Origin of the sequence: Bacillus sp. FSL M8-0063 (genome assembly GCF_038005545.1) — a bacterium.
Taxonomy (GTDB): Bacteria; Bacillota; Bacilli; order Bacillales; family Bacillaceae_G; genus Bacillus_A; species Bacillus_A wiedmannii.
The window spans coordinates 3,130,326-3,245,668 of the sequence record NZ_JBBOTJ010000001.1; the positions used below are offsets into that span (position 1 = coordinate 3,130,326).

Below are 115,343 nucleotides of genomic sequence, written 5' to 3' on the forward strand. Positions count from 1 at the left end.
ATCTTCCTGCGGTTGCACTTTGTCAACTTACGGTTGCGATTGTGTTATTTAGCGGTTTTGTATACGATTTAGCTATTTTCCCCCATGATTATGGGGCGTTAATTATATAACCCATCTCAATAACAAATTATAACAATTAAAGGTAATTATTGTTATACAAAATCAAAAAACTCCCTTGTTCATTTAAAGGAGTTTTCGATATAAAATATTTCAAGAGGACTAATATTGATTCACAATTTCTTCTATACATTTTTGTACGTTGTGCAACGATTAATAAGCATCCCACACAGTATATGTTGTCATCTCTTTATATAAGGCATACTCACATATATGTAAAATATTACTCCTATTAATTTCCCTAATAAAAACACTTCTCAATAATCATAACGGCTTCTGCTTAAACTTTTCATAATTTCGTACTTTTAATAAAAGGATATTCCCGCAATCTGTACAAATATAAGCATCTACTGGTGAAGATGTAAACATCGTCTCCTTTTTCCGTATTTGTGCATATCCGACAAACTCACCTTCTCCTATATTTTGAGAACCACAATTAGAGCATGTCTGCACGCCTTTCTGTTTCATGAGAGCACCACCTTTAATCTGTTTCCACTCCCTTCGACAGTTCACTTCCATTTTCCTTCCAAAAAACCTCTTATTCTCTTACATTTCAACAGGAATCTCATAACATACATCGTATATGTACTATGAAATATATTTATTAACGGAGGAATTTTATGAGTACTATTATGACGCTCAATACAGCACAAGAAATTGAAAGCGCAGAAATACATATGCTTTCTTCTAGATTAAAGGCACTACAAGCAATAAACGGAAATCCAATGCAAGTACAAATGAAAAAGTTCGGGAGTGCCACTGCCTTTTCATCAAAAATAATTGCTGGTCCTGCTTTTAATACGGTAAAAGGTATTACATTTACAAATACAGATGAGATAGATGAAATCTTCTCTTATTATCAATCGCTACAAATCCCTTGTCGTTTTGAAATTACACCCGCTCAAGGTACAGCCAAATTATTTCAATACTTATCTCAAAGAGGATTTTACCAATCCAGCTTCCATACCGCTTTATATAGTATACCGAGAGAAGACCCTTCCCTTCTTCCTTCTAACATTTCAGTACGCGAACTAAAAGAAAATGAATTTCATATTTTTGCAGACATATACGTACGCGGATTTAACATGCCATCCTTTACAAAAGATGGCGTCCATCAAAATAACGAAATTCTCTACAATAAACCTGGCTGGCATTTTTTCATAGCCGAAGTTCAAAACACTCCTGCGGGTATTGGTGTCCTGTATATAAATAATGGGATTGCATCATTAGCTGCTTCTGCTACTTTGCCAGAATTTCAGCGTAAAGGCTGTCATACTGCATTAATTCAAAAACGAATAGAGACGGCTATTGAATCCAACTGTAACTTAATAGTTGGACAAACAAGGTTCGGTAGCAGCAGTCAAAATAATATGGAACGTGCCCATATGAAAATTGCTTATACGAAATCAATATGGACTGCAAAAGACATGTAATTTACATTCTTTCTCTTCTCATTACAATTTTATACATTTTATGACACTTTCTTTTCTATCCTATTAATCATTTGAATATTCAAACTATATTTGTTACGCTATTACTAGATACATCATTCAACTTGCAATATGAAAAGAGAATTCTAATCAAACTACAAGGAGGAGAAATGTATGACTAAGAATGATCATGGTTTAAAGGAAAAAGTAGAAGGTGCCATTGATAAAGTAAAAGGTGAAGTAAAAGAAGTTGTCGGGAAAGTAACTGACAATAAGAAATTACAAGCTGAAGGAAAATGGGATAAAGTGAAAGGCACTGCTAAAGATACAGTTGGTAATGTGAAAGAAAAAGTACATGAATATAAGGAGCAAAAAGAGAATAAATAAAAAAGAACAAAGATGTATGGTGGTGCAAGTAGGGAGTTACTAGATCCGAGAAAAAAGAATTTGTATTTTATATTTACCTGTAAAATCATTTTAAAACGACAAATAGATGCCTTCAGGCATCTATTTGTCTATAAACAGCTATTTTTCTTCTACTATATAACTTCCTAATCACTGAGGCTTCTCCTTACCAACATTCCTCAACATAATACCTTTGCTAGAGTAAAAGATCACTTTGTGAAATTTGGTTTTAGGTCGCCTGTATACGGTTCGTGCTCAACAAAGATTTTTATATCTTTTCCATTCGCATCTTTCCCGATTCTTGTATACGTAAATTTCTCTTTATTTAACTCTGTAAGTTCAAGGACCGCACCATATTTATTATTTCCTAACGAAGCGTGAGCTCTTATTTTATTACCATGTACAACATCGAAGAAACCATAATCCCCACGACTTACCCCTGTGTTCACATTAAAAAACTCATATTTATTTGTATTTTTATCATATTTTGCTAGACTGATTAAGTTTGAGTTGTATTTTGTTACATTATTACCCTGTTCGTCTAATACCACCGTTCCGTTCCATAGTGTACTAGATAAAATTTCATCTCCATCAACGTCTGTAACTATTTTCCCTGTCGAGCTTTCTAAATTTTTATCAGGTTGCGTGAAAGAAAGTTCTTTTTCATGGTAAGGAACATGTTCAACAAATACTTCTACATCGTTCCCTTTTGCATCTTTCCCCATTCTTTTATATGTAAATTTCTCCTTGTCTAATTGCGTTAATTCAACAACTGCCTGATAATTTTGCGTTTCAGAAATTAACACTCTTTTCTTTCCATCATTCGTTATAAAAAAGGTACCGCTATCATTACGACTTTCTCCTGTACTTGCATTAAAAAATTCATACCTTGCAGTTTTAGCATCATATTTTGCAAGCCCGATGAAATTTTGATTTTCTTTCGTTACATCATTATGATCTTTGTCATAGACTTTTGTCCCTTTCCAATTTGTTTCACCAAGTATGCTAGCTAGTAGTTGCCCTTTCGTTTGTTGAGTTTGTTTAGTTTCTTGTATTGCATTGTATAAAAATTGTGCGTACTGTTCACGCGTCACATCCATACTTGGAGCAAATTTCCCTCCTCCTACTCCTTTTGCAATATTATTTGTTTGAACAGCACTAATTGCATTTCTTGCCCATGAGTTCGTTGAAACATCATTAAAAGTATGATCACTCTTTGCCTTTAAATGAAAAGCATTTGTAAGAACTTGTGCCATTTCTGCACGTGTTAAGGATGCCTTCGGTCTAAAGTTCCCATGCTCGTCACCCGTAAAAACGCCCATTTCTGTTAAAGATAAAATTTCCTTTATATAGCTTGTCGAATCTTCGCTTACGTCCCCATATGGGTTCTCATAATTTTTGTTTTCTGCCATATTAAAATAACGATACATTAATGCTGCAACTTGTTCGCGTGTTACGTTATCTCCAAAACCAAATCTTCCATCATCATAGCCAAAAATAATTTTCTCACCTGTTAATTGATGAATCGCCTCATATGCCCAGTGCCCCTTTGGAACATCTTTGAATACATCAGTATGACTCGTTTGTGGTGGAACCTCTTCTGCTTTTACCTCTCCATTTTTTTCACTCAATAGGCTTCCACCTAAAACTGCTGATATGATACATGTTTTTAAAATCGTTTTATTCATAGCTTCCCAATCCCTTCATTTAACAAAGAATTACACCACTTATCTTCCAAAAGAAGATTCTATGTGAGCAATTCATGTTTTACATTTTGATTACAGCTAATTGGTTACACCTCCAAAGTTCTTTTTCGTAGTATCCATAGCTGTTATATATAGGAATTATAAATAGCAACTATAAATTGCCCATAAATAAATTATTAAAAAAAGATAAAATTAAGATAATATATTTTTAATCTCAATCTAAAAAAACGTTATTCTTTCTCATCTAGCCTGTTAAGAAAGAATAACGTTTTTAGTTCTAGGGTTCTTTTTGACAAAAAAAAGAGAAACTTTATTTTATATGCCAAAAAACAACTTCACGGCCTTTTCCAAACAGAACATCGGAAAAAGCCGTGGCATAATACTTATTTTATAATTGACGGAATACGGCCAAAACGGCTCTTTTTACTTCCCTTCACTCTTCTCTAACACATACAAATCTTCTTCAATATTAGATAGTTTCTCTGTTACAAGCTTTCTAGCATCTCCAATTGCTTGATTGTATGCAAATGGTCCTACTAATTTAATCATTTCTTCTATTAATCGCTCTGCTTGGAAACGTCCAATTTCATCTAAATCTTCTTCAACGAAAAATTGCTGGATTTGTGCCACAAGCTCTTCTTTTTTATCATTTGGTATTTTTATATTCATCATCATTTATGACTCCTCTATATTTAAGATAGTACGTTTCTTAACTCTACCATAGAAAAACGCTTTCCAGGACAACTTTTTGTAACGCCTTCTAGCTCCCTATGACCGAGTATATTTTCTTTCTTTATAGCAAACTGCTTCATAAACATTTTACATAAAAAATATAATGCATTTATTTGTGCGGTAGTTGGATCATATTTGTCAAAATTACCCGTCATACATATTCCAATTGTATCCCTATTATTATCTTTCGCATGTGCTCCAATATGTAAACCTCGCCCTTCGACTACAGTTCCATCTTCTTCAATAAAATAATTGTAACCGATCCCGCTCCACCCTCTTACTTTTTGATGAAATTCATGTGTTTTATACACATCCCATCCATCTTCGGATGTATGGTGGATAATCAGTTTATTAACTTTCTCTAAAGGAACTAATTCATCTTGAAATGTTAAATTAACACATTTAATTTCCATTCGAACATCCTCCCCTTAAAAATCAATGATCATAATTGTTTTATCGTCTGGCCTTATTCTCTTTTCCTCTTCTAGCTCTTCAATAATTGCTACATATTCATTTATACTATTCTTTCTTATATATGCAACAGTTTGTTCAAGTGGCCAATCTGGGTGGAATAATCCGTCTGAACAAAGAAAAATCCCGCTCACTTCATCTATATGTAGTTCACCATGTTGTAAATAATGTATCGCTTCTTTCATTCCATTCGCAACGGAATACCCGCCCTGCATATTTGCAAGATAACGATTATATTTTAACTGTTCTCGCACATCTTGAAAAACATGTTCTTCTGGTACAGTTAACCCTTTATTACGGTCTTCTTCCCTCTTCTTTTTTGCTCGTTTACTAATTCCTTCAACCGTGTCTTGCGTTAATACTTGCATCGTCCCATTTTGAAGTATTGCGACAATCATACAGTCCCCTAACTGTGCGTATTCAATTTTCTCACCATCTATTTGAACTGCCGCAATACATGTACACCACAAATGCTCTTTCTTTCTCGTATCTACTTCATACTCTAACATTTTCCTTTGCAATGCTTCATTTGCTTTTGCAACAGCAACTTGCAAACTATGATTTTCACGTAATGAAGCAAAATAACTTGCAAATAAATGCGAAGCGATGTATGCTCCATTATGTCCCTTTTCATCACGAAACGGGACGAGCGGTGTTGCACCATCACATACACCATACATCTTTTTTTCTTCATTACAAAAATAAGAATCCTCACATTCTTGCTTCAACGGGCTTTTCTGTTGATACGTTTTTACCTTCATATCTGTATCCCCTTCCAAATGATAAAATACTCGAATTCTTTTGATTAATCTAATTTTCCGAAATAAACTGTTTTTACCCAAAACTTTCAATATCATATATAATCTTGAAATAATATGAATTTTTTAGTGAAGGACGGGAAAGAGATGGTCAGATTTCTTGGTGTTATTATCGGTTCTATTATTATTGCGATTGCATTTAATCTTTTCCTTATCCCCCACAAAATTTTAAGTAGTGGAATTGGCGGAATTGCTATTATTTTAGGGATTGTAACTCCTGTAAACACAGGTATTATTAACTTTGTATTAAACTTACCTATCCTTATTCTAGGATACATAGGTCTTGGAAAAAAAGTAATTTTTAACACGATTATCTCTGTTATTGTATTATCTGTTGCATTATACTATGTTCCAGTGAAAGTCGTAGCAACAGATCCACTTTTATCATCTATCTTTGGTGGTGTCATTGCTGGGGCTGGTATCGGTCTTGTTTTTAACTGTAATGGCTCAACTGGTGGATTTGATATTATCGGTATGCTATTGTCTCGTAAAAGAGATATTAAACTTGGTGGATTCCTTATTATTTTAAATGCAGTCGTTGTAATAATTGCAGGATTCTTCTTCACTTGGGATGTTGCTCTTACAAGCTTACTTTCAATTTATGTAACTGGTAAAGTGATCGATGCTATTCATACGAAACATCGAAAGGTTACACTTATGATTGTAACAAATGAAGCAGAAAAAATGAAAAAACAACTTCTTTCAACTGTTGTACGTGGAATTACATTACTTGATGGCGAAGGTGCTTATTCCAGCGAAAAAAAACGTGTACTTATGACAGTCGTTTCTCGTGAAGAATTAGCAAGTATGAAATTAACAATTTCCGAAATTGACCCTCATGCATTCGTTAACATTACCGAAACTGTTGAAGTATTAGGTTTGTTTAGAAAAAGTTAAAAAACTAGGTGGATTTCCACCTAGTTTTTATTTTCCATAAATTCAATTCGATTTCCGAACGGATCTGACACATAAAATCTAATTACATCTGGCCGTGCATGATCATCTATTACTTCAATACCTTGCTTTATTAACTCTTGTTTAAATTCATCAATTTTTAAAACATAAAAAGCTGGATGCGCCTTTTTAGCTGGGTTGAAGTTTTGCTCAACTCCGATATGAATCTCTTGATTTCCACACTTAAACCAGCACCCACCACGCTTCTTTAATTCCTCTGGCTTCGGTATTTCCTCCATACCAATTTTATTACCGTAAAACTCTCGTGCTGCTTCTTCACACCCTACAGGCGCAGCTACTTGCACATGATCGATACCTTGAATATAATTTCTCATTTTCTCTCCCTCTCTTCTACCCTAATGTTATAAAGAAAACCTACTCCTGTAACTTACAAAAGATTTATAAAACAATATAAGCTCCCCTTATTACGACCTTACACTCACTTTTCCAAAATAAAGAAAACAAAATTTATTATATAACTTCCATTTTTTATAGAAATACACATTACATCTATATTATAGTTATGGATAGACAAATCTTTTTAGATGCTATTTGTACGGAGGAACTATTATGAGTCGTAAAAAATATTCATCAACTCAAAGAAAACGTCATCCGAACATTTCTAGACGTTTGCGAAACCATATACAAGATCGTTCATTAACAGAAATGTACGCATCTCTGTTCAAACACAATCCTGATAGTATTATTTCATTAAATTTAGAGGGAGTTATTCTACATATAAATCCTTCTGCCGAAAAAATATTAGGTTACAATTCTTTAGAATTAGAACAGAAAAATATTACCTCTATTTTAGAAGCTCATATTTCTGAGCAAGTATTACAAAATATAAAGAATACTGGAGCAGATAATCAACAAGAGTATATTTTATCTATTTATCATAAAAATGGATTCTTATTAGACGTCGTGACAAAACTAGTTCCTATTTTTGTCCAAAATCGTCTAACTGGCGTATATGCCATTATGAAACCTCTTGAGAAATCAGAAAGAATTGAGAATATGCTAAAAGAAAGTGAGAAGAGGTTACGTACATTAGTGAACTCCATGCCTGCGTTTGTTATATTTAAGGATCATGAGGGGCGCTGGCTTGAGGCAAATGACTACGCACTTTCTTGCTTTAATTTCCATCATGTACCTTACCACGGAAAAAAAGATAGTGAACTCATTCAATATAATGAAGCGTACCGAGAAGCTTTTTTACATTGTGAAGAAGTCGACGAACTAGCATGGCAACAAAGACAAATTCTTCATGGTGAGGAATTTATTATACATAGAGATGATTTCGACCTAATCTTAAGTATATCGAAAGTTCCACTTTATCATCCTGACGGCTCGCGAAAAGGTCTTATCGTCATGGGAAGAGACGTTACCGAGCTAAAAGAAACGGAAAAGTTATTACGAAAATCAGAAAAGCTCGCAGTAGTCGGACAACTGACAGCTGGAATCGCCCATGAAATTCGAAATCCACTCACTTCTCTAAAAGGTTTTCTAACATTGCTACTCCCTGAAATAAATGAAGAGCAGAAATGGTATATCGATGTTATGTTAAGTGAAATTTCACAAATGGAATCTATCACAAGTCAATTTATGGCGATGTCTAAACCACAAGTATTATCTATCCAAACTTGTAACATACAAACTTTAATTGAAGAGGTAGTTACATTTATTTTACCAACTGCTATTATGCATAGTGTTCACATCATTATGGATCATTTTGATTACAAACATGATATTCAATGTGATGGTAACCAGTTAAAACAAGTTTTTATAAATATATTAAAAAATGCGATAGAAGCAATGCCAAATGGCGGAAATATTTACATCCAAACAAAGCCATTTGAGGATACCTTCATCTTAATACGTATTATCGATGAAGGTTGTGGTATCCCAGAAGATCGTATCTCTCGTTTAGGCGAACCATTTTATAGTTTAAAAGAAAAGGGAACTGGACTAGGATTAATGATGTGTTACAAAATAATTGAAGAACATCATGGTAAATTACACATTTCAAGCGAATTAAATAAAGGTACAATTGTTGATATTCAACTACCGCTTTCTTCATCTCACCTTGCAATCCAGTCGTAAATAATAAAAGAAGCATCTGCTAGTTGTTAGCAGATGCTTCTTTTTTAAAATGCTTTGTCATACCATTCTTTTGCTTTTTCTACTTCGCCCATTGTTAATTGATGTCCTCTATTTTCCCAATGCATTGTTACAGTAGCGTTTGCATTTTCTAATATTACCTTCAATTCCTCAGACTCTGCTGATGAACAAATTGGGTCATTTGTCCCAGCAGCAATAAATACGGATTTCCCTGCTAAATTAGGCAATTGTGTTCCTCTTCTAGGCACCATTGGGTGATGGAGCACAGCGCCTTTTAATGCATTAACGTAATGGAATAATAAGCTTGCAGCAATGTTTGCTCCATTTGAATAACCGATAGCTACAATGTTATTTCTATCAAATTCATATGTTTTTGCAGCTTCATCTAAAAACTCGTTTAATTCCTTCGTACGGAAAATCAAGTCCTCTTCATCAAAAATACCTTCTGCCAATCTACGGAAGAAACGTGGCATGCCATTTTCTAATACATTTCCTCTAACACTTAATACAGATGCTTCCGGATCAATTATTTCTGCAAGTGGTAATAAATCTAATTCATTACCACCTGTACCATGAAGTAATAACAACACTGGTTTTGACGTATCTTTTCCTTTTTGAAACACATGTTTCATCATAATCCTCTTCCCCTTTCAATCACTTTTCGTCTAAATTTCTCACTTCAAATGGTAAAAGTGTTTGTTCAATTTGTTTTCTATGTGGTTCATATTGCTCCGGTAACTTTAATTCCTCACCCATCGTCTCTAACGATTCGTCATGAGCGAAACCAGGAGGGTCTGTTGCAATTTCAAATAAAATTTCGCCGTGTTCTCTAAAATAAATTGCGTTAAAATAATTTCGATCTTGTACAGGAGTTACGTGATATCCAAAACGAGACACATGCTCTTTCCAGTCTAGTTGATCATCATCATCACCCGCTCTCCAAGCAATATGATGGACTGTACCAATACCCATTTGGCCACGCCCGATTGTCGATAGCCTCAAGTCGATAATATTCCCAATATCAGCAGAAGAACGGAATCGAACGAATTCACCTTCTTCTCCCATTTTCTCAAGACCCATAACATGCTCTAACAATTCAGCTGTTTTTTGAGGTTGTGCAGATAAAAGAACAGCACCGCCAAATCCTTTAATTGCTACTTCTGGCGTAACTTCTCCAAAAGTCCAATTATTTAATACGCCTTCTTCTCTTTCTACTAATTCTATATGCAAACCATGTAGATCATCAAATTCTAAATACTGCTCTCCAAATCGAGTCATTTTTGTATACGAAATATCGAATTTTTCTAATCTATTTTCCCAAAACTCCATTGCACCTTTTGGTACGACATAAGACGTAATGCCAACTTGACCGTCCCCAATAATACCTTGACGAGCACCTGCCCATGGGAAAAACGTAATGATTGTTCCAGGCTTTCCTCCTTCATTACCAAAATAAAGATGGTACGTGCCTGGATCATCAAAATTCACTGTTTGTTTCACTAAACGTAACCCTAATATACCAGCATAAAAGTCTACATTTTCTTGTGGGTGTCCTACGATTGCTGTAATGTGATGAATTCCCATTGTTTTCTTTTCCATTTTCTCCGCCCCTTTTTATTTCATTTTAAAAACTTTTATACATTAAAATTCATTATTCATTTTGTCCATACTGCAAAGTAAAATCCATCGTTATGATTTTATCTTGAATTCGAGATAAAATACACGAAATTACATATCATTCTCTATCTTTTTAAAATTATCTCGAATTCGAGATAATTACCCAAAAAATTTTTTCCATCTAACATCATTAAGAAATCATTACTTAAAATGTAAATTATCTTGAATTCGAGATTTATTATAAGTTACTTATTTTTTATTGTCAATAATTCCTTATTTTCATTTGAAATGAAAATAGAGTAAACGTCAGTTATCGTTTACTCTATTCGCTAATTATTTCGTTTCTTCTTCCAGCACTGCTTCCATCTCATTAAATTCACGATGAATTGCTTTCACTGGTTCTTTCGTTAATAAACTTACAACAATTACAGCTAATAAACTACAGAAGAATCCAGGTACCATTTCATACATAGTCGCTTTTAAACTTGGAATTTGCACCCAAGTAATAACAACTGCTGCACCTACAATCATACCGGCAAGAACGCCCCATTTGTTCGTTCTCTTCCAATATAAACTTAATAAAATAGCGGGTCCGAATGCTGAACCAAAGCCTGCCCAAGCATAACCGACAAGTGTTAAAATTGTATCACTTGGATGATACGCTAAAACAACTGCAATCATAGCTACTACTAACACTGACAGTCTACCGATAAATACAAGTTCTTTGTCACTTGCGTTACGACGGAAGAATGTTTTATAGAAATCTTCCGTTACAGCACTTGAAATAACGAGTAATTGCGAGGAAATACTACTCATAATCGAAGCCAAAATAGCTGATAATAAAAACCCAGTAATGTACGGATGGAATAAAATGTTTGAGAATGTTACAAAGACCATTTCTGGGTCTTGTAACGTCGCATTATTTTTAGCATAATAAGCAATACCAATTAGACCAGTAAGCATTGCACCTATAATTGAAATCGTCATCCAACCGATACCGATTCTACGAGAAGTTTTTAAATCTTTAACAGAGGTAATTGCCATAAAGCGAACAATAATATGCGGTTGACCAAAATACCCAAGACCCCATGCTAAAAATGAAATAATACCAAGAATTGTAGTACCTTTAAACATATCTAAATGCGATGCATCAACTTGGTTAATCGTATTGAATGTTTCTGTTACACCACCGACATCTGTAAAAGCTACAATTGGCACTAATACAAGAGCAATAAACATAATACAACCTTGCACAAAGTCGGTCCAACTTACTGCTAAAAATCCACCGAATAGTGTATAAGCAACAACGACACCGACAGTTACAAATAAACCAATTTTATAATCAAGGTTGAAAGAATTTTCAAACAAACGTCCACCTGAAACTAAACCAGCCGACGCATAAAATGTGAAAAATATTAAAATGACGATAGCGGAGACAAAACGAAGTATTTTCGTACGATCTTTAAACCGATTTTCTAAAAAATCCGGAATCGTAATTGAATCATTTGCCACTTCTGTATACGTTCGCAAACGCGGGGCAAGAATTAAATAGTTTGCATAAGCACCTATTAATAAACCTATCGCAATCCATACACTTGATAATCCTGTTGCATACATCGCACCAGGTAATCCCATTAGCATCCAGCCACTCATGTCAGAAGCACCAGCTGATAAAGCTGTAACTGCTGGACCGAGTCCCCTTCCGCCTAACATATAATCTGATAAATCGGACGTCTTCTTATAAGACCAATAACCGATATACAACATACCTGCCATATAAATAGCAAGCGAAACCATAATCTCAATCTTCACCAAATCTCTCCCTTAGTTACATAAGCCATTCAAAATTTCGAAAAATGACTTTTTCTATTTTCTTGTTTTCGCTTATGGTTCCCTACCTTAACAAACATTTTTTGTTCTTTCAAGTGAACAAACCCTTTTCACTACATGTGAAAACCTTTATAAACGCCTTTATCCTAGTGGATTACCCGGCTTTCAAAATAAATTAAAGTAATAATATTCAAAAAATAAAATACCGTTTTTTTCACACCTTATTCTCATTCACTTATCAGACAAATTTTAAAAGAAAAAAGCCATACGAATGTATGACTTTTAACTTATTGGCATTACAATTTTCTCTTTCTCTACATATACTTTACGAAATTTCATATAGCAACCAATGCGCCAAGGTACTATATAACAAACTGCAAGAGTGTAAAAAAGAATGCCGATTGACTTTGGATCTAAACCTTGCAAATGTCTTCTAAAATAAGCACGTAAAAGAACGATAACTAAAAATGTAGCAATAAAAGCGATACTTTTTTTTGCATAAATATGACCATCTTCTCTGATTTCATATTCACTTAAAATAATAAGTGGGATTGATAATAACAGTCCAATTCCAGCAGCTATACCAATTTGCCAAACAGCAAGTTGTATCGGTGTAGCATATAAAGAAAAACCTGGTAATAAAAAGAATAATGGCAATAGTAGTCGTCTTCCTTTATTTTTAATTGGGCGATTCATAGAACGCATGCGCCTAAATATAACGAGCCCTATGACGAGTAAAAAAATTGTAATACTGTATGAACCTTGCTGCAAGTGAATCTCTCCCTAAAAATAGTCATTTTTAAAAATACTCCCCTATTATACTCCTAATTTTTCCAAACGATATGATTATTCCTCTGAAAAATCTTACATATTAAATATACTTTTAGGTTTGATTTACTATAGGAAACAATTCCGAAAGAGGAACTACTCTTCCCATCTCATCTTTAAACACAATATGCTCTCTCGTTAAATGACGCGGACTCTTTACTCCCGCTGCTGCCGCAAGTGAAAACAAACTATATCTCATACTTATTATATAGTTCATGACCCGCCACTTCTTCTCATACGGATCTAACGCTTTTTGATAATGAGGATTCGTCGTCGCCACACCAGACGGACATTGCCCAGAATTACATTGAAGCGCCATTATGCAGCCACTTGCCATCATAAAACCGCGGGCTGAATTTACAGCATCTGCGCCAATAGCTAAAGCAATTGCCACTTTATCTGGTGTAATTAATTTCCCCGAGGCAAAAACTTTGAATTTGTCCCGAACATCATAATGATTCGCTGTATCAATACATGTCAGTAACGCTGGAATAAGCGGCATCCCCATACTATCTGCCATCGATTTATACGTTGCACCTGATCCACCTTCTGAACCATCAACTGTAATGAAATCTGGATAGATGTTTAACTCTTTCATCGATTTGAATAAATCTTCCAACGGCTCTTGCTGTCCAATTACAATCTTCATCCCAACTGGTTTACCGCCGTTTTCTTGCAAACGTTGAATAAAATAAAGTGTATCTACTGCATTCTTTAAAAATGGAAATCGATTCGGTGAATTAATCGTTTCTCCTTCTCGCACATTCCGAACAGAAGCAATTTTCTCATTTACTTTTTGTCCCTCTAGATGACCACCACGTATTTTCGCACCTTGCCCAAATTTCAATTCGAATGCTTTAATATTGCTTTCTTTTGCTTTCTCCATAAATTTCTCCATTGAAAAATTACCATCCTCGTCACGATATCCAAATAATCCTGGACCAATTTGCGCAACGATATTTGCACCTGTATGTAAATGTTCTGGAATAACGCCACCTTCGCCAGTATTAATCCACGATCCGCCAGCCATCTTCGCACCAAACCCGCTCGCTAAAATATAATTTTCGCCAATCGCACCGTAAGAAGTTGCTGATGCGCCAAACATGCCATACAGTTTCCACGGATATTTGCGGTTGTCACCGACGATAATTGCATCGTCTTCTTCGTATAACCAAAGATTCGTTGTATCCGCTGTCAATTTTTCTCTTCGTGAAAATAACCCTTCTTTATGAATCACATACTTTTTCCCTTCACGTTCTTTCGTTACATTCACACTTAATTCATCTGTTAATTTCGGAAATAATGTATTAGCGATATAATATCCAGATGCATCAAAATCTCGTTTTGATCCAAAACCGAGTATTTCTGAACGGTATTTTGCTAGAAACATTACACTTTGAAAATCATAACGTGAAAAGGGCTTTCCATCCGTATCATGATCAAACCAATATTGCCTAAATTCCGGCCCTATCTTTTCAAGTAAATAACGCATCCTTCCTAAGTATGGATGTAACTTTAATATAGAATGATGCGTCCGTTTTTTAATAAAAAATGTAATAATAAAAAAAATAATTAATAGTAACATCAATAAGAGCAATACACTAATAATAACGAGTAGCGTTTCACTCATCCCGCTTCCTCCTATGAAAATCCATAATAAAAGGAGAACACCTAATGTGTTCTCCTTTTATCTTTATTCAAATTAAAGTAGCAAGATGCTCTTTCGCATCATATTCAACTAAACTTTCAGCATTTTTAATTCGATGAACAAAATCTGGATTAGCTATTAAAGGTCTTCCGAATGCCACTACATCAATTGTTCCTTCTTGCAACGCTTCTTCAGCCTCTTTCGGATTTAAATTCCCTACTCCTACGATCGTACCATCCCAATATTTTCTTACTAATTGATGAAAGTTTTTTCCGTCAGCAATAACTGCCGTATAATTCATCGTTGAAGGGTGAATCATCGTTAATCCAACTTCTTTGAACATAGTTACAAACGTTTCAATTGCAAGCTCAGGGTTTTCCCACATATAAGTAGGATTATCACCTTTGAAAGCAGAGAAGCGAAGAAGTGTTTTATTAGCTCCAACAGCTTCTATTACAGCCTCCGTTACTTCTTTCATAAACGTTAACCTTTCCTTTAAGTCTCCGCCGTATTTATCAGTACGCTTATTCGCAAACTCATAAGTAAATTGATCGATTAAATATCCGTGTGCACCGTGTATTTCTACTCCATCAAATCCAGCTTCGATCGCGTTTTTCGCGGCTTGTGCGTATTGACCGATCACTTCTTGTATTTCTTCTAACGTCATTGCTTCTGGCGTATCAAACGGTTTACGAAAACGTGGAACATTTCCCTCTGCAGCGATAGCAGACGGTGCTTGTGGCATTTGCCCACCAATTATTTCGTGATGACTCATACGTCCAACATGCCATATTTGAGCAATAATCGTTCCGCCTTCTTTATGTACTGCCTCTGTAACAGGCTTCCACGAATCGATTTGTTCTTGCGTATAAATTCCTGGCACTCCCGGATTCCCTTTTGCTCTTGGGCTAATGACGATTCCCTCTGTAATAATTAATCCAACTTCATCAGCTGCACGCTTTCTATAGTACTCGACTACATCAGTACCAACGACTCCCGTTTCATGATTCGCGAAACATCTCGTCATCGGTGCCATTGCTATGCGATTACGAAGAGACCAAGATCCAATTTGAATCGGGTCAAATAACTTCGTTTCTTCAATATTTTCAAAAGATCCCCAAGCGTTTATATTTGTTCCTTCATAAATACTTGCTGCTTTATTATTTGAACTTGTCATTTTTCTTCCCCCTAAAAAATTCTTACTATAATCGCATCATACTTACTTTTAGATAGTAACGTCAATTTATACGCTCTTATGTAGAAATATTCGCATAATAAAACTAACTGTTTTTTAACTTTAAGGGTTCTGGTATTCAAGACTCTTACTGTCTATTTTTATATTCAGTAAGTGGATGAGAAAAATACTTGTTAAGTGGATGTTTTCTTTTCTTCTAGTTTTATTACTATAGAATATATTGGTAATTGTTTTTCAAACTATTTACTAAAAAAAACGATTTCCACTGTACTATATTCAAACTTACAGTTACGAGGTTTCAATCATTCATTTGTTTTTTATTATACAAACAAAAATTTTAGGAACGAATAAAAGACTCCTACATAGTTGAAAGTATTTTTTCTATTTATCCGTTCCTAATCCCCATGAAAAAAGGAGCTGTCATATAGTCGATAATTCGACTATATGACACTCCTTTTTAGTTGACCGTATATGGCTAACAATTCATTTATCTCTTTAATATAAAGAATATAAACAATTATTATCTCTTCACATATAAAAAATTCCTTAGCAGTAGAAGTGAGAGTGGTTCAGTATTCTTCTAAAAATAATAACTTATAAACCTAAAACAATGAAAGCCCTACCTCTCTTTCATCCTTACGGCTCCTCGTCCGTGCCAGTGTGAATCAGGATTGCAAAAATCAAGTAACTATTCTATCGAAGTGTTTAATTAAACTTCGAATATTCGTAAAGAATTTAAAAAATAAAAATGGATTTGATTGTAGTAATAACAAAAGAGGTTAATGCTCTAAAAGTGGTTTGAAAGAATTGAATGTCTTTGAAATGATTAATTCTCTATAATTATGTTCCCAAAAAATTCAAAACCTTTTTTGGGATCTAATACATTATTTGTAATGAATCTTAACAAAAGCTTTTTATTTGACTTTCCGTGATACCTTCAATTAATCCCAGTTCACTAATCAAAAATTCGTGTGCGTTATCTAACATTTTCTTTTCGCTTGCATTAAGTGCTTTTTCTTTCTGCATACGTAATAAATCACGTACAACTTCAGCACCTTCTTGTATTTTACCCGTCTTTATTTTATCAGTGTTCAATTTATACCTTTGTTTCCACGTAAGTAATCTATCAGATTCTCCATGTTGAAAAATATCCAATATGTGTGCTATTGCCGTTATATCCGTGACTGGTCGTATATTTGAGCTCAATATTCTCCCTGCCGGAATCATTACTTCCATATTACTACCCGACATTTTTATAACATAATATTGTTGTTTTTCTCCTGTGATTTCCTTCTCTTCTATGGCTTTAATTATACCTGCTCCCTGCATTGGATAAACAATGTTATCGCCAATTTGAAACAAATAATCCACCTCCATATATGGTAACCTTCTCAATCTTAACACACAATCAATTTTTTAGCAAAATTTTTATTTTATCATAAAATTATTTTTAATGTCAATCCTTTCGAACTAAGAAAATAAATTCGTAAAATATCACTAACAACCCACAATCTTATTACCTTTTTCCACACATATATACATTCTAATTTCACCTTCTCTTTTTACATAAAAACACATTACTACATATAAGTAGTAATGTGTTTTTCATACTGAATCGTTAAACATTCCCTATTAATTTCACGCCTATATACTAACCTGCTTACGGACTGTCTCTCTCGCTAAAAGAAAACTCATAATCACTTGCGCAGCTACTCGACTCGTCATATCTCTGAAATCAAGGGTTGGATCAATTTCTACTATATCCATCCCTTGAACAAGCGGTTCTTTACCAAGAAATTCAATCGCATCAAGTAAAGTCGTACTATCCATACCGCCAGGACCAATTGCTGGACAACCTGGTGCAAATGCTTGATCTAGTACATCCATATCAAGAGAAATGTAAATAGAAGTCACGCCTTGCTTTCTTAATACTTCAATACTTTCTGTGATGATATCTTTGATTTGTCGCTCTCGTACATCTTTCATTGTATACACTGTCACGCCATGTTTTTTTGCATATTCATGGTACGCTCGTGCATTTGAAAAATTACGAATTCCGATTTGAACGAGTTGTTTTCCTTTAATGACATCATTTTCTAGCAAACTACGGAACGGTGTACCATTTGATGGGCCACCATCATCTAAATTACGTAAATCATGATGGGCATCAAATTGAATAACACCGACCTTCCCTTTACTATTTGCAAACCCTGTTATACTTGGAAAACTAATCGAATGGTCACCACCAAGAACGATTGGTATCATGTTCGGATTTACTTTCGTTACATGACCAACTGTTTTCGCAATGCGCTTATGACTTTCTTTTATATCAGTCACATGCATCGTAATATCGCCGCAATCATATAAGACACTTTCTTTCATATCATGTTCTTCTGTAATTGCGTACGTGCTATATGCATCTAACATTGCACGAATTGTTTTTGGCGCAAAACTTGCTCCTGAATGACTAATAGATGGTTTAGAAAGGGGTGCTCCAATTAAGGCAGCACCGAATATTTCCAAGCCTTCCTCCCAATCTTTAATCATCTCACTCCATTTCGTCACTTCACGATCGATAAACTTTGCATTTTTCTTTAAATAGTGGCCGTGCTCCACGATTGTTCACCTCTTGTATATGCGATATTACCATTCTTCCATACTGTATTTACATGACTCACGCCGTAATGATACGGTACGTAAGCATAATTGTAAGCATCCCATAAAACTAAATCTGCCTTGCGACCAACTCTAATCTTTCCAGCTACATCACCTCGATTAATTGCGTAAGAAGAATTAACTGTTACGGCATTCCAAACTTCTTCTGGTGTCATTTTCAGCTTGAGCATTGCAATGCTCATAATAAGCTGAATGTTCTCAGTTGGACAACTACCTGGGTTAAAGTCTGTAGCCAAAGCAACTGCAACACCTTCATCGATCATTTTACGTCCACGAGCAAAGCTTTCTTTATTTAAATAGAAAGTTGTTCCTGGTAATAAAGTAGCTACTGTATTAGAGTTTGCAAGCATTTCAATTCCTTTATCAGAAGCGCCCACTAAATGGTCCGCTGATGCTGCACCAATTTCAGCCGCTGCTTCTGCACCACCAAGAGGGTCAATTTCATCTGCATGAATTTTCACATCAAAGCCAAGCTCTTTCGCTTTTAATAAAAACTCTTTTGATTCTTCGACAGAGAACACACCTGTTTCGCAGAAAATATCAACGAATTCAGCTAATTGCTTCTCTTTCATTTCTGGTAGTAGGTCTAACATCCATTGTAAAAATTCTTTCGATCTACCTTTATACTCTTTCGGAACTGCATGAGCACCTAAAAATGTGGAAACTAAATCGATTGGATGCTCTTTTTGTAATTGTGCAGTTGCCTCTAATTGTTTCCATTCCGTCTCATCATCTAATCCATAACCACTCTTCGCTTCTACAGTTGTAACTCCGAAAGATAACATACGGTCTAAATGGAATTTCGCTTTTTGAACAAGTTCTTCTCTCGATGCCTGTTTCGTTGCATTTACAGTTGAAAGAATACCTCCGCCTTGTTCTAAAATTTCTAAGTACGGAACTCCTTGTAATTTTAGTGCGATTTCATTTTCACGAGATCCACCAAATACAAGGTGAGTATGCGGATCAACAAGACCAGGAGAAACCATTTTCCCTCCGCAATCAATAACTTCTTTCGCTTGTAATCCTTTCGCTTCTTCCGCTGTTCCAACGAAAGTAATTACGCCATTTTCAATTCCAACCGCACCGTTTTCGATAACAGGAAGCGTGTTCATCGCTTCCCGTCTTAACAAGCCATCTTCTTGATCCATTGTTAGTAATTGACCGATATTTATTAGTAAAGTGTCCAGCATGTTTTCTCCTCCTTATTTCATCATCGGAATGTTAACGCCTTTTTCTTTCGCAGTTTCCACAGCTAAGTCATATCCTGCATCAACGTGACGAACAACACCCATACCAGGATCAGAAGTTAATACGCGCTCAATACGTTTTGCTGCTGCTTCTGTTCCATCTGCAACGATAACCATTCCAGCATGAAGTGAATAACCCATACCAACGCCACCGCCGTGGTGAACAGACACCCAGCTCGCACCGTTTACACTGTTAATTAATGCATTTAAAATTGGCCAATCGGCTACTGCATCACTACCGTCTTTCATCGCTTCTGTTTCACGGTTTGGAGATGCTACTGATCCGCAATCTAAATGATCACGACCGATAACGATTGGTGCTGATAATTCACCATTTGCCACCATTTCATTAATAATGCGACCAAATTTCGCGCGCTCACCGTAACCTAACCAACAAATACGAGATGGAAGACCTTGGAACTCAACTTGCTGACGAGCCATACGAATCCAGTTACATAAATGCTCATTATCCGCAAACTCACGTAATATTACTTCGTCTGTTTTATAAATATCTTCTGGATCACCAGAAAGTGCTACCCAGCGGAATGGTCCTTTACCTTCGCAGAATAATGGACGGATAAATGCTGGAACGAATCCTGGGAAATCGAATGCATTTTTCAAACCTTCATCGAAAGCAACTTGGCGAATGTTATTTCCGTAATCAAATGTAATTGCGCCTTTTTCTTGCATAGCAAGCATTGCTTCTACATGTTTTGTCATACTTTCTTTTGATAATTGTACGTAACGTTCTGGATCTTCTTCACGAAGTTTCGCTGCTTCTTCTAATGTGTAACCTACTGGAATATAACCGTTTAATGGATCATGAGCAGATGTTTGATCCGTAACTAAATCTGGCGTAATATTGCGCTTCACTAGTTCTGGTAAAATCTCTGCCGCATTTCCTAATAAACCAATTGAAATTGGTTCTTTCTTCTCTTTATACTCGTTCGCAACCGTTAATGCTTCTTCTAATGATTCTGTATACATATCACAATATCTCTTTTCAATACGACGATCGATGCTGCGCTTATCAACATCAATAGCAATGACAACACCGCCGTTCATCGTTACAGCAAGAGGTTGTGCACCACCCATACCACCTAAGCCAGCAGTAAGTGTTAATGTACCTTTTAATGAACCATCGAAATGTTGACGTGCCGCTTCGCCAAACGTTTCATATGTTCCTTGTAAAATACCTTGTGTTCCAATGTAAATCCAGCTACCTGCTGTCATTTGTCCGTACATCATAAGACCTTTTTTCTCTAGTTCACGGAAATGATCCCAGTTCGCCCACTTCGGTACTAAGTTTGAGTTCGCTAAAAGAACGCGAGGTGCATCTTCATGCGATTTAAAGATTGCAACTGGTTTTCCTGATTGAACAAGTAATGTTTCATCGCTTTCTAACGTTTTTAATGAATCTACAATCGCATGGTAGCTTTCCCAGTTACGAGCTGCACGGCCAATTCCGCCATATACAACTAATTCTTCTGGTTTTTCAGCAACTTCAGGATCTAAATTGTTCATTAACATACGAAGTGCAGCTTCTTGAACCCACCCTTTCGTTTGTAGCTCTGTACCTCTTGGCGCGCGAATTGTTTGTTTAACTTTTTCCATTTCAATCTCTCCCTTTTCTCATTTTATAGTGTTGCGTTTACATCTAATCTTTCTTTTATCGAATAATTCGTTTTTAACCAGTGCGTAATATTTTCAATATCCGTTGAGAATATGCGATCATTTGTAATAGAAGGTACTTGTTGACGACCTTGATGGTAGAAGCTCTTCGTCACTGTACTCATGTTTTCAATACCGCGATATTCTGCTGCTTGCATCGCGCAAATCATCTCAATTGAAAGAACACGTCTTACATTTTGAATAATTTGATGTGCATGGCGTGAAGCGATTGTTCCCATACTTACGTGATCCTCTTGGTTAGCTGACGACGGGATTGAATCAACACTCGCTGGATGTGCTAACGTTTTATTTTCAGAAACAAGTGACGCTGCAGCGTATTGCATAATCATTGCACCAGACTGAAGTCCTGGTTCTGGACTTAAAAATGGAGGTAAATCATTTAATTGCGGATTTACTAAACGCTCAATACGACGCTCTGAAATATTTGCAAGTTCCGCCATTCCTACCTTTAAGAAGTCCATCGCAAACGCAATCGGTTGACCATGGAAATTCCCACCCGAAATTACTTTTTCCCCACCATCAAAGATTAGTGGATTGTCCGTTGCTGCATTCATTTCAATTTCTAATTTTTCTTTCACATAATTTAAAACTTGCCAAGAAGCACCGTGTACTTGCGGGATACAACGAAGTGAATATGCATCCTGTACACGTAGTTCTCCTTGTTTTGTTGTTAATTTACTATCATGAAGGATGTCACGAATTCTGCTCGCTACTTCCACTTGCTCTTTATAACCACGTGCTTTATGAACATTTTCATCAAATGCATCAATAATGCCTTGTAATCCTTCAATTGTCATCGAAGCAATGAATTCAGCTTGATACGCCATTGCTTCTGCTTCTATATAAGAAAGAACTCCTTGCGCTGTCATCGCCTGCGTACCATTGATTAATGCCAGCCCTTCTTTCGCTTCAAGTTCAATCGGTTCAAGACCTTCTTCTGTAAGAGCAACCATCGCATGAACTCGTTTCCCCTTATAGAACACTTCACCTTCGCCTAATAATACAAGCGCAAGATGAGATAAAGGTGCTAAATCGCCACTCGCACCAAGTGACCCTTGTTGCGGAACGACTGGATGAATTTTACGATTTACAAACTCAAGAAGCATATTTACAACAAGCGGTCTAACACCAGATACTCCTTTAAGCATCGTGTTCGCTCTTAAAATTAACATACCGCGTGATACTTCTTCAGGGAATGGATCACCTATACCGCATGCATGTGACTGAATTAAATTGTGTTGAAGTGCCTTTACATCATCTTTTTGAATAAGCACATCACTGAACTTTCCAAATCCAGTTGTAATACCGTAAACGACTTTTCCGTCCTCTACAATTTTCTCAACAACTTCGCGGCACTCCGCCACCTTTTGCATACTATTTGGACAAGCTGTTACACCTTCCCCTTCAAGTAACAACCTCTTCATTTCTTCAATTGTCAATGTGTGTCCTGTTAACGTAATCATTCTTTTTCCTCCTTAAAAAGGCAAAAGGGGACCTTATCTTTTTAAGACAGACTTCTGTCCTAAAAAAGTAAGGCCCCCTTCTAACTAATAGACTATGGGCAAATCATATGTGATTAATTCCTAAACCAATCGCCTCATGCTCAGATCCTTTTACAGGTGCACCAATCGTTCCATATAATGCAACAGCAACCCATTCGCCTTCTTTTTTTCCGTCGTATGGTCTACCGCGCACAATCGCAAAGCGAAGTCCTACTGTACGAAGAACGTCTGCTAACTGAATTTGACCTCTCGTCACTCCGTACAAAGCTTCCATAATTGCATGATAAAGTGCATGTGTTTCTCTGTAAACATCTGTTTCAATAACTTGGGTGCTCTTAGCCGCTGTTTCCATTGCTGCTACAACTTTTTGCGAATTCATCGAACCCACTTTCCCCGTACAATACTTCCAACCTTTTGGAATAGATAATACAGGGCTTTCATTCTCATCCGCAAGTGCCAACAACATGGCCATACGACCAATTCGATGTGTTCCTTGAAGAAGCATGTGACTCTCTCATTTCTTTTAATTATTTGAATATTTCTTAATTTAAGAATATATGAAAACGGTTAAATCGTCAATAGTTTAAACTCACATTCGAACAATTTTTTCATCCCCTCCATTTGTGTACACAAATTATTTACACGAATTTTTCAGGCTTGCTATAGTCTCACTAACAGATGCAAAGGGGCGAGATTTCATTGGCAAAACGAAAAGATATTCATTTTCGAATTGAAGAAAAATTACTTGAAAGGTTTGAAGCTGCACTCCATTACGAAGTTTTAAGGAAAACCGACGTATTAACACACGCGATTCAGCAATTTTGCACGAAGGTGGAATGCGAAAAAATGAATGATGTAAAACGCCAATATAACGTAAGCAACCATTTACAGACACGTATCGATACGCATAAACATTACGAAGAAAAACAAGTAAATTTAGATGAACTCGTCATGGAACATTTACAACTTCAAGGAGAAGAAAAAATATTAGAGGTTGGGTGTGCTAATGGAAATTTTCTTTCCCTTTTACAAACTAACGGTCATAAAGGCCAACTAACCGGTTTTGATCAATCGAAAACGATGCTTTCTGAAGCCGCAATAAAGAATAGCATAATTGAATGGAGACTAGGTGATGCTGGTAAACTTCCTTTTGAAGCTAATCGCTATGACTGGGTCATCGCAAGACATATGTTATATCACATGAAAGATGTCGAAAAAACAGTTCAAGGATTCCATAAAGTAATTCGTCCCGGAGGCTCACTTTTAGCTACAACAAATTCTGACGTTACATTACCTCGTATAGTTGAAATGTGTAACCGCATGTTAGACGCATTTGATTTACCGAAAACAACATCTTCAGTCACTCCATTTTGTTTAGAAAATGGTAAAGAAATATTACAATCTGTTTTTCCAACTGTTGAAGAAGCAGTTATTCATAATGCTCTCGTTTTTCATCATGCTACTCCGATTGTAAACTATATTTCTAGCATGTTTCCATCGCTAAATATACCTGATAATACATATCTTCACGCCGAAATGAAGGAATGGCTAAAAAAAGAAGTAGAAAATGAATTGTCACTTCATAACGGTATATGGCGCGACCCGAAAACGTTAGCCATTTATCGATGTCAAAAAGAAAAAAGCTAGCAAATGCTAGCTTTTACACATTCTCATGTAAAAGTTTCTCCATCATCATATTGCCCTTACCACCGTAAAAATTTATATTATGTTCGTTCGCTACTCCAAAATAAGAGGCAACTGCTATTCCGAATGGTACAAATGCATGCCCCTGTGCTGTAATAATATTTGAGTGTCGCACAACTTCTTCATACACAAAATTTTCTACTGGAAAACAATCTAACTTTTGATAATCTATAGTCGCTGTATAAGAAATCCCTTTAAATAAACCTGCTCTTGCTAACGCATACGGTCCAGCACAAATCGCAGCTACTAATTTTTCTTTTTCAGAAAATTGGCGAATGACTGAAAAGAGAATATCTGCGTCTTTCATATGTACTGCGTCTCCCCCTGGAATGATAATCCCCTCATATTCATCTACACCCACTTCACTTAATTCTATATGCGGTTGTACTTGCAAGCCTGTTTCACTTATAATCAACTCTTTTGTTAAGCCCGCAGTAATGATTTCATATTTCTTTTTCAGCAATGCTGTTGCTACTGTTATTTCAAACTCCGCAAATGTTGGGTATACGAATAATAATATTTTTTTCATAGTCCTTTCTCCTTTAACCAGCCCATAAAATATGCTTCTAACTCATCCACTGTTAATGTATTCGTGTCCACATAAGTTACAGGAAATTGTTTATACCATTCTTTTTCAGTTTCTACTAATTTAAATTGTTCTTCGAATGTACTTCGATTTCTTGCCCCGTCATTATTTTTTCTATCATATAAATTTTCTTTCGAAACATCTAAATAAAAAATTGCATCCGAACAGCATTCTCTTAATTTATACAATTCATCTTTTAATTCTGTTTCTATATCCCACTCTTTCCCTATCACTTTCGGATAAAAGAGTGTATAAAATTCAATATCTTCTGGTCCGCGATCAAAAATCACGACTGAATCTTTCACATTTTGAAACTCCTTTATTTTTGCTTCCATAAACATTTTTTGATTTATTATAAATCCTTCTTTTGAATTCATATCCAAATTTAATTGTTTTCGCTTTTCTACAATTGGATATGGATTTTCATATATAACTGAAAGCCCACATCTCTCTAACCTTTTAGCCAATGTTGTTTTTCCGCCTGCCATCGGTCCTTGGAGTGAAATTACATATGCCATTCCTCTCATTCCCTTGCATTTTATTATATCTATAATATACAGAATTTTAAAAACTACCAACGGAATATATATCATCTTGTTTCTTATTCTTATCTAACTTATAATAAAAATAGAGATTATGACGGACGCATCAATAATGTAAGCTTGGAAATCCAAGCTTACATTATTTTTTGCTTTCCCTTTTCTAATAAAAAGAGTATACTAGTTTAGAACGTATGTTCTTAATGATTACATACAGTAAGGAGATAGAACAATGGTATACGATACAAAAGCAATTTCTTGGAATGAGTCTTTAAAACAACTTCAACGCCGCTATACAAACAAACAAGTTGATCGAAAAGAATTTGAAGATATTGAACTGATGGAATTCTTCCGCGATAACGACTACATTTCTTTACCTACACATATAAGCGGCCTATCAACAGCACGTTTTACTTCTTACTCTATTTTCACAACTGAAGATAAAGATCGTAAAGTTGGCACATTAATCATTGAATATGTAGAAGATGATAATAATAATTTATGTGTTGAACAACTATACTTTGTTTAAATGATAACGCTTGGTCAAAATGACCAAGCGTTCTTGCTTTCTATGAATATCACTGTTTATAATATGAATAAAAGAAAACCGCAATCATTAAGGGGGGATAAGCTTGCTCGAAGGATGGTTCAGTTGGTTCATAGTGCTATGGACTGTTATTTTATTAGGACTTATGTCTATCGGTGGATACTTTATGTTCAGAAAATTCCTAAAACGATTACCTAAAGAAGATGGTATGTCCATTTTAGATTGGGAAGAGCACTATATTAATAAAACTAGACATTTATGGGATGAAGAACAAAAACAATTGTTAGAAGAGCTCGTAAGTCCTGTTCCAGAACTATTTCGCGATGTTGCTAAATCAAAAATTGCTGGCAAAATCGGAGAACTGGCATTACAAGAGAAAGCCTCTCAAATTACACAAGATTTAATTATTAAAGGATATATTATTGCTACACCGAAACGTGATCATAAATTTTTAGTAAAAAAACTACAAGAAAAAGAGATTGATTATTCTAACTATAAATCTTTACTCGCAAAGTAACTTCACATTATTTTCAATAAAAAGGACAGCGCCTTTGACGCTGTCCTTTTTATTTTATACATATAACGTTTTCAAGTTAGCTTCATATCTTTTTCATTATAAAAACCATCTTCTTTTTCCATTTCCTTCTGTAATTTCGTAAAGGAACGGTACATAGCAATTCTCCATGACACAATCATCGCGAACGCCAGTAAGAAGAACATGCCACTAAGTTGTCCTAAATCAAGAGACTGACTTAAGTATGTTTTAAATACAATTCGCACGACAAGTAATCCAATTAATATAAAAACAAATGCTTTTGAACGCTTCAAATAAATCTCTTGTCCTCTAATTTCAAATTTAGATGTTTTAATAAGAAAAATAGAGAAAAACAAACCGACGCCAATTGCTTCTAACATTTCTGCTGGAGTTAATCGAAATTCAGGAAAAACAAACATCAACGCTCCCGTGCTCATAAAAAATGGTGGAAGTATAATTTTTTTCAATGTTGCCGGTTTCTTAGCTGCTTTTAAACGAATAAACATCGCACCAACAGCCATACAAACAGCAACGATACTGGATAAAACAACTATGTTCATATTTTCTCATCCTTTTTTGTGGCTATATGCAAAATATACTTTCATTATATGCTTTTCCGTTAGTATTTCCAACATTTTCACAGAATAATACTAAAAACCGGTAAAACCACCAAATAAACTTGAGAAATATACGATAATTTTCGTCATCCAGTTAAAATATAGGAAGATACCCATGACAATCATAACGTATCCCCCGATTTTCATGAATTTCATACTATTTCTTTTAATCCAAGACATTTTCGTAATAAAGAATGATAGCACGAAAAATGGGATAGCAAACCCAAGTATGTATGCTATCATATAAATCATTGCTGATTCTGGATTTGTTGCTGCTAATCCAATGACAGACACTAAAATAGGTCCAGTACAAGGCGTCCACCCTGCAGCAAAGGCCAATCCAATTAGAACGGATCCAAAATAGCCACTCGGACGATTTTTAAACGTAAATTTACGGTCTTGCATTAAAAACTTCGGCTTAAACACACCGACAATAATAAGACCGAACACGATGATAAATATACCACCTAACTGTCTAATTAAATCTTTATAATTTGTAAAGATGCCTCCAATAAAACTTGTACCAAACCCAATTGCAATAAATATAATTGAAAATCCAAGTAAGAAAAACGCTGTATGTATCATACTTCTTTTACGAAGCATTGCATTTTCTTCTTTCAACTCAGAAACCGACATACCTGTTATGTACGATAAAAATGCCGGATAAAGCGGTAAGCAACATGGGGAAATAAATGATAAAAATCCAGCGCCAAACGCTAAAAAAATACTAATATCTTGCATGATTCCACTCCTCTCCTTACATATTGTAGCAAAAACACATAAAAATACTATGAACAATTCGTGAACTCACTTTAACAACGTGATAATAAGAAAAACTCCCCTTACAAACAGTTTCTAATAAAACGTTTTCATTTCCTTCTATTATATAGAACAATCTCAATTGGACTACGAAACTTCTCTAATTGTTATTAACATAACAAAGGTAACATAGTTTCTCAAATGATTAGCACACTATAATGGACTACCCTTCTATCTCCCTAAAAAATATTTTTTTCAAATGCTGTCTTTATACAATACGAAGCTGATTTTACAATACTTTTATTATTACTAATTTCAAGATTATGCATAAATATCATACTTTTATTATTATTCTATAAAATGTCATACTTTTCTTTTATTTGACCCTTCATTTTTAATTTTGTATACTTCCCTCTAGTTATATATGTCCGTTAGGAACAATTTCATATAGATGGGAGGAATTTTTCATGCTTCGTTATTCTCTTTTAGTTTTATTAGGAGCGTGTAGTTATGGGATTTTAGCTATTTTCGTTAAACTTGCCTATGCAGACGGATTTTCACTTGGAGAGGTAATTGGCAGCCAATATTTGTTCGGTTGGATTATTTTGCTTGCTATTACTCTTCTATTTTCTAGACATCGTGTTCCATTAAAACAAGCGTTAATTTTATTCGTTGCAGGTACATCTGCAAGTTTTACTGGAATTTTTTATTATGCTTCATTAAAAACTGTACCAGCATCTATTGCAATTATACTTTTATTCCAATTCGTTTGGGTCGGAATTATTATTGAAGCAGTCGTAACAAAAACATTACCTTCAAGAGAAAAGGTTATTTCCGTTATTTTCTTACTTGCAGGTACATTTTTATCAAGTGGTTTACTAGAGAAATCAGCAGGTGATTTCGATATGACTGGAATCATACTAGGTTTATTATCTGCTGTTACATTCGCAACATACATTTTCGTGAGCGGAAAAGTTGCTGTTGAAGTACCTTCATTACCGCGCGGTGTTCTCTTAATGACTGGCGCTTTAACTTTAGTAATGATCGTATTCCCGCCAACATTTATTTTTAGCGGTGCAATTTCTGAAGGACTTTGGAAATACGGTTTAGGATTAGGAACATTTAGTATCGTTATTCCTTCTATCGCCTTTACAATCGGTATTCCAAAGATCGGTTCTGGCTTAGCGACTATTCTTGGTGCAGCAGAACTACCAGTTACAACAATTATGTCTGTATTCGTTTTAAAAGAAGCGGTGCTATCTTCACAATGGATCGGTGTATCACTTATTTTAATCGGTATTGCAATCCCGCAAATTGCCTATGCAATGCGTGGACGTTATCGTAAACATCATACACACAAAAAATTGGCAGCATAAAACGAGAGAGGATTTTCATTTGAGAATCCTCTCTTTTCTTATTGTATACTTAATGTAAATACTTTATTTAAGAAAGAAGGCATTATACGTGGCAGCAAATCTAGAGCAATTAACTGAGATGCTAATTTCTATTCGTCGAAATTTACATGAGCATCCAGAATTATCATACGAAGAATTTGAAACGACGAAGACTATAAAAAATTGGTTAGAAGAGAAAAACATTACGATTATAAATTCTAGTTTAGAAACAGGCGTTATTGCTGAAATTTCAGGGAATAATAGCGGACCAATTATAGCAATCCGTGCTGATATTGATGCCCTCTTCCTATTCAAGAAGAAACAAATTTACCGTACGCTTCAAAAATTCCCGGTAAAATGCATGCTTGTGGGCATGATTTTCATACAGCTGCTATTATAGGTGCCGCTTATTTATTAAAAGAAAAAGAATCTTCTCTTAGCGGAACTGTACGCTTTATATTCCAACCAGCTGAAGAAAGTAGCAATGGTGCTTGCAAAGTAATTGAAGCCGGGCATTTACATGGCGTGCAAGCTATTTTCGGTATGCATAATAAACCTGATTTACCAGTAGGTACAATCGGTATTAAAGATGGTCCACTGATGGCCGGGGTCGATCGATTTGAAATTGAAATTCACGGAGTTGGTACACATGCAGCTGTACCAGATGCTGGGGTAGACCCTATTGTCGCGTCCTCTCAAATCGTGATGGCACTCCAAACAATTGTAAGCCGAAATATAAGCTCTTCACATAATGCCGTCGTCAGTGTCACAAACATCCATTCAGGAAATACGTGGAACGTAATTCCTGAAAAAGCAACGCTGGAAGGAACTGTACGTACATTCCAAACTGAAACACGTGAAAAGATTCCAGCTCTCATGAAACGTATTATTCAAGGGGTTTCTGATGCATTAGGTGTAAAAACAGAATTTCGTTTTTATGCAGGTCCTCCTGCTGTTCAGAACGATACATCTTTAACAAACTTATCCTCTCAAGTTGCTGAAAAAATGAATTTAAATATTATCTCTCCTACCCCGTCGATGGCCGGAGAAGATTTTTCTTTTTATCAACAAGAAATACCTGGTTCATTCGTTTTTATGGGAACGAGTGGTACACATGAATGGCATCATCCAGCTTTTACAGTAGATGAGCAAGCATTACCTATAAGTGCAGAATACTTCGCTTTGTTAGCTGAAAAAGCACTTAAACAATTTGCATAAAAAAGAGCCGTTAAGAAATACTTAACGGCTCCTTTTTTTAAGTTAAATCGCGTTTTAAAAATACTGTATAGGAAATGCTTAAAAATACAAATAAATATAGTAATAACATACATGAAGCAAATGGGAATGTTACTCCATCAATAAAACTTCCATTCTTTGAAATACTGTATAAATCTGTGTTTGCTGGCAATAAATATTTCGCCCAATCATATCTAGTTGCTGCTAATAATGCAATATTTCCTGATAAAGCAAGAAATAGTGAAATACCAATCGCGCCTCCACTAGATCTTGTTAATACAGAAATCATAAATGCAAACGCTGCGTACACAATGGTCGGCAACCACGATAAAATATAATACTTACTAGCTTCCACAAAAATATTTTGTTTTATAATATTTCCATCTTGGAAAATAAGCTCGCTCCATGCAGGCTGTTGGAATTTATAAATAACAAGTCCACATAAAGTGGAGAAAATCATATTAAATATAAACAATAACGCTGCAAATATCACAATTGCTAAAAATTTAGCTGTCAAAATTTTAAATCGACTCGCTGGTCGTATCGTTAAAAATTTATATGTTCCCCAGCTATATTCATTCGCAAAAATTGTACTTGCATACACGAGGATAAATGGGAGCAATATTGGAAATACGATAAAACCTGTATCTCTCATGAAAGAAAGCGGAGAACTGCTTGCCGGTGCTGTATCTGTATCTAAATGCTTCATCTTAAGCTGATATTCCTTTACAAGCTCGTCCCCAGATCGTTCCGCTAAAATAGCTTCTTTTTTCATGCCTAGCTTTTTCTCAATTTCTACAGTTCGTTCTGTATAATCGGCTTTCCATCCTTTTGTTTCCGGTTCTAAATACTTTACCGTAACCCATCCTAATCCAATTATTAATACTGCAATAACTGCAAAGGGAATAATCGTTCGCTTTCGCTTAAATATTTTATACAGTTCGTTATACACTAAATTAAACAATATCTTTTCCCCCTGTTAATTCTAAAAATTGCTCTTCTAACGTTTTTCTTTCTTCATATACACGATACACTTGAATATTTTTCTCAAGCAATGTACGAATAACATTTGGGATTTCTTCATCTTTTACAGTAATAAGTAGTTCATTACCTTTTATTAAAACATCTTGGTCTAACATTTCTGCTGCTTTATTCGCATCATCTACACGTATACGGATTGTCTCCATCTCTTCGCTTTGATTATGCTGAATATTTTGCGTCGCCACATATTCTCCGTGCTGAATAATGATAACTCTGTCACACATTAATTCAACTTCTGAAAGTAAGTGACTAGATACAAGTACCGCTTTTCCTTGTTCATGTGCAATTTTCTTTATGTACATTCTCATTTCATGTATTCCACTAGGGTCTAATCCATTCGTTGGTTCATCTAATATCAATACATCTGGATCGTGAATAAGCGCTTGAGCAATTCCTAAACGTTGTCTCATGCCGAGTGAATATGCTTTTACTTTACGGTCAATTACTTGTCCCATTCCTAACAATTTCACTACTTCATCGATACGTTTTTCTGTCACATTGCCATTCATCCGTCCAAAATATGTTAAATTTTCATAGCCGCTCAAAAATGGATAAAATTCCGGTGCCTCAATTACTGCTCCAATTTTCGAAGCCGTACTTTCAAATTGCTGTTTTACAGATTGGCCGTCAATCCAAACTTCTCCCTCTGTCATACGAATCATGCCGACCATCATTCTCATTAAAGTCGTTTTTCCAGCACCATTTGGTCCGAGCAAACCAACTACTTCACCCTTTTTAACTTCGAAACTAATATTTTCTACAAGTGTCTTTGAACCGATTCGCTTCGTTAACCGCTCAACCTTTACAATTGATTGTTCATTTGTCATACTATACAACCTTTCCTTCCCATTCTTTGTCAGGTCTTTACACTGTAACATGATTATTTTTATGTGTAAAATAGGAAAAGGCATGATTTCTCATGCCTTTCCCTTGAATTAAAATGAATTTTCATCTTGTAAACTTTGAACAAATCGAAAACATTGCATCATCGATAATAGGACGATAACGATCATAATTATACTAACAACTACTATTGCATATATTGTAATCGGTGCGCTATTTATCCCTTGTATTCCTGCTATTTTCATAAAGATAATCGTAAATAATTTCAAAAATAACATCCCATTCACTAATCCAAAAACAAACGCTGCGCCATAAATGAATAATTGCTCCTGACATAATAAACATAGTACGTTCCTATTCTCTACTACATAAGATTTAATTTCCTCTTTCCTCACTTGCAGAAGAGAAAACATTATTTTATATGTAGTAAAAATACATATAAAAATGAATATAAGAAACAGCGTGTAAAAACACATTTGAAATAAAAGTGTAGTCCCTAATTCCCCAACAATTACTTCATTAAATTGGAGCGATATCATAAAAAATAAAATCATAGTACTCATAGCAACCCACATGAATTGCTTCATCCTTTTGGCAGCAAATGTTCTTATATTTTTTCTCACTAACTGACATAAAGACATATGTTCTTCCCCTACCTCACTTCATACCATACTCATTCTATACTACTAGTGTATAAAAATATGACATTTTAAACATCGCACTACAATCTGAATTTGTTCTAAGTCTTTAGTCCTAGAAAATAAAATGGTAAAAAAGAATATTCAGAATATAATTGTAAAAAAGAGAGGATTGCATGCGTATAAAATTACTATCAATCTTGTTTTTATTATTTTTCACAAGTTGTAGCCCACTGAATGATAATGAAGTAGCCTCTGTTAAACCATATAAGTTAACAAAAGAGCAATCTGAAATTCTACAAATGACTCCTATAGGAGCAGGAAATAGAATGTTTTATAATGTTGCACTCAAAAATAATAATGATGAGTTGCATGCTACAATTGAATATTATCAAAATGGTAAAAAAGTGAAAGAAATTACCAACATAGCTTCATCACATTTTTTAGAAAAGAAAATAAGACTTTCTTTCATAGCACCATATTTCCATTTCGATAAAGATGTACAAGAAAAAGGTCAATGGTATATTAATATTGACGGTGGTTCAACGCTTGTCCCTCAAGACGCTCTCCTAGGCATAAATAGTTCTGCAACTACTACAATCCAATCTACTAAAAACTTAAAATACAATCAAAAAACAATTTTAGCAGCGGTCATCCAAACAAGTAAAGAAACTGTAAGCGTCCCTACAATTGATGAAGATTCAGGTATTGATATACTCTTGAAAGAAAACGAACATGTTTATCTCTTTAGTATAGAGCTAAAAAAAGAACACTAAAGCGGAAATGCAATACTATTGCATTTCCGCTTTAGTGTTTAATGAGGTGTACTTTTGAATAACTTAATTAATCTCATCCTCAACTTCTATTCTTTTCTTCTCTCTTGCAATTTTTAAAAACTCTAAAAGCTCTGGATTGCTATTCATTTTTTTATAAGCTACTGACATTTCTGCAACAAAATTAGAATCACATAACTCTTTATATACGACTTCTGTTTTATACAATTTATTTGCCGATACAGGTATGACCGTAATTCCGATTCCTGCTGCTACAAGTCCCATAACTGTTTGATATTCCGTTGCTTCTTGTACAATGTGTGGACTAAACCCTACGTCGCGGCAAAGTGATAAAATTGTATCGTATAACGCTGGCCAGACCGGTCTCGTAATAAATACGAACGGTTCGTCTCTTAAATCTTCAATATGTATTTCATCCTTTTCAGCAAGTGGATGTGCCTTCGGTAAACATAGCGTACAAGAAAGCTTTTGAATTGGTTCTAACTCTAGTAATTGCGTTGGAATTGGCGGACGCAAAAAGCCAATATCAATACGGTTATCGTGAAGTGCATGCACCTGATCCGGTGTTGACAGTTCATGTAATGCAACAGACACTCTCGGAAATTTCTTTCTATACTCCCTTACGATAGATGGTAAAATATCATATATCGCCGCACCTACAAAACCAATTGAAAGTGAGCCCACTTCTCCCCTTTGGGCACTTTGTGCAACTTCTACTGCTTTATCAATTTGTTCGAACGCTTTTTTTACTTCTTTTAAAAACATTTCTCCAGCTTCTGTTAATTCAACTTTTCTCTTCGTTCTTGAAAATAACATAACTCCCATTTCTTTTTCTAATTGCTGAATTTGTTGACTTAGCGGTGGTTGTGTCATTTGTAAACGAGCAGCTGCTCGTCCAAAGTGTAACTCCTCTGCCACTACAACAAAATATTGCAAATGCCGTAATTCCATTTTGGACACCCTTTTCACTTTCAATTAATACATCTAATATATTAATAACATATAATTTATATATTAGACAAATTTTTCGAATGAACGTATAGTAGAAATTGTTAATTCTTTTTTACAATTTTTATGTAAAAAAAGAAAGAGGTGGGTACTGTATGAAATGGTGGAAATTAAGCGGACAAATTTTATTATTATTTTGTTTCGCTTGGACAGGTGAATGGATTGCAAAACAGGCACACCTCCCAGTTCCAGGAAGTATAATCGGTATTTTTTTATTGTTAATTTCATTAAAATTTAACCTAGTGAAAAAAGAGTGGATACAGGACGGAGCAGACTTTTTATTAAAAGAACTTATTTTATTTTTCATTCCTTCTGCAGTCGCTGTCATACGCTACAAAGATACACTATCACAATATGGAATCGATCTCATTTTAATTATTATGATTAGTACACTTTGTGTCACTCTCGCTACAGGACTCCTAACAGAATTGCTACTAAAGCGGAAAGGATCAACACAATGATCGGCTTTCTTTGTTTACTATTAACACTATTCACATATTGGATATCGAAGAAAATGTATCAACGCTGGAACTGGAGCTTACTTTCTCCTCTTCTCGTCTGCCCTATTATTTTAATTGCTTTATTACTCGGACTAGACACACCTTATGAAACATATGAAACAGGTGGTCAATGGTTAACAGAATTATTAAAGCCTGCAACAGTCGCTTTTGCATGGCCAATCTATAAATACTTTGATTTACTCAAGAAACACGGAATAGCTATCTTACTTAATGTCATTGTCGGCTCGTTTTTATCAGTTATTACTTCAGCCCTACTAGCAAATTATTTTCAAATTGATTCATCGCTAGAACATAGTTTAGCACCTCATATTGTAACGACACCAATTGCAATGGCCATTTCAGAAATGATCGGTGGTATGTCAGAATTAACGGCTGTATTTGTTGTTTTAACTGCGTTAACAGGAGCATTACTTGGACCTTCTCTCATACGTATATGCCGTATTAAAACAGCGCTCGCAAAAGGCATTATGTTAGGCACGAGCGCAAATGGAACCGGTACATCAAAAGCATTCGAAATCGGCCCTGTAGAAGGAACTATTGCAAGTTTATCTATGCTTTTAACAGCAGGAGCTAGTTTAGTTATCGTTCCACTTTTCTTATCATGGATACATTAAAAAGCAAGTGTTTAAACACTTGCTTTTTTTATTATATATTTATTTAAAATCTCATAATCCTCCGGGAAAGATAGCATTAATTCCTTCACTTCATCTATCCTTTTCCAAGCAATTTCATGTATTAACTCATCAGGATCTTGAATCTTCATACTACCGCCTATTTTTTTAACGACATAATAATGAACGTATACAGGAACTCCGTATGTAATACCTTCTTTTTCGTATATTTTATTTACAACTTCCACATTGTAACCTGTTTCTTCCCAAACTTCTCGAATACAACATTCTTCTAATGTCTCTCCCTTTTCAAGCCCTCCACTTGGAACAGACCACCTTTTTTCTTCTCCCTCTTTTCCTTGCAACACCATTAAAACTTCATTTCTTTCATTTACACATACTGCTGCACAACCTATCCATCTTTCCATATACATCCCTCCCCTACTACTATTCGTCTTCTTCTTTATTTTCCCCTTGAAAAAAGAGGAAAAAAGGAAAACGATGACGAAAACTTACATCAACTTCATAGACAATCCCTTCTTAGAAATTAAAAACGGAAGGATGAAAATATGATTTCTAAATATGTTGTGGAATGTGTCTTTTGTGAAGAAAATCGAAAACCACGCCAAGCTATCGTAACAGTTCCCGCCACTACTCAGCTACTAGCCATTGAAAAAGTGCGTGCGGAATGTAAACGTCGTTTCGGAAAAGCTTTATTATTGCAAACAGAAATTAAAGAAGAAATAGTTTTTGAACAAAAAGAAAGCTAACCATAAATTGGTCAGCTTTCTTATCCGATCATATTTTCACATGAAGATTAGGGGCATCCTCTTTAAGGATCGGGATTTCCCCATTATGTACGTTCCATAATGGTCATCGAACAATATATTTCTATGCAATTAATTATTGAATAGAATAGGGCAAAACTTGTTCGCATTTTTAGAAAAGGGATAGGGATATAATTCAAGTAGTACCTCGAATACTCGAACTTTACACTCATTATATTAAAGCAAATCCTTTTATATGGGAAATATGAATTACTTACATAATTCATTCGTAAAACATATTAGTTTGCTATATTATTTTTATTCCATCAATAACATACATCCAGCTACAACTGGTGTCATAATCATTGAAAACTTCAAAAGCATACGTGGTGCATAATTTGTAAACTTCGCTCCGATATACGCTCCTAACATCGTCCCAATTAATACTTGCAATAACAATATATAATCTAGATACCCTTCTGAACTATATCCTATCCCACCTCCAATCGCAATCGGCAATATAACAAGCATTGTTGTTCCTACAGATTGCTGGATTGTTAAACCTAGTAGAACCATTAATCCAAGTTGAATAAATGGTGCAGAACCAATCCCGAATGAACCAGCCATCATTCCAGTGACTAATCCAAGACATATACATTTCATTATATTTTCTTTCGAAAAATCTTTAATTTCTGCTAAAAGTAATTCTTCCCTATTTTGAAACTTAATTAATTTAATAAACATAAAAATTGCAGATAAAAATAACATCCCAGCTGTAAACCAATGAAGAAAATGCGGGGGGATAAGTGAACCAAGCTTTGAACCAATATAAGAACCAAGTGCTCCACATCCACCAACAATCCCGCCTGTAGTAAATACAACATTTCCTTCACGATAATGACTTATAACCCCAGATAACGTCGTAAAAGCCATAGCTGTTAAAGATGTCGCAAGCGCAACATGGATAGGAATATGAAATATTAAAGTAAGTATTGCGATAATAAAACCTGCTCCACCCGCTCCAACAAACCCCAATAAAATCCCCATTACTAACATCGTTGTAATAATTGCCACATACTCTCCCTCCAGTACCCCCATTATCTACTAAACACTCTCTTTCACACAAATAAAAAGCACCCTAAACGGATGCTTTTCTAAATGGATACTATGTACTTAATCTTGATTAATCAAAATAACCGCAGGGCCAGCGACTACTACTCCAGCTACTTCTATCTTTTCAAATTCTTTTACTGTAATAGATATAACGCCTTCTCTTTCCATCAATTCTTTACTCAGGACATCAGTCGGTATAGCTTTCACCGTCTTACCTCCTTTTCATTTATACAATATGATAAAGTAAAAGTTTAATCAGTAGCGGTTTAGTCCACTCCACACTGATTATAATCGGGCTGCCGTTCATACGCGATAAAAACAACCCAACGCATCTATATATATGCATCACCTCCGCTTTCATTCCTTATTCCACTCAATATCCTCCCCTCCCTTCCGTAACATATTGAAAAATAAAAAAGCACTCGCAATCGCGAATGCTTTTTCATTATTTACTTTCTATTACTTTTAACATTCTATTAATAAATGCTGCCGATTCTCCACGCGTTGCAGAACCTTTCGGCATAAATTCATTATTTTCATTTCCTTTTACAATACCTAATCCATAAACACGTTGTACAGCTTGTTTATCATATGCTAAATCTTGATCCGAGAATGGTAACGGAACTAAGTTACCTTTAATTTTTTTATATTGCAGTGCACGGTCAATCATGATAACGGCTTCATCTCGTTTAATCGTATCATTTGGAGCAAATGTCCCATTTCCTCTACCACTTATTATCCCAGCACTTGCTGCACGATTAATACCATCTATTAGCGATGAATGTGCTGTATTTAAATCATTAAAATTCGATGATCCTTCAGGTAACTGTAATGATCTTGAAATTAAATTCGCAAATTCGCCACGTGTGACAAGACGCTCTGGCCAATAAGAACCTTTCCCATCCCCAATCATAATGCCTCGTTTATCTAATTCACGAATGTCTGCTTCGTACCAACCACCTGTTATATCATCTTTATGGTTCGCATCATAATAAACCTTTGTTCCTTGTAAGAATGGTTCCCACGCATTATTTTTAATCATAATAGCCGGACAATTCTTTCCACTCCAGAATTGATGTTTCTTCACATTTTCTAAAGGAATATGTAATTCTCCCATTAAATAAGCTGTTAATTTACGAGCATTTTCAACAGCTTTATTATAATCACCATCTTCGTTTACAGCAATTTCAATCGCAATGGATTCTCGATTTCCAGTTCCTTCTGCTCCATCTCCTGCATGCCAAGCATTTTCGTTTAATGGAAGATGTTGATAAATCTCTTTATCGTCTACCGTAAAGTGCCATGACGCTGAACGATCTTCCGTTCCCGTTGCTTGGTTATATAAATATATTGCATGGTTTTTAGCATTTGCCCCAACACTGTAATTATCTGTCTCATGAATCGTAATATACTTCGGCTTCATCGCATAACCAGGACGGATATTTTCATTTCCTTTCGGTACAATCATTTCTTTTAAAGTTACACCATAAATATCCGTTGTTTTCTCTTCTATTGGTGCAGCATACATAACTGCTGCACGTTTTGTACGTGCTGGTGTTGCCTCTTGAATAAGCGAAGCCTTTGTTCCTTCAAATTTTGCTGAAGGTGAATAAATCCATTTCATTTCATTATTTATTTTTACTTGGAACCATTCTCCCGCCTATCCCATTACTTGAATGGTTTGTGGTTCCAATACATTTTCTTCTTTGTATGAAGTAAATGGTTCAGAGTATGTAGAGATTTCTTCATTAATAACTAACTTTTCACTTGATAACGTATGAACTTCTTTAACCTCTACATTCCCCTCACTATTTTGTATCCATCCAGTTCCAGATGAAGCCCGAACATAGTAAGCGTTTCCTTTTCTCTTCTCAGCTTTTACGACTTGATTCGAAAGGTGAACCCCTGTCTCTTTTTGAAAATTACTAGAATCATATAAAGGTACTTCTTTCACTATATGTACAAGAAATTCACCTTGCACTTCATTTTGTACTCCTTTATCTTCTCCTCGACCATCTTCATCTTTCATATGGTTTTCAATACTTTTTAAAGCTTGTTCATCAGGTGAAACCGCTACAGTTTTTTCCAACTCATTAGCATAGGAATAATTCGGAATCGTTACCAAGCTAAATACAATCGATGCAGCTAAAACATTATAAAATCTTTTTTTCATCATAATACTTAACACGCCATAATTAAATTCGTGTTATTTTCCCCTCCTCAACCAAAATATAGGATATCTAGTAAACTATTAAACTACATAACCATTTACAATATAACAGACTCATTCCGATTCGTATAGATAGGAATGACTACTATTTTCCTACATTTACTATATTGGAATATAAAAAAGAAGCTATAATATATAGCTTCTCTCTCCGTTTCTTTAATCTCTTTGCACCTTATATTCCACAACTCTACCATCTCTATCAAATTGTAAAACAAGCTGTTCACTATCTATTGGAATAAAGCCACGTTCAGTTCCAAGATAGTACGAAGTGATAACACCGTCTTTTCCATTGCTTGTTCCAGTAGATGCTCCTAATAATTTTGTGATTTCTTCATTTGATTTCCCTATTAATTTATATTTTTGTAATAGATCATCTACCATATGTACCCGTTTCTCTTCAGCATGTAACCACCGATCTTGATTAAACTTTGAAGTGTATGTATTCATACTTAATTGTCCTGTGCACACTAACAATAGAATACAACCTACTATTATTACACCTAGCATTTGTTTCTTTTCTGTATTACGATTTACAGAAGTACGTAAGACGAATTTTTGAATCACGACTAATAAAACAAATGGCATGACTACTACAAACATACTTTTTACACTTACTGACATATGAACCGCATCAATTACAAAAATAAACGCAAGATACATTAGTATATACAAACAAACATAAACATACATAATCCCCCTCAATATAGCACTCAAAAAGCCCACCCCTTCTTAATTCATTATATAATTCATCCGGCTAATGATTTCTCGAAGTTTTTCTAACTCTTGATCTGTATATATTACTTTGCCTGTTAAGATCTCATTTCTGAAGAACGTTACAATTTGCTCTCTATCTTTTAATCTCGGCGTTTTTTCTTCAGAAAGATCTAGCACTTCTTTCCCACTCGCATTATAAAAATATACAATCGGTTTTACGTTTTCCTTTACAATATCAACTTGCATTTCTTTCAAACAATTGTATAGAATATGAGATAGTTTCTTCGCTCTATATACTGGATTCCCTTCATTTTTCACTTGTATCGTTAATGAATCTTCACCTGTAATGCATTCAAATGTCTCTTCTTTCTCTACCTCTTGTTGATACTTGCCCATTTCATCAATCATAAATGAATATATACTAGCATTTTCTTTCGTTAATCCATGAATTAATTTCCCTGTCCATTCTTTCGTCTCAAGTAGATACATACCCGTTTTACTTAAGACAAGATGATGAATGCGACAATCATTTCCTCCGTGCTGATTTTTAATAAAAACATTCGGCATAATATGAAATTCATTGTCTAGTATTATGCCTTGCTCTACGAATCCACGCTTCATATAATGTAATGCTTCGTGTGTATTCACTTCAGCTCCATTTTTCGTATACTCTCGCAAATTTGCAATTAACTTTTGAAACATATGTATTTCGTTACTATGTTTGTCTTGCATTTCACTGCGTTCTTTACTATGTTGCACAGCTAATTGATTTTTCATCATACGCATATTTTCAAGTTCTCTAGCTGCACTTATTTGTAAATCATTGTATTTCTTCTGTTCCATATTTTTCAATGTATTTTGTTGTTCTTTATGCTCTGTAACCGTAGCTGCAATTTCAGTTTCATACGTTTCAATTGCTTGCTTCTTTTCAAATTCTACTTGCTGGCTCTCTGATTCTAACTGTTTATTTTTATAGAACAGCACAAATACTGCAGCTAATAATAATAAAATTACACCTATTAGCACATAATCCATATCTTTTCTCCTTTATTTCGTTTCCTACTATTCTCCATACACATTTCTACTACATTATACTATGTTATTCGTATATTTTTTGTAAAAATTTCACGTGCAGTCAAAAGACCTTGTAATTTTACAAGGCCTTTTGTAAATTCCCTTTATTTTGTAGTAAATACATATTATAATACAACCCTTGCTCACTCAGTAATTCTTGATGTGTTCCTCTTTCTACTATTTCTCCATCATGCATAACAAAAATTTGATCTGCATCTTGAATTGTAGATAATCTGTGTGCAATTGCTATAGTCGTTCTCCCTTTTCGCATTTGCTGTAATGCTGTTTGGATCGCATCTTCTGTTTCTGTATCAATATTAGCTGTGGCTTCATCTAATACTAATACTTTCGGATTCGTTGCTATCGTTCTAGCAAAAGCAATTAATTGTCGTTGACCACTAGAAAATGCAGCTCCTCTTTCTACTACTTCCGTTTCATACTGTTCTGGTAATTTTTCAATAAACGTATTCGCTTGCACAAATTGTGCCGCTTCTTTTACTTCTTCATCCGTAATTTCTTCATTGTACATACGAATATTTTGTTTTACATTTCCCGCAAATAAAAATGCATCCTGCAATACGAGTCCTATTTTCTTTCTAATTTCTCTTTCTTCAAATCTCTCTAAATCTACACCATCTATTACAATATTTCCGGACTTAATATTATAAAATCGCATTAACAAATTCATAATAGTACTTTTTCCGCTACCAGTGTGCCCAACGAAAGCCACTGTTTGCCCCTGTTTCACGTGAAAAGATACATTTTTTAAAACATCACGTTTTCCATCATACGAAAAAGTAACATTTTTAAATTCAATTTCTCCATTAACGACTTGAGGATTTCCATCTCCTTTTTGAACTGGCGCTAAATCTTTCTCGTCCATTAAATGAAATACACGTGATGATGAAACAAGTGCCTGTTGGAAAAATGATAATTTCATCATCATCTCATTTACAGGCTGGAAGAAACGATGTATATAGTTAACAAACGCATATAAGACACCTACTTCAACAGGACTCTTCAAAGCATCAATTCCAAATAAACCAAGTACTAACGCAATAGCGACAATATGAACTAAATCAGTTGCTGGACGTAAAAGTAACGCGTCTAATTTTAACGTCCGCCGCCCTGCACTATAATGTTTATTATTCACTTCTTCAAACTCTTTTCTCATACGCTTTTCTTGTCTGAACACTTGGACAATATTCATTCCTTGAATGGACTCATTTAACTTTGCATTTAACACGCTTAATTGATTACGTACTTCTAAATAAAAGGCTGCACTCTTCCGGCGATATAGCACCATAATTGCAAACATTATTGGAATTAATACGAGAGAAAATAGAGCTAGTTTTACATTTAATAAAAACATTGCTACTAAAATACCTATTAAAAAGACTACATTTTTGACAAATGTGGATAATACACTGACATAAAAATCTTTAATTGCTTCCGTATCATTCGTTATGCGCGATACAAGCGTACCAATCGGCGTACGATCAAAGAAACTTAATGATAACTTTTGAACATGATCATATACTTCAACACGCATATCTTGAACAATTTTAAAAGCGATATTTTGAAAATACAATAAGTCTAAATAAGTAAATAATACTTTTAATAAGTGAGCAATAAGATACACTACAAATAGAGTAACAAGTGCTGATTGATCAAAGTTACGTGGTACTAAATGTTCATCAAGAAATTGTTTAATTAAAAAAGGACCCATCATTTCAGTTACAGTTGCACCAACTAAAAAGATAAATGCTAAAGATAGCAACCTTTTATATGGCTTCATATAAGAAAGTAATCTACTTAAATCACTCCGCTTCTTCCCTGTCATCATACGCCTCCTTTCTCGACTAATGCTTCTAACTGCTGGCTCTCGTACATTTCTTTATACCAACCGTTTTCTTCCATTAATTGTTCATGTGTACCTCGTTGCACAATTCTGCCTTCATCCACAACAAGTATAAGATTGGCATGTTGAATTGCACTTAAACGATGAGCAGTAATAATCGTTGTTTTTCCTGCTCTTTCCCTCTTTAATGCATTTAAAATCGTTTCTTCTGTTTTTGCATCTACCGCTGATAAACAATCATCTAAAATTAAAATTTCCGCATTCGTTAATAAAGCACGTGCAATAGAGATTCTCTGTTTTTGGCCTCCAGATAACGAAACGCCTCTTTCTCCTACTACCGTTTCATACCCTTCTGAAAATTGGAGGATGTCATTATGAATACAAGCAATCTCTGCAGCGCGAATTATTTCATTATATGTAGCATCCGCCTTTCCGAAGGCAATATTCTCCCCAATACTCGCTGAAAATAAAAAATGATCTTGCGGCACGTATGAAATGGCAGAACGGACACCGTAAAGTGTTACATCGCGAATATCCCGCTTCCCAACTTTTAATTCACCACTAAAATGATCATACTCACGGATTAAACATTTTAATAAAGTCGTTTTCCCTGCTCCTGTACGTCCAACAACTCCTAGTGTTTCACCCTTCTTCAAATCAAAGTGAACATCTATTAGCTGTAACAGTTCATTTTTCTTATATGAAAATGAATTGACCGCAAATGTAACATCACCGCTTGCTACTTTATGTACAGCATCTTCTCTATTTACTACATCTGATTTTTGCGAGAGAATTTTTTCTACACGGTCATACGAAGCACGCCCACGCTCCATAATGTTGAACAACCATCCAAAGGCTAACATTGGCCAAACGAGGGTACCTAAATACGTTGTAAATGTAACGAGATCACCTACAGTTAATTCACCCCTCACAACTAATACTGACCCGTAACACACTGCAATTAAAAAAGAAAATCCAACGATAAGAGAGATTGTCGGATCAAACAACGAATCAATACGTGCGACTAACATATTTTTATGTACAACATCTTCTGATTTTTTTCGAAATGCTTGTAAATCTTCTTTCTCTTGTCCAAGTGATCGAATTACCTTCATCCCACTCATACTCTCTTGCACTTTATCATTGATTTCTGAAAACGATTGCTGCGCTTTATGAAACCTTTTATGTAATAACGTTCCATAATAATTTGTCGAAATCGCTACAATCGGCATTGGAATTAAGCTTAACAATGTTAACTTCCAACTAATTGTAAAACCCATCGCTACGAGTACACATCCCCCAACCGCTAATGAGTCAACAAGTGTTAAAACGCCCGATCCAGCAGTTTGTTGAATCGCCTGAATATCATTAGTCGCATGCGCCATCAAATCACCCGTACGACGTGATTGATAGAAAGATGGGCTCATCTTTGTAAAATGTTCATATAGATTCTTTCGTAATTGACGGGCTAGTTTTAACGAAGATCCAAAAATCATAATACGCCATAAATAACGTAATATGTACATAGTAATCCCTACAACTACTAACAGAATAACCCACTTCAACAATTTTTCAGATGTTAATGTTCCATTATTAATTTCATCTACTACAATACCTAGTACTTTCGGAGCTACAAGTTCAAGAAGCGCGACACCAAATAACATAATAATTCCGATTATGTACGCTCGTTTTTCTTGTTTAAAAAACCACGCTAAATTAATAAATACCTTCATTTTTATCCTCCTCTCTTAAAATGAGCGATGTTTTCAGTTTACCAAAAATACTGAATTTTTAAAAGTTTTAAACACTTCAAAAAACCCAATAGGAAAGGGCACTCTTATCGAGTGCCCTTTAGCGCTTATTTTGTTTGTTGCTTGCTCATCGCGCTCATCATTTGATTGATTTTCTTTTGGGAAGGTTTTTGTCCCATTTGCATCATCATCATTTTTAACATTTGTTCATTAATTGGTGGATTTTTTTCTAAGTAGTTCATCATGTATTTGCGGGCAATGAAAAATCCTAACGCCACACCTGCTACTAGTGCTACTACGCCCACTAGAATACCTAACCAAATCGGCATATATTTTCCTCCTTCATGTTGTCTACCTTACAGTGTACTAAAACCTTTTCAATAAGACAAGATACAATTCGACATTTTTTACACATATGTTCGTACTTGTTTTAGAGGATTCAGCCATCCGTACTTTGTATTTTCATAATCCATAGCTAAAAATGTTAATTCACACTTTCTTAACACCTCAAAGAAGGTCGTTTCCATAGAAACGTTTCCAGAGGTATTCATGCGAATATAGTGTGGTTTCACCATTATTTCACCGTATTCCGCTCCTGTATAAAGTGTATGTGTATGATGTGTTCGATCATATTTACCAAGAACCCGTAAAGCTTGTTCTAATTTATGATGAATTTTCATTACTTGTAATGGTCTCGTTATATACATCATTTGTTTATATAACACTTTTTTCTCTGAAAGGGACCCAGATTCTGAAAATCGAGCAAATAAATCAAAAAACAAATATTCACGACCAAAGTAAGCTTTCGCAATATCCTCTTGAATTAAATACAATTCATACGTTTTCATCTTTTGCCTCCCAATCTGGACAACCTTTTCTCTTCATTATATAGAAGAAATTTTGCAATGATTGTCTGACTGCGGAGAGATAAAAAACTTTTTCTGTCGAAAAAACTCATTTACATAGAAAAACCTCTCCATGCCGGAGAGATTTTTCTAAAATCATTAAAGCATTTCTTTTACTTTACGAACAACGTTCTCTACAGTAAATCCATACTCTTCCATAATCTTCTCACCAGGAGCAGAAGCACCGAATGTATCGATACCTAACACATCTCCTTCAAGACCTACGTAACGGTGCCATCCGAATGTAGCACCCATTTCGATTGCGAAACGTTTTGTTACTGCTTTTGGTAATACAGATTCTTTGTACTCAGCAGTTTGAGCTTCAAAGCGATCCATAGATGGCATGCTGACAACAGCTGCGTCAACGCCGTCTACTGCTAGAACTTTTTGTGCTTCAATAGCTAGACTTACTTCAGATCCAGTTGCAAGTAAGATTACATCAGCCGTTTCTTTCTTGCTTGCAGAAACTACATATGCACCTTTTGCTACTTTTTCATACGTATCGTCTTTTGCACCTTCTAATGTTGGAAGGTCTTGACGAGTTAATACTAAAGCGGTTGGTTGGTTTGTAGATTCTAGAGCTAGTCTCCAAGCTGCAACAGATTCGTTACCATCAGCTGGACGAATAACAGATACATTTGGCATTGCACGAAGCGCTGCTAATTGCTCGACTGGTTCATGTGTTGGACCGTCTTCACCAACAGCGATACTGTCGTGTGTGAATACATACGTTACTGGCAATTGCATTAATGCTGCAAGACGAATTGCTGGACGTAAGTAATCAGAGAATACGAAGAACGTACCACCGTAAGTTTTTAAACCGCCATGTAGTGCAATACCGTTCATTGCTGCACCCATTGCAAACTCACGTACACCGTACCAAATGTTTTTACCGCTGTAATCATCTCTTATAAAGTCTTTTTCGTTATTCATGTATGTTTTGTTAGAACCAGCAAGGTCAGCAGATCCACCGAAGAATGATGGTACAGACTCTGCAATTGCATTAATTACAGCACCTGAAGAATTACGAGTTGCTGCTTTTGATCCTAATTCATAAGTTGGTAAGTTTTGCTCCCAACCTTCTGGAAGAAGACCATTCATTGCTGTTTGCAGTTCGTTTGCTAATTCTGGATATGCTTGTGCATATTCACCTAGCATAGTGTTCCACTCTGCTTGCGCAGTTTCACCAACATCTTGTACTGTTTTACGGAAGTTGTCATATACTTCTTCTGCTACATGGAAGTCTTGCTCAGCAGTCCAAGCATATGCTTCTTTCGTTAATTTTGTTTCGTCTACACCAAGTGGAGAACCATGTGAAGCTGATTTTCCTGATTTGTTTGGAGAACCGAAACCAATTGTCGTTCTTACTTCAATTAGCGTTGGGCGTTTTTCGTCAGCTTTCGCTTCTTCAATTGCTTTCGCGATAGCTTCAATATCGTTTCCATCCTCAACACGGATTACTTGCCATCCGTATGCTTTGTAACGATCTTCTACACTTTCAGAGAATGAACGATTTAAATCGCCATCTAATGAAATATCATTTGAATCGTAAAGCACAACTAGACGACCTAATTGTAAATGAGCAGCTAATGAAGATGCTTCAGCAGAAACGCCTTCCATTAAATCTCCATCACCACAAATAGCGTATGTATGATGATCTACTACATTATACGCATCACGGTTATATTTAGCCGCTAAATGTCTTTCAGCCATTGCCATACCTACAGCAGTTGCAATACCTTGTCCAAGTGGACCAGTAGTTGCGTCTACACCTGCTGTATGACCGTACTCAGGATGTCCTGGAGTTTTGCTTCCCCATTGACGGAAGTTCTTTAAATCATCCATTGTTAGATCATAACCAGATAGGTGAAGTAGGCTGTATAGTAACATTGAACCATGACCTGCAGATAATACGAAACGATCACGGTTAAACCACGTTGGGTTATTTGGATTGTGTTTCATAAATTGAGTCCATAATGTATAAGCCATTGGTGCTGCACCCATTGGCATTCCTGGGTGACCAGAGTTTGCTTTTTCAATCGCATCGATGGATAATGTGCGAATCGTGTTGATAGAAAGTTGTTCGATTGAATGTGACATGCTATTCTTCCCTTCGCTTATATTAGTAAACGTTTTATACATTTATATGATAGCTTCCCACGCAAGATTATACAACATGTATCGACAAATATGTTGATATTTTTTTGGTTTTTCATAAAAAAATCAATGATTTCGGGAATGTATGGGTATTCAATATGACATACTTTTTCATTGTTTTTATTTTAAAAAGAAAGGGAATTATCTGTATATTTATTCATCATTTTCAAATTCCATAATGCAAAATATATCCTTCCCCATTTTCCACTCTGCAAAGCAAACGAATAAAAGAATTTAAATCTTGGCATAATTTATCTCGATCAAATACGTATCTTTCATATTCTCCATCAGTATTATTATCATTTCCCCATCGAAACTGACCTGTCAGTTCGATTGTTTCTGGCGCTAGAGAAAACATGTTAACTAGCGAACAAAATAACTGTTCTGCTATCACTGCTCCTTGCTGTTCTATTTTCGTAATACCATAATAGTGAATTCCAAATCCTTCTGCTCTTTTCGCTGGATAATAGGTCGGAATCCAATGGGTAAAATCTAATAGATATACGATTAGCTCATCACTTAATACGACACACTCATCTATCGTTGCCTCTTCTTTATATAGAAAACAAAGTTCAATCCAATCTATACCTATAAAATCCAACCCTTTTTTTTCATTTGAAACAAATACAAACTCGTGCTGTAAAGCCAAATTATCCCCCCTATTGCTCACATTTATTATTCTTATTATATAAAAAAGCACCTTTTATAGGTGCTTAAAATAAATTATACAATTTTCTTCCGTATCGAACTTGAAATAAAGTCAATGATAATTACCATTAAAATGATACCCAATAAAATAATACCCACACGAGACCAATTGCGTGAACTCAGTGCAAAAATTAACGGTGTCCCAATCCCGCCTGCTCCAATAACACCTAAAATGGCAGCGGATCGTACATTAATTTCGAACCTGTATAACGTATATGATAGAAAATCCGGTAATACTTGTGGCAATACTGCATACCAAAGTATTTGAAACCGATTTGCGCCTGTAGCTATTAATGCTTCCGTCGGTCCCTTATCTATATTTTCAATTCCTTCTGAATATAATTTCCCTAACATTCCAATAGAGTGTAACCCTAAAGCTAGAACTCCGGCAAAAGAGCCTGGTCCAACAGCTTTTATAAATAAAATGGCCATAACTAATTCAGGAAATGTACGAACAAAACTAAGTACAAATTTCCCAGTTCCTGACGTTAATTTTCCACTGCTCATATTCGTTGCCGCCCAAAAAGCGAATGGAATAGATAAAAAGGCAGAAATAAATGTACCTAATATCGCAATTGCCAACGTATCAATTAAACCATGTAATAAATCTTCACCATCTGGCAAAGATACATACGACCAATCTGGACTCAATACACCTGTCATAATTGCTTTTGTAATTTCTCCTGCCGTATCCTTTATTCCCTCTAGTGGGACTCCTGAAAAAGCCCATACATAAACAAATGCAAGTGCTATAAAAACAAACCAGCGATACACACTCGGTTTCTTCGGTTTTGGTACAATTATCGTCGTTTTACTCATTATAATTTCTCCCGCAACAATGTACTTACATAATCAATTAACAATACAACAACAAGGGTATAAATAATAATAGATGCAGTTTGTTGATATTGTAAAAATCCAAGTGTACGGTCATAATATAACCCAATACCACCTGCTCCTACTAAACCTAAAACAGCTGCTGCACGTACGTTCACCTCAAATGTATAAAGAACATAGGAGACAAAATGTGCTTTCACTTGCGGAATTACCCCATACACGATCCATTGCACTTTATTTGCTCCTACTGCCGTCATCGCTTCTAATGGACCTGGATCAATTGATTCCATTGACTCATACAACAATTTTGCCACGAGCCCAATTGAGAAAAAAGTAAGAGCCAAAATACCTGGAAGTGGTCCTATTCCAAAAATAGCTACGAAAATTGCCGCTAATAATAAATCTGGTATCGTTCGGATAAAGTTTAAAACCAATCGAGCTGGACCGTACAAAAATGCACTAGTAAACACATTACTTGCCGCAAATAGTGCCAGTGGAATAGCTAAAATCGCTCCTAAAGTCGTTCCAATAATCGCCATACGTATTGTATCTAACATCGCTGTTGTAATAACTTGAAAATAACTCCAATCTGGCGGCACCATCTCTTTTAATAAGTCCATCATATTAGGAAAACCAACTACTAGTTTTGAAAATGATGCGTCGACCTGTATACTACTTCCACACAACAGTAAAATAACTAGAATAACCGTTAACATATGTTTCAACTTACTTGGCGGCTTCGGTATCGATTTTGAATATATCGTCACATCATTCATTTAACTGCCACCTTTAATAATTCACTTTTCTGCGCTACGTCTCCATAAATTTCAGCAAATTTTTCATCCGTTGCCTCGTCTACAGAACCATCAAAAACAATTTCGCCTGCATGTAATCCAATAATGCGTGTCGCATATTGCCTAGCTAAATCAATAGAATGTAAGTTTACAATTGTTGTAATCCCAAAATCTTCATTAATTTTTTTCAAATCATCTAATACTTGCTTCGTTGTTAGCGGATCTAACGACGCAACAGGTTCATCTGCCAATATGATTTTTGCTTCTTGCGCCAACGCTCTAGCAATCGATACGCGTTGCTGTTGTCCTCCTGATAATTCATCAGCTCGCGCATATGCTTTTTCTAAAATATTCACCCTTTTTAACGATTGAAAGGCAAGCTCCAAATCTTCTTTTGGAAATAGACCTAACGTTGTACGCAGTGTCGAATGATATCCAACACGCCCAGCCAATACATTCTTCAATACCGTGGATCGCTTTACAAGGTTAAAACTTTGAAAAATCATGCCAATATCCCGGCGCATGCGTCGTAATCCTTTTCCTTTCGCAGCAGTAATAGACTCACCTTCAATTATAATTTCGCCTTCTGTAATCTCATGAAGGCGATTTACCGATCTGAGAAGTGTAGATTTTCCAGCTCCGGACAGCCCTACCATTACAACAAACTCACCTTTTTGAATGTTCAAGTTTATATTATTCAATCCTTTTGTACCATTCGGATACATTTTGGAAACATTTCGAAATTCTATCACACATCTTACCTACCTTCTATGTATTCAAAACGGCAAACTAACTGGAAACATACACCTTCCAGTTAGCTGCCATTTCCATATGTATTATTGCGTTTTTACTTTCTTTCCATATTCACGAACGATATCAAATTTACTATCATCAGATTTAACATATCCTTCATGTGAATATACTTCTTTAATGATTTTGTGACCTTCCTCATTCTTTCCTATTTCAATGAAAGCATCCTGTAATTTCTTACTCCACTCTGCATCTAAATCAGAACGTACCGAAATCGTATCGTTTGGAATTTTTTCCGTAAATTTCACTATTTTCGTTTGATCGAATATATTCGGATAATCTTTTTTCACAATATTACGAGCATCTTGGAATACAACAGCTGCATCTACATCACCATTTAAAAGAGCAATAAGCGACTGATCGTGACCTTTTAGTGTAACAGGTTTCACATCCTTTAGCGGATCAATTCCCTCTTTTAACAATACAGCCGCAGGCCATACATACCCTGCTGATGACGTTACATCTTGATAGCCAATTTTTTTACCTTTTAAATCTTTTACACTGTTAATATTTGAATCTTTCTTAACTACAAACTCAGATTTATAAAAGTCTACTAAATCCTTTGTAGGGGCTCCTGTTCCATCATCTACTCCAAAACGTTGTGCTTGTAAAATTACGTTTGCAGCCTTTTTCTCATGCGCTAGCACATACGCTGTTGGAGGTAAAAAACCTACATCTACTTGCTTAGACGCCATCGCTTCTACAATTGTATTGTAATTCGTTGAAATACTAACTTTTACCGGAATATTTAATTTATCACTTAGTAGCTTTTCCAATGGTTTTGCCTTTGCCTCTAATGTATCTGCATTTTGAGAAGGAACAAATTGAACATTTAAAGTCTTCGGTACATAACCTTTTTTCGTATCTTCAGTTTTACTTGCACTTGATTCTTTCGTTCCACAACCACTTAATAATCCCGCCGCTAGTACAACTGTCGTACTCATTGCAAAAACTTTTTTCAACATATTAATGCCTCCATTTTTGTTGTTATAAAATTGTCTTCCGTAAACATGAAGAAATATATCACACATTTTTACGGATAATTCCTTATTTACATAATCTTTACACATTCTATACATTCTCATTAAAATTCTCTTCATATATTTGATATGCTTAATTAGTAGATAACAATAGAAAAGGTGAATGATATTGAATCCAAATCAAATTGTAACTTTAAACATTTTTTTAACAAGTGATATACATGGCACTGTTTATCCAATTCACTACCAAGATAACTCCCAAGCTGAAATTGGTTTAGCCAAAATTTCTACTCTTATAAAAAAAGAACGTTCCCAAAATAGAAACGTTCTTTTAATTGATAACGGTGACTTCATACAAGGAACACCCTTTACTTATCATTACGCTACATATGAAGAAGATAAGAAAAATCCAATGTCTTTATTAGCGAACTATTTACGCTATGATGCTGCAGTTATTGGGAATCATGAATTTAATTATGGAATGGACATATTAAATAATGCTATTTCTACTGCAAACTTCCCGTATCTATCAGCAAATATTTTAGATAAAAACAGAAAAGAACCTTATTTCGGGAAACCATATATAATAAAACATATTGAATCAAATATAAAAATTGCTATTTTAGGGGTGACAACGCATTACATTCCCAATTGGGAACAACCCCATCACATTCAAGATTTACAATTTGAAGATGCATTAGAGACAACAAAAAGATGGGTTTCTTACATTCGCGAACACGAGAAACCAGATTTATTGATCGTAGCCTACCATGGGGGATTTGAACGCGACTTACAAACTGGGGTACCGACTGAAGTTTTAACAGGTGAAAACCAAGGATATGCAATGTACCATGAAATTCAAGGCATAGACATTTTACTAACAGGCCACCAACACCGGGAAATCGCTCACACCGTAATGAATGGTGTAACAATTTTACAGACTGGATGCAATGGACACTCCGTTGGAAAAGTAACAGTAACATTCGAAAAAACAGAAAAAAAATGGGTAAAAAAAGAGAGTTACTCACAATTATTGCCCGTACAAGGAATTGAGGCTGACCAAGATATTCTTTCCTTGGTTGCCGATTATGAAGAAAAAACACAAAATTGGCTCGATCAACCTATTGGAGTAATCTATGGGGACATGCAAATTTCAGATGCTATGCAAACTCGTTTGCAAGACCATCCTTTTATTGAATTCATAAATAAAATACAGATGGATATAGCTAATGTTTCCATTTCTTGTACAAGCTTATTCCATAATACATCTCCAGGTTTCCCGAATCGCGTAACAATGCGTGACATCGTTTCTAATTATATTTATCCAAATACATTAAAAGTAATTAGAATAACTGGAGCGGATATAAAAGATGCCCTTGAACTCTCTGCTTCTTATTTCATATTAAAAGCAGATGGAACTATCATCGTAAACCCTACCTACATAGAACCAAAGCCGCAACACTATAATTACGATATGTGGGAAGGAATTTCGTACGTATTAAACATTTCCAAACCAATTGGCGAGAGAGTAGAATCCTTACAGTATAAAGGCGCTCCACTTCATATGAATGAAGAATATGACGTCGTTATGAATAATTATCGTGCAAGCGGCGGAGGGAACTTCTTTATGTTTCAAAATAAGCCCGTAATAAAAGACATACCAACAGATATGTCTGAACTTATCGCTAACTATATATTGAAGCACAAAAAGATAGAAGCAACAGTCAATAACAACTGGAAAGTTATTAAATAGCGGATATAATAAATAAAAAAGATGGGCTTCGCCCATCTTTTAGTTTAATTTTGCATTATCTTGCTTTTTTAAAGCTTTTAATTTCGCCGGTGTAACATCAGTACCTTCTTCGTTAACAACTTTAATTCCTTTAAGTTCGTTTAACATATTTTGACGAAATCCTTTTAAATATTGTTCACGTAGCGATTGGCGCTCACGTTGTTCTTCTTCAGTTAAACCTTCAGCTTTTGCTTTTTTCGCTAAGAAGTTAATGCGTTCAATGAGTTCGTGACTTTGCATCTCGAATCCCCCTTTTACTCAAAACTGATTATTATCATACAATAGTTAGTCCTCTTTATCAAGCAATTGCTTTGTATATTCTACATATCTTCGATGTACAGTTGCTTTTGAAACATCATGACCAAAACCACGAAGTGTTGCTGCAATTTCTTCAAAAGTTAATTCATTCCGGCGTAAACGTACAATTTCCTCAATTGGCACTTCTTTTTTCTCACGTCCTATACTTAAATGACGATTTTTCAAATTATTCTCTGGACGAAATCCTTTCTCTACCGCTCTTTGCATGCCACGTTTAATTTTTAAATTGTGGATTTTTCTTTGATACTCTTCAACAATCCCAATTATATCTAGCACCATCGAATCAGAGTCAGAAAGTTCTAATTCTCCATTATGCGTATGCGTATATACTTTTATTCCCTCTTTATGTAAACAGTGCATTAATGCAATCTTTGCATTCCCTCTACCAAGGCGCGTTTCATCTTGTATGAGAAGTACATCAACTTGTTCATCGCGAATTGTATCTAGCACTTCTAATATGCCATCACGTTCAATTGTATAACCACTAGCCTGCTCCTCAATCACCTTTACAACATTCATTTGATAGCGCTCAGCTAAATGCAATAATTCATCTTTTTGACGCAATAATGATGTTTCCTGTTCTTCTTTTGTTGTGCTCACACGTGCATAAATAATTGCATTCATTTTGAACCCTTCTTTCTCACTATATTTTCCTTATAGTGTATCATAAATTCGTCTTTCGTTCGAACTTATGTTTGTAGAATGTTTTTTCGCATGTTATACTTATTAATAAGAAAAATGAAAGAAAACGAGGTGTTAGAAAACATGGAAAAGTTAACGAAACGCCAGCAAGACATTCTCGACTTTATTAAGCTAAAAGTACAAGAAAAAGGATATCCACCTTCCGTACGTGAAATCGGTCAAGCAGTCGGCCTCGCTTCTAGTTCTACAGTGCACGGACATTTATCACGACTAGAAGAAAAAGGATATATTCGACGTGATCCAACAAAACCACGAGCAATTGAAATTTTAGGTGACAACCGAATGGATACAGAAACACAATCTGTTATTCAAGTTCCAATTGTCGGAAAAGTTACTGCTGGACTACCGATTACAGCAGTTGAAAGTGTAGAAGATCACTTCCCACTTCCAGCTAGCATTGTTGCTGGAGCAGACCAAGTATTTATGTTACGCATTTCCGGAGATAGTATGATTGAAGCTGGTATTTTCGATGGGGATTTAGTTGTTGTTCGCCAACAACAGTCTGCATACAACGGTGAAATTGTAGTCGCTTTAACAGAAGATAACGAAGCAACTGTTAAACGTTTCTATAAAGAAAAAGACCATTTCCGTCTACAACCAGAAAACTCTTCATTAGAACCTATCATTTTAAAACAAGTGTCAGTTATCGGAAAAGTAATTGGCGTATATCGTGATCTACATTAAGAATAAAAAAAGAAGATAATTACCTTATTTATATACGGTAATTATCTTCTTTTTTATATTTTGATAGATTTTCATACATTTTATTTCTTATGAACGAGTTTCAATCGTCACATCGCCAGCAGCTGTTTTACCGCTAATCTTTTTACTACCATTGCCAATTGTTATATTTTTATTTTCTTCATTAAAAATCATCACTTCGCCAGCAGTGCTTTGCCCAGTTATAACTGCATCTTGTGGTTTTTCTAATAAAGTAATATCTACATCCCCAGCAGTTGAACTTGCCTCTACATCATACTTCGGATCATGATCCACAACATATACATCCCCGCTAGCCGTTTTCGCTGTCACTTTCCCTATTACCTTTTTTAAATTCACCTCTCCAGCTTTTGTAGATCCCTCCACACTCCGAGCTGTGATATGCTTCAAATCTACCTCTCCAGCGAGCGTCCCAGCACTTACACGATCACTTTTCACATCACTCATTTCGATTTGTCCTGCAGATGAATTTACTTTTATATCTTGGTAAAGACGTTCAGGCACAAGTATAGTCAATGTAGACGTTTGAATTTTGAAATTGTAAAAGGAAAAATCAAATGAAGCACCTTTTTCTCTTTCCCCAATAATTTTTAATGTGTCACCATCTTCGGTAATAAGAACCTCTTGTTTACGTACATCTCCTGATTGCTTTACATAAAAAGAAGAGTCGGGAGATTTTTGGACAACAATATCCCCAGCATCTAACTTAACTTCTATATTTATTAGTGTTTCGTTTTTAATTACGTCTTCTTTATTTCCTTCTTCTGCAGTTTGCACTGCTTTTTCATATGTTTGTGAAATCCCTATTACTCCAATAATGATACAAGCGATAGCTACTAACAATATTTTCTTCATCATCTACTCCCCTTTTATCATTTTGAAGTTCCATATTACATAACGTACGCATAACTTTTTAAACCACTTCGTACTATAATAAGCGATAAGACATAACAACAAACCTACTCCAACAAACGTTATACTAACGAATACATCCAGCCATATAAAGGTACCCATAAATACTTTTGCAATAACGAAAAATGGTGTCACTACACTCGCAATCCCACCGACCCAAAAAGAAAATATAAAAGCGATAATTGCAACTAACGGGCCTAACACAATAATAAAATTAAACAAACTAAGTCCAATCACTGCCATAACAGCCCTTGTTATATTGGTAGTTGATGGGTCCTTTTTCATTTCGTCAAAGCGATACAAAGCCAGTAAGTCTTTCGCAATTACTTTCGGAGAACCAAGGCCCTTTATTATTTCCGATTCAGTTTTTCCTTCTTCTACCCCAAACTGAAAATGCTCTTCATAATCAAATAAAATATCTTTCCTCTCTTCTTCCGGTAACTTTCTAAGATGACTTGATAATTCTTTAAGAAACTGCTCTTTACTCATCCCATTCCACCCCTTCAATAATTTCTTGTACGCCTTTTGCAAAATCACGCCACTCTGTTACTAACAAATTCAGTTGCGTTTCCCCTTGCTCCGTTAGTTGATAATATTTACGAGGCGGTCCTTCCGTAGATTCTTTTAAATACGTTTGAAAATATCCTTCTTTCGTTAAACGACGTAATAAAGGATACACTGACCCTTCCGATATTAAAAATTTATTTGAGATTTGCTGAACAAGTTCATAGCCGTAACAATCTTTACGTTTCACAAGTACTAAAACACACAGTTCTAATACGCCTTTTTTAAACTGAACGTTCAAGGTCAATCCCCCTTTCTCATTTCAGTACTATTCAATACACGGTACCTGTTATATCCATAATATACCACTTAGTATTATTCATTGCAAGGTACTATATTTTTCAATACTTAATTTTCGAATTAAATACCCCTTAATACAGTAATACGAATTTTCTATATTTACATTTTTTCTTCTTGCCTCATAATTTTAATCGGGAGCGTGAGGAAGAAAATGGTTCAAATAAAAATTACACCTGAAGAATTAGAACAAGTTGCAAAACGGGCTAATGATACTAAGCATGCATTAGAATCCATACATAATAATTTATGCAATCAAATTGATTACATGTGTTTTCAATGGACAGGTGCATCGAATCAAAACTTCGTTCAAATGTTTAACAATGCCAGACCATCCGTATTCACAGCTATCAATGCACTTGTGCATGTCGAAGAAGAATTAAAGAGAATTGCTGAAAAATTCCGCGTTGCAGATAGCGAAGATGTAACGACTCCAAAAGAAACTACACCTAGTAAATCACCTGAAAAATCTTTCTTAGGAAAAGTTTGGGATGGTATAGTAGACGGTACAGGAGCTGCTGTTGGAGATACAATCGACGGTATAAAAGCATTAGGTGACTGGGAAACTTGGAAAGGCATGGGCTACACTGTCACCCATTTAGATGAAGCTCTACCTGCTATGTGGGATGCGTTATCCGACTCTTATAATAAAGATGTGATAAATGGGGATGCAGAAACACGTGCAAGATGGGGATCGTATGCTTTAACACAAATTGGATTAGGTCTTCTTGGAGATAAAGGGGTCAGTAAGGCTGCAAATCTAGCACAAGGTGCTAAATTCTCTCAAGGCATCTCAAAAGCTGGACAATTATTTAATAAAGGCGATAATCTGGCTTTCACAGGCGGTAATGGTGTTACATCTGCATTTGATAGTGCTACTTTTAGACAAGCCGAAGAAAAACTTTCAACCTACCAGTTTGCTCAAGGTGAAAATACTACTACTGTGAAACCTGGTGATAGTAGTTCACTTGCCCCTGGAGGGGGCCTAGCTGCACACGAGGCTAGAGGTGGACATTTAATAGAAAGACATGTAGGAAAAACAGATGAAGAACTATTGCAAAGGTTAGAAAGTAATTCTACAATAACAGGTGCGTCCACCTTTGCCGATAGAGCTACGGCTGAAAAAATAGCAAATGAAGTTTTAAGCAACCCGCAAAATACGGAAAAAATAAACAGATGGTTAAATAACCCTGACAGCAAGCCAACCTTACCCTTAAGATACCAAGGTACAGATATTACTGGTAGGCATGTTCCTAGAGGATCAGAAATTATCTCAGAAGTAAAAAATGCAAGAATTGTTTTAAAAAAAGAAAGAGATGGTAGTTTTATTATTACAGGATATCCAGAAAGATAGAGGAGAGTTTATATGAAAGATAAATACATACAATATGAAGAATTAAGTGATTTTTTAGCAGGAACTTTCCATCAAGATATTGAATCAATCGAATTCGCCATAAACGAATTTATCACTGAAGTTACTAATATATGTTTAGAGAATACTATTGAAGACATTACATCATTCCTACAAAGTGGTTTAACTGTTCATGAAAAAGAAGAATTCATTAAATATAATGCCGAAATTTATTTTCCTGCTTTAAACCTTACCCCTATAGAATGGCTAGAGCAAATAGTCGAACTCTTAAAAAGAGCATTAAAAAATAAATAGTAAGAACGGTTTTCGACCACCCTTTACAGGTGGTCTTTTACTTTTTTCTACGTGACACCTGAAATGCTAGAAGATGTTGCAAATCGTGCAAGTAATACCAGGATCGCATTAGAATCTATACATAATAATTTATGTAATGAAATTGATCATTTGTGTTTTCAATGGATTGGTGCCTCTAATCAACAGTTCGTTCAAATGTTCAATGATGCAAGACCAAAAGCTTTTACATCTATCAATTCAATTATACAAGTGGAAGAAGATTTGAAACGAATTGCTGAAAAATTCCGTAATGCAGATAATCAAGATGTTACATTGGAAGAAGGCGCAATGTGTGGTAGACCTTCTTCAGAGGACACAGGATTTGATGGTAAAAAATTAGCCAGAGATATAGCTGGTGAACTAAGTGGGGAATATGATATTCGGCGCGCTTGGAACGGTATTGATCCATCAACTGGAGAAAAACTTTCCACTTGGGAAAGAATTTTCGCTGGAGGAATGGCTGTAGCTGGTCTTACACCAGTTGGAAAAATTGCCAAAGTTGGAAAAGGAGTAAAAATGACTGCAAATGCAGTTGAAGCTGCTAACACTGCTAAAAAAGCTGAAAAGCTAAGAAATGCTACACAATACTCCACTCTTATTGAGGATAAAGTAATAGCGGTTGAAAAGCAAAACCTACCTGGAACTCTTGGTGCAACATTTAAAGATGGTAATTATAGAACAGTAAAAACAACAGAAGATATCAATTTTTACCGAGCATATGGTGGACAAGCTAAACCAAACGGAACATTTGTTACTACAGTTCCTGCGCCAAACAAAATTCAAGCAAAAATAGATTTAGCGTTATTACCTGAATGGAAAAACACTCGACAATATGAAGCGGTAATACAAGCCCCAGAAGGTACAATATTACAAATAGGACGAGCTGAAAAACAAACAACTAGGTCTGGAACAATATTTAAAGGTGATGAAGACCAAGTATTATTACCATTCGGATATCCATCAGAATGGATCAAAGAAGTTAGAGAAATTCCAGGTAAATAGGAGGAGAATATATATGTTTAAAAATACAAATGTACTATTATGTCAAATCGAGATAGTAATTGAAATTACAAAAAATAAACAAAAAGAAAAAGAAGATCCATTCTATGAAGATTTACTAAAACGATTAAATCGTTTAGCTAATTATCTACAAAGTAACGATTATACTAATGACGGATTAGAATCTCGTCGAATTAAAGGCGCAGTGAGAGCCTATACTGATACCGGTCTCGTAAAAAGTTTTGACGACCCTCTACTTATTGAATTAGATAAATTAGAGACTATGCTAAATGAAAATTAACAATTCCTTTCAAATTATATTAATTGTAAATAAATAACAATAGACCACCTATTACAGGTGGTCTATTTTCTATTTCACATACACATAGGCTTCATTTGCTGTTAAATAATATATTTTCCCTTTGCAGTTGTGTACTTTATATAGTGATGATCCATTTACATTTACTTTAACATCAATAGTGAATCCTAACCCTACATCCACAGTACCAGCAACATCTTTATCCTGCCAAGATGCGGATTCATAGAAACGTAAATTGTTCACTTTAGAAATAACCCTCTTACCAGTTATAGTAGAAGCATCCGTCCCATTGTAACGGATGTATGAGGATTCATAATAAATCCATTGGTTACCACCAAGATTTAACCAGTTTCCTAATTTGCCCCATACTTTATAAGCCTGTCCTTTTTGTAGTTTATGAATAACACTATTATCTGTTGATGGTCCAGAACGAAGATTTACATTGTATCCCTCAATATACGCAACACCATTCACCTCTACTGTGCCAGTTATTTCATTTGGTTTCTGTGGTTTTGCATCCACTGTAACAGAATTCCCGTTATAAGCCTTTAACACGTCTGCTCGGAATTTCGCCTCTGATACACCATGACTACGAAGATAATCAAGTGGGTCTTCATGGTCTGTACCACCTAATTTATAAGTAATATCCTTATGTGTCCACAACCCTTTTGAAGGATGAATATTTCGTTCACGTAAGATTTCTCCTATTAACTCTACATATCGTTCGTAAGAACGTTTGAATTTCATCGGATCACTTGTTTCACACAATTCAACGTGAACAAATCTAGCATTAGCTGCCGGACCTGCACCCCATGCACGATATTTAGTAGATGCAATTTGAATCTTTTCATCCCAATCAACTGCGTAGTGAACAAACGCCGAACGCCATGTACGAGACTCATATTTTTGAATATTAATAGCTGGAGCTTCTGGGGTAGCTGTAGAATGAGCTACAACACCTTCATAAGCACCAACACCGTTACGGTATGTTTGTTTTCGTAAATCAGGAATAATTAAAACTCTATCAGCAAATACGTTTGTTCCAATTGATAATACTAAAATCATAGCAACAACTATAGACGAAATATGTTTCCACTTCTTTTTCATTTTACATCGGCATCCTTTTTTATAATTTTTGTGTGGTCAAATAATCCACTTGCTGACAGTCCAATAATGATTCCTTGAAATATATTTGTTTTGATATCTTGAGACAAAAAGAAAACGCCTAGCGTTATGCCAAGCGTTAAATTTAGTAACGGAACATATTTTGTTTGCATCCCAACTGTTTTTGCAATTTGTGATAGTCCTACGACAACACCAATCATTACCGTAATTTCAATCATTACATACCACCTCCTTTCAAGAAGAAGGTAAGAGCCGCTCCAATAAGCCCCCCAACAATAAGGCGTAAAATCCAAGTTGTATTAGCACTAATCTTATCTAATTGTTTATTGATATTGATAATGTCTTTCTCGTTACCTGTTGTCCGCATTTCTAAACTTTTAATCTCTAAGCGAATGTCCTTAATATCTTGCTTTATTTCTTGAACATCACTTCTCACCTCTTGCAAACCATCCATACCGTCCACCTCTTTCCAACCTCATAAATTATTTAAAATAAAAAAGCCTACTTTTCGTACGCTTTGCTTTAAATCTATTTATTTAGTTCCTCCGTGTTTATCTGATGCCTCTATATGTTCCTTGATAGAAACCCCACTACCTACTTCTGTAGAAATCTCTGCTGCCGGATCCCCCGCTTTTATAATAGAAACTGTAATCGGACTACCTCTGAATAACTCAACATTAACGTTAAAATTGCTCGCAGTAATAATTCCGGCATTTACTAAGTTATCCACAACATCATCGATTTCCATAAATTTATTATCGTTCCCTGGCATCACATCTTCATTTGGAGCTGGGTTTTGAACTAATTGCATAACTAATTTCTCTAGTATTGGCATGATTTGATTGATAATTTGACTTTGTAATTGATTTTCCTCTGGACTTGTACTTTGGATTTGATTCGTCATTTTGTTATCTCCCCTTTTAGACAATAAAAAAGACCAACTTATGGCTGCTCTGGTTTCCTATTTATTCATTTTTATAGTCATACTCCTTTCAGTTGCGATTTGCTACTTCTCTATTCAGTAGGTACATTTTGTTTTTCCTGTGAAGCTTGTGTAATTCTGTCTAAGCAATCTTTGCAAATTTCCTGATTACCGATTCTTGTTGTATTTGTATTCACACCACAAATATCACAAAACCTTTCTTCAGTTCTAACGAACAGATTAGAAGTATCAGAGAATAATTCCACTTTTGTATTTGGTTTAATACCTGCTGTTTGCAACATATCCAATGGGATTTTGATTGTCCCATCTTCACCAACTGTTCCTAAAATACCTAAAAATTGACTCATTTCATTTTCTCCTTTCATCATTGTGAGCTACTTATAAAGTTCCATGCTTTTCCATCGTGGTAGTAAGCTCCAAACCCTCTATAACCATTCCTCATCCATAGAACCCCTTGTTGAGACAAAGAAATCTTTCCAAATGAGTTGAATAATATACCCGATGTTGAAATTGGTGACGTGAAGTTAACTCTCTTGGCTGTAAACCAAATTCCCTCTTGAGCTGTTATACCGATATTACCTGCATTCGTTAGACGAATATTACTCTCAGCGCCATTGTAATCTACATAGCGATAGTAAACGCCATTTCCATCTTTGTAGATACTTCCAAGGTTCCTACCAGTCCCATCACCTTCACCAAGAATTATATATGGGTTACGTGTTGTACTTTTTCTCTCATCTTCAAATCCCATCACAACTTTGGCAGATCCTTGGTTTACAAAACGAAGAACCTGATTTTCCATATGGAGGTATTCTTTTGTAGCACTTGTTTTGATAGTCATACCTTGGAGTAATCCAGCTTTTAACCAAGATGCTTTCACCCTACCCACCAAATCTATTAGATCAGCTGAAATATTAATCTTTTCTGCCGTTTGATTGATAGATGAAATGATTTCACCTTTTTTTACTGTACTTAGAATATTTTTCTCAGTAACTTGAATACGTCCTTCCATATTCCTTACAAAAGCATTCGTAGCAAATTTATCATTAGATTAAGTTTGTGTATAAACCTCTGTCTTTTTTGCTGCTAAATCAATACCTTTCTCATTAACACTAAAACGGTTATCGATTTGAGTCATCTTGTGATTGTATTGCTCAGTTGCTACTCTATTAGCTATATCTTCTAGCATTTTGTCAGCATCAGTTTGGTCTTTCGGATGTAACCAAAATTCTGTAGCTACTTTCCCACGCTGTAACATAGGCATGCAAAACCAAGCTCTACCATTTCTTTTTATGTATGGTCGAAATCTTACAAACCCAGTTCCTGCTGGAGCTTTAGCTGTACAAGTAGATCTAATCCAAGTATTGTTAATGATTTGAACCCTTTCTCTAGCAGTTGAAATTCTGGTTGCTTTATTTGATTGCCAAAACTCCATCTCGATATACACACCATTATCAATAGGCACTTTCCCATCAGTGTTAAAGTAAGCCGAAATAACAATGTCTTCTGAAGGAGAACAATCTATAAACTGTCCAAAAGCACCCCACCATCTATCCTGATCTTGTCCCGTAGTGTGCATAGAAAACGAGTTGTATCCTTTATACTTTAGGTTTGGGTCTATAGCGTGCCCATTCGACCACCCCCAGTACTTGTTCCCTTGAGTAAAACCTGCATCGCGAATCTCATTGATGGCTCCAAGACCAACACCAAGCACTGAATTATCATAGAAATCTTGTATGATATTGTCGGGCATTGTAAATGTAGCGGACACCTTAACCCACTGACCTGTTATTGTTTTAGGAGTACGCATAATTCGTTTTGCTACAACATCATTGTCATTTGTTCCTGTAGCAGTAGTAACACCAAAGTTGTTAATATCAATTGCCGTCGGAATAACTTCGTTAGTGTAAATTTCATAGCTGATTGTTTATGTTCTGCCCACAAGTAACATGACATTTTTATTAGTATATAGAATGCCTTTCCAACTACCACTTGCCCCAGCAGGGATTGTTATTTACTACCATTTATTACCATCGCCATGCTTTATGGTTGCTCCACCAGTTGCACCAAAGGATTTTTGTTTATAAAAGTTTTGACCACCAATTTTCATGCCGTCATACTTCTACTCAACACTTGTTAACTTTTCACTGATTTTACCCGCTTGCTCTTTAATTTCAGTTGTTGTTTTCCTTAAATCATTCGTCGTTTGCTGCACATCGGAAATTGTCTTTTTTGTACCTTCTACATTTGATTCAACCGTATTTAATTTATTACTAATATCAGTATCTTTTTTAGTTAACGATTCTATGGATTGTTTAAAACTGTTAGCCATTTGCTCAGATTTCGTTACACGTTCTGTAAGCTTTCCCTGTTCGTTTTGTACATTTGATACAGAAGTATTTATTCCTTTAATAGTAGTCTCGATTTCTACTGTTGTTTTAGTGAAATCAGTTGTGGATACTTGGTCTTCTGGTGCTGGTGTCCATGCAGTTGATATTGTGCCAATTTCTAATTTAAGCTTTTCAATTAACACTTCCCCCGTAAAATCACGTGCTAAAGCGTAAACTGAAATCTCCTTAATAGGCTTATCCATTACTACTGCACTTGCTGTGAACCTTTCCTGGTTATATTGTTTACCTAGGGTTAAATGGTTTTCTACGCGGCAACTTGGATAATGAAATGTATTGTCTGTAAAAGTAATCTTCACTTCGAAACCAGCCCATTTATTCGTTGTACCCCATGCAGTAACTCTACCTGTAAATAGGAAACTCATAGCAAGATTCTTACCCTGCATTAAGGATTCTATTTCGGGGTTTGAAGCTTATATGAATAATGTATTGGGGTAACTTTGATTTTTTTGTGGGTGTTTTGTGGGTGAATTACTCTTCTTTCAAATAAAAGTGTTTTACCCACAAAATAAAAAAACCCTCAACACGTTATGTGTCAAGGGTTTGAGCCTCTTAGTATAGAGACATATATTGATCGCGTTCCCATTGGTGAACTTGTGTGCGGAAGATATACCTTCCTATTATATAGGTTCATTTCGTTTCACACGTCTTATTAAATGTATGTTTATCTGATAACGTTTTTCTAGGATATTACTACTTGTTATTAATTCGTGGCTGTTTTGTGGCTGTTTCATGGTTGGTAATGTGGCTGTTTTTATTTAATCTAAAATTCACCTTTATATGACACTCTCTTCTTATTTTTATTCCTAATAGATCGTTTAATTAAATTAATCTAAAATCAAACTTTTAAAATGTTATATTAATTGGTATGAGTTACTTAGTTTAAGAGGGACGATATTAGGAAGGTATGAAATCTATTTTTAAAGCGTTTCGTTTACTTAGTAAAATCATGAATCTTATAATAGAGGCACTACCTAAAAAATTCTTGAATATTGCAACAAATAAATCTCCCCCACAAAGCGTATAGCTTTTTATAGATTCATTTTGAGCATCTATGAATTTTACAAGACTCTCTTTTAAATATAACAAAAATAGTCTATCTTAGTTATATTAAGATAAACTATTTTTGTTATATTTATGCTGTTTTACCAATTGGAATTATTTTAGACTGAACAGTTTCCCCAGTATTACCATTTGTTACTGTAATGTAGTAATACCCCCAATAATTATTGTTTTTTATCTCATCTGCCTTATATATATATTTGTGTACCGTAAAACTATTTGGTGCAGCGGTTAATCCATCTAACCATGTACGCGCACCCATATAAACCCCTAAATATGCAAATAACTGGGCCAGATTTTTCACCTGTGCTACTCCTGGTACAATACCCATAAGCCCGACAAACAATGCGGATGCATTATCGTGATTATTAGGATCGGTCGCAAGAACCTGCGTTTCAACTCTAACAAACGTATGTCCAGGTTGTGCTGCAGAAACATTTTCTGTAAATATGCTGAATGAGCTTAATGTTACTAATAATGTACAAATCATAGTTATAACAATAATTTTTTTCATTCTAAAATTAATAATCATTTTCCTACTCCTTATAATTTACTTAATTCCAAATTCAATCTAGCTATACTTGCGAATATTTATGAATTTCAATTCTCATATGACTAAAACTTCATGTCTATTAGTCACTAATACTTCATCAAATAGCGGGTGGAACAAAACTAGAATCAAGATTGATAGCTCTATATAAAAACACTGCCATTTGCTCCCTTGTAACATTAGCCCCTGGACTAAAATTTTTGTTTCCTGTCCCGCTTGCAATACCATTACTATATAAGGCTTTTACATATTCATTTGCCCAATGGCCTTTCATATCATTGAATTCATAGTTAGCTTTTATTTTTAAATTAAATGCTTTTGTTAATACAGCTGCGATTTCCGCTCTAGTTGCTGTATTTTTCGGATTGAATTTCTTTTCAGTATTCACAGAAAAAATCCCACTTTTCGTTAATGCTAAAATCTCTTTCTTAAATGGGTTATCACCTATGTCTTTATATGGATTTTCATTTGTGTCTCTTGGTTTTAAATATCTGTATAAAAATGCCGCTAGTTGTTCACGCGTTATATTATCTTGCGCACCAAAATAACCATTTCCATACCCCGACATTATTTTATTTCCGGCCATATACATAATTTGTTCATAAGCCCAATGAGTTTTTGGAACATCTAAAAACACATAAGGATTTACTGTTGTATAATGATTTAAACTCTCATAAAGTTCATCATAATTTAAGATTACTTCTGCAGGTGTAGATGACCAAGTATCACGAATAACTATATTACGGTATTTTTCATTTATATCAGCAAAAAAGATTTCTTCATAGCCTATACCAGTAATAGCATGTGACTCATAAATCGGATGCCCCTCTATCCCTAACCCAAACGGACGCCCTGCATCTAATTCTTTTTTCATTTTGTCGAAGGACATCTTCTCTTGATAATCCCAATAAATTTCAGCGTTGTACCCACGTTCATTCCAATATTTTTGAAGGGCTGGAGCAATTTTACGCGGCCAAGTTCCATATAAAATACCATTAGTAGTTTCACCTGTTCCCCTATCCGTTTCCATTAAAGTAGCTAAATTGTCTACTAAATCAATTGCATATTCATTACTACGAAATAGATTAGGAAACCCATTTTTGGACCAGTAGGTTACTATATTAGCAAATGCAGTCGGTGTACAACCTATGAACCATGTATAGTCCGGCACACTATCTAATAACTTTGAATTATATACATCGCTTGATATATTAGTACCTGAGGTAAATGAGGATTTCAACGGTGCTAATCTCATTTGCTTTCTGTCTACAGATTTAATATTTTCCCTATTCATCGTTTGATCGGTTGTAATATCTATTATTTTATCTTTCTCTATTTTTAAATATTGTAGAGGCCCCGTATAGAGTGCTTGACCTTCGGGTACATCTTTATAAGGATTTCCTCCTTCTCTTGTAGATTCTATAATGGAAGACTTACCTTTAACTCCATTTACAATTATATATCCATAATCCTGATTATCCTTTTGCACTTGAAATAAATAACCTTTAATTTCACCATCAACATCATGTAATGTCTTGCTCTCACTAAAGACCGTATTTTTCCATTTAGGATAGATTTTTTCACTTACACTTTTAAGATACATCATAGCCTTATGGTGAGCTTCTTGCTTAGTAACGATTTGTGAAGATACTTCAGCAGCTCTCGAATTGATTGGATTATTTAAAAAAATCCCTAGTAAAAAAAATGTTGCAATAATAAACAAAAATCTTTTTTTCATAATATCCCCCTTTAACAATTCAGATAGTTGTAATTATACATTATTTTCCGAAAAATAAAAGATTTTTTATAATAAATGGAAAATTTCAAAGAAAAATACAATTCACTCTCTACTTATGTTATTATATTATTGAAAATTAACAATGCATAAAACTTAGGAGATTTTGTTTATGAAAAAAAAATTCAATACTTTATTTTTTTATTTAGATATAATATTTTTAATTATCTCTATTTCTTTACTTATTGGTAGTTCTATTTATTTCACTTCATGGGTATTCCCAATATTATTTTTCCTTTCTGCACTAAGAATGATTTATAATATAAAGGGATATATTATAAATCAGAATAAAGAAAATAATTAAAAAATATAAACTTAATTTCTGTAAGTCGCTTTTATCAAATAAAGCAACTCTTTTAAAAAATATTATAAAACTTCTAAACATCAAAAAATCCGCCTTATCTGATGATAGCCAAAACTATCTTCAGATAAGGCGGATTCTTTTTTTATTCAAACACACAGTATTTAACTCAATAATTTCATTTCACATACACATACACTTCATTTGCTGTTACATAGTATGTTTTTCCCTTGCTGTTGTGTACTTTATATTGTGACGATCCATTAACAATTACTTTAGCATCAATCGTAAATCCTAACCCTGCATCTACAGAACCCGCAACATCTTTATCCTGCCAAGATGGAGCATCATAGAATCGTAGATTATTAACTTTAGAAACAACACGCTTACCTACGATTGATGAATCTACAATGCTTTTCTTACTAAACTTTACGTAAGATGAATCGTTCTTAACCCATTGTTCACCACCAAGATTTAACCAGCCATCCTTTTCAGCCCATACAATATAAGATTCTGGTTTATTTAGCTGACGAATCTTAGAATAGCTTGTACTAGGACCTTTACGTAAGTTCACATTATAACCTTCAATATAAGCAATACCATCTGTTACAGCCGTTGGAACTTCAACAGGTTTAGATGGCTTGTCAGGAACATCAACATTAGAATTATTGTATGCTCGTTGTACATCTGCTCTAAATTGTGCTTCTGAAACTCCATGACTACGTAAATAATCAAGTGGATCTTCATGATCTGTACCACCAAGATATTTTGTAACATCGTAGTGAGTCCATAATCCTTTTTCTACAGATAATCCACGATCACGAAGAATTTTAGCTAATAACTTAACGTATTTATCATAGCTGCGTTTGAATTTCTCATAATCTCTTGTTTCGCATAATTCTACGTGAACAAATCGTTTATTTGCTCCTGGTCCTGCGCCATAAGCAATGTATTTCGTATCAGCAATTTGGATTGTTTCATTCCAATCAACTGCATAATGTACGAATGCTGAACGCCATGTACGAGACTCATATTTTTGAATATTAATAGCTGGTGCTTCTGGTGTTGCTGTAGAATGTGCTACAACGCCCTCATAAGCACCTACACCATTACGGTATGGTTGTTTCGGTAAATCAGGAATAATAAATGTTCTATCCGCAAAAGCACTTGTTGCAACGGATAAAGCTAAAATAACAGCAAAGACTACAGATGAAATATGTTTTAATGTCTTTTTCATTTCACATCAGCATCCTTTTTCATAATTTTTGTGTGATCAAATAATCCGCTTGCTGACAGTCCAATGATGATTCCTTGAAATACATTTGTTTTAATATCTCCGCCCAAAAATAAAACGCCTAGCACAATGCCAAGCGTTACATTCAATAGCGGAACATATTTTGTTTGTAATCCAATTGTTTTGCCAATTTGTGAGAGACCAACTACAATGCCAATCATTACTGTAATTTCAAACATTACATACCACCTCCTTTCAAAAAGAAAGTAAGAGCTGCTCCTACAATTCCACCAACAATAAGTCGTAAAATCCAGGTAGTATTTGCGCTAATTTTATCTAGTTGCTTGTTGATATTATCAATATCTTTCTCGTTGCCTGTTGTACGCATTTCCAAACTTTTAACCTCTAACCTTATTTCCTTAATTTCTTGCTTTATTTCTTGAACATCACTTCTTACTTCTTGCAACCCTTCCACTTTGACCACCTCATTTCAAAATAAAAAGAGAGACATCTATTTGTCCCTCTTTTCTTATAAAAGCCGTATTTTGTACAAAATAAAAAACAGCTTATAACTGCTGCTCTAGTTTCTCATTTATTAATTTTTGAACTAACTCTTTTAGTGTTACTATTTCGTTGTTCATTAATGTAATTTCTTCATTATGCTTTCTCTCCATTTCTTGTATTTTCGCATTTTGATTTTCTTCAAGTTCCTGTAAAGCTTTGATTGTAAGTGATGCATATGAATATAAGTGAATTCCTTTACCACTTTCATCGATAAACGCTTCATCAGATTCATCTACAATTGCCCCGTAGTATGTTTTAATATCTTCTGTTGTCAATGGTGGCTCATTAGGATCTCTCTCTTCTCTCATTTTATAAAGCTCGTTTACTGCATTCTTATAGTTAAATTGTCTCACTCGTACATTCCTGATTTTTTCTAGGGCGGAAAAAGAAACATCACGAATGTTAGATTTATATTCCCGTAATGAGGGGCTCATGAAATTCCCTTGAACAGATCCCCAGCCATTCTGGGTAACAGGTGACTTGACTTGTATGATACCTGTATATCCTGCTGCACGGCTATTACGTAAAGTGATATTAGGTAACCTTAAATCAGAATCTGTACTATTATCTTCAACGACTAACGAAGTTTGATATAATCCAGTTTTTCCTCGTCTGAAATACCAACTTCCATTCCCAGCATAAAACACATGGTAATCATTAGCGTTTAGAACACTTAGTCCGTTTCTTTGCAACTCCCAATACACAGACTTTTGGACGGCACCATCAACTATGCTATCGCTAATACCAATGCTCGCATAAGCCCCTGACCACCCTGCGCCTGCTTGAGACATAAATAAAGCGCCTGCTGGAGCACTAGTCTTTTCATCTGTTCCTAAAATAAAAGTTGGTTGTACTGAACCATCTGTTCTTCTGTAATGTCCTAGAAATGATCTAGCAACCCCTTTTTCATAGAGACGTATAAATTGGTCATCTAAGCTTACGTAGTTATCTGTATTTGATGTTCTAATTTGGCAACCACTTAGCATTCCCGCTTTAATCCACTCAGCATTAACTTTACCAACTAAATCTATTCGTGCTGCATTTAACTTAATGTTTTCTTTACTCATGTTAATGGCTGCGATTACATCATTTTCTTTTACAGATATGCTAACGCCCTTTTCTGTTATCTGAAGGCGTGATTCCATATCTCTTACATAGGAATCTGTAGCAAATTGCCCATCTGCTTGCGTCCTCGTATATACTTCTGTCTTTTTTGCTGCTGCATTGATACCCTGTTCATTAATAGTAAAGCGGTTATCAATCAGAGTCATTTTCTGATTAAATTGCTCAGTTGCAAGTTTATTAGCTAATTCCCCCAATAAATCTTGTTTATTTTTATCAACTGTTTGTTTCAATTCAGGAATCTTAAACCCAGCAACATAATCCTCTACTTGCTTAAGTTCAACTTTTGCATTGATTGCTGTTGCCTGTTGTTCAAGTTTTGTATTTGCTTCAGTAAGCTTCTTTCCTTGATCTGATACTACATTGTTTAAATTACTAACTGTGGAAGATAATCCGTTTGCAGTTTGTTCTACTGTAGTCATGCGATTTTCAAATCCAGCTTGGCTGTCCTGTACCTTAGATACAGTAGTTTTTACACCATCCACACTTTGCTCCAGCTCATATGTTGATTTGCTAAAGTCTGTTGGAACAGAACCTTTTTCCAGTTTAGCTTTCTTGAAACGGAATTTCTTACTCTTTGAATTTTCATTTCTTTCAAATCTTAATCGCAATCCCCATCCAGTTGCTCGCAAATCAACCTTAAATGTAAATGATCTTCTAGACCAATTAGCGACAGGGAACCTACTGTATAAGTTTTCTGTCCATACTCCATTGATAAACTGGAATACAAGTAGATCAATAGGAACGTCGTTTTGCAAATCAATACTGAATGTCATATCTTTCCCTTTTTCATAATCTCCCATTTTCGTATTATCTAAATGGAATTGATAAAAAGAGTCGGTTTGATCTGTACACTCTACAATTAAATAATCCTCACTAAACGCACTACCCGCTTTATTAACCACAGCACCGCCAGCCATGCCTATTGTTTTAGGTCTTTGATTCTTTCCAGTGTCGATAATCCAGTTTTCACCGCCTACAGTACGAGCATCCACCTGTTCTAACTTTGTTGAAATTTTCCCAGCTTCTTCTTTAATTTCAGTAGTTGTTTTCTTAAGTGAATTTGTATCAGACTGTATATCAGAAATCGTCTTTTTTGTACCTTCTACATTAGACTCAACCGTATTTAATTTACTGCTAATTTCAGTATCTTTTTTCGTTAACGACTCAATAGAAGTTTTAAATCCACTAGAATCCTGTTCGAACTTAGTTACCTTCTTATCAATTTCACCTTGTTTATTTTGTACATCTGAAATCGTACGACTAACACCTTGTAAACTTTCCTTCACTTCATTTACTTGTCCTGTTGCTTGATTTTGCGCTTCCTGGACCTTTTTATTTAGCTCGTTTTTTGTGGACTCAATATCTTTACTTACTTGGTCTAGGGTTTCTTTTTTTACTGATTCTACATCTGGTACAACCGATTCCCACGCTGTACCTGTCCATATCTTCAAAATACCGGGTTTTCCATTGCTGATATCACGCCAAAGTGTTTTAAAAGGTTTAAGACCTGTTGTTGGTGGATTCTTTGATTCTATAATTTCAACGGTATTATTTTTAATATTCTCTTGCACCTTTTCAGCTAGTGTTTTTGCTGCTTCTGATTCTTTCTTTGCATTACTAGCGGTTTCATTCGTTTCTTTCACTAGCTGATCTAACTGATTTATCATTTCTTGCTTATTACCTAGCGAACCAAGGATACGGTTGTAAACCTTTCTTAATTCCTCATTTGGATCAATAATCTCATGATAATCTCCAAATACATATTTATCTTGCAAAGGATTTTTATATGATTCATCGCCAGCAATCGCCCTAGCTTCTAAATACAATTTAGGTGTAAACCCTGTATCTTTTATTCGGATTGTATCTCCATCCTTAATTAATTCATGATTTAGTCCGAATACACGACCGATTGATTGTGCTTCAACTTCATAAAAAACAGAAGAATTTACACGCTTTTTTAACTCTGTATTCATAAGAGTCATTAAACGTTTTGCATCCATATCTTCGTTTTCTGTTTCTGGACTATAGAAACCAAATTTATGTTGTCCTTTTTCATTCCACCTTTGAAATGCATCACTGTCCACAAGATACGGAACACCATTGTTTATTTCTGTAATAGTAACGAATCCTTCACCTTCTTTTTTTACGAAACCTAGTAAGGCTGTACAAATGTTTTGAGAGTTTTCAATTCGTTTAATTCCTAGCAAGTCTTTACCCAGAGTTATTTCTTTCCCTGTTTCTTGACCACGCTTCTTAACCATATCTATATAACGTCCAACAATTTGAGAGCCTACAACTTCAGCACGATATTGAATTTCTAACTCAAACAAAGAAGCAATTTTCTTAAGAAAAGACAACGGATCAATAAATTCATCGATCGTCATGGAACGGAAACTAGCATATTCTAAATTCCCTTTTTGCCACTTTGTACCCGCAAGAGCGATATCCATCATTTCAATTACGGTTTTACCTTCTAGTTTTTGCGGTGGAATAATTCCGGCTTTAGCAAGTTGAATCCATTCACCAGATGCATAAGCGATTACTGATCTATCATCAGAATTCTTTTCAATTTCAGTAATTACATAAGGAACGATACGACCATCGCGCACTTCTTTTAATACTAAATTTTGTTGCATAAGCGTGGATGAATGCCTTGTATTATCAAATACTCGAAATTCTAATGTATCAATGTTATTTTTAATTTCCCAATGTCTTTTATCATCCCAATAATCTGTAGGCTGAATAGATGCTACAATTTGTTCTGTTTTAAAATCAACAACATGCAATTCACCACTTGGCGTTCTCATCTATATCTCTCCCTGTAACTGATTGTAGCTGTAACATCTGGTGGCATAATATCAATACGATTCTCTCCACGAATGATCTTAGGGAACTCACTAAATATATCTTTAATATTAATAGCATCTTTCCCATTAATTGTAACAAGACTTCTTTCAGTATCAATAATCACTTTGTCTCCTGTATCAAAGATATAAGGTTTCGTGTTAGAAGGAACTTTATTTACCTTCCAAACCTTTAAATCATCAATTTGCATTTCGTTAACAGGTTGGTGATTATCCCACTTACAAAGTGCAATCATAACTTGTGCTATTTTTCGGTTTGTCATTGGATTACTGTTGTCAACATCGTTCCATCGTTCAACTAGGGATGCTCCGTCTATCTCTTTACCATCTATAAATTTAGCTACATATACAGACCATTGTGTCCCTCTTCTAGCAATACGCAGGCGCCCCCGAAATTGATTGAAAGTAGATGAGTAAAAGCCGCTTGTATCTACTAATTTCTTAATACTATTAGGCGTTCCGCTATTCCCAATTTTCATATGCGCTTTTGTAATTTCGGCAGTGACATATAGATCATTCATGTTAATACGAGCTACCAGGTTGCTTGCATCATCTAACAGGAGGACCTCACACCGCCCCATTTCCTCAATATTTTTGGATTTTAAAGTCATCCATGCTTCCATTTCAAAATCTTGTAATGGACCGCCTGGAATACTTTTCTTAGCTATCGCGCCATAAAACCCTTTTCCTTCTCCATATTCTTCACAATATAGTGCGTAACCGCCTCTTGACTTAAAACTACCTGTCCCTTTTATATCGTCAAATTGTCCAGTAACAGGAGTCCATCCTATAGGTGAAGCCATTTCATCCCATAATACACGCTCACGCTCTTGTACCGTTGTTTCCTCCACAGTTAGGGGATAACCAATGCGGAAATACTTTCGTTCTAAAGGATATTTACCAAACCATACATCTAAAAAAGTGCTTGGTTTTTTTACAGTCATTTCAATTAATGCCGGAGCTTCAACGCTTCCTTTATTCGTGAAATTAGAAGTAATCTCAGTAGACCAACTTTGAGTGAATGTGTGGGTTTGTACTTTACCTAGTTTATAAGGTGTTGGGCAGATAAATTTAATTGTACCGATTCCAAGTGTTACAAATTCATCTGGATCAAAGCTATCATCCACAACTGCTAAATATATTCTATCTGGCTCTACATCGAAAATAAGCTCGGCTGGTTGATCGGTAATTAACCAACTTGCAATTTCTTCTTTTAATAACTCTAAGTTCCCACCATCAGGAACAATGATTCCTACAGGTATAGATAAAACACGCATTTCCGTTTGGGTGTTTAATAGCCTTGCACCTGGATATCCTGGAACACTTAGAAAATTACGTTTCAATGGTGCCCAAGTCGGTCTTTTCCACCCTTTTGCGATTTGGACAAAATCTTTTCGTTCGTTATTAAATGTAAAAGAACTCATGCTGACACCTCATTTCTTTATATAATAAAAGAAACCCAAACCTAAAAGGCTGAGTTTCTTTGTTCTTCTCTTTCTTGATACTCTTTCGTATATCGATAAGTACCACGCGCCACATCTCGTCCCTCTAAAACAACAGGAACTTCAACAACTAAATCGCCACCAAACTTTGGAAGTGTTCCACCTTCAGATGTTCCTGGAGAGTAATTAAATACTTGATTTGATACGCTGCTTGTCATGGCTTGTCTACTATTTGACATACTTCCATACACACCACTCATGACAGTCTTTAATCCTGATAATTGACTTACAGAACTAGCCATCATACGGCTCATATCACTCATTAATTGATTTATTTCACCGGGCATAGAAAATTGTTCGCGTGACATGGTTGCTGCAATTCCTGCCCCAATATCACCTAGTGTCTTTTTATTAAGCGGAAGCACCGCTTCGTCCCCAGCTTCGCCCGCTGCTTGATAACGTCCATTATTCATTCCGAATATAGTTGGCTTAGTGAAAATACCACCCTTGGCGCGCCAATCTATATTGAGTCCAGAAGGAAATGTAATATCTTTACCTAAAACATTTTTAGTGCTAGTTTGTAAGCTAAAGTGTGGAAGAGGTGGCATTTCAGGTTTTGGGATTTTCAACTTTAAACCTTCAAAGAATCCTTTGATTTTATCGATGAATCCCTTTACTCCATCAACCGCATCTCTTATTGGATCCATAATAAATCTTTTTGCCGCTTCAAATTTTTCTTGTGCTGCATTTTTCACTGAATCAAATTTTTCTCTAGCTGAATTATATAAATCAGTAAATTTTTGTTTAGCCTGATTATAAGTATCTGTTACTGGTTGAATCACATATTGTTTCACTAAATTCCAAGCTGTAAGCGTATATGATTTTATAGATTCCCAATTTGATAATATCCAATTGGCTAAATCAGCAAGTTTTTGTTTCGTTGTATTCCACAATTCTTGAACTGGCTGAATAACGTACTGTTTTACTAAGTTCCAAGCCATAAGAGTATATGATTTGGCAAGTTCCCACTGTGAACTTAACCAAGAGATTAAATCACTAAATTTCTCTTTTACCAAGCTCCAAGCTTCTTGTACAGGCTGGGTAATATATTGTTTAAATAATCCCCACGCAACTTGCGCCACAGCTTTTGCAATTTCCCATTGTGTACCGAGCCAAGTAACTAATTCACCTATCTTTGTACTTACCCAGTCATAAGCTTGTTGAATTGGTTGAATGATATATTGTGAAATGGCTGCCCACGCAATTTGTACCCCTGCTTGTATTAATAGCCATCCAGCCTGTAGTACTGTTGAAATTAATGAAATGATTGGATCTAAAACAGTAACGATGGTATTCCAAGTTTCTTGCCAAGCTTGCACGAGTGTCCCCCACAATTCTGAAGCTGTTGTAACTAAAGAAGTCCACCAAGAAGACGCCGTTTCCACAATGCCTGACCACAAACTACTAAAAAATTCACCTATAGGATCAAAGAAACTATGCATCATTTCAGTGAATGAAGCCCAAGCACCTGAAAAGAATTCAACAATAGAATTCCATGTACTACTACATATTTCACCTATCCCTGTCCATAAATCGCTAAAAAATTGCCCTATTGGATCAAAGAATGCATGCATTGTTTCTAAGAAAGAACTCCAAGCTTCACTAGAGGATTGAACTATCCCATCCCAAAGCTCTATTAAATATTCTTTAATAGAATTCCATGTTTCTATTGTCCAATTTTTAATATCATCCCAATTTTTATAAATTGCTACACCTAAAGCGACTATGGCTGCTATGATAATTGGAACAATGGCAACTATCCCAGCTGCTACAGCCGCACCAACTCCAAATATACTCATTACCGTCATGACTATTGGCGCAAGAGCCATAATTGCACCTGAAATTATACCAATTGCCAATGCAACAGCTGTTAATGTAGCTGTTAACTTTGGATTGTTTGAAACCCATTCAGCTATTTTAGAGATGACATCCGCTATGACGCTAAGAACTGGCTGCATAGCAACTTGTAAATCCTGCATCGCTTTTTGAAATTTAACTGCTGGGTTTGCATCCATTTTTTTAATGGAATCATTCAATTTATCTTGTTGCTTTCCAAAATCAACTGTTTTCTCTTTTGCACCTAGTAAAGTATTAATGATGTTTTGCCCTTGATCTTCATACATTGTTCCGAAAAACTTAACCCCTAATTCATTACGTTTTGTTTCATCTTCAACCTCTGATAAAGCTTGTGCAATTTCCGTCATGGCTGCCGATCCGTCTTTACCACCTTTAGCTACTGCCTGACCCCATTTTTCAACTTGTTCTGCTGAAATTTTTGTGCCTTCAAGAGCTTCTGTCATAGCTTTATCGACACCTTGACCGAATTCAGCCGCTTTGACACGACCTTCTTTCAAACCGTCTAAGAGATTATCAATCATTTATATTCAACGTGATTCGCAAGGTCACGCCCGTTCTCTCATGAACTGCTATACGTCACCGCATAGATTAGACTATATCTTCAACTACTTGAGTTGCTCCCCGTTTCGAGTGTCATTTACTTACACCCTACGTCTTTCGACTAGTCGTTGCACGTTCCTTAATTAAAAGGCTTCGCTCAGTATTGTCTCACTTGAGAGTTTCACTGAATTAAAGGAGTTTTTCATTGTATGTCACCATACAAGGGAACTATAATCTAATTCCAGGTTCCGGTTTCAACTCCAGCTTCCATAATAGCTTGTACTTCTTCAGCGTTATATCCCGCTCGTGTCAGCTGACCACCATATTCGGCGATAATATCTAATTGTTCCGGTGGAAACCCCATTTTTAACAAAGCATCAGCCATACCAAGAGCGCCTTCTTGTGAAATACCTAGTTCATTACCAATTTCATTTGCTTCTTGAATTAATTCAGTAAAATCTATTCCAGCATAAGCATTAGAAATAACAGCTGCACTCTTTACAATAGAAGCATTTGCTTCATCGCTAACATCTTTATTCAAAGCCCATTGTCTTCTTACACCTTCAAGTGCTTCTTCTGCATCTAATCCATAGGCTGAAATTCCTCTCACAGCATCCTCTACTGATTTTTTTGAGGATTCAGGAACATCGAATCCTATTTCAATTTTTGTTTTTAACTTGGACATATCAAGTGCTTTTTCAACAGCTGCTGCTATACCTCCGCCAGCTGCCAAACCACCGATAACATTTTCGAGTCCTACTTTTAACCCTTCAAACTTCTTCTCCGTTCTTCCGGCTTCTTGTTGTAAATCTCTTAATTCATTTCGGACTTGTTGGATTGAATTACCGTCATCCACAGATCGTAGAGCACGTTGTAACTTTTCAATATCTGCTTCTGTTCCTAATGCTTCTCGTCCGATAATCCCAATTGCTTGTTCCAATTGTCGACTTGTAGCCGTACCACTTTTAATTGCATTCACAAGACGATTTCCTAATGCTCCTGCAAAATCAGCTACGCTTTTCCCTGTAGCACTAAACAACGTTTCTAATTGCCGGGTGGAACTGGCTACATTATCTTGTTCAGCCTTCATATTTCCAAGCTTATTTTTCAGACCATTAAGCGATCCTTCTGTAAATTCAATTTCACGCCTGAATGCACGGTATTGTTCTTCGGAAATTTTTCCGTATTGGAATTGTGCTTGGACTTGTTGTTCCGCTGCCTTCAATTTATCTAGCTTTTGTGTTGTATTTTCTACTTGTTGAGTTAATAACTTTTGCTTCTGAGCTAGAGCTTCAACATTACCAGGATCAAATTTTAAAAGACGTTCAACATCTTTTAGTTCTTTGGCCAAGCTATCACTTTGCTTATTAACATCTTTTAGAGAATTTTGTAACGGTTGAGTGTTACCATTAATCTCAATTGTAATCCCTTTAATTCTTCCTGCCATTTTCTCACCCCTTTCTTAGAATGAATCGAAGTCTTTTTGATTTGCTTTTCTAACTTTTTCTTTATCCGGATTCTCCATTTCAGCAAATTCAGCAATATAATCAAAACAATCACCGATTGTCATATCTTCTAAATCCCATCTTGTTAGTTTCGCTTTATAACAAAGAGCAAGGAACAATTCAGTTGTAAATTCTTCATCACTGAATGTCCCTTGCTCTCCATTATTTTTCTTTATTTTTTTTTTGCTCCCATAGTAACTTGGATTAAATCCATAATTTCTGGCATTATTTCTTCAATAGGGAACTCTTCAAAGCCATCTAACCACACCATAGGATCAGGGATACTTTGATCCGCTGTTTTAGCGAATAACCAAGTTAAATCATAAATAAGTTCAAAATCCACATTACTTAAATCAACATTGGACATATCAATAGGTTGTTGCGTACCATCCGATGAAGTTAATGCGCTAATTGCTCCTAATCCCATCAAGTCTGCAAATAAATTACGTCTAAATTGAGCCTTATAACGTTTGACTGTTGCTGCTGTACTTTTAAGTCGGACTTGTTTTCCGTCTATTGTGATTGTCTTTTCCATTTACTTACGCTCCTTTTGGTGCTGCTGGTTTTTTAACGTACACTTCTTTGTACCAATTATCATAAATAGCTTGAGTTGTTTTAGAGGTTGTTTTTGTTTTAACCATAGGTCTTCCACCAGGAGCTAAAACGATTGGACTAGATACAAACTTCAATTCATTTGTATTTGGTTCAGCTGAATTTGTTTTCGTTTTAGATGCGATTGTCGGACGACTCGCTGCACAGTTATACATAACGTGTCGAGTTGCATTCACATCGCCATCGAATTCAAATAGTAATGCAAATGATTTCCCTTTAGCATCAGCTAACTCATTTAATACACCATCTGTTTCATCTAATTGCTCACCTAATGCATCGATAGCAAATTGCTCAGGAATAGTTGCAATAGATAGCGTACCATCATAACCTTGGTTATTACTCGCTGCGTAATAAAGCATGTCATCCGCATAGAATTCAATTAAATCACCGCGTGGCTCAAATGTTAGCTCCACCCCACCAGGTAACGGGATTGGCGTACCAAACTTTACTAAAAAATCTTGAACATCAATTGGGACATAATGTACATTCTTCAAACCAAACGTAACTTTATTTTCTTTATTCATTTACATCAACCTCGTTTCGTATATTTTTTGATACATTTTCTCAGATTCAATAAACGTCCCATACGAGTCATAAGGAATCTCATGATCGTCTAGGACTTTTTCAAGTTTCGCTTCTGCCGCTAAGTCTTTTCTGACTGTATAAAGCTCTATGTTTAAGTCATTTATCTTGTGGTAGACCTTGTTATCAGCCATTAAATTCGCTGATCCATCCACAAGAAAACAAATATAAGGTGGCGCTGGAACTGGCTTACCTGGTGTGGCTGTAAAATGAGAATAAGCCACAGGAAAACCTGTAGCTTCAAGAATTTTTGTTAATTCACCTAATGTCATTATCCAAGCGCCCTTTCAATCTGTCTTGGTAATTCATTAATTACATACTCTTCAACTGGACGAATATGAACTTGAGCCGGAACACGTCCACCGCCAACTTTCGCATGTCCCTTTTCTAAAAGATGTGTTAATTGTCCTTGATTATTATGAATAACAACACCATTATCCTCTTTTTTCTTACGCCACCCTTTACGATAAGCACCTGTTTTTTTAGGACTGTTTTGTTTTAATTTATTAACAGCAACATCAGCTACTTCTTCTTGTGCCGTTAACAATTCTTCTTCCACAACATTCGCATATCTTTGTAATTCTCTAGCAAGTTCACTCGCAAAATCGTTCATATTAAACATGCTCCTTTGCGATAATGGTCAATGTTTGATACATTTCATCATCATTCATTGGCGGTTCGATAATATCAAAGATACGACCTTTCATATTGATTCGCATTAATTCTGTAACACCTGTTGTATAAGGGATTACAAAACGATAAATCCGTGTAGACTGTGAAGCCGAAGCTTCAATATACTCCGAACCTTTTACCGTTTTTATCATCGCCCATGCTTTTTTAACTTCTTGCCAATTACCTGTTTCAACTTCTTGATTCAATTCATCCTTTATTATTTCAGGTTGTTCAATGACAATTCGATTTCGACAATCACCTGTATTCAGTGGTTTCTTGTACTGAAAAGGACGCATATTAATCACCGTCCAATTTAATGTCTTCTAATGCTTTATCGATGCCTAAACTATTAATCTGACTTAAAAAATTCTTGTCAAAATACTCTAATGCATCGTTATAAACATAACGAGAGCGTTCAAAGACTAATTCTTTGAATTCCTCGTCATTATTTAAATCATAATCTCCACAAACCCTAATTAATGCCTTGTTAGATGTAGAGAGGATGCGCTTTAGGTTATCATCTTCCTCATCCCCTAAGTGCATCCTCTCTTTAAATCCTTGCAATATTCCATCTGAAATTGTTGCGTTTCTCATTCACTTCACCCTTTATTTAGATTTTGTTTCTGTAGGTGGCGCAAATGAAATTTCCAAGTCATAAACAAGAGCCGCTTTATTATCTTTCGGTTTACCGTTAGCAAATTGCTTAATTGTATAAAGAGTAGCATCCTCGAAAGCTAATGTTTGATCAAATTCTTTTAATTTATATCCTCCTGCAATTGCAGCAATATATTGTCCTTTTACAAAGAATAATGCTTTACCAACAGGGACTTCCTCACACTCAACAGGTTTAATGTTATAAGGCAATGCCATTACCCATTGGCCTGTTGATGTCTGGATTGTATTACGTGCTTGTACGCCAATCGCATCAATCGGGTTTACTACCATTACAATTTTATTTAATACTTTTCTAGATTTCCCTTTTGCATCAACAGATAAAGCTTTTACTACTTCATAAAGTTCACCCGCTACAATTTCCCCTTTATCAGACGGAGCAAATGTTAATTTACCAGAAGATTTTTTATCAGTAACAGCGCCTGTTTCTGAATTAACATCTTTCATTAAACCAACCGGTTGGTGTGCTACAGATCCACCACCATTAATAAAGCCAAATTCTAGGCCGACGGAGTATGTTTCAACTAAAACAGTTCGAACATAACGTTCAATCCATTCTGGTCCAAGTTCTTTCATATCATTCGGAATTGCTGCAAATGCAGTTAATTTAAGTTGGCCAATTTTTTCTTGCTTGAAGATGGCATCAATTTGCCCACGGATTTCACCGAATAATTCGCCCCATACATACGCCTTCGTTGCATCAGAGTAAATAAACTTCGTAACTGCTCCTAAATCTTGCAAACCAATTTCCGCTAATAAGGGATGTTCTGTAACTAAATCTTCAAACACACGCTCTTGAGTCGTTACAGGAAGAATTGAGCCATCTGTAAATCCACCTTCTTTAACAACTGCATTGAAGAATTTTGTTTCTGCTGAAGTTAAAACATTTTGACCACGTTGCTGTAAAATCGAACGATCAAGCATATCGTTATTTACTTGTTCACGAACTGTATTTGCTACATCTGTTTGTAGTGCATCAAAGAAGCCTTCAAACGCTGATGTTTGTTCTTGTTCTGTACTTTCCGCGTTAGTTAAAGTGTCCGTCAATTTTGCTTTTGCCTTATTAAATGCTTCAGATTTATTAAATTTAATAACCATTATGTGTTTCCCCCATTTTTTATAATTTTAAAAGGAGTCCTTTAATCCCACTGTTTTTTACAGGTTTGGGATTTGGCTCCTTTTGTTGTTCTTCTATATTGTTTTGTAAGTCATTCAGAATTTCGTTTTTCAACCCTGATAAAGCAGCGTTTAAATCTTCTTTTGTAATCCCTTGGCCTTTGTTCATTGGTCCATTTCTAAAACCATCGATTACCTTCTGTGGAAGCATGGCAGCAGTATTAGTTGAAGCTGTCATTCTAACTGGATTCTCCATAAACATGATTTCATCCACAAAATTATTTTCTAACGCTTGTTGTGGCCCCATCCAAGTTTCTTCAGCCATCATATTAAGTAATTCTTCTTCTGACTTACCACTTTTAATGACATAAGCGTTCACAATTGCTCGATCTGTTATTTTCAGCATCTCTGCCGCTTTTGACATATCACGATGATCTCCACCATTCCACATTGAAGCGTTATGAATCATGATTTTGGCTGTTGGAGAAATTCTGACTTTATCACCGGCCATAGCAATTACAGAAGCTGCACTTGCTGCTAAACCCACAATTTGAACTTCCACATGACCAGAGTAATTTTTTAATGCTGTGTAAATTTCTGAACCATCATCCACATAACCGCCTGGGCTGTTAATTGAAACAATTAAATCCTCACTATTTGCGTTATCAAGTTGTTTTATAATCTTACCTGGGCTTGTAGCATCCATTTCAAACCAATCATAAATCCAAGCTTCATCATTTGAAATAATTGGCCCTTTAACGTCAATTTTCACCGTCATTTGTATTCTCACCTCCTTCAGATTGAGTTAATCTTGTATAGTTTTTCGTAATATGATGTGTATTTAAGTTAGGATCATCAGAGACTTCATATCCTACTTCTAATCGAATTTCATTTCCTGTAAATGCACTTGAAGAAATGAGTTTATCTATGCTTGTCGCAAGATCAAAAATACTTTGATAAGAAACAGTTTTAATTTCAATCTTTTGACCTGAAAGATACTCTTCTTTTTCAAAAAATTTAACGTTTGCTTCATCTGAAATCTTTTTTAATAATGGTTTCACTGTAAATAGCATATAATTTTTCGTTTGCTTCTCTACATCAGCCATTTCTCCATATAACAAAGAAATCGGAATACCAAAAGCCATTGCTACTTGATTTAAGAAGCCATTAGTCACTTTATTTATTTCTTCCACACTTTGTCCAGAGCTTCCACCATCCGATGTTTCAGCGTATTTAAAACCAGGCTGTTGTGGAATGATAGCTACATCATTTTCTCCAATCGCTTTATACATGTTATTAATGAACTCTTGCAATTTTGATTGATGTTCTTTACTCTTTGCAGCAAGCATGTCCATATCAACTGTTCCGCGAATTTGATTTTTACGTTTTTGAGAACTTAATATCCTACCGAATAAATCACCATAATCCGTAAACAAACCATCGATAAGAGGTGATAACTTGTCATTCCGATATCTTAAATGAATGACTTCACTTTGTTTAAAGCTCCTCTTAAACTGATAATCTTTTACAGTGACATTAGTAAAAGTATCTTCAAACACAGCGTATTCATTATGTTCAAAGTCATCAGCAATAAGTAAATCACCATCATCCGCTTGTATAATTAAAGCTTCATTATCATAAATAAGTTTGTAAATGAACCTTTCCCAAAAGGTACTTGCTGTCATATTTTTATTAGGCCTAACATTTAATCGATAATAAAGATCATTCTTTTCGAATTCTTCACCATTTTTCACTCTAAATTCTGACTGGCTAATTGTTCTGCCTAAAAAGGATATACATGTATCAATTGCTAATCGCTTCATGTGTACTCTATTTGCTTTTTCAATAAACATTTCCACATCAAACATAAATCCTATTTCGCTATTTCTTTTAAATACCGTGTCCAACCATCCAATGATTATCACCCCCTTTATTAGAATTTAATACCATCGAGCATAAAGTCTAATTCATCTACAAGAATGTTATCCGCTTGCCATAATGCATGGATAAAAGCTTGAAATCCATCTGTTTTGCGCTTAAATTCATCTTTTTTCAGATACTCTTTGTTGCCATCTTTTTTGATGTGGACGTAGACGTTATTGGTGTACCAACGCATTAATGGATTATCACCAAAAATAATACGATTGTTTGCAAATAACGTTTCTACTCTTGGTGCTAATAAAGAATGAATAGCTTTCGGATTACGAATATACAACAATATAAAACCTTCAGCTTCAAGTGCCGTTTTAACAAGATCAAGACGGAATGTATCAGCTACTATTGTGTTAAATCCGTATATCTCACGCATTTTTACAAACCAATCTACAATATGTGAGATATTAATGACTGGTTCGTCCACAATTGTTAGCAAGCCATTTTCAGCCCATTCGTAAATAGGTGCCTTTAATTTCACCTTATCCAAGAATCCTTTACGTACAAATGAATGACCTTTCCATATATAATCTTCACCATGTTTAAATAGCAAGCCGACTGCCGCAAAGTCTTTGATACTGGCGAAGTCGAGGCCACCTACAGCTACTTTATGTTTTAAATCTGGAACTTCTCTGAGTGTTTCTCCATCTTCTTCAAAACCAGTACGCATTATTTCTTCCCATGAAGCTACAGACTTTGTTAGGTCCGTTTCGGGATAGTTCATACGTTTTGTTATGAATTCTTCACGGTTTGAAGGATTATTTGCTAATTGCTTATATTGGGTTAATACCTTTTTAAATAATTGTTTAGCATAAGAACTTCTTGGCTCACTAAACATCGGATTTGCTTTTTCCCACACATCAGGATTATCAATTTCTTCTGGATTATCAATCTTGCAAATGAAAGGAAACATTGGATCTTCTAAATCTTTTCCCTTTAGAATATTCATCGCTCGCTCTTTCGTCTTGTCCAGAAATCCGTCGCGAACAAATCCATCTGTACCAATAAAAAATTCTCTAGCATTTGGCACTTTTCCAAGTCCACTAGAGAATACATTTACTACATCAAAATTTTCATATCGATGAATCTCATCGTAAATAACACAACCGTCACGAAGCCCATCCTTAGAACCAGCATTAGATGTATGATATTGCATAATACTTTGGGTATCGTTACTAAGTATTTCAACCTTAGTTCGATAAAACATATCTTCTAATATTTCTTCCCCTTTAATAGCATCATAGACTTCACGGAAAGAAACTTTTGCTTGCTTCTCATTGTTGGCCACAATTGAAACATTGTATCGATCTATTCCGTGCAGCGGACTAATAAAGAAATGACATAAAGATGAAATCAAACCATTTTTACCGCCACCACGAGCCATCATAATTAAGAATTGCTCATAAAAAACAGAATCATCTTCTTTATAAAAAAGAAAAACAAATGCTGTTAGGAATTTTTGAAATGATTGCAATTCAAAATACCATTTCTCAGTGAATTTTATATAGTCCTCATGCATCTCATTATCAAAATACAAATCATTACGTACTAAGATGTATTTCTCCAGATACTCAATTAGCATTATGCGCTCTTTATTTAGCTTAATTTTCCCTGTTCGATACATCTCAATATATTCGGTAACATATTGATTTTGAATCATGTCAGATCTTTCGCAGAGCGCTTAGGTTTTGAAGGTGTTTTCTGTTCTTCAGCCGATGCTTCCAAGCCAAGTGCATCTAAAATCTTTATCATTCGATCATTGGTTTTATGTAAATCGTTAATAGAAGGATTGGATTTCGGACCGTGCATACCAGATACTTTTATTCCTGTTTCTTCAATATCATCAACAAGAATACACTTTAAATCCCACAACGATAAATAGTCTTGAATTAAGTCAGTATAATGATTACCTACAATCTTTTTTTCTTTCAATTGATTTGTTAGATCCTTTTCAATCCTTTTTCTCATTGTTTCACGCTTAACTCTAGCCACAATATCCCTCCCTTCTGATTTACATCGTTTTCCAATTTGATATAACGCGCGAATTCGCTTATAAATTTAGAAAATCGACCCCCTCCTCCGGTGCCCCTTAGAGCATTTTTTGATGAAAATTTTTAAGGGGGGGATTGTTATTGCCGATTCTTTTTTACCACTTTTCATCGTTTTCCCATTTGTTGATTTTCTTTTTGAATGTTCTACCGTGTTCTTTATTATGGCAATCCACACAGATTGTTTCCAAGTTATCTATTTCTAATGCAAGTGCTGGATGATGTTCCAGTTCTTTTATATGATGGACAACAAGTTGAATCTTCTTACGCTTGGCACTCTCACTGTATTCATTGATGTCCACACGAACACTGCCATTGCGCTTACACTCTTGGCATTCATTGTTGTCTCGCTTCTTTACTTGTTCACGTATACTCTTCCACTCACCACTGTCATAGAACTTACGCTTCTGTTGTTTGGTTTTATATTCATTCATCTGTCTTTATCCAACGTTCTTGATTACCTTTATCTCTTTCCAATAAATCTTTTATTGGTGTTTGCTTAATATATTCCATAGAGTAAAATATAGGCTTCTTTCCATACAGCTTATAATATTTGAATCGATTAGTATCAACCTCAACCTTCTTATTTACTTTCTCATGTGGCTTAAGGTAATTGATGTACGCTTTCTTATCAATAGGCATAAGCCCAAGCACAGCAATCTTACCGTTTAAAACACTATCCATTTATCCTCACTCCTTATCAGTATCTATATACTCACGAGCATCAGAGTCCCAAACCTCACAATAGTCGAATCGTTCTTTTTCTTCTCCATACCACTTAATCGCTTCTTGTTTAGGATCAGTAGTTTTATGAATATTAGCAAATCCACCATTAGGATAATATTGATTGAATCCATTACTTACACCGCCTTATTAATTCCAAAATAAAAAGCACTCCATGTGGAGCGCTTAATCTCGAAATATTGACTACCTATTCTTTTAATTTTTTGGGGAATCTTTTCCGTTTTAAACTAAGCAGATATAATGGCGCAGATATATAAATCATCCCGAATACAAAGAAAATACTAAGTGTTATATTGTTAGATTTCCCCTTAAACATATGGTTTAACTCGCGATATGCATCTGGAAAGAACCAATATATAATCGGCATTAAACATAAATATGATCCCGATAAAAACGTTGTTCCAAGTGCTATTTTGATAGCCCATGATTTTTTTATGAAAGGAAATATACCCTTATTCTTTTTTACTCCTCTTTCTGTATTCCAACTTTTTATATCTTGTTTCATTCCTATAACAGTCCCTTTAAATACAACTGGGTTCTTATCATCTGTATGTAATATCTCTACTCTGACTCCATCATTTGGATCCAAGTAGTCAAAATTAAAAAGTAATACATTTTCTTTATCTGGAACTAAATTCACCTTATTTGTATGTCGAGTTTCTTTAAGAATACGATAACTAATAATACTTTCTGATTCTTCAATTTGTATTCTTAACGGATCTTCTTTAGTAACATGACTACTCTTTATTGTCTCATTTCCGGAATTCCAGATAACCAAATTTGTTTTAATTACTCGAGGCACTTCACTTCCACGAAAATAAATTTGTATCTCTTCTGGTGTATTTTGATTCTTTCCTATTATTTTAGTAGCACTAGATTGATAAACTAACCTCTGGCCAATTTTAGATTTTCGATAGGTTACTATTGCAATTAATATCCCAATTATCCCTATTAAAGATCCTACCCAGCCTTGATTAAAAAAACTAAATATTATCGCCAATCCAATCAAACCCCTCTTCTATATATATATACCAATTAATATATTAATTGGTATTATTTGAAGAATCAACATTTAAATATTCAGTTTTACAACAAAAGAACAACCATGCAACAGTTGCCCTTTCGTCAAAATCTTATATTATTACTATAAATACGGTAAATGCAGTTTTACATTGATAACGGTATTTCAAATAGACGAATCGTGTTAGTATGCTTCATATTTTATTACGTTGGGTTAAGAGGTTCTACATCTCTTTCAATCGCCGACGATACATCACTCTCCCGTAGTTTTTACTGTGTCTCATAGTCAGCGATTGAAAGAAGAGCAAAAGCCCTTCCCAGTTTACACAACGCGAATCGCAATTGAATGTGGAATCAAGAAACAACTGTTCATCCAATTTGCAACCATCGCCACCGGTTATGACGATCCATTTTCAGTTATAAGGAATTTTATGAGCAATGTTTTCCGCCAATACTCACAATACAAATATAACACGCCAATACCAAAACAACCGGCACATTTACTGCCAAAAAGCGGTCACTACTCTGCCACTTTTTTTGGACTAACAAACTGTAATATTAAAGCCGATTTAAGTAATTGAAATAATTTAAGTACATCTACCTTAGAAAGAGTACTATAGTCATGAAAACCATGAGCTATTGAATTACGGTTAAGGTTTGTTCCTAATTCATCCGAACCTGTAATAAACATATTGTGAAAACCTCTAAGAACTGATGCCACAAAGACATTTTTAATTTGTTCTATCTCTAGCTCACGATATTCTTCCGGCTTAACCCTTTTATAAAGTCTCCTTATATTAGGATTAGACTTAATCGATATCATTTCTGTTGTTATGTTACCCTTTAGCCAAAAGGCAATAACATGCTCAAATGCTGCAAATAATGGCATAATACACAATTTATATAAACCTATTTTATAAGCTTCATAGGCCTCTTTTATTAAAGATACATGAATTTCATACATAGGATTTCGAATTATTTCTGCTACATATGCTTCCAAATTATCTTCTACATACTTTGATACATTGTCTTTTGTTACATTACCGTTAATTATGAATTGTACAACATTCATATCTAAACACCAATATTCTTTTTCATGTTTAATTAAGATTCCCTCAATCTGCCTTAGCTCATCTTCTGCAGATTGATTCAATATATTCCAATTAATATACTTGTATTTGTCTACTAGTTCAAATAATGGCTTGTATTGTTTTTGTATTCTTTTTTGTATCTCCCATATTAGTTTTGATTGTTCCCGCATTCTTTTTTGCATCTCCTGTGTTGGCTTGTACTGTTCTAGTATTATTTTTTGCATTTCCCTAATTGGTTTGAATTCTTCTTGGAATTTTTTTTGCATCTCCTGCACTGTTTTGAACTGTTCTTGCGCTCTCCTTTTCACCTCCCATATTATTACATTTCGTTCCTTGCTTCTTTTATGTAAATCTATTAAATCCTGAAAATATTTTGGTATTTCATATTGTAAAGGAACAATTTCATCTTTTTTCCCTAATAAGTCTCTATTCTGTTTTTCTTTCTTTCTCTTCTTTAGATATCTTCTTTTTTTCCCCACGCTTAGCACCTCTTTTCTATAAATATTCTATCATCAAAATATTTATAGAAAAAGATTACTTTAACCAATTACCCATATCTTATATTTTGTGTAACTAGGCCAAAAGCTGGAACCCTTGATATCCATAGCTTCATAGCACTTTCCTTTCTGAGTTACACAGTACATTAAAAATGGCTAACTCTAAGCTATTAAGATTGGAAAAAACTCTACTAAAAAAGACGACCCAAGGGCCGCCATAATTACAACAAATTTATACTATTCTTCATATTTATAATTTCTAAACTTAGCTATTCTCATTAACTTTTCGTTATATGCATTTTCAGTAAGCTCTTTATTTAAATACTGACATAATCCATCAATATCATTAAAAACGGTAAAGTGATTAATTCCATTTAAGGTCAAATGCTCATATATATTTTCTACTAAATCTGTTGATAAGATTATTTTTTTTAATATTTTTTCTTTATACTGCGGACAAGCTTCTTCTAACTCAACTTCTAAATCTTCTAACCTATTACTTTGAACTGTAAAATAACCATTTTGCGATAATAATCTTGAGTTATTTTTTGATGGATAGATTGGAAACGAATATTTTACACCTTTTATATCAAAAACGGATGCTAAGTCCCAAATATCACCTTTTACATCTTCTTTATACATATTTCTTAACCCATCTGTAGTATTAATGGCTGGAATACCCTGAACATATTCATTTAAGGCGTATGGATCCAGTAACCATATGCACGCGTTTTTACCACTATCATAGTCCCAACCGTCAAAAGCAAAATATAAGGCTGTGCCAAACGAATCGGTCCAGTCTAATAACCTTGTTTTTAAACCATGATGTTGCATATGAAATTGTAAATCAATAAGATCTTCTCTAATAAAAGTTGCTGATTGATTTTTAAAATTCACTAGTAATCTCTGTTCAATATTTAAGTATTCGCCTAATACTAGTTTTTCACCCTTATCCGAAACTCGAAATAAACCTGAATCCAATTTATATTCTTCATTACCATGTCCTCTAAACCATATCCAATTTGACATTGATTTCCTTCTAAATAGTTCAATTTCCTCTAAAATATCATACCATTTCTTTTTTAATATTTTTTCTTTTGCTCTTACCTCTGTGATTGTACCTACTCCCATTGAGATCCATCCTTACGCTAAATTAATCAGATTTACACCCACATTAATATTATTTTATATCTTGCTAAAAAAATATACCTATGAAATAAATTATATATCAAATTTTAAACCTAGTCATCGCTTTGTCCATTGCATCTTGGTTTACTCCTATATATCGTAATGTTACTCGTTGACTTGAATGATTAAATATTTCCATTAGTAAGGCTATATTCTTTGTCTGCATGTACATATGGTATCCGAATGTTTTACGTAGTGTATGTGTTCCAATCTCGTCTAAGCCAAACTCTGCTGCTGTACTACTAAGTATTTTGTATGCCATACTTCTCCCAATTGGTCGATTCTTCCCTTGCCTGCTTTTGATTAGATACTCATGATCTTCCATATCTTCGATGTACCATTTTAATTCTCTTCTTAATGCTGCAGTAATTTGAATACGTTTCTGTTTACCCGTCTTCATTTCACGCATTGATATATGACTTCCTTTTAAATCTCCAACCTTTAGCTTTAGAATGTCACTAATACGTAAGCCTGTATTGATTCCCATTACAAACAAAATATAATTCCGTTCATTCTTTCCTCTTAAATACTCTTTAAGCTGCTGTATTTGCTCTGGATCACGTATCGGTTGAACAAAGTTCATTATTCATTACCCCCAGTTTCTTCAGTTTCATAAACTTCTAATCTAAGAGCAAATGCAAGTTTATAAAATACTCTAGCCTTAACACGTCGATAAGTACGCTCGCTCATGCCGATTTCGTTATATACCATATAATCACATACATCTTCATCTTCTAAATAACGCTTAATGATGATGTCTCTTTGATCCTTTCCTGCGCGCCCATTACCCAAACGACTAAGAAACTGGGCAATACGAAATGATGTTTGCTTAATCCACTCTTCTCTTTTACTTTGTTGAATATTAGCCATCGCTACATCTTCTAATGGCTTTCCTACATCATTTGTAGGTCCATGATATCTAATTTCATAAGAAGGAGTGACTTTCATTTCTTCACGCATCATTCCAAACTGTCTATATAAACGTACACTTTCGAGAACACCTTCTAATTTTTTCTGTGTTGCTGTTCTGTCGATTTTCGGTAAGAAAGATAATTGTTTAGTCATGCAAAACCACTCCTTTTTATTTTTAAATTACTTTTGTCTTAAAGCTCCACGTCTACGCTCGTAACAAGGTCTATGTATTCCCATTAAATCCTCAATTTCACGAGTACTTAATTTCTCTTTTCGTTTTTTCCTAGTTTTCTTTTTCGCTTGATTCGATTGCTTTTTCCATTCGCGTAGCTGATTCTTTAACGGCTTCATTTCCCCATCTCCCTTTTCAAAATAAAAAGGACACCTATTCCTAAAACAGCTTTAATTGCTGTTCTAATGAATTGGTGTCCTCTAGTTTTCTAGCCGGACTGTATTCTGTTTGCATTCACTTTAAAATACCAGCTTGTACAAAAATGTTTCTCCAAGCTTTGTTGACTTGATATTTCTCCACATCTTTTGCACGACGAACAATTGCTTTTCTAATTTTTCTTTTCTTCAAAGCTTTCATTCTCCCAACCTCGCTTTAAAAGCGCTTATTTTATTAGTTTTTCTAACATCCCTCATTTTAAATTTTCCAGATCCAGATGAACATCTAGACTCATAGACCATATTCTAATTTAAAGACTTCCTAAGAAAGCAGGTGAAAATAATGCCATCTATTGTTGGAAACATGGTTGTACAAAATAGTAACGGTTCTTTCAACTTAGGTGATTTTTATAACGTCTCTCCAAAGGAAAATACAAAAGCTTATAATGGTTCAGGAGCGTCAAATGTTGGTTTTGTTGTCAATACCTTTAGCGGTGTTAGCGCAACAAATACATTTGATGCTGATGTTGCAGATCAAAACCAAGTTGGAACAGCCTAAATTTATTTTTTTACCTCTACCGCCCTGAATAAAATTCAATATTTCGTCAATATTATAGATAACCCATCTTTAATGTGCTGTAACCATTTAAATCTTCTTTAAGAATGAACAGTTAGCTTTTATTAGCTGCTCTTTTTTAATTAAAGGTTTTCTATAAAATAATTTATCTGTTTCATGCATTAATTTTCATGATGCTATCCATACTAAACTTGGGCTTCATAGCTCAAATAATTGTTCGTTCACTTGGCAGACGGTTTATTTAATAAATTGTCTGCCTAAGCCATTTAATAAATCTGTTTTTCGACAAAATGAAATTTTTATACTAATCTTCCTCAAGTACAGAAACTGTTAAATAGTTTCTCGCCTTCTTCCTCTTCGCCAACTTCCTCCGATAAGCTGGAGTTGTATAATAACGAACCGTTTCAGGAAGTACGCCCATATGTTGAGCGCATTCCTGTATGGTCCCGAGACATACTAATGATTCACCTTTATAAACGACGTACTCCTTTAAGTTCACTACTTATCCTCCTATCTATTAAAATAGCGTTTTTATTAAAAACTTCTCACATTTAAACCGGACAAGCATATGTTATTGTATGGAAGCTTTCCATTCATAGCATTCTACCTTTCTCATTTGAGAGCACACTTATATGTGTGCTCTTTTTTTATTTAAGGTAAAATAACGATTTTGTTTAAAAATTGCACAGCCATAAAAAACATACATACAATATCATGTTCACCTTTTTTTCTATATGAATCTTGGTCATAGAGCGCCTTACAAAGCGCTCTTTTTTATTTAAATAAAGATTTTGTCTTACTCCTCAACCAGATAAAACTGTGTTAAAATTAACCCATAATTTGTAAGGAGGTATTTAAAATTCTTTCACCATATACATGTGTATCTTGTGATCAACCTCTCATACAACACGATGAACATTCATTTATACATTACTGTACTAATCCAAATTGTGAAGAAGCAAAATTGCACTCAGCTTTGTTGGAAGAGATGGGGTTGTGAACCCTATCTCTTTTTCTTTACACTAAGGATTTTGTTTAATTTCCATTAACCGTTTTGATTCATTTACATACAGTATTATCACAAGGAATTCCACAGGTTGCTCTGGTCCAGTTACCTTGAATTCCTTGCAAACCTTGTGGGAAGAATCCGTTTATAACAAACGGGTTCTTTTATTTATTCGTCATAAAATAACGCTTTTGTTCAATTTAGTAATTTCTTATATAATGGAAGTTAACTAATCCAGAAGGGACTGAATTATGCGCAGATATCAATATTTTTAATCTACCTATCACAACAACATAATGGAGGTAAAAATATTGATTACAGAACTACACACACAAAGATTGCATTTAAGACAAATGAAAGAATCAGATTCATTAAGCTTATTTAGAATATGGTCTGATCCTGACGTTACAAAATTCATGAATATAAGTAATTTCACTGATGAAAACCAAGCGAAAGATATGATTCATTTTCTCAATGAACTGGCTCAAAATAATAAAGCTATGCGTTTTACTATTATTGAAAAAGAATCTAATCAAATCATTGGTTCATGCGGTTATAATTCCTTAGATTTCGAAAATTTAAAGACTGAGATTGGCTATGATATTTCGAAAGCATTTTGGGGCAAAGGATATGCCCCTGAAGTAATCTCCGCTTTACTAGAATATGCTTTTACACATCTGAAACTAAATCGTGTCGAAGCAAAAGTTGAACCAGAAAATGTGAACTCCATAAAAGTATTACAAAAATTACAATTCACTTTTGAAGGGACTCTAAGAAAAAGCGAAATCTCAGCTGGGAAGCTTATCGATTTAAATATCTATTCGAAATTAATAACAGATTAATTTTAGTCTCTCGGCCTATACTATATCGAAGTATAGGCTTCTTTAATTTTTATACAAAATTCAAATTGTATAGCAATCTACTAAGACAACTATCTTGTAGAATTTTTAAAAATTTATATATACTTATAATAAATAATTAGTTATACTATGAAAGTTCCTTACAGTCATAAATATGGAATCAACAATTGCAACAACTTTACTTCCTTAAGTCCTAGCATTTTAAGCTAGGACTTTTTACTTACTTTACATCGACACGCGCTTGACTTGCTTCTCGACTAAATCCATCCGGATATCTTTTAGCTAATTTTGCGATATTCATTTCAGCAATATCTTGTAACGTATATCCTAGTTCGTGCGCCATAATCGATAAATAATACATAATGTCTCCAAGCTCTAAGGCTAATTTATAAGTATTTCCGTCCTCTTCTCCTGGACAATGCGATGGTTGAAAACCATGTCCATGATAAATTGCTTTTTTAACAATATCAGCAACTTCACCAGCTTCACCTGTAAGTCCTAAAGCTGCATTTGAAACACGTCCTCCAAAATCAGTTTTGTTATTCCAAGTACGTAATGTTGCTTCCTGATAATCGTTTAATTCACCGATTGATAAAATACTTGCGATTTGTAAAACAGTAGCTTCTTTTATAACCTGTTCACCTTTTCTTGCTTCACTAATTAATTTAGTTGCTTCCAATACACCATTTTCCATAACGTTCATTTTGTTTTCCCCTTCCTATTTAGCAAATTCCTAATCCTATTGGACGATTTTCAATTAAATACTTATCAGCCTGATCTATTACAAGGAGCGCAACCTCAGCTTGGTGTCTCCTTAGTTCTTCTGACATCTCTGGTAAACTCATACCTTGATTCCACATTTCACGAAAACGAACTACATCTCTTTCATCCCAAATGAAGTTTGCTTCTTCTAAAGCAATGTATATTTTCAAACGTGATTCTTTCATCGCTTCATGATTTCTTGCTACACTCATAAGCGAACCTACTTTCCAAAATAATTATTTTATCTTTTCAGTAAACTTAGTATCCACACGGTCAACTTTACCGTTTACCCAAACCGCAACTTGCTCACCAAATCCGCTCATTGGTGGATTTACTGCTGTTACATTTCCGTCCTTCACTATTAAAAGCTTGTTGATGCTAACATCAATTTCTATTTTTTTCATATGTCTCTCTCCCTTTTACTACCGCATGTACTCGACAACATCAGGTTTAAAACCACTTCCTAAATAAATCCTTACAGGAACGATTTCTTTTTTATCCCTTGCTGCCTTACATAACTCTTCTGCTGTATCCCAACTAAAAAACTTATCTACAGCGCGTTGGAATCTCCAAATTGCCATTACATATTGTTCAAAGATGTCATAACGATCATCTTGCTTAGTTGTGCGTGGTAACTCATCCGTACTCTTTGCATTCTTTGGAACTTGGACGCGTACATCAGCGTATGTATTGCGCCCAGATCCTTTCTTAATATTGGCTTTCATTACATCAAACCCACAAATTGCTGGCTCTACATCGAAAATATTTAACTGCTTAGGCATGTGCCATCCCACTCTTCTGAAGAAGTTCCAGTAACTCACTTGTGCCTTCCTTGCTCAAAAACATTCGACCATCAAGCAATTCCATGTTTGATTCGGAAACTTCACCCGTTACAAAGCATGACTTTTCATGTTTTCTTAAAACGATGTTTTCCCCATCAACATGAAAGTCTAGTGCCGTTCCTTCAGCAATCCCCAAAGTTCTGCGTAACTCTACCGGAATTACTACACGCCCTAGCTCGTCTACTTTTCTTGCAACACCTGTGTTTTTCATACCTTACTCCCCCTTGTTAACTAGCTTTTTGTTGTTTGTTTCTTTCTAATTCTTGTTTCATTGATTCGAATTTTATTAACCATGCTTGCCAACGCTTATCATTCTCTGCTTGCTGTTGCTTTGCTACTTCACAGTTACAACCTTCCGTTAGAATTACACCCGGATAAGTTTCTTTACGAATAATTCCTGTATTACGGCATAATGCACACATTGTTATTCCCCCTTTTTGAAATTGCGTAATCTATAATTATCCCCATGCATTTCTAACATTTCAGCGTTTTCCATCATCCGACTAAAATCTCGTTCTCCATACATTCCTGCTAATTCACCGATTGTAAAATTAGTAGTGAATAAAGTACTTTTACCTATACGGCTGTCTACAATTTCATTTGTCTTCGTTTGTTTCCAAGTAACGCCTTCTTTATCTTTCTCAGTAAATTCCGCTCCAAAGTCATCGATAATTAAGACATCAACTTTTGCTAGAAGAGACATAAGCTTGTCCTCTGTCATTTCACTGTTTTTATTCCAGGTTGATTTGATTTTTGTGAATAGCTTATTCATTTGAATAAACATTGCACTGTGACCCTTTTTCATAAGCTCTTTAGTGGCTGCCACACACAAATGGCTTTTCCCTACTCCGTAATTACCCGTTATTATCATGCTTGTTGGTTCTTCTCTATTGAATGAAGTAACAAAATCCATAATCGTTTCTTTTGCATCAGCCAATTCTTTTTTAGTTGGTACATAATTTTCAAATGTAGCTTTCTTGAGTTTGTCATTTATTAAGCTGTTATCAGCAAATGCATCATACAAATGAATGATTTCATTTTTCTTTTTTATAGCTATTGTCTCTATAGCTAATTTCTGATCTTCTTTTTCTACCGATCTACATTGAGGACAAAATTCCTCATTTGTTTCTGTATCTATCAACATGCGTTTACTGCAAACATCTTTAAAGTTTTCTTTTCCTACTAAAAATACATTCGTACATCTATTAGGCGACAATACATATCTTTGACTAGCGTCTCTTGAAGTCGTATTTATTGAGGAAGCTACTATCTTTTTGATTACTTGCATTGTTTTTCTCTCCTTTTTTACCTTTGTTTTTAAACTCTATTTCTGCTGCATTAACATCAGCTAAAGTACAAATATTTTTATTAACCCACTTTTTTAAAATGCCCTCAGCATAATTCCATTTCTTCTGCTGTTTCAATGCACGTTCCATAGCTGCTTGTACAAGTTCTTCGCTTGTATCGTTTACCCATTGCGAAATACTTTCGGCTATGAATGAATTTAAAATCCCAAAATTATTTTCGTAGAAAGAGAAGATACTACTACTTACATTATCTGTAGTACTCTTTGTAGTAATCTTTGTATTTGTCTTTACTTTGAAGTTAGAAGAGTCCTTACTTGTAAGTAAGGAGGGTGGTAACTTAGAAGTATCCACCCTATTTACTTCTGAGCTACCAGCATCTTCTTTTATTGGTTGATACATACTAGAGATTTTCTTAATTTCTGTTGGGATAGGTTCCACAAACATTACGTTATTTAAATTTTTCCCATCAGCTTTAATGTTCCTGAATTCAATGTTTATAAGTAGCATATCCGTTAATAAATCACATGCCCTTTTCACTTGTAATTTTGTGAATCCAAAAGTATCAGCTAATTGTTGATAACTTTTTTGTAATTTATCCGCTTTAAATTTTTTCTTATAAGTAACCTTGCTAGTATTTTCATCTCGAATAACTGTAGGACGATACCAATAAACAATTTCACTCAATACCATAATTGCTACAATATGAGGCTTACCATTACTAAAAGTGATGTAATTAAACCATTCATGATCTACCACATTACCTTTAAAATTTAATCCACCAATTTCAGTTACTATGTTCGTCATAAACATTTACCTCCTCGTATACACTGCCACATATGCTTGTCCATTTTTGATATTCCGTTGAATTTCATAATGCGGATAACCAACTTTGAAATACTGTTCAATCATTCGCTTTAATTTATCTTCTCTTATCGCTAAATCCCAGAACTTATTAGGTAATAGCACTTGATATTCAACTAAATCCATGTACTATTTCCCTACTTTCCGTGGTATACTTATATCAAATTGTTTTACTTAAAGGACCCATTACCGTGGGTCTTTTTATTTTCTTCTATATCACTCCAAGCCCATTTTTTAATTGGTTCATACGTGATGGAATACAGCAATGCACTCAAAACTATTACCATTGTAAAGATTGATAATGAAATTGAATCCTCCATCAAATCACCTCCTTACCTTTCAGATAACCATCGCAAAAGAAACTCTTTAGCTTTTTGAGATGGAAAGTACCACTTTGAGCCCACTTTAAATTTCGGGAATCTCGGATCAAAGAAGAATTCTTTTTGAATTGTATTCCAACTCATACAAGTTCTTCTTTTCAATTCGTTTGTATCCCAAAACACTAGTTCAGCATCAATTGTTTTTACTTTTTCCTCCACCTTTTCTAAATAAATTTTTCTGACTTCTTTTTCATCAACTTGAACGCTAATCACTTTAACAACCCCCTATTTCCCTACATAAAAACAAACTCACTTACTGGATATTTAATGTTTTTCATTTTATACATTCGGTTTACTTTTACTCCATCAATAAACTTTAGGTTTACTTAAATCGTTAAAAAAAAGATCTTTCGGGTTTTCCTCAAGAGCAATTGCAATTTTTTCTGCTAAGTCTATTTTCAATGTTCTTTTCTCATTTTCAATATACCAGTAGTGCATTTTAGTGATTCCAACTTTATCGGCGACGTCTTGGCAAGACATCCCTTTTTCTAATCGTTTTTGTTTCAACTGCTTCAAGTTATTTCCTCCCTTCGCTGCCTGTGATTTCATTATAAGTAAACCTTAGGTTTATTTCAAGTTCTTTTCAAAAAAAATTCAAATTAATTTCACCTTGTGGTAAACACTATGTTTACTTTATACTTTATGTATCATAAACACTTTATAAAAAGGGGACGTTAATGTTGATCGGGGAAAAGATTAAAGAACTCAGGAAAAATAGTAAGATTACACAAGAGCAATTAGGTAATGCTATTGGTGTATCTAAAATGGCTATTTCTTATTTTGAAAAAGGTAAAAAATCACCTGGGCGTGAATCAATAGAAAAGATAGCAGATTATTTCGGAGTAACTACAGATTATTTGTTAGGAAGATCTACTGATGACAGGTTAACCGAAGAGCAGGATAAAAATGCTACAGAGATAGGAAAAAAGATTGAAAATCTTATAACTAAATTATCAGAAGAAGAACAGAAAAAGGCTTGGGAACAACTAGAGATGTATGTTCAATACCAAAAAAACAAAGAACAAAAATAAAAAGGCTAACTGTAATAGTTAGTCTTTTTTTGTTTTATGTACATCAGATAATACTTGCTTTAATTGTTCCTCAATATTATAAATATTCCCTTCTAATATCCATTTAACAGCTACTTCTCTAGCTACTTGTTTTTTTTTCATCATAAATTCCCCCCGCACATCCTCTGTATTATTTATGAACATTTTTTAGTGATTCTATTTCTGGTGTCCTACAAACAGTTTTAAAATAAGTTTCGGTCTTCTCCTTGTTGAATATAGAAAAAAATAGGTGTCGGTTTTTTTATCGATAATAAAAACCCTACATTTCCCAAAAAGCACGAAAGACGCTGCGATATACGCAACGTCTTTTTTATTAACTATTTAATTTTGTTATTAAAGTCCACCAGGTTCGGACATCATATATTGAACTTTATTTTGAATAGGTTGTTCTTTACTGTTCATTGTTGCTGCCCCAGCATTTAAAGTTAGAGTGAACACACTCATAATACATAAAACTACTATACTAAATTTCCCCATTCTCATCCCACTCTCTTTTCTACTGATACTAACACACGTTTTACAGCATTGGCATAATGATAGTTACCAACACGTTCGAAACACTTCAAAGCTGCTCTTAATCCCAGTATATCATTGTTAATTCTGGAAATATAGTACATTATGAATGGAGATACAAACTTCCTTTCTTTGGATAGTTCTTCAAACATTTTCAAGGCTTTTTCCTTATCACCATATAAACCCTCATAATATGCACATTCGGATAAATCAATGCATGTAAAATCAATTTTATCAAGATTATATCCATTATCTATGTAGAGATACGCCAAAGTAGACTGAAAGGATTTATACTTTCTACTTTCTTTCGAAATTCCATTATCCTCTAAATATTTAAGACTTTGCAATAGATACTTTTCCGCTTCCAGGACATCAGTGAACAGATAGCTCTCTCCAAGACAACATAACGCTGTTGCTTTTATTATTGGTACTTCTAATTCTGCTTTTAATATTGCTTCACATTTAACTCTACAATCTGTCAAATCTTCATTGAATAAATTAATATATGCACTTCGAACATTATAATGTATTTCATGACAAGATTTTATAAATTGGTTTTTTATGAGTACTAAATTTTTTTCCACTTTATCAGAGTAAGGAAGCATCGCTCTATAATTAAAAATATCATACATTGAGAAACTGTATAGCATATTCACAAGTACCTGAACTTCTGAATCATTTGCAAACAAAAAATTATCCATTTCGTCAATTAATATTTGTCCTCGCTTAATATTTTGGTTTCTATAATTAAATAACTTGTAAATTTTAAGGTACTTCCTTAGATGCTGTTTTTTCTGATGTTTCTCTATGAGTTTATGCATAATTTTATATTGACCAATTCCTTGACAATAGCAAAGAGCTTTACGAATATTCAAATCACCCTTACACAACATAATAAACTCATTTAAGATATCTTTCCTTTCTTCCATATCCTCAAATAATACAGAGGCTATCAGTAAAAAATTATCAAACTTCATTTCTGCTGTATTACCTGTCACCGCATCTGTAATTACTACCCGATCTACACCAGTTTTTCTTTGAATATCAGGGAATGTCATTTCACTTTTTTCAGCCTGTTTTTTTATACGCTTCATTAACTCCTTCACTACAAACACTTTCCCTTCTCGAACAAGGAACCCATCCTAATAATTTCTCAAGTTTGGAAACATTATACGAGAAGAGAATATCTTAGTTTTATGTTATACTCAATGAGGCTCGTATGTAGCGAAGTGTTTCCTAAGTGCTGGTTAGGGAACGGTTTAAAGGGAGGTGTGAGAGTCCCCCTTGAACACGCTTATATGGGTCTTTTTCGTTCAGTTTAGTTACCCCAATATTAACACGAATTTTTTAAATTTTTACAAAATAATTATTGATCAAATGTTGAGAAATTTTTAAATCGCTATAAATCAACATTTAGTGAAATATGCAATTATTCATATTTCCATTTCGATGCTATGCAGATTTATCATCACAAAAAACGAACTCTCGTTCTCTGCGTTCACAATATAACACTTATTAATAAAATACTTCATAATATTAAGCATTTTATCTTCTTACAAATTACATTTTACTAGTAAAGTAAGACTTTTTATATAATTCAACTATTATAGTACTGCGTCATACTTTTCTCTAATTTTGTTTTCTAAGTCTATTAAATTATTATCATTTCTAAAAAAGTCTTCATTATAAACATTTTCCTCTAGATCAATTTCTAAATAAAATACTCCAACCTTTTCTAGATACTCTATTAAATAATCTTTATTATATGCCGCCTCGTCACTCCATGCGACTCCCTCATTATTTAAGTAAAGAACTGGATTCATGTATTCATTTGAAGTGAAAAAATTACAATGATACGACATATAATTTATAGATCGGTTTTCAGGATCTATTGTTTGTTTACATATACAAACAAAGTCTATAGAGTCTATCTGAGCTGCTATATAATATTTCCAATCTTTTAAGTTCGGTGAATCAACATTTTCCACCTTATATTTATGTAGTCTATTATTAAAATAACTATAATATAATTGCTTACGCTCATGATATTTACTTATTTCTTCTTCCAATGTAATTGTTTCTGGCGTTATAATTTCTTCAAAATTCTTAAGATTCATTATCTCAGTTTTTAATCTAGTAATAACAGAATGTAAAATTTTATTATCAGTATACTTTTCACTTATTTCATCTAGAGTATTTTTACTAATAGGTCCAATTAGTAAAAATATATCTAAAACTTCATATAAAAAATCTGTTACAACGTCTTTGAATAACACAGGTAGATTCTTAACATACGATGTATTCATAAAATAATCAAATAACAAAAAACCTTTTAAAAATTCCGTTTGCTTATAAACTTGGTAATTATTTTTATTAGAAACTTGTAAATGAATTATTTTTCTAAAATTACCTTTTGTCTTATAAAAATGTTCTCTTAATTCATTGACTGAAATATCCGTATTCATTCTTGAAGCAATTATTATGAACTCAGACCATTCCAAATTAGACAAATGAATAAATTCCCTAATCATAGATTCCACCAATAAGTTATTATATTGTAATTCTATACATTTTTCTTTATCTATAATGATAAAGAAAGATAAATTACTCTCTAAAAAGAAGGTCTTATTTTCTAAAATAAAATTATTAAAACTATGATTGTCCATTTTATCCAACTCATCTATAATGAAAAAGATCTTATAATCCTTTGAAAGAAGATTCAAAATTCCAATTAATTCATTTTGAATTTCATCTTTATAATAATTTTTTGTTTTTATTATTTGAGTATTATATTTATCTATATTTTTATCAGATTCACTCTTCGAAATCCTCCCATTGAACCCGAAAATTTTGAATGGAAATTTTATAGAGGCTTCAGAGTAACCTTTATATTCTTTTGTCAAAGAATGCCCTTTATCATTAATTTCTTTATGAACAATACTGAAAAGAATTTTTTCTTTTAATTCACCCATACATTTTTTTATTTTTTTTTGCATTTCCGAATCCATGTCCTCGATGTTTAACTTTTCTAAACATGTGAATATGTCTCTCAAAAATGTATTATTATTATTATTAGTTATATTAAATTTTAAAAATAAGTATTCATGTTTAGCTTTATATAGGTTTAAAAAATAATTTATAATAGTAGATTTTCCTACCCCCCTATTCCCAGAAAGTACTGTTATTCCAGGTATATGGTTATAGAATAATTTCTCTATTCTTTTTATACTTTGATAAGACCTAGGTGAAAACATAATTTGTTCAAGTTGCCCATCGTCTAATGCCTTTAATGTAAAAATTTTTTTCAAAGGTTTAACCTCCTATTTTTTATTTAAATAATTATTTATATTAATATTCATTATATATACAAATAAATAACAATACCATATATTAACACATTTTAAGCGAATCTTATCAAAACACATATTCCACTATCAAGATTACTTTGTATATCCACTAATTTCTTTTACAATAATTAGGTTATCATGCTATTATTCAACTAAAGTTACTGTACAGCTAATACTAACTACAATTATTATTAAGGAGGATTCTAATGGCTAGCTTTAGAAAAGTGAGCAATGGTTGGCAATATAGGATAAAGTTTAAGGACCCCTATACTCACCAGTACAAAGAAAAAACTAAACGTGGCTTTAAAACAAAAAAAGAAGCCCAAATTGCGGCTGCTGAAGAAGAACAAAGGATATTGAATGGTTTTGAAATCGAAAATGTCCCAACATCTTTAAAGTACTTCCTAGAAGATTGGCTTAAATTGTACAAAGAAAATACTGTAAGAAAAAACACGTTCATCCTACACAAAAGGAACGTTGAAAAACACATCATCCCGTATTTTAAAAATATAAATTTAAAAGATCTGAAACCGATGATGTATCAAAATTTTATTAATCATCTTACTGATCAAGGGTACAGTAAGGGAACTGTAAAGATAATTCACCGAACTATGAATAATGCAATGTGTAAGGCCATTAGTTTAAAAAAGATTGGAACAAACCCTTGTGATGATGTTGTAATTTCAAACAAAAACCAAAAAAAAGAGGAAGGTCTCAAGTATATGCGTACAGAAGACATTCCACGATTCTTAAAAGCATCTTATCAATATAATTACATCTATTATATCTTTTTTAAAACACTTATCAATACTGGAATGAGAAAAGGTGAAGCTGCTGCTCTTCAATGGAGTGACATCGATTTTAAAGAACAAACAATAAATATTACAAAAACATTAGATTTCCATGCTAAGATGGGTGAAGAACTTTTTGGTGATACAAAAACATTTTCATCCAGACGAACAATTATGATTCCAGCTCCACTTGCTAAAGATTTATTGAATCATAAGAAGTGGCAAGATGAAAATATATTAGTATTACAAGAAAGTTATAAACATGATTTAGATTTAATCTTCACCAGAACAGATGGTAATTTCTTACCGAAATCAACTTTATTCAACGCCTTTTCAAGAATTTTAAAAAAGGTTAACATACCTAGTCTTGATATCCATTCTTTAAGACATACACATGCTGTTTTATTATTAGAGTCAGGCGCTAACTTAAAATATATACAAGAACGATTAGGTCATAAAAGTATCGAAATGACATCCAATGTCTATTCACATATTAGTGATAAAATCAATAAAGACTCTATTTCTGAATTTGAAAAGTATATGAGTAATGTTTTAGAGTAGAATTTTTTTTGGTGTTTTTTGTGGCTGTTATGTGGCTGTTTTTCATTTTGCAACCACATAACGTTGTGATAAGAGGTAAATAAAAAACCCTTGATACCAGTTGTATCAAGGGTTTAAGCCTCTTAGTATAGAGACATATATTGATCGCGTTCCCATTGGTGAACTTGTGTGCGGAAGATGTCCCACTCAATCTCTTTCGCTTCGATGAAGTGCTCAAGTAAATGGTCACCTAGTGCACCACATACTACTTCATTCGATTGCAATGTAATTAATGCTTGCGCTAATGTTGCTGGTAAGTCAACGATGCCTGCTTCTTCGCGCTCTTCTTTTGTCATTACATAGATGTTACGGTCTACTGCAGCTGGTGGAGTTAATTTGTTTTTAATTCCATCAAGACCTGCTGCTAATAATGTAGCCATTACTAAATATGGGTTTGCAGCTGGGTCAACACTACGTACTTCTACGCGTGTGCTAATTCCACGAGATGCAGGGATACGTACTAACGGGCTACGATTTTGTGCAGACCATGCTACGTAACAAGGAGCTTCGTATCCAGGTACTAAACGCTTGTAAGAGTTTACAGTTGGGTTTGCTACCGCTGTAAATGCTGGTGCGTGTTTTAAAATACCTGCGATGAAGTGACGAGCATCATCACTTAATTGTAAGTCACCGTTTTGATCGAAGAATACGTTCTCACCATTTTTGAATAGTGATAAGTTACAGTGCATACCTGAACCGTTCACACCATATAATGGTTTTGGCATAAATGTTGCGTGTAAACCGTGTTTACGAGCAATTGTTTTTACAACAAGTTTGAATGTTTGAATGTCATCACATGAACGAATTGCATTTGCATATTTAAAGTCAATTTCGTGTTGTCCTGGAGCAACCTCATGGTGAGACGCTTCAATTTCAAAGCCCATTTCTTCAAGTTCAAGAACGATATCACGACGACAGTTTTCCCCTAGATCCATCGGCGCAAGGTCGAAGTATCCACCGTTATCGTTTAATTCTAATGTTGGATTTCCTTTTTCATCTACTTTAAATAGGAAGAATTCTGGCTCTGGTCCAAGATTGAAATCTGAGAATCCTAATGCTTCCATTTCTTTTAATACACGCTTTAAGTTGTTACGTGGATCGCCATCAAATGGAGTGCCATCTGCATTGTAAATATCACAGATTAATCGAGCTACTTTGCCTTTTTCAGCTGTCCAAGGGAAAATTACCCAAGTATCTAAATCCGGGAATAAGTACATATCAGATTCTTCAATACGTACGAAACCTTCAATAGAAGATCCATCAAACATCATTTTGTTATCAAGAGCTTTTGTTAATTGGCTCACTGGAATTTCTACGTTTTTAATTACTCCTAAAAGGTCCGTAAATTGTAAGCGGATATACTTTACATTCTCTTCTTTCGCCAAACGGAAAATATCTTCTCTTGTGTACCTAGCCATTATAAATTCCTCCTTAGTCCCTCTAAACACCTTCAGAATCAGTTATCTTTAGTGAAAAAACCTTGAAATGTCACCTTGTCGCAATGAAGTCCGATTAAACCTACCTGTATGTTGTAGTTCATCTCGAAGTATTTTGCGAAGCTCAGTTTTTGAAATTTCTTTCGTTTCTTCTTTTACTTTCACTGTTTCTGTTTGATTTACTTTCATTAGTAACACTTGTTTAATACCAGCCATATTCAAGCCTTGATCTAATAAATCTTTAATCTCTAACAACTTATCTACATCGTTAAATGAAAATAATCTACGATTCCCCTTTGTACGGGTTGGAGAAACAAGATTATGCTCTTCATAGTAGCGAATTTGACGTGCAGATAATTGTGTTAAATCCATAACAATACCAATAGGAAACAGCGGGGCAGAACGTCTATCTTCTTTCATTGTTTCAGTTCCTCCTTCGCCTTAACTGCTTCTCATTTTACACCATGTTATGTTTAGTGTCAATAGATGTTAGCTTTTCTTACATGATTTTTTATAAATTTTTTCATTCTTTTTTCTAATGAAATAAATTATTACTTTCACACGAAAAAAGCTGTCGAAATCGACAGCTTCTCCTTAAGAAATTGTTAATAATTCTTTTTCAATTAACGCATCAATTGCAGAACAAATCGCAATCTTTACATGTGAATAAGTTAACCCACCTTGCACGTAAGCAACATAAGGCGGACGAATTGGACCATCAGCTGACAATTCAATACTTGCACCTTGAATAAACGTTCCCGCAGCCATAATTACATCATCTTCATAACCGGGCATATAGTTGGCATATGGAGTGAAGTGAGAATTAATCGGAGATGCATATTGAATTGCTTGGCAGAATGCAATCATACGATCTTTATCATCAAATTGAACAGACTGAATTAAATCTGTTCTTGGTGCATTCCATGCTGGTGATGTATTCATTCCTAACTTCTCTAAAAATGCAGCTGTAAAAATCGCACCTTTTAGCGCTTGTCCCGCTACATGCGGCGCTAAGAAGAAACCTTGATACATTTCTTGTAGACTGTATAAAGATGCCCCTGCTTCCGCACCGATTCCTGGAGATGTTAAACGATATGCACATGCTTCAACATACTGTTCTTTACCAACAATGTAACCACCAGTTTTAACAATTCCACCACCAGGGTTTTTAATAAGCGAACCTGCCATTAAATCTGCACCAACATGACATGGCTCTTGCTCTTCAATAAACTCACCATAACAGTTATCTACAAACACAACAACATCAGGTTTAATTTCTTTAACGAATGCTATCATCTCTTTAATTTGAGAAATAGTAAATGATGGACGAGTAGCATAACCTTTTGAGCGCTGAATCCCAATCATCTTCGTATTACTATGAATTGCAGTCGCAACAGCTCCAAAATCAACAAGCCCCTCTTCAGTAAGCGGAACTGCATTATAACCAATATTATATTCTTTAAATGAACCTACACCTTTTCCGCGTACACCAACGATTTCTTCTAACGTATCGTACGGTTTGCCAGTGATGTACAATAGCTCATCTCCCGGACGTAAAATACCGAATAACGCTGTAGAAATAGCATGAGTACCTGAAATAATTTGCGGACGAACAAGACCAGCTTCCGCTCCAAATACATCCGCATACACTTTTTCTAACGTATCACGGCCAATATCATCATAACCGTAACCTGTCGTCGGAATAAAATGCGAATCACTAATTTTATGTTTACGAAAACTTTCTAATACACGAAACTGATTACTTTCAATTACTTCATCCGCGCGTTTATGTACTTCTGTAACCTGGCTCTCTACTTCTTTTACGATTGGAGCAATTTTTTCTCCATTTTTCAAACGATCAAACATTTTTATTTTCTCCTTCTTCCACTAAAAATCTCTTTAATTGCACATTAAGCGATGAATGAGCAAAAATATACCCTACGCAATCATATACAAATTTATCTTCCAGAAACTCCATCTTTGTTAATAGCGTTTCTGTCTTTAATAGCGTTAACAACTTACCTTCACTCGGTGGAATTTCCACTTGATAACGATTCATTTCTTCCTTCATTTTCGTTTCTATCGCTTCTTTTATATGCAATAAATCACTTTGTTCAAAGGCACTAGTCATTAAGAAGTCACTTTTCGGAAACGGAATAAAGTTTTGATGTAATTCATCTTTTTTATTATATAACGTAATAATAGGAATATGATTAATTTCAAGTTCTGACAATAATCGTTTTACTGTTTTCTCATGCCCTACATAATTAGGATCTGCTGAATCAACTACATGTAAAATAACATCCGCTTCACCAGCTTCTTCTAATGTCGAACGAAAAGCAGCAATTAATGACGTAGGTAAATCTTGTATAAAACCCACCGTATCAGTTAGTAATACTGTATAACCTGAAGGTAACGGCATCTTCCTTGTCGTCGGGTCTAGCGTTGCAAACAACAAGTTTTCTTCAAACGTATCTGCTTCCGTCAATCTATTAAACAGTGTAGATTTTCCCGCATTCGTATACCCTATTAATGAAACTTGAAATACTTTATTATTTTTTCTTCTCTCACGATATCTTTTTCGATGCTCCACAACAACCGCAAGTTGTTTCTTTATTTCATCAACGCGTGATCGAATATGGCGACGATCCGTCTCAAGTTTCGTCTCACCCGGCCCTCTCGTTCCAATACCACCACCAAGACGTGATAACGACAATCCTTGCCCCATAAGACGCGGCATTGTATATTGCAACTGAGCTAATTCTACTTGAAGCTTACCTTCCCTCGACTTCGCACGTTGCGCAAAAATATCTAATATTAGTTGCGTTCGATCAATTACCCTCGCATCTAATACTGAGGATAAATTCCGAATTTGACTCGGCGTTAATTCGTTATTAAATACGATAACATCCGGTTCTAATTCTTCCGTTAACATTGTAAGCTCTTCTAATTTACCTTTACCTATATAAGTCGCCGGATGAAACTTCGGTCGTTTTTGCGTTGTAGACACTAATAATTCTGCTCGTGCAGTCTTCGCTAGCGATGCAAGCTCTTTCATGGAATGCATAAACTTTTCATCATCATCTTGTGGCAATTGACAGCCTACTAATATGACTTTTTCTTTTTCTTCCATCAAATATGTTCACTCATCCTTTTCGAAATTTAAACCTTCTAATATAATAGCAGAGGAAGCACATTTCATCTAGTTAGCGGGGGAGAAAATTCATGGCATGGGAGATTTTTAGCATCATAGGCACAATCGCTTTCGCACTAAGCGGAGCCATTGTTGCAATGGAAGAAGATTATGATATTTTCGGAGTTTATATTTTAGGAATGGCAACCGCATTTGGGGGAGGTGCCCTTCGTAATTTATTAATCGGTTATCCGATTGTCGCGCTTTGGCAACAAGACATGTTATTCCAAATCGCACTACTATCAATGACGATTATTTTTCTTTTTCCTAATAAATTAATTAGACACTGGAAAAAGTGGGAAAATATCACTGATGCTATCGGCTTATCAGCATTCGCCGTACAAGGAGCATTATATGCTCAAAAATTAAATTTACCAATTAGCGCTACAATCGTAGCAGCTGTTTTAACTGGTATTGGCGGTGGTATCATCCGCGATCTTTTAGCCCGCAGAAAACCTCTCGTCCTTCGAGCTGAAGTATATGCCTTTTGGACGATTCTAGCAGGTTTCTTAATCGGTGCTCAAATTATTGTTAGCGATTGGGCTCTATATACCTTATTCATTTTAATTGTTTGCTTCCGCATGGTTTCTATTCATTACAAATGGCATTTACCGCATAGACGCATCGATACAAAGGAACGTTCAATGCATAAATAGTAATCTAACCTCTTTACATATCGTAAAGAGGTTTTTCTTTTCTAATGAGTTTTTCTTTACAAAATGTTTATACTAATCCTCAAAGCGAGGTGAATACAAATGACAAACCATGTTAATAAAAGTGCTCAAAAAAGCTCAGTAGGTCAAATTGGACACGATCCTAATTCTGCACACGAAAAAAGCGCTAAAATGGAACACTTCCATAAACCTTATCAAGAAAAAGCAAAAAAAGAGTAAAAGCACTTATACAAAAAAACAGACGCACAGTTTACGTACTGTGCGTCTCCTCTTCAAGCATCAAATCACAACTTGATATCCCAATTAAATCATATTTATCATACGTATCCTCTTGCAACAACCGCATAGCCTGTGTACGAATCGATTTTTCAACAATATTACGTACATATCGTCCATTACTAAATGATGTAATTTGCGACGAGTACTTTACAGCATGTAAATGATCTCTAAATTTCCATTCAGCCTCTTTCGATAACTGGTATTCACGTTCTTCATACATCCTCTTCCCTATTTCTAACAGCTGATTTACTGAGTAATCCGCAAATTCAATTATAAACGGAAAACGTGATTGCAGACCTGGATTTAATGAAAGAAAGTGATTCATTTCTCTTGAATATCCGGCTAAAATCAATACAAAACCGTGTTGTTTATCTTCCATATGCTTTACGAGCGTATCAATTGCTTCTTTCCCAAAATCTTTTTCTCCCCCTCGGGCTAATGAATACGCCTCATCAATAAACAAAATACCTCCCATTGCTTTTTTTATTAAATCTCTTGTTTTTTGAGCTGTATGACCGATGTACTCTCCTACAAGATCCGCACGTTCAGCTTCAACTAAGTGCCCTTTTGACAGAATATTCATCTCAAACAACAATTTCCCTATCATTCTAGCAACAGTTGTCTTCCCTGTACCTGGATTCCCTTTAAACAACATATGAAGTACTTGCTTCTCAGACTTCAACCCTATTTCTTGTCTTTTTTTATTTACATAAATCCAAGCATATATTTCTTTTATTATCTTTTTTATATCATCCATCCCAATAAGCTTTCCCATTTCTTCTTCAATTCTTTGCAACATCTCATGTTTCGTAGTAGTTTCACTTGAAATCACTGTTTTATTTTCTGCGGCTGGTAAAGAAATTTTCTTTCGATGATTTAAAACAATGTTAATTTGATTATTATTTTTCTTTCGCATCGATTGTTCCATACAATCACCTCATTTTATCCACTCACCAAATATTATTATTCCTGTCTCCCTTGCAAATGACTATTTTCAGAAAAGTTTGCTATAATATAAGAAATAATGAAGGTGGTGGGACTATGGAAACATCGGAATTCCATGATACAATACAAGCCTTTTCTATTTTTTTATTGAATAAAGGCCGAAAAGCTTCAACCATTAAACGTTATGTTTATGACATTGAAGATTTCGGACATTGGTTAGAAAAAAACAATAAGCTCCCTTCCAGTAATATATGGGCTACACTTTGTACAAAAGACTACGAAGATTACTTTTCCGACCTAAAAAAGAATCGACATTACTCAGAGAAAACGATGCACCGTGTATTTATTGTATTAAATAGAATGCATCATTTTCTAAACATCCCTAACCCATTAAAGAACATGGAAATTTCTATTCAACCAGACCGCACACTTCGTAACGAAGATTTCATTTCATCTGATGAAGAAAAAAGATTAAAACATATAATCACTTCATTAGAAGGACTTTCAGAAAAACAACGTCCTGTGCGCCCTTTATTAATGGATCGTAATGTTGCTATTTTAAACTTATTAATCGACTATGGATTATCCTTACAGGAACTTACAGCGTTAACTATGCATCACGTTCACTTTGAAACTAACACATTCTCTATCCCAGCAACCGCAGGGGTAGAAAGAACAATTACATTAACTAACGAAGACAAAAAACAACTATATACTTATTACAAAAGCATCCCTGAACCCGTTCGTCCAAAATACCATAGTCATGACCCATTATTTATCGCATTTGATTTTAATCGCGGAACATACAGATGGGTATACGAAAATGATGCACCGAAGGGATTAACAGAAATCGCTATCCAAAAAATGATTCGCCTTGAAGTATCTAGAGCTAATTTACGCAAAGGAATCTCAGGACAACACTTTCGTAACACCTATATTTTAAACTTAATAAAAAAAGAAACTCCGGAGTCAGAAATTATAAAACTAGCTGGATTCAAATCAAAAGTTTCACTAAAACGATATTATCAATACGCAGAAAATAGAAAAAACGCCTTATCATGAGGCGTTTTTTCTATTTTTTCTTTAAACAAACGATTTTACTATGACCATTTAACTAATTTTTGCATCTACTATGATGAGTTTCATTCACATTCTCATTAGAAAGGAGAGATTTAATGTCTCGTTATGACGACAGTCAAAACAAATTCTCCAAACCATGCTTTCCAAGTAGCGCTGGACGAATCCCAAATACCCCATCCATCCCAATTACTAAAGCACAACTTAGAACATTTCGCGCAATCATTATCGATTTAACAAAAATAATCCCAAAACTTTTTGCAAATCCATCTCCCCAAAATATTGAAGATCTAATTGATACATTGGACCTACTAAGTAAATTTATTTGTTCACTAGAAGCTACTTCCTCCCTGAAAGCGCAAGGATTAGCAATTATTAAAAACTTAATAACTATATTAAAAAATCCAACTTTCGTAGCAAGTGCTGTATTTGTTGAACTCCAAATTTTAATTAATTATTTACTTTACATCACAAAGTTATTCCGAATCGATCATTGTACACTCCAAGAACTCCTTAAATTAATTGCAGAGTTACAAACTACTCTAGTTAATTCAGCTTCGTTCGGCAGAGGTCCTACCGGGCCT

At 34.7% G+C, this 115,343-nt stretch carries 128 protein-coding genes and 6 pseudogenes (1 of these 134 only partly in view); 28 read left to right on the top strand and 106 right to left on the bottom strand.

Annotation, left to right across the window (positions count from 1 at the left end):
* Nucleotides 1–273: 273 nt before the first annotated feature.
* Both MKX31_RS29315 and MKX31_RS15745 read right to left on the bottom strand, forming a co-directional pair.
* A pseudogene (locus tag MKX31_RS29315) lies at nt 274–378 on the bottom strand (GNAT family N-acetyltransferase); the annotation flags it as partial.
* A gap of 3 nt (nt 379–381) precedes the next feature.
* Nucleotides 382–585, bottom strand: coding sequence for a hypothetical protein (locus MKX31_RS15745; RefSeq protein ID WP_064476995.1), 204 nt, complete (start codon nt 583–585; stop codon nt 382–384).
* Between the two features lie 152 nt (nt 586–737).
* Between MKX31_RS15745 and MKX31_RS15750 the strand changes: the two genes are divergently transcribed.
* Both MKX31_RS15750 and MKX31_RS15755 read left to right on the top strand, forming a co-directional pair.
* Nucleotides 738–1,550 (top strand): GNAT family N-acetyltransferase, encoded by an 813-nt coding sequence (locus MKX31_RS15750; protein ID WP_340981182.1) that lies wholly within the window; start codon nt 738–740, stop codon nt 1,548–1,550.
* 171 nt (nt 1,551–1,721) lie between these two features.
* Entirely contained in the window at nt 1,722–1,934 is a 213-nt protein-coding gene (locus tag MKX31_RS15755) for a CsbD family protein (protein ID WP_262787064.1), read from the top strand.
* Nucleotides 1,935–2,161: 227 nt separating this feature from the next.
* Here MKX31_RS15755 and MKX31_RS15760 read toward each other — a convergent pair whose 3' ends face one another.
* The 4 genes from MKX31_RS15760 to MKX31_RS15775 form a co-directional block, all read right to left on the bottom strand.
* Nucleotides 2,162–3,640 carry a DUF4822 domain-containing protein gene (locus MKX31_RS15760; protein WP_340981185.1) on the bottom strand — a complete coding sequence of 493 codons (1,479 nt, stop codon included), beginning with the start codon at nt 3,638–3,640 and terminating at the stop codon, nt 2,162–2,164.
* A 441-nt stretch (nt 3,641–4,081) separates the two neighbouring features.
* Complete coding sequence (locus tag MKX31_RS15765; protein ID WP_001983516.1) at nt 4,082–4,333, bottom strand: DUF2164 domain-containing protein; 252 nt, start codon at nt 4,331–4,333, stop codon at nt 4,082–4,084.
* Between the two features lie 17 nt (nt 4,334–4,350).
* Nucleotides 4,351–4,803, bottom strand: coding sequence for a peptidoglycan recognition protein family protein (locus MKX31_RS15770; protein ID WP_064476998.1), 453 nt, complete (start codon nt 4,801–4,803; stop codon nt 4,351–4,353).
* Between the two features lie 15 nt (nt 4,804–4,818).
* Nucleotides 4,819–5,622, bottom strand: a complete 804-nt coding sequence (locus tag MKX31_RS15775; protein WP_088047026.1) for a protein phosphatase 2C domain-containing protein — start codon at nt 5,620–5,622, stop codon at nt 4,819–4,821.
* A gap of 114 nt (nt 5,623–5,736) precedes the next feature.
* Here MKX31_RS15775 and MKX31_RS15780 point away from each other — a divergent pair, with 114 nt between their 5' ends.
* Nucleotides 5,737–6,576 carry a YitT family protein gene (locus MKX31_RS15780; RefSeq protein WP_141669153.1) on the top strand — a complete coding sequence of 280 codons (840 nt, stop codon included), beginning with the start codon at nt 5,737–5,739 and terminating at the stop codon, nt 6,574–6,576.
* A 20-nt stretch (nt 6,577–6,596) separates the two neighbouring features.
* Here the strand turns inward: MKX31_RS15780 and MKX31_RS15785 are convergent, their stop codons facing one another.
* Nucleotides 6,597–6,968 (bottom strand): VOC family protein, encoded by a 372-nt coding sequence (locus MKX31_RS15785; protein ID WP_001246933.1) that lies wholly within the window; start codon nt 6,966–6,968, stop codon nt 6,597–6,599.
* 235 nt (nt 6,969–7,203) lie between these two features.
* Between MKX31_RS15785 and MKX31_RS15790 the strand changes: the two genes are divergently transcribed.
* A complete protein-coding gene (locus MKX31_RS15790; RefSeq protein WP_064477001.1) occupies nt 7,204–8,736 on the top strand; it encodes a BA3702 family sensor histidine kinase in 1,533 nt (510 codons plus the stop codon).
* A gap of 44 nt (nt 8,737–8,780) precedes the next feature.
* Here the strand turns inward: MKX31_RS15790 and MKX31_RS15795 are convergent, their stop codons facing one another.
* The 12 genes from MKX31_RS15795 to hutP form a co-directional block, all read right to left on the bottom strand.
* Nucleotides 8,781–9,389, bottom strand: coding sequence for an alpha/beta hydrolase (locus tag MKX31_RS15795; protein WP_064477002.1), 609 nt, complete (start codon nt 9,387–9,389; stop codon nt 8,781–8,783).
* 19 nt (nt 9,390–9,408) lie between these two features.
* Complete coding sequence (locus MKX31_RS15800; RefSeq protein WP_149173514.1) at nt 9,409–10,353, bottom strand: ring-cleaving dioxygenase; 945 nt, start codon at nt 10,351–10,353, stop codon at nt 9,409–9,411.
* Nucleotides 10,354–10,704: 351 nt separating this feature from the next.
* A complete protein-coding gene (gene putP, locus MKX31_RS15805; protein ID WP_222660146.1) occupies nt 10,705–12,183 on the bottom strand; it encodes a sodium/proline symporter PutP in 1,479 nt (492 codons plus the stop codon).
* A gap of 300 nt (nt 12,184–12,483) precedes the next feature.
* Nucleotides 12,484–12,972 (bottom strand): cytochrome c biogenesis protein CcdC, encoded by a 489-nt coding sequence (locus MKX31_RS15810; protein WP_340981193.1) that lies wholly within the window; start codon nt 12,970–12,972, stop codon nt 12,484–12,486.
* A gap of 112 nt (nt 12,973–13,084) precedes the next feature.
* Nucleotides 13,085–14,659: an FMN-binding glutamate synthase family protein gene (locus MKX31_RS15815; protein ID WP_149173516.1), complete on the bottom strand. Its 1,575-nt coding sequence runs from the start codon at nt 14,657–14,659 to the stop codon at nt 13,085–13,087.
* Nucleotides 14,660–14,726: 67 nt separating this feature from the next.
* A complete protein-coding gene (locus MKX31_RS15820; RefSeq protein ID WP_088047022.1) occupies nt 14,727–15,854 on the bottom strand; it encodes an alkene reductase in 1,128 nt (375 codons plus the stop codon).
* Nucleotides 15,855–16,772: 918 nt separating this feature from the next.
* A complete protein-coding gene (locus tag MKX31_RS15825; protein WP_170771247.1) occupies nt 16,773–17,234 on the bottom strand; it encodes a CarD family transcriptional regulator in 462 nt (153 codons plus the stop codon).
* 282 nt (nt 17,235–17,516) lie between these two features.
* The gene (hutG, locus tag MKX31_RS15830; RefSeq protein WP_064477008.1) at nt 17,517–18,488 is read right to left on the bottom strand and encodes a formimidoylglutamase; all 972 of its coding nucleotides are present in this window, start codon (nt 18,486–18,488) and stop codon (nt 17,517–17,519) included.
* A complete protein-coding gene (gene hutI, locus MKX31_RS15835) occupies nt 18,467–19,738 on the bottom strand; it encodes an imidazolonepropionase (protein ID WP_000887534.1) in 1,272 nt (423 codons plus the stop codon). Before hutI ends, hutG begins: the two co-directional genes overlap by 22 nt.
* A 12-nt stretch (nt 19,739–19,750) precedes the next feature.
* Nucleotides 19,751–21,409: a urocanate hydratase gene (gene hutU, locus MKX31_RS15840; protein WP_000416701.1), complete on the bottom strand. Its 1,659-nt coding sequence runs from the start codon at nt 21,407–21,409 to the stop codon at nt 19,751–19,753.
* Nucleotides 21,410–21,432: 23 nt separating this feature from the next.
* Nucleotides 21,433–22,950, bottom strand: coding sequence for a histidine ammonia-lyase (gene hutH / locus MKX31_RS15845; protein ID WP_149173518.1), 1,518 nt, complete (start codon nt 22,948–22,950; stop codon nt 21,433–21,435).
* Nucleotides 22,951–23,053: 103 nt separating this feature from the next.
* Nucleotides 23,054–23,494, bottom strand: coding sequence for a hut operon transcriptional regulator HutP (gene hutP, locus MKX31_RS15850; RefSeq protein ID WP_000926520.1), 441 nt, complete (start codon nt 23,492–23,494; stop codon nt 23,054–23,056).
* Nucleotides 23,495–23,688: 194 nt separating this feature from the next.
* Here hutP and MKX31_RS15855 point away from each other — a divergent pair, with 194 nt between their 5' ends.
* A complete protein-coding gene (locus tag MKX31_RS15855; RefSeq protein ID WP_340981200.1) occupies nt 23,689–24,636 on the top strand; it encodes a class I SAM-dependent methyltransferase in 948 nt (315 codons plus the stop codon).
* Between the two features lie 13 nt (nt 24,637–24,649).
* Here MKX31_RS15855 and MKX31_RS15860 read toward each other — a convergent pair whose 3' ends face one another.
* Entirely contained in the window at nt 24,650–25,222 is a 573-nt protein-coding gene (locus tag MKX31_RS15860; protein WP_064477010.1) for a DJ-1/PfpI family protein, read from the bottom strand.
* Nucleotides 25,219–25,806, bottom strand: a complete 588-nt coding sequence (locus tag MKX31_RS15865; RefSeq protein WP_064477011.1) for an AAA family ATPase — start codon at nt 25,804–25,806, stop codon at nt 25,219–25,221. The genes MKX31_RS15860 and MKX31_RS15865 overlap by 4 nt, the downstream gene beginning before the upstream one ends.
* 244 nt (nt 25,807–26,050) lie before the next feature.
* Between MKX31_RS15865 and MKX31_RS15870 the strand changes: the two genes are divergently transcribed.
* Nucleotides 26,051–26,347 carry a hypothetical protein gene (locus tag MKX31_RS15870; RefSeq protein ID WP_000262403.1) on the top strand — a complete coding sequence of 99 codons (297 nt, stop codon included), beginning with the start codon at nt 26,051–26,053 and terminating at the stop codon, nt 26,345–26,347.
* Between the two features lie 103 nt (nt 26,348–26,450).
* Nucleotides 26,451–26,882 (top strand): DUF2621 domain-containing protein, encoded by a 432-nt coding sequence (locus MKX31_RS15875; RefSeq protein ID WP_000889390.1) that lies wholly within the window; start codon nt 26,451–26,453, stop codon nt 26,880–26,882.
* Nucleotides 26,883–26,953: 71 nt separating this feature from the next.
* On the opposite strand, the gene MKX31_RS15880 is transcribed toward MKX31_RS15875, so the two are convergent.
* The 3 genes from MKX31_RS15880 to MKX31_RS15890 form a co-directional block, all read right to left on the bottom strand.
* The gene (locus MKX31_RS15880) at nt 26,954–27,460 is read right to left on the bottom strand and encodes a CcdC family protein (RefSeq protein ID WP_001028637.1); all 507 of its coding nucleotides are present in this window, start codon (nt 27,458–27,460) and stop codon (nt 26,954–26,956) included.
* Between the two features lie 90 nt (nt 27,461–27,550).
* The gene (gene ccdA / locus MKX31_RS15885; RefSeq protein WP_001152684.1) at nt 27,551–28,258 is read right to left on the bottom strand and encodes a cytochrome c-type biogenesis protein CcdA; all 708 of its coding nucleotides are present in this window, start codon (nt 28,256–28,258) and stop codon (nt 27,551–27,553) included.
* A 16-nt stretch (nt 28,259–28,274) separates the two neighbouring features.
* Complete coding sequence (locus MKX31_RS15890; protein WP_087944407.1) at nt 28,275–28,418, bottom strand: peptidase T; 144 nt, start codon at nt 28,416–28,418, stop codon at nt 28,275–28,277.
* A gap of 325 nt (nt 28,419–28,743) precedes the next feature.
* On the opposite strand from MKX31_RS15890, the gene MKX31_RS15895 reads away from it, so the two are divergent.
* Entirely contained in the window at nt 28,744–29,652 is a 909-nt protein-coding gene (locus MKX31_RS15895) for an EamA family transporter (RefSeq protein WP_000947017.1), read from the top strand.
* Between the two features lie 118 nt (nt 29,653–29,770).
* A pseudogene (locus tag MKX31_RS15900) lies at nt 29,771–30,888 on the top strand (M20 peptidase aminoacylase family protein).
* A 37-nt stretch (nt 30,889–30,925) separates the two neighbouring features.
* Here the strand turns inward: MKX31_RS15900 and MKX31_RS15905 are convergent.
* The 3 genes from MKX31_RS15905 to MKX31_RS15915 all read right to left on the bottom strand — a co-directional run bounded on the left by MKX31_RS15905 (nt 30,926) and on the right by MKX31_RS15915 (nt 33,431).
* Nucleotides 30,926–31,870: an ABC transporter permease gene (locus tag MKX31_RS15905; RefSeq protein WP_000482782.1), complete on the bottom strand. Its 945-nt coding sequence runs from the start codon at nt 31,868–31,870 to the stop codon at nt 30,926–30,928.
* Nucleotides 31,863–32,774: an ABC transporter ATP-binding protein gene (locus tag MKX31_RS15910; protein ID WP_142315368.1), complete on the bottom strand. Its 912-nt coding sequence runs from the start codon at nt 32,772–32,774 to the stop codon at nt 31,863–31,865. Before MKX31_RS15910 ends, MKX31_RS15905 begins: the two co-directional genes overlap by 8 nt.
* 108 nt (nt 32,775–32,882) lie before the next feature.
* Nucleotides 32,883–33,431 (bottom strand): hypothetical protein, encoded by a 549-nt coding sequence (locus MKX31_RS15915; protein WP_064477015.1) that lies wholly within the window; start codon nt 33,429–33,431, stop codon nt 32,883–32,885.
* Nucleotides 33,432–33,604: 173 nt separating this feature from the next.
* On the opposite strand from MKX31_RS15915, the gene MKX31_RS15920 reads away from it, so the two are divergent.
* On the top strand, nt 33,605–34,204 hold the full coding sequence (locus tag MKX31_RS15920; protein ID WP_064477016.1) for a hypothetical protein: 600 nt from the start codon (nt 33,605–33,607) through the stop codon (nt 34,202–34,204).
* A gap of 63 nt (nt 34,205–34,267) precedes the next feature.
* Here MKX31_RS15920 and alsR read toward each other — a convergent pair whose 3' ends face one another.
* Nucleotides 34,268–35,173: an acetoin biosynthesis transcriptional regulator AlsR gene (gene alsR / locus MKX31_RS15925; protein WP_098103267.1), complete on the bottom strand. Its 906-nt coding sequence runs from the start codon at nt 35,171–35,173 to the stop codon at nt 34,268–34,270.
* A gap of 152 nt (nt 35,174–35,325) precedes the next feature.
* On the opposite strand from alsR, the gene MKX31_RS15930 reads away from it, so the two are divergent.
* The gene (locus MKX31_RS15930; RefSeq protein WP_000872362.1) at nt 35,326–35,691 is read left to right on the top strand and encodes a CidA/LrgA family holin-like protein; all 366 of its coding nucleotides are present in this window, start codon (nt 35,326–35,328) and stop codon (nt 35,689–35,691) included.
* On the top strand, nt 35,688–36,365 hold the full coding sequence (locus MKX31_RS15935; RefSeq protein ID WP_048565873.1) for an LrgB family protein: 678 nt from the start codon (nt 35,688–35,690) through the stop codon (nt 36,363–36,365). The genes MKX31_RS15930 and MKX31_RS15935 overlap by 4 nt, the downstream gene beginning before the upstream one ends.
* An 11-nt stretch (nt 36,366–36,376) precedes the next feature.
* Here the strand turns inward: MKX31_RS15935 and MKX31_RS15940 are convergent, their stop codons facing one another.
* Nucleotides 36,377–36,790 carry an NUDIX hydrolase gene (locus MKX31_RS15940; protein WP_088047016.1) on the bottom strand — a complete coding sequence of 138 codons (414 nt, stop codon included), beginning with the start codon at nt 36,788–36,790 and terminating at the stop codon, nt 36,377–36,379.
* A gap of 141 nt (nt 36,791–36,931) precedes the next feature.
* Between MKX31_RS15940 and MKX31_RS15945 the strand changes: the two genes are divergently transcribed.
* Nucleotides 36,932–37,132: a DUF3903 domain-containing protein gene (locus MKX31_RS15945; protein WP_000624205.1), complete on the top strand. Its 201-nt coding sequence runs from the start codon at nt 36,932–36,934 to the stop codon at nt 37,130–37,132.
* Nucleotides 37,133–37,447: 315 nt separating this feature from the next.
* On the opposite strand, the gene MKX31_RS15950 is transcribed toward MKX31_RS15945, so the two are convergent.
* The 15 genes and pseudogenes from MKX31_RS15950 to MKX31_RS16020 all read right to left on the bottom strand — a co-directional run bounded on the left by MKX31_RS15950 (nt 37,448) and on the right by MKX31_RS16020 (nt 53,048).
* Nucleotides 37,448–38,203 (bottom strand): sulfite exporter TauE/SafE family protein, encoded by a 756-nt coding sequence (locus MKX31_RS15950; RefSeq protein WP_088047015.1) that lies wholly within the window; start codon nt 38,201–38,203, stop codon nt 37,448–37,450.
* Nucleotides 38,204–38,302: 99 nt separating this feature from the next.
* Nucleotides 38,303–38,449 carry a BC1881 family protein gene (locus MKX31_RS15955; RefSeq protein WP_000644411.1) on the bottom strand — a complete coding sequence of 49 codons (147 nt, stop codon included), beginning with the start codon at nt 38,447–38,449 and terminating at the stop codon, nt 38,303–38,305.
* 238 nt (nt 38,450–38,687) lie between these two features.
* Nucleotides 38,688–40,415, bottom strand: a pseudogene (locus MKX31_RS15960) (S-layer homology domain-containing protein).
* A gap of 213 nt (nt 40,416–40,628) precedes the next feature.
* Nucleotides 40,629–41,195 carry a hypothetical protein gene (locus MKX31_RS15965; protein ID WP_088047014.1) on the bottom strand — a complete coding sequence of 189 codons (567 nt, stop codon included), beginning with the start codon at nt 41,193–41,195 and terminating at the stop codon, nt 40,629–40,631.
* 6 nt (nt 41,196–41,201) lie between these two features.
* Nucleotides 41,202–42,221: a nuclease-related domain-containing protein gene (locus MKX31_RS15970; RefSeq protein WP_088047013.1), complete on the bottom strand. Its 1,020-nt coding sequence runs from the start codon at nt 42,219–42,221 to the stop codon at nt 41,202–41,204.
* 118 nt (nt 42,222–42,339) lie between these two features.
* Nucleotides 42,340–44,103, bottom strand: coding sequence for an ABC transporter ATP-binding protein (locus tag MKX31_RS15975; protein ID WP_064477022.1), 1,764 nt, complete (start codon nt 44,101–44,103; stop codon nt 42,340–42,342).
* Entirely contained in the window at nt 44,103–45,854 is a 1,752-nt protein-coding gene (locus MKX31_RS15980) for an ABC transporter ATP-binding protein (protein ID WP_340981212.1), read from the bottom strand. Before MKX31_RS15980 ends, MKX31_RS15975 begins: the two co-directional genes overlap by 1 nt.
* 125 nt (nt 45,855–45,979) lie before the next feature.
* Nucleotides 45,980–46,201, bottom strand: coding sequence for a YneF family protein (locus tag MKX31_RS15985; protein WP_001123316.1), 222 nt, complete (start codon nt 46,199–46,201; stop codon nt 45,980–45,982).
* 78 nt (nt 46,202–46,279) lie between these two features.
* Entirely contained in the window at nt 46,280–46,720 is a 441-nt protein-coding gene (gene sirA, locus MKX31_RS15990) for a sporulation inhibitor of replication protein SirA (protein WP_048562540.1), read from the bottom strand.
* Between the two features lie 156 nt (nt 46,721–46,876).
* Nucleotides 46,877–48,877 (bottom strand): transketolase, encoded by a 2,001-nt coding sequence (tkt, locus tag MKX31_RS15995; RefSeq protein ID WP_340981215.1) that lies wholly within the window; start codon nt 48,875–48,877, stop codon nt 46,877–46,879.
* Between the two features lie 223 nt (nt 48,878–49,100).
* Nucleotides 49,101–49,583 (bottom strand): coproporphyrinogen III oxidase, encoded by a 483-nt coding sequence (locus MKX31_RS16000; RefSeq protein ID WP_088047011.1) that lies wholly within the window; start codon nt 49,581–49,583, stop codon nt 49,101–49,103.
* Between the two features lie 74 nt (nt 49,584–49,657).
* Nucleotides 49,658–50,461 carry a phosphonate ABC transporter, permease protein PhnE gene (gene phnE, locus MKX31_RS16005; protein WP_064477026.1) on the bottom strand — a complete coding sequence of 268 codons (804 nt, stop codon included), beginning with the start codon at nt 50,459–50,461 and terminating at the stop codon, nt 49,658–49,660.
* A complete protein-coding gene (gene phnE, locus MKX31_RS16010; RefSeq protein ID WP_340981218.1) occupies nt 50,461–51,255 on the bottom strand; it encodes a phosphonate ABC transporter, permease protein PhnE in 795 nt (264 codons plus the stop codon). The genes phnE (MKX31_RS16005) and phnE (MKX31_RS16010) overlap by 1 nt, the downstream gene beginning before the upstream one ends.
* Complete coding sequence (gene phnC / locus MKX31_RS16015) at nt 51,252–52,025, bottom strand: phosphonate ABC transporter ATP-binding protein (RefSeq protein ID WP_064477028.1); 774 nt, start codon at nt 52,023–52,025, stop codon at nt 51,252–51,254. The genes phnE (MKX31_RS16010) and phnC overlap by 4 nt, the downstream gene beginning before the upstream one ends.
* A gap of 84 nt (nt 52,026–52,109) precedes the next feature.
* Nucleotides 52,110–53,048 carry a phosphate/phosphite/phosphonate ABC transporter substrate-binding protein gene (locus tag MKX31_RS16020; protein WP_064477029.1) on the bottom strand — a complete coding sequence of 313 codons (939 nt, stop codon included), beginning with the start codon at nt 53,046–53,048 and terminating at the stop codon, nt 52,110–52,112.
* 184 nt (nt 53,049–53,232) lie between these two features.
* Between MKX31_RS16020 and MKX31_RS16025 the strand changes: the two genes are divergently transcribed.
* Entirely contained in the window at nt 53,233–54,816 is a 1,584-nt protein-coding gene (locus MKX31_RS16025) for a bifunctional metallophosphatase/5'-nucleotidase (RefSeq protein WP_081257429.1), read from the top strand.
* A gap of 39 nt (nt 54,817–54,855) precedes the next feature.
* Here the strand turns inward: MKX31_RS16025 and MKX31_RS16030 are convergent, their stop codons facing one another.
* Together MKX31_RS16030 and MKX31_RS16035 are read right to left on the bottom strand one after the other, a co-directional pair.
* A complete protein-coding gene (locus MKX31_RS16030) occupies nt 54,856–55,095 on the bottom strand; it encodes a DUF896 domain-containing protein (RefSeq protein WP_001190582.1) in 240 nt (79 codons plus the stop codon).
* Nucleotides 55,096–55,140: 45 nt separating this feature from the next.
* Nucleotides 55,141–55,797 carry a YneB family resolvase-like protein gene (locus MKX31_RS16035; protein ID WP_046956545.1) on the bottom strand — a complete coding sequence of 219 codons (657 nt, stop codon included), beginning with the start codon at nt 55,795–55,797 and terminating at the stop codon, nt 55,141–55,143.
* 141 nt (nt 55,798–55,938) lie between these two features.
* Between MKX31_RS16035 and lexA the strand changes: the two genes are divergently transcribed.
* Nucleotides 55,939–56,559 (top strand): transcriptional repressor LexA, encoded by a 621-nt coding sequence (gene lexA, locus MKX31_RS16040; RefSeq protein WP_000413737.1) that lies wholly within the window; start codon nt 55,939–55,941, stop codon nt 56,557–56,559.
* 87 nt (nt 56,560–56,646) lie between these two features.
* On the opposite strand, the gene MKX31_RS16045 is transcribed toward lexA, so the two are convergent.
* Genes MKX31_RS16045 through MKX31_RS16055 form a run of 3 tightly spaced genes read right to left on the bottom strand, consistent with a single transcriptional unit; the run spans nt 56,647 to nt 58,312 of the window.
* Nucleotides 56,647–57,453 carry a DUF4097 family beta strand repeat-containing protein gene (locus MKX31_RS16045; RefSeq protein ID WP_064477031.1) on the bottom strand — a complete coding sequence of 269 codons (807 nt, stop codon included), beginning with the start codon at nt 57,451–57,453 and terminating at the stop codon, nt 56,647–56,649.
* The gene (locus MKX31_RS16050; RefSeq protein WP_064477032.1) at nt 57,454–57,996 is read right to left on the bottom strand and encodes a DUF1700 domain-containing protein; all 543 of its coding nucleotides are present in this window, start codon (nt 57,994–57,996) and stop codon (nt 57,454–57,456) included.
* Nucleotides 57,989–58,312, bottom strand: coding sequence for a PadR family transcriptional regulator (locus MKX31_RS16055; protein WP_064477033.1), 324 nt, complete (start codon nt 58,310–58,312; stop codon nt 57,989–57,991). Before MKX31_RS16055 ends, MKX31_RS16050 begins: the two co-directional genes overlap by 8 nt.
* A 210-nt stretch (nt 58,313–58,522) precedes the next feature.
* Here MKX31_RS16055 and MKX31_RS16060 point away from each other — a divergent pair, with 210 nt between their 5' ends.
* The 4 genes from MKX31_RS16060 (at nt 58,523) to MKX31_RS16075 (ending at nt 61,373) form a co-directional block, all read left to right on the top strand.
* The gene (locus tag MKX31_RS16060; RefSeq protein ID WP_340981563.1) at nt 58,523–59,722 is read left to right on the top strand and encodes a WXG100 family type VII secretion target; all 1,200 of its coding nucleotides are present in this window, start codon (nt 58,523–58,525) and stop codon (nt 59,720–59,722) included.
* 12 nt (nt 59,723–59,734) lie between these two features.
* The gene (locus MKX31_RS16065; protein WP_064477035.1) at nt 59,735–60,034 is read left to right on the top strand and encodes a contact-dependent growth inhibition system immunity protein; all 300 of its coding nucleotides are present in this window, start codon (nt 59,735–59,737) and stop codon (nt 60,032–60,034) included.
* A gap of 63 nt (nt 60,035–60,097) precedes the next feature.
* Complete coding sequence (locus MKX31_RS16070; protein WP_340981222.1) at nt 60,098–61,075, top strand: WXG100 family type VII secretion target; 978 nt, start codon at nt 60,098–60,100, stop codon at nt 61,073–61,075.
* 13 nt (nt 61,076–61,088) lie between these two features.
* Nucleotides 61,089–61,373, top strand: coding sequence for a hypothetical protein (locus MKX31_RS16075; protein WP_064477036.1), 285 nt, complete (start codon nt 61,089–61,091; stop codon nt 61,371–61,373).
* 69 nt (nt 61,374–61,442) lie between these two features.
* Here MKX31_RS16075 and MKX31_RS16080 read toward each other — a convergent pair whose 3' ends face one another.
* The 8 genes and pseudogenes from MKX31_RS16080 to MKX31_RS16115 all read right to left on the bottom strand — a co-directional run bounded on the left by MKX31_RS16080 (nt 61,443) and on the right by MKX31_RS16115 (nt 69,217).
* On the bottom strand, nt 61,443–62,498 hold the full coding sequence (locus MKX31_RS16080) for an N-acetylmuramoyl-L-alanine amidase (RefSeq protein ID WP_340981223.1): 1,056 nt from the start codon (nt 62,496–62,498) through the stop codon (nt 61,443–61,445).
* Entirely contained in the window at nt 62,495–62,734 is a 240-nt protein-coding gene (locus tag MKX31_RS16085) for a hypothetical protein (RefSeq protein ID WP_064477038.1), read from the bottom strand. The genes MKX31_RS16080 and MKX31_RS16085 overlap by 4 nt, the downstream gene beginning before the upstream one ends.
* A complete protein-coding gene (locus tag MKX31_RS16090) occupies nt 62,734–62,970 on the bottom strand; it encodes a hemolysin XhlA family protein (protein ID WP_000348876.1) in 237 nt (78 codons plus the stop codon). The genes MKX31_RS16085 and MKX31_RS16090 overlap by 1 nt, the downstream gene beginning before the upstream one ends.
* A 78-nt stretch (nt 62,971–63,048) precedes the next feature.
* Entirely contained in the window at nt 63,049–63,420 is a 372-nt protein-coding gene (locus MKX31_RS16095; RefSeq protein ID WP_000184446.1) for a hypothetical protein, read from the bottom strand.
* Nucleotides 63,421–63,530: 110 nt separating this feature from the next.
* Nucleotides 63,531–63,806: an AbrB/MazE/SpoVT family DNA-binding domain-containing protein gene (locus MKX31_RS16100; RefSeq protein ID WP_064477049.1), complete on the bottom strand. Its 276-nt coding sequence runs from the start codon at nt 63,804–63,806 to the stop codon at nt 63,531–63,533.
* A 17-nt stretch (nt 63,807–63,823) separates the two neighbouring features.
* Nucleotides 63,824–66,268 (bottom strand): annotated as a pseudogene (locus MKX31_RS16105) (phage tail spike protein); the annotation flags it as partial.
* 734 nt (nt 66,269–67,002) lie between these two features.
* Nucleotides 67,003–67,461 carry a hypothetical protein gene (locus tag MKX31_RS16110; RefSeq protein WP_340981224.1) on the bottom strand — a complete coding sequence of 153 codons (459 nt, stop codon included), beginning with the start codon at nt 67,459–67,461 and terminating at the stop codon, nt 67,003–67,005.
* A 118-nt stretch (nt 67,462–67,579) separates the two neighbouring features.
* Nucleotides 67,580–69,217, bottom strand: a complete 1,638-nt coding sequence (locus tag MKX31_RS16115) for an S-layer homology domain-containing protein (protein ID WP_340981226.1) — start codon at nt 69,215–69,217, stop codon at nt 67,580–67,582.
* Between the two features lie 169 nt (nt 69,218–69,386).
* Here MKX31_RS16115 and MKX31_RS16120 point away from each other — a divergent pair, with 169 nt between their 5' ends.
* Entirely contained in the window at nt 69,387–69,578 is a 192-nt protein-coding gene (locus MKX31_RS16120) for a hypothetical protein (protein WP_340981228.1), read from the top strand.
* Between the two features lie 175 nt (nt 69,579–69,753).
* On the opposite strand, the gene MKX31_RS16125 is transcribed toward MKX31_RS16120, so the two are convergent.
* From MKX31_RS16125 to MKX31_RS16255, 27 genes and pseudogenes are all read right to left on the bottom strand, one after another.
* Nucleotides 69,754–70,812: an N-acetylmuramoyl-L-alanine amidase gene (locus tag MKX31_RS16125; protein WP_340981229.1), complete on the bottom strand. Its 1,059-nt coding sequence runs from the start codon at nt 70,810–70,812 to the stop codon at nt 69,754–69,756.
* Entirely contained in the window at nt 70,809–71,048 is a 240-nt protein-coding gene (locus MKX31_RS16130) for a holin (protein WP_340981231.1), read from the bottom strand. Before MKX31_RS16130 ends, MKX31_RS16125 begins: the two co-directional genes overlap by 4 nt.
* Nucleotides 71,048–71,284, bottom strand: a complete 237-nt coding sequence (locus MKX31_RS16135; protein WP_073516187.1) for a hemolysin XhlA family protein — start codon at nt 71,282–71,284, stop codon at nt 71,048–71,050. Before MKX31_RS16135 ends, MKX31_RS16130 begins: the two co-directional genes overlap by 1 nt.
* Nucleotides 71,285–71,375: 91 nt before the next feature.
* On the bottom strand, nt 71,376–75,305 hold the full coding sequence (locus MKX31_RS16140) for a phage tail spike protein (protein ID WP_340981235.1): 3,930 nt from the start codon (nt 75,303–75,305) through the stop codon (nt 71,376–71,378).
* The gene (locus MKX31_RS16145; protein WP_340981237.1) at nt 75,302–76,786 is read right to left on the bottom strand and encodes a distal tail protein Dit; all 1,485 of its coding nucleotides are present in this window, start codon (nt 76,784–76,786) and stop codon (nt 75,302–75,304) included. The genes MKX31_RS16140 and MKX31_RS16145 overlap by 4 nt, the downstream gene beginning before the upstream one ends.
* A 41-nt stretch (nt 76,787–76,827) precedes the next feature.
* Nucleotides 76,828–78,987, bottom strand: coding sequence for a phage tail tape measure protein (locus MKX31_RS16150; protein WP_340981564.1), 2,160 nt, complete (start codon nt 78,985–78,987; stop codon nt 76,828–76,830).
* Nucleotides 78,988–79,502: 515 nt separating this feature from the next.
* Nucleotides 79,503–80,708 (bottom strand): annotated as a pseudogene (locus MKX31_RS16155) (hypothetical protein); the annotation flags it as partial.
* A 230-nt stretch (nt 80,709–80,938) separates the two neighbouring features.
* Nucleotides 80,939–81,301, bottom strand: a complete 363-nt coding sequence (locus MKX31_RS16160) for a hypothetical protein (RefSeq protein ID WP_098148472.1) — start codon at nt 81,299–81,301, stop codon at nt 80,939–80,941.
* 4 nt (nt 81,302–81,305) lie between these two features.
* Nucleotides 81,306–81,902 (bottom strand): major tail protein, encoded by a 597-nt coding sequence (locus MKX31_RS16165; RefSeq protein WP_340981240.1) that lies wholly within the window; start codon nt 81,900–81,902, stop codon nt 81,306–81,308.
* Entirely contained in the window at nt 81,903–82,232 is a 330-nt protein-coding gene (locus MKX31_RS16170; protein ID WP_340981242.1) for a hypothetical protein, read from the bottom strand. It abuts the gene before it with no gap.
* Nucleotides 82,232–82,573 (bottom strand): HK97 gp10 family phage protein, encoded by a 342-nt coding sequence (locus MKX31_RS16175; protein WP_340981245.1) that lies wholly within the window; start codon nt 82,571–82,573, stop codon nt 82,232–82,234. Before MKX31_RS16175 ends, MKX31_RS16170 begins: the two co-directional genes overlap by 1 nt.
* A 1-nt stretch (nt 82,574) precedes the next feature.
* Nucleotides 82,575–82,928, bottom strand: coding sequence for a phage head closure protein (locus tag MKX31_RS16180; RefSeq protein ID WP_340981246.1), 354 nt, complete (start codon nt 82,926–82,928; stop codon nt 82,575–82,577).
* A 1-nt stretch (nt 82,929) separates the two neighbouring features.
* Entirely contained in the window at nt 82,930–83,226 is a 297-nt protein-coding gene (locus MKX31_RS16185) for a hypothetical protein (protein WP_340981247.1), read from the bottom strand.
* Nucleotides 83,227–83,238: 12 nt separating this feature from the next.
* Complete coding sequence (locus MKX31_RS16190) at nt 83,239–84,402, bottom strand: phage major capsid protein (protein WP_340981249.1); 1,164 nt, start codon at nt 84,400–84,402, stop codon at nt 83,239–83,241.
* 19 nt (nt 84,403–84,421) lie between these two features.
* Complete coding sequence (locus MKX31_RS16195) at nt 84,422–85,198, bottom strand: head maturation protease, ClpP-related (RefSeq protein WP_340981251.1); 777 nt, start codon at nt 85,196–85,198, stop codon at nt 84,422–84,424.
* Entirely contained in the window at nt 85,182–86,345 is a 1,164-nt protein-coding gene (locus MKX31_RS16200; protein ID WP_445661306.1) for a phage portal protein, read from the bottom strand. The genes MKX31_RS16195 and MKX31_RS16200 overlap by 17 nt, the downstream gene beginning before the upstream one ends.
* Before the next feature lie 8 nt (nt 86,346–86,353).
* Nucleotides 86,354–88,012 carry a terminase TerL endonuclease subunit gene (locus MKX31_RS16205; RefSeq protein ID WP_340981252.1) on the bottom strand — a complete coding sequence of 553 codons (1,659 nt, stop codon included), beginning with the start codon at nt 88,010–88,012 and terminating at the stop codon, nt 86,354–86,356.
* Nucleotides 88,009–88,344: a P27 family phage terminase small subunit gene (locus tag MKX31_RS16210; RefSeq protein WP_097908363.1), complete on the bottom strand. Its 336-nt coding sequence runs from the start codon at nt 88,342–88,344 to the stop codon at nt 88,009–88,011. The genes MKX31_RS16205 and MKX31_RS16210 overlap by 4 nt, the downstream gene beginning before the upstream one ends.
* Before the next feature lie 154 nt (nt 88,345–88,498).
* Entirely contained in the window at nt 88,499–88,834 is a 336-nt protein-coding gene (locus MKX31_RS16215) for an HNH endonuclease (RefSeq protein ID WP_340981254.1), read from the bottom strand.
* A complete protein-coding gene (locus tag MKX31_RS16220; protein WP_340981256.1) occupies nt 88,827–89,084 on the bottom strand; it encodes a hydrolase in 258 nt (85 codons plus the stop codon). The genes MKX31_RS16215 and MKX31_RS16220 overlap by 8 nt, the downstream gene beginning before the upstream one ends.
* Before the next feature lie 247 nt (nt 89,085–89,331).
* Complete coding sequence (locus tag MKX31_RS16225) at nt 89,332–90,144, bottom strand: hypothetical protein (RefSeq protein WP_222660232.1); 813 nt, start codon at nt 90,142–90,144, stop codon at nt 89,332–89,334.
* 540 nt (nt 90,145–90,684) lie between these two features.
* Nucleotides 90,685–91,734: a hypothetical protein gene (locus MKX31_RS16230; RefSeq protein ID WP_340981260.1), complete on the bottom strand. Its 1,050-nt coding sequence runs from the start codon at nt 91,732–91,734 to the stop codon at nt 90,685–90,687.
* A gap of 255 nt (nt 91,735–91,989) precedes the next feature.
* Nucleotides 91,990–92,883: an FRG domain-containing protein gene (locus MKX31_RS16235; protein ID WP_340981262.1), complete on the bottom strand. Its 894-nt coding sequence runs from the start codon at nt 92,881–92,883 to the stop codon at nt 91,990–91,992.
* A gap of 97 nt (nt 92,884–92,980) precedes the next feature.
* A complete protein-coding gene (locus tag MKX31_RS16240; protein WP_340981263.1) occupies nt 92,981–93,523 on the bottom strand; it encodes a site-specific integrase in 543 nt (180 codons plus the stop codon).
* Nucleotides 93,523–94,005 (bottom strand): ArpU family phage packaging/lysis transcriptional regulator, encoded by a 483-nt coding sequence (locus tag MKX31_RS16245; RefSeq protein ID WP_340981265.1) that lies wholly within the window; start codon nt 94,003–94,005, stop codon nt 93,523–93,525. The genes MKX31_RS16240 and MKX31_RS16245 overlap by 1 nt, the downstream gene beginning before the upstream one ends.
* A gap of 27 nt (nt 94,006–94,032) precedes the next feature.
* Nucleotides 94,033–94,203 carry a hypothetical protein gene (locus MKX31_RS16250; RefSeq protein ID WP_340981267.1) on the bottom strand — a complete coding sequence of 57 codons (171 nt, stop codon included), beginning with the start codon at nt 94,201–94,203 and terminating at the stop codon, nt 94,033–94,035.
* A 115-nt stretch (nt 94,204–94,318) separates the two neighbouring features.
* Nucleotides 94,319–94,441: a DUF3983 domain-containing protein gene (locus tag MKX31_RS16255; RefSeq protein WP_340981269.1), complete on the bottom strand. Its 123-nt coding sequence runs from the start codon at nt 94,439–94,441 to the stop codon at nt 94,319–94,321.
* Nucleotides 94,442–94,582: 141 nt separating this feature from the next.
* On the opposite strand from MKX31_RS16255, the gene MKX31_RS16260 reads away from it, so the two are divergent.
* The gene (locus tag MKX31_RS16260; RefSeq protein WP_064470530.1) at nt 94,583–94,798 is read left to right on the top strand and encodes a spore germination protein; all 216 of its coding nucleotides are present in this window, start codon (nt 94,583–94,585) and stop codon (nt 94,796–94,798) included.
* Between the two features lie 322 nt (nt 94,799–95,120).
* On the opposite strand, the gene MKX31_RS16265 is transcribed toward MKX31_RS16260, so the two are convergent.
* Complete coding sequence (locus MKX31_RS16265) at nt 95,121–95,315, bottom strand: hypothetical protein (RefSeq protein WP_340981271.1); 195 nt, start codon at nt 95,313–95,315, stop codon at nt 95,121–95,123.
* Nucleotides 95,316–96,133: 818 nt separating this feature from the next.
* Between MKX31_RS16265 and MKX31_RS16270 the strand changes: the two genes are divergently transcribed.
* Nucleotides 96,134–96,664: a GNAT family N-acetyltransferase gene (locus MKX31_RS16270; protein WP_098112090.1), complete on the top strand. Its 531-nt coding sequence runs from the start codon at nt 96,134–96,136 to the stop codon at nt 96,662–96,664.
* 238 nt (nt 96,665–96,902) lie between these two features.
* Here MKX31_RS16270 and MKX31_RS16275 read toward each other — a convergent pair whose 3' ends face one another.
* From MKX31_RS16275 to MKX31_RS16330, 12 genes are all read right to left on the bottom strand, one after another.
* Complete coding sequence (locus tag MKX31_RS16275) at nt 96,903–97,385, bottom strand: nucleoside triphosphate pyrophosphohydrolase family protein (protein WP_340981274.1); 483 nt, start codon at nt 97,383–97,385, stop codon at nt 96,903–96,905.
* 19 nt (nt 97,386–97,404) lie between these two features.
* Nucleotides 97,405–97,656, bottom strand: coding sequence for a helix-turn-helix domain containing protein (locus MKX31_RS16280; protein ID WP_340981276.1), 252 nt, complete (start codon nt 97,654–97,656; stop codon nt 97,405–97,407).
* Between the two features lie 24 nt (nt 97,657–97,680).
* A complete protein-coding gene (locus MKX31_RS16285; protein ID WP_340981278.1) occupies nt 97,681–97,848 on the bottom strand; it encodes a DUF3954 domain-containing protein in 168 nt (55 codons plus the stop codon).
* 18 nt (nt 97,849–97,866) lie between these two features.
* Nucleotides 97,867–98,226 (bottom strand): cell division protein SepF, encoded by a 360-nt coding sequence (locus MKX31_RS16290; RefSeq protein WP_340981280.1) that lies wholly within the window; start codon nt 98,224–98,226, stop codon nt 97,867–97,869.
* On the bottom strand, nt 98,219–98,497 hold the full coding sequence (locus tag MKX31_RS16295) for an AbrB/MazE/SpoVT family DNA-binding domain-containing protein (RefSeq protein ID WP_340981282.1): 279 nt from the start codon (nt 98,495–98,497) through the stop codon (nt 98,219–98,221). Before MKX31_RS16295 ends, MKX31_RS16290 begins: the two co-directional genes overlap by 8 nt.
* A gap of 16 nt (nt 98,498–98,513) precedes the next feature.
* Nucleotides 98,514–98,708, bottom strand: a complete 195-nt coding sequence (locus MKX31_RS16300) for a hypothetical protein (RefSeq protein ID WP_340981283.1) — start codon at nt 98,706–98,708, stop codon at nt 98,514–98,516.
* 2 nt (nt 98,709–98,710) lie between these two features.
* Nucleotides 98,711–99,574, bottom strand: a complete 864-nt coding sequence (locus MKX31_RS16305; RefSeq protein WP_340981285.1) for an ATP-binding protein — start codon at nt 99,572–99,574, stop codon at nt 98,711–98,713.
* Nucleotides 99,516–100,397: a DnaD domain-containing protein gene (locus MKX31_RS16310; protein WP_340981287.1), complete on the bottom strand. Its 882-nt coding sequence runs from the start codon at nt 100,395–100,397 to the stop codon at nt 99,516–99,518. Before MKX31_RS16310 ends, MKX31_RS16305 begins: the two co-directional genes overlap by 59 nt.
* A 6-nt stretch (nt 100,398–100,403) precedes the next feature.
* Nucleotides 100,404–100,580: a hypothetical protein gene (locus MKX31_RS16315; RefSeq protein WP_340981289.1), complete on the bottom strand. Its 177-nt coding sequence runs from the start codon at nt 100,578–100,580 to the stop codon at nt 100,404–100,406.
* Nucleotides 100,581–100,624: 44 nt separating this feature from the next.
* Entirely contained in the window at nt 100,625–100,774 is a 150-nt protein-coding gene (locus tag MKX31_RS16320) for a hypothetical protein (RefSeq protein WP_340981291.1), read from the bottom strand.
* Nucleotides 100,775–100,786: 12 nt separating this feature from the next.
* Nucleotides 100,787–101,047: a group-specific protein gene (locus tag MKX31_RS16325; RefSeq protein ID WP_340981293.1), complete on the bottom strand. Its 261-nt coding sequence runs from the start codon at nt 101,045–101,047 to the stop codon at nt 100,787–100,789.
* A 93-nt stretch (nt 101,048–101,140) separates the two neighbouring features.
* On the bottom strand, nt 101,141–101,383 hold the full coding sequence (locus MKX31_RS16330; RefSeq protein ID WP_340981294.1) for a helix-turn-helix transcriptional regulator: 243 nt from the start codon (nt 101,381–101,383) through the stop codon (nt 101,141–101,143).
* A gap of 131 nt (nt 101,384–101,514) precedes the next feature.
* Between MKX31_RS16330 and MKX31_RS16335 the strand changes: the two genes are divergently transcribed.
* Nucleotides 101,515–101,865 carry a helix-turn-helix domain-containing protein gene (locus MKX31_RS16335; protein ID WP_340981566.1) on the top strand — a complete coding sequence of 117 codons (351 nt, stop codon included), beginning with the start codon at nt 101,515–101,517 and terminating at the stop codon, nt 101,863–101,865.
* An 18-nt stretch (nt 101,866–101,883) separates the two neighbouring features.
* Here MKX31_RS16335 and MKX31_RS16340 read toward each other — a convergent pair whose 3' ends face one another.
* The 4 genes from MKX31_RS16340 to MKX31_RS16355 all read right to left on the bottom strand — a co-directional run bounded on the left by MKX31_RS16340 (nt 101,884) and on the right by MKX31_RS16355 (nt 105,725).
* On the bottom strand, nt 101,884–102,006 hold the full coding sequence (locus tag MKX31_RS16340) for a hypothetical protein (RefSeq protein ID WP_340981296.1): 123 nt from the start codon (nt 102,004–102,006) through the stop codon (nt 101,884–101,886).
* A 231-nt stretch (nt 102,007–102,237) separates the two neighbouring features.
* Complete coding sequence (locus MKX31_RS16345; RefSeq protein ID WP_340981298.1) at nt 102,238–102,381, bottom strand: hypothetical protein; 144 nt, start codon at nt 102,379–102,381, stop codon at nt 102,238–102,240.
* 2 nt (nt 102,382–102,383) lie between these two features.
* On the bottom strand, nt 102,384–103,511 hold the full coding sequence (locus MKX31_RS16350; protein WP_340981299.1) for an AimR family lysis-lysogeny pheromone receptor: 1,128 nt from the start codon (nt 103,509–103,511) through the stop codon (nt 102,384–102,386).
* Nucleotides 103,512–104,021: 510 nt separating this feature from the next.
* Nucleotides 104,022–105,725, bottom strand: coding sequence for a P-loop NTPase fold protein (locus tag MKX31_RS16355; RefSeq protein ID WP_340981301.1), 1,704 nt, complete (start codon nt 105,723–105,725; stop codon nt 104,022–104,024).
* 245 nt (nt 105,726–105,970) lie between these two features.
* Between MKX31_RS16355 and MKX31_RS16360 the strand changes: the two genes are divergently transcribed.
* A complete protein-coding gene (locus MKX31_RS16360; RefSeq protein ID WP_340981303.1) occupies nt 105,971–107,116 on the top strand; it encodes a tyrosine-type recombinase/integrase in 1,146 nt (381 codons plus the stop codon).
* Nucleotides 107,117–107,238: 122 nt separating this feature from the next.
* Here the strand turns inward: MKX31_RS16360 and glnA are convergent, their stop codons facing one another.
* The 4 genes from glnA to hflX form a co-directional block, all read right to left on the bottom strand.
* Nucleotides 107,239–108,573 (bottom strand): type I glutamate--ammonia ligase, encoded by a 1,335-nt coding sequence (gene glnA / locus MKX31_RS16365; protein WP_000135336.1) that lies wholly within the window; start codon nt 108,571–108,573, stop codon nt 107,239–107,241.
* Nucleotides 108,574–108,621: 48 nt separating this feature from the next.
* On the bottom strand, nt 108,622–109,011 hold the full coding sequence (gene glnR / locus MKX31_RS16370) for a transcriptional repressor GlnR (RefSeq protein ID WP_000656785.1): 390 nt from the start codon (nt 109,009–109,011) through the stop codon (nt 108,622–108,624).
* Nucleotides 109,012–109,185: 174 nt separating this feature from the next.
* The gene (locus tag MKX31_RS16375) at nt 109,186–110,457 is read right to left on the bottom strand and encodes a methionine gamma-lyase family protein (protein ID WP_064477040.1); all 1,272 of its coding nucleotides are present in this window, start codon (nt 110,455–110,457) and stop codon (nt 109,186–109,188) included.
* Entirely contained in the window at nt 110,450–111,724 is a 1,275-nt protein-coding gene (gene hflX, locus MKX31_RS16380) for a GTPase HflX (protein WP_064477041.1), read from the bottom strand. Before hflX ends, MKX31_RS16375 begins: the two co-directional genes overlap by 8 nt.
* Nucleotides 111,725–111,816: 92 nt before the next feature.
* Here hflX and MKX31_RS16385 point away from each other — a divergent pair, with 92 nt between their 5' ends.
* On the top strand, nt 111,817–112,440 hold the full coding sequence (locus MKX31_RS16385) for a trimeric intracellular cation channel family protein (protein WP_064477042.1): 624 nt from the start codon (nt 111,817–111,819) through the stop codon (nt 112,438–112,440).
* A gap of 99 nt (nt 112,441–112,539) precedes the next feature.
* The gene (locus MKX31_RS16390; RefSeq protein WP_064477043.1) at nt 112,540–112,677 is read left to right on the top strand and encodes a hypothetical protein; all 138 of its coding nucleotides are present in this window, start codon (nt 112,540–112,542) and stop codon (nt 112,675–112,677) included.
* 31 nt (nt 112,678–112,708) lie between these two features.
* On the opposite strand, the gene spoVK is transcribed toward MKX31_RS16390, so the two are convergent.
* A complete protein-coding gene (gene spoVK / locus MKX31_RS16395; RefSeq protein WP_048562529.1) occupies nt 112,709–113,665 on the bottom strand; it encodes a stage V sporulation protein K in 957 nt (318 codons plus the stop codon).
* Nucleotides 113,666–113,778: 113 nt separating this feature from the next.
* On the opposite strand from spoVK, the gene MKX31_RS16400 reads away from it, so the two are divergent.
* Together MKX31_RS16400 and MKX31_RS16405 are read left to right on the top strand one after the other, a co-directional pair.
* A complete protein-coding gene (locus tag MKX31_RS16400; RefSeq protein WP_064477044.1) occupies nt 113,779–114,744 on the top strand; it encodes a tyrosine-type recombinase/integrase in 966 nt (321 codons plus the stop codon).
* Between the two features lie 113 nt (nt 114,745–114,857).
* A pseudogene (locus MKX31_RS16405) lies at nt 114,858–115,343 on the top strand (Gly-Xaa-Xaa repeat protein); it runs 2,027 nt beyond the window's last position.

Excerpts from the sequence above, each read along its gene's own strand:
- MKX31_RS15920 (WP_064477016.1), top strand. The coding sequence starts at position 33,605 with ATGCGTATAAAATTACTATCAATCTTGTTTTTATTATTTTTCACAAGT.
- MKX31_RS16250 (WP_340981267.1), bottom strand. The coding sequence starts at position 94,203 with ATGAAGCCGTTAAAGAATCAGCTACGCGAATGGAAAAAGCAATCGAAT.
- MKX31_RS15975 (WP_064477022.1), bottom strand. The coding sequence starts at position 44,103 with ATGACAGGGAAGAAGCGGAGTGATTTAAGTAGATTACTTTCTTATATG.
- MKX31_RS16085 (WP_064477038.1), bottom strand. The coding sequence starts at position 62,734 with ATGATTGAAATTACGGTAATGATTGGTGTTGTCGTAGGACTATCACAA.
- MKX31_RS15915 (WP_064477015.1), bottom strand. The coding sequence starts at position 33,431 with ATGTCTTTATGTCAGTTAGTGAGAAAAAATATAAGAACATTTGCTGCC.
- MKX31_RS16095 (WP_000184446.1), bottom strand. The coding sequence starts at position 63,420 with ATGACGAATCAAATCCAAAGTACAAGTCCAGAGGAAAATCAATTACAA.
- MKX31_RS15895 (WP_000947017.1), top strand. The coding sequence starts at position 28,744 with ATGCTTCGTTATTCTCTTTTAGTTTTATTAGGAGCGTGTAGTTATGGG.
- MKX31_RS16160 (WP_098148472.1), bottom strand. The coding sequence starts at position 81,301 with ATGGAAAAGACAATCACAATAGACGGAAAACAAGTCCGACTTAAAAGT.
- hutU (WP_000416701.1), bottom strand. The coding sequence starts at position 21,409 with ATGGAAAAAGTTAAACAAACAATTCGCGCGCCAAGAGGTACAGAGCTA.
- MKX31_RS16110 (WP_340981224.1), bottom strand. The coding sequence starts at position 67,461 with ATGATTATTAATTTTAGAATGAAAAAAATTATTGTTATAACTATGATT.
- phnE (WP_064477026.1), bottom strand. The coding sequence starts at position 50,461 with ATGAGTAAAACGACGATAATTGTACCAAAACCGAAGAAACCGAGTGTG.
- MKX31_RS16315 (WP_340981289.1), bottom strand. The coding sequence starts at position 100,580 with ATGGATTTAGTTGAATATCAAGTGCTATTACCTAATAAGTTCTGGGAT.
- MKX31_RS15775 (WP_088047026.1), bottom strand. The coding sequence starts at position 5,622 with ATGAAGGTAAAAACGTATCAACAGAAAAGCCCGTTGAAGCAAGAATGT.
- MKX31_RS15880 (WP_001028637.1), bottom strand. The coding sequence starts at position 27,460 with ATGAACATAGTTGTTTTATCCAGTATCGTTGCTGTTTGTATGGCTGTT.
- MKX31_RS16190 (WP_340981249.1), bottom strand. The coding sequence starts at position 84,402 with ATGGTTATTAAATTTAATAAATCTGAAGCATTTAATAAGGCAAAAGCA.
- MKX31_RS16090 (WP_000348876.1), bottom strand. The coding sequence starts at position 62,970 with ATGGATGGTTTGCAAGAGGTGAGAAGTGATGTTCAAGAAATAAAGCAA.
- MKX31_RS16035 (WP_046956545.1), bottom strand. The coding sequence starts at position 55,797 with ATGAATGCAATTATTTATGCACGTGTGAGCACAACAAAAGAAGAACAG.
- MKX31_RS16320 (WP_340981291.1), bottom strand. The coding sequence starts at position 100,774 with ATGGAGGATTCAATTTCATTATCAATCTTTACAATGGTAATAGTTTTG.
- MKX31_RS16330 (WP_340981294.1), bottom strand. The coding sequence starts at position 101,383 with ATGAAATCACAGGCAGCGAAGGGAGGAAATAACTTGAAGCAGTTGAAA.
- MKX31_RS15765 (WP_001983516.1), bottom strand. The coding sequence starts at position 4,333 with ATGATGATGAATATAAAAATACCAAATGATAAAAAAGAAGAGCTTGTG.
- MKX31_RS16030 (WP_001190582.1), bottom strand. The coding sequence starts at position 55,095 with ATGCAAAGTCACGAACTCATTGAACGCATTAACTTCTTAGCGAAAAAA.
- MKX31_RS15745 (WP_064476995.1), bottom strand. The coding sequence starts at position 585 with ATGAAACAGAAAGGCGTGCAGACATGCTCTAATTGTGGTTCTCAAAAT.
- MKX31_RS16065 (WP_064477035.1), top strand. The coding sequence starts at position 59,735 with ATGAAAGATAAATACATACAATATGAAGAATTAAGTGATTTTTTAGCA.
- MKX31_RS15800 (WP_149173514.1), bottom strand. The coding sequence starts at position 10,353 with ATGGAAAAGAAAACAATGGGAATTCATCACATTACAGCAATCGTAGGA.
- MKX31_RS16295 (WP_340981282.1), bottom strand. The coding sequence starts at position 98,497 with ATGAAAAACACAGGTGTTGCAAGAAAAGTAGACGAGCTAGGGCGTGTA.
- MKX31_RS16220 (WP_340981256.1), bottom strand. The coding sequence starts at position 89,084 with ATGGATAGTGTTTTAAACGGTAAGATTGCTGTGCTTGGGCTTATGCCT.
- MKX31_RS16300 (WP_340981283.1), bottom strand. The coding sequence starts at position 98,708 with ATGTGTGCATTATGCCGTAATACAGGAATTATTCGTAAAGAAACTTAT.
- MKX31_RS16360 (WP_340981303.1), top strand. The coding sequence starts at position 105,971 with ATGGCTAGCTTTAGAAAAGTGAGCAATGGTTGGCAATATAGGATAAAG.
- MKX31_RS16175 (WP_340981245.1), bottom strand. The coding sequence starts at position 82,573 with ATGAACGATTTTGCGAGTGAACTTGCTAGAGAATTACAAAGATATGCG.
- MKX31_RS16080 (WP_340981223.1), bottom strand. The coding sequence starts at position 62,498 with ATGAAAAAGAAGTGGAAACATATTTCGTCTATAGTTGTTGCTATGATT.
- MKX31_RS15770 (WP_064476998.1), bottom strand. The coding sequence starts at position 4,803 with ATGGAAATTAAATGTGTTAATTTAACATTTCAAGATGAATTAGTTCCT.
- MKX31_RS16240 (WP_340981263.1), bottom strand. The coding sequence starts at position 93,523 with ATGAACTTTGTTCAACCGATACGTGATCCAGAGCAAATACAGCAGCTT.
- MKX31_RS16145 (WP_340981237.1), bottom strand. The coding sequence starts at position 76,786 with ATGAGTTCTTTTACATTTAATAACGAACGAAAAGATTTTGTCCAAATC.
- MKX31_RS15870 (WP_000262403.1), top strand. The coding sequence starts at position 26,051 with ATGGTATACGATACAAAAGCAATTTCTTGGAATGAGTCTTTAAAACAA.
- tkt (WP_340981215.1), bottom strand. The coding sequence starts at position 48,877 with ATGTCACATTCAATCGAACAACTTTCTATCAACACGATTCGCACATTA.
- glnR (WP_000656785.1), bottom strand. The coding sequence starts at position 109,011 with ATGAAAGAAGATAGACGTTCTGCCCCGCTGTTTCCTATTGGTATTGTT.
- MKX31_RS16340 (WP_340981296.1), bottom strand. The coding sequence starts at position 102,006 with ATGAAAAAAAAACAAGTAGCTAGAGAAGTAGCTGTTAAATGGATATTA.
- hutH (WP_149173518.1), bottom strand. The coding sequence starts at position 22,950 with ATGATTACGTTAACAGGACACACATTGACAATTGAAGAAATGAAGAGG.
- MKX31_RS16280 (WP_340981276.1), bottom strand. The coding sequence starts at position 97,656 with ATGAGTGTAGCAAGAAATCATGAAGCGATGAAAGAATCACGTTTGAAA.
- MKX31_RS16140 (WP_340981235.1), bottom strand. The coding sequence starts at position 75,305 with ATGAGAACGCCAAGTGGTGAATTGCATGTTGTTGATTTTAAAACAGAA.
- MKX31_RS16350 (WP_340981299.1), bottom strand. The coding sequence starts at position 103,511 with ATGAAGCGTATAAAAAAACAGGCTGAAAAAAGTGAAATGACATTCCCT.
- MKX31_RS15860 (WP_064477010.1), bottom strand. The coding sequence starts at position 25,222 with ATGAAAAAAATATTATTATTCGTATACCCAACATTTGCGGAGTTTGAA.
- glnA (WP_000135336.1), bottom strand. The coding sequence starts at position 108,573 with ATGGCTAGGTACACAAGAGAAGATATTTTCCGTTTGGCGAAAGAAGAG.
- MKX31_RS16125 (WP_340981229.1), bottom strand. The coding sequence starts at position 70,812 with ATGAAAAAGACATTAAAACATATTTCATCTGTAGTCTTTGCTGTTATT.
- MKX31_RS16375 (WP_064477040.1), bottom strand. The coding sequence starts at position 110,457 with ATGTTTGATCGTTTGAAAAATGGAGAAAAAATTGCTCCAATCGTAAAA.
- MKX31_RS16180 (WP_340981246.1), bottom strand. The coding sequence starts at position 82,928 with ATGCGTCCTTTTCAGTACAAGAAACCACTGAATACAGGTGATTGTCGA.
- MKX31_RS16050 (WP_064477032.1), bottom strand. The coding sequence starts at position 57,996 with ATGAGTAAAGAGCAGTTTCTTAAAGAATTATCAAGTCATCTTAGAAAG.
- MKX31_RS15940 (WP_088047016.1), bottom strand. The coding sequence starts at position 36,790 with ATGGAAAGATGGATAGGTTGTGCAGCAGTATGTGTAAATGAAAGAAAT.
- MKX31_RS15820 (WP_088047022.1), bottom strand. The coding sequence starts at position 15,854 with ATGACAAGTTCAAATAATAAAGCAGCAAGTATTTATGAAGGAACAAAT.
- MKX31_RS16070 (WP_340981222.1), top strand. The coding sequence starts at position 60,098 with ATGCTAGAAGATGTTGCAAATCGTGCAAGTAATACCAGGATCGCATTA.
- MKX31_RS16150 (WP_340981564.1), bottom strand. The coding sequence starts at position 78,987 with ATGTATGAAGATCAAGGGCAAAACATCATTAATACTTTACTAGGTGCA.
- MKX31_RS15970 (WP_088047013.1), bottom strand. The coding sequence starts at position 42,221 with ATGGATTATGTGCTAATAGGTGTAATTTTATTATTATTAGCTGCAGTA.
- MKX31_RS16285 (WP_340981278.1), bottom strand. The coding sequence starts at position 97,848 with ATGAAAAAAATAGAAATTGATGTTAGCATCAACAAGCTTTTAATAGTG.
- MKX31_RS16205 (WP_340981252.1), bottom strand. The coding sequence starts at position 88,012 with ATGATTCAAAATCAATATGTTACCGAATATATTGAGATGTATCGAACA.
- MKX31_RS15785 (WP_001246933.1), bottom strand. The coding sequence starts at position 6,968 with ATGAGAAATTATATTCAAGGTATCGATCATGTGCAAGTAGCTGCGCCT.
- MKX31_RS15790 (WP_064477001.1), top strand. The coding sequence starts at position 7,204 with ATGAGTCGTAAAAAATATTCATCAACTCAAAGAAAACGTCATCCGAAC.
- MKX31_RS15910 (WP_142315368.1), bottom strand. The coding sequence starts at position 32,774 with ATGACAAATGAACAATCAATTGTAAAGGTTGAGCGGTTAACGAAGCGA.
- MKX31_RS15795 (WP_064477002.1), bottom strand. The coding sequence starts at position 9,389 with ATGATGAAACATGTGTTTCAAAAAGGAAAAGATACGTCAAAACCAGTG.
- MKX31_RS16310 (WP_340981287.1), bottom strand. The coding sequence starts at position 100,397 with ATGACGAACATAGTAACTGAAATTGGTGGATTAAATTTTAAAGGTAAT.
- lexA (WP_000413737.1), top strand. The coding sequence starts at position 55,939 with ATGGAAAAGTTAACGAAACGCCAGCAAGACATTCTCGACTTTATTAAG.
- MKX31_RS16215 (WP_340981254.1), bottom strand. The coding sequence starts at position 88,834 with ATGAATGAATATAAAACCAAACAACAGAAGCGTAAGTTCTATGACAGT.
- MKX31_RS16345 (WP_340981298.1), bottom strand. The coding sequence starts at position 102,381 with ATGGGGAAATTTAGTATAGTAGTTTTATGTATTATGAGTGTGTTCACT.
- MKX31_RS16390 (WP_064477043.1), top strand. The coding sequence starts at position 112,540 with ATGACAAACCATGTTAATAAAAGTGCTCAAAAAAGCTCAGTAGGTCAA.
- MKX31_RS16255 (WP_340981269.1), bottom strand. The coding sequence starts at position 94,441 with ATGAAAGCTTTGAAGAAAAGAAAAATTAGAAAAGCAATTGTTCGTCGT.
- MKX31_RS16120 (WP_340981228.1), top strand. The coding sequence starts at position 69,387 with ATGAAAAAAAAATTCAATACTTTATTTTTTTATTTAGATATAATATTT.
- MKX31_RS16290 (WP_340981280.1), bottom strand. The coding sequence starts at position 98,226 with ATGCCTAAGCAGTTAAATATTTTCGATGTAGAGCCAGCAATTTGTGGG.
- MKX31_RS15930 (WP_000872362.1), top strand. The coding sequence starts at position 35,326 with ATGAAATGGTGGAAATTAAGCGGACAAATTTTATTATTATTTTGTTTC.
- MKX31_RS16195 (WP_340981251.1), bottom strand. The coding sequence starts at position 85,198 with ATGACGGTGAAAATTGACGTTAAAGGGCCAATTATTTCAAATGATGAA.
- hutP (WP_000926520.1), bottom strand. The coding sequence starts at position 23,494 with ATGCTTCTTCAAGGAACACATCGAATTGGTCGTATGGCCATGTTGTTG.
- MKX31_RS16400 (WP_064477044.1), top strand. The coding sequence starts at position 113,779 with ATGGAAACATCGGAATTCCATGATACAATACAAGCCTTTTCTATTTTT.
- MKX31_RS15815 (WP_149173516.1), bottom strand. The coding sequence starts at position 14,659 with ATGAGTGAAACGCTACTCGTTATTATTAGTGTATTGCTCTTATTGATG.
- hflX (WP_064477041.1), bottom strand. The coding sequence starts at position 111,724 with ATGGAAGAAAAAGAAAAAGTCATATTAGTAGGCTGTCAATTGCCACAA.
- MKX31_RS16115 (WP_340981226.1), bottom strand. The coding sequence starts at position 69,217 with ATGAAAAAAAGATTTTTGTTTATTATTGCAACATTTTTTTTACTAGGG.
- MKX31_RS16245 (WP_340981265.1), bottom strand. The coding sequence starts at position 94,005 with ATGACTAAACAATTATCTTTCTTACCGAAAATCGACAGAACAGCAACA.
- phnE (WP_340981218.1), bottom strand. The coding sequence starts at position 51,255 with ATGAATGATGTGACGATATATTCAAAATCGATACCGAAGCCGCCAAGT.
- MKX31_RS16020 (WP_064477029.1), bottom strand. The coding sequence starts at position 53,048 with ATGTTGAAAAAAGTTTTTGCAATGAGTACGACAGTTGTACTAGCGGCG.
- MKX31_RS15935 (WP_048565873.1), top strand. The coding sequence starts at position 35,688 with ATGATCGGCTTTCTTTGTTTACTATTAACACTATTCACATATTGGATA.
- MKX31_RS15945 (WP_000624205.1), top strand. The coding sequence starts at position 36,932 with ATGATTTCTAAATATGTTGTGGAATGTGTCTTTTGTGAAGAAAATCGA.
- MKX31_RS16075 (WP_064477036.1), top strand. The coding sequence starts at position 61,089 with ATGTTTAAAAATACAAATGTACTATTATGTCAAATCGAGATAGTAATT.
- MKX31_RS16385 (WP_064477042.1), top strand. The coding sequence starts at position 111,817 with ATGGCATGGGAGATTTTTAGCATCATAGGCACAATCGCTTTCGCACTA.
- MKX31_RS16045 (WP_064477031.1), bottom strand. The coding sequence starts at position 57,453 with ATGATGAAGAAAATATTGTTAGTAGCTATCGCTTGTATCATTATTGGA.
- alsR (WP_098103267.1), bottom strand. The coding sequence starts at position 35,173 with ATGGAATTACGGCATTTGCAATATTTTGTTGTAGTGGCAGAGGAGTTA.
- MKX31_RS15985 (WP_001123316.1), bottom strand. The coding sequence starts at position 46,201 with ATGCCGATTTGGTTAGGTATTCTAGTGGGCGTAGTAGCACTAGTAGCA.
- MKX31_RS15755 (WP_262787064.1), top strand. The coding sequence starts at position 1,722 with ATGACTAAGAATGATCATGGTTTAAAGGAAAAAGTAGAAGGTGCCATT.
- ccdA (WP_001152684.1), bottom strand. The coding sequence starts at position 28,258 with ATGCAAGATATTAGTATTTTTTTAGCGTTTGGCGCTGGATTTTTATCA.
- MKX31_RS16100 (WP_064477049.1), bottom strand. The coding sequence starts at position 63,806 with ATGAGTCAATTTTTAGGTATTTTAGGAACAGTTGGTGAAGATGGGACA.
- MKX31_RS16185 (WP_340981247.1), bottom strand. The coding sequence starts at position 83,226 with ATGAGAAACGCAACAATTTCAGATGGAATATTGCAAGGATTTAAAGAG.
- MKX31_RS16165 (WP_340981240.1), bottom strand. The coding sequence starts at position 81,902 with ATGAATAAAGAAAATAAAGTTACGTTTGGTTTGAAGAATGTACATTAT.
- MKX31_RS16060 (WP_340981563.1), top strand. The coding sequence starts at position 58,523 with ATGGTTCAAATAAAAATTACACCTGAAGAATTAGAACAAGTTGCAAAA.
- MKX31_RS15865 (WP_064477011.1), bottom strand. The coding sequence starts at position 25,806 with ATGAGAGGAATGGCATATGTAATTTCACTCCAAGGACCGATGGCAGGC.
- MKX31_RS16170 (WP_340981242.1), bottom strand. The coding sequence starts at position 82,232 with ATGACATTAGGTGAATTAACAAAAATTCTTGAAGCTACAGGTTTTCCT.
- MKX31_RS15980 (WP_340981212.1), bottom strand. The coding sequence starts at position 45,854 with ATGAAGGTATTTATTAATTTAGCGTGGTTTTTTAAACAAGAAAAACGA.
- MKX31_RS16130 (WP_340981231.1), bottom strand. The coding sequence starts at position 71,048 with ATGTTTGAAATTACAGTAATGATTGGCATTGTAGTTGGTCTCTCACAA.
- sirA (WP_048562540.1), bottom strand. The coding sequence starts at position 46,720 with ATGAAAACGTATGAATTGTATTTAATTCAAGAGGATATTGCGAAAGCT.
- MKX31_RS16305 (WP_340981285.1), bottom strand. The coding sequence starts at position 99,574 with ATGCAAGTAATCAAAAAGATAGTAGCTTCCTCAATAAATACGACTTCA.
- MKX31_RS15750 (WP_340981182.1), top strand. The coding sequence starts at position 738 with ATGAGTACTATTATGACGCTCAATACAGCACAAGAAATTGAAAGCGCA.
- MKX31_RS15780 (WP_141669153.1), top strand. The coding sequence starts at position 5,737 with ATGAATTTTTTAGTGAAGGACGGGAAAGAGATGGTCAGATTTCTTGGT.
- MKX31_RS16260 (WP_064470530.1), top strand. The coding sequence starts at position 94,583 with ATGCCATCTATTGTTGGAAACATGGTTGTACAAAATAGTAACGGTTCT.
- MKX31_RS15760 (WP_340981185.1), bottom strand. The coding sequence starts at position 3,640 with ATGAATAAAACGATTTTAAAAACATGTATCATATCAGCAGTTTTAGGT.
- MKX31_RS16275 (WP_340981274.1), bottom strand. The coding sequence starts at position 97,385 with ATGAACGTTATGGAAAATGGTGTATTGGAAGCAACTAAATTAATTAGT.
- hutI (WP_000887534.1), bottom strand. The coding sequence starts at position 19,738 with ATGCTGGACACTTTACTAATAAATATCGGTCAATTACTAACAATGGAT.
- spoVK (WP_048562529.1), bottom strand. The coding sequence starts at position 113,665 with ATGGAACAATCGATGCGAAAGAAAAATAATAATCAAATTAACATTGTT.
- MKX31_RS16235 (WP_340981262.1), bottom strand. The coding sequence starts at position 92,883 with ATGGGAGTAGGTACAATCACAGAGGTAAGAGCAAAAGAAAAAATATTA.